Source organism: Roseobacter sp. GAI101 (genome assembly GCF_000156335.1).
Classification (GTDB): Bacteria; Pseudomonadota; Alphaproteobacteria; order Rhodobacterales; family Rhodobacteraceae; genus Sulfitobacter.
Genome location: NZ_DS999213.1, coordinates 2,390,747 through 2,506,089 on the forward strand (window position 1 = coordinate 2,390,747; position 115,343 = coordinate 2,506,089).

The following is a 115,343-nucleotide window of genomic DNA, read 5'->3' on the forward strand; positions in this document are numbered from 1 at the left end:
AGACAAAATCATTTTCGGCCAGTTGACGGGTGGGCCTTGCCGGTTTCACGCGGCCCTTCCGACCGCCCCTTCCGCAACAAAGTCGAACCACAGCCTGCCTTGGCGGTATTCACCCCTGATCAAATGACCCGGCCTTGCGATTTCGGGAAAGTCGCAGACCCAGTCACGAAACCGGTCGTTCGAGATCACGGACGCGCCCCTGTCCCGCGCAGCCTTCAGGATATAGGGATCGGCGGGTGACCCTTTGGGCACAACCGTGACACATTCGACCGGCAGATTCAGCAGCTTGCTGATGGCCTTGTCACCACGATAGCTCCCGGCAAAAAGATACCCTGCATTTGCATCGAACATCACGCCCGGCTTGTATCCAAGCGCGGTCAGATGGCGCACAACCTCTTGGACCGGTTCGATTTGCGGATTGCCGTCGCGCCAATACATCACGTTCGATCCGTCCACGACAACCGATCTGGACGCACGCCCGCGATGTGTGAAAAACCGGTTTCTGACATCTTTGAAAAACAAGATCAGGCTTGCCACGGCACAAGGCCCAGCAAGCAAGATCAGGTCAGACCAACCGTGGCCCGAAAATGCGACCCCAACGCCGATCAGTGAAACCAGAAGCAAAGCACCAGATACAATCATAGCGCGAGGAAAGCACCACGGGCACCTCGAAACAAGGACTTTATCACTATTTCGAAACTGGCCACGGACCCGCAGCCCAGCAATACGCCCCTAGACCTGGACGAACAGTTTCTTATCGGCGCTGTAGCATTCAAGGCCGCCCTCGCCGATGTCGGTCCAAAGCCCGTGCAACGTCAGCTCATCAGCTTTGACCTTTTCCGCGATCCACGGGAAGGTCATCAAGTTCTCGAGCGAGGTCATGACCGAAAGCTTCTCAAGCTGGCGCACCTGCTCTTTCGGGTCATCAATATCGGCAACGATATCATATTTCGGGCGCAAAATATCCATCCAGCGGCCCACAAAGCTGTTCTTCTCTTCTAGACCCGGGGCCTTGCCCTGACACATGTCGATGCACCCTTGCACGCCACCGCAGCTGGAATGGCCAAGGACAATCACATGCGCGACCTTAAGCACCTGCACCGCATATTCCACCGCAGCGGACGTCCCGTGCTGTTCACCATCAGGCAGATACGGCGGCACAAGATTGGCGATGTTGCGGTGAATAAAGAATTCGCCCTGATCCGCGCCGAAGATCGACGTGACATGAACCCGGCTGTCGCAGCATGAAATCACCATTGCACGCGGATGCTGACCATCGCTGGCAAGACGTCGATACCAAGCTTGGTTTTCCGCATAGCTGGTTGCTTTCCAACCGTGATATCGCTGCACCAGATAAGAGGGCAGAGGTTTTGCGTTGTCCATGTCCGTAACGTCCCTTCTAAAGTCCTTCTGCAATACCCTGAATTGTCATCACATTCGAGCAAAAAGGCATTTGGGCTTCAACCATTTGAAAATAATTCTGGCCCATACCTGCTTCTTAGTCGTGGGGACACATCTAAGGGGTGAGCAAATGCATGTTTTACAAATGCGACCGACAGAACAGGTCAGCGTCGACCAGGAAAGGCTTGGCACGCTTTATGCGCAGCTTGGCGAAGCCGGGGCAGAAGACGTGGTTTGCCGTGCGATGGAGGAACTGGCCCTGCGCATGTCGCATTGTGACAGGTTGTTTCGCGAATCGAATTGGGATGAATTACGCAAGAACAGCCGCTCGTTGATCGCGATCGCCGATCAGGTTGGGCTGCAAAAACTCGGTCTTGTCGCAAGCGATGTGATGTCTGCAATCGACCAGCACGACGAGGTCGCTGTTGCCGCCACCCTGACCCGCCTGATCCGCATTGGCGAACGGTCGCTGACCGCCATTTGGGACACGCAAGATATGTCGGTCTGACAGGCTTGCGGCGGGGAAGGATACGTCTAGGTTGGTCGGCAAATCCAATGCCCCGAAAGGTACCGCCTGATGCCCGCCAGCTTTGCTGATACGTCCGCCCCCCAAATCCCGCTTTACGCAATTGCCGAAGACCGGTTGTCCGGTTGGCTAGCCGATCAGCCCCAGGCCACCGCCGCATGGGTCGAGGCAAACAGCTTTACCGGCGCGTTGGGTCAGGCACTGGCGCTGCCCGGCGCGGACGGCGCTGTCGCCATGGCGCTGGTGGGATATGGCACGGAAAAATCCCGGAGCAGGGGGCGGTTCCACCTGGCAGGAGGCGTCGAAAAGCTGCCCAAGGGCGCTTACCGCATTGAGACGGATTTGGCTGCCGAGGATCTGGAAAATGAGGTTTTAGGCTGGCTGTTGGCATCCTACCGCTTTGACCGTTACGCCAAGCAGACACCGCTCAAGGCCAGCCTGGTCGCGCCAACGACCATCGACACCGACAAATTGCGCGCCCAAGCCGAGGGTGAGATGTTGACCCGCGATCTGATCAACACGCCGGCCTCTGACATGGGGCCACCTGATCTGGAAAACGCCGCGCGGACATTGGCCGAGAAACACGGGGCCACCATCAGTGTTGTTACCGGCGATGATCTGCTGGTGCAGAATTTCCCCATGATCCACACCGTCGGCCGTGCCGCAGACCGCGCGCCGCGTCTGATCGACATGAAATGGGGTACGACGGGCAAGAAACTGACGCTTGTGGGAAAGGGCGTTTGCTTTGACACTGGCGGTTTGAACTTGAAACCCGGGGCTTCCATGGGCTTGATGAAGAAAGACATGGGGGGTGCCGCCGCCGTACTGGGCCTGGCGCATATGATCATGGCGACTGGCATGAACATCCAACTGCGCGTCCTGATTCCAGCAGTTGAAAATGCAGTTTCAGGCAATGCCTTCCGTCCGCAAGACATCTTGACCTCGCGCAAGGGCCTTACAGTCGAAATCAACAACACCGATGCCGAAGGGCGGCTGGTGCTGGCCGATGCGCTGGCCCTCGCGGAGGAAGACAAGCCCGATCAGATCATCTCGATGGCGACGTTGACCGGTGCCGCGCGGGTTGCCGTAGGCCCGGACCTTGCGCCCTATTTCAGCGATGATCCAAACTTTGTCACAACGGTTGAAACTGCCGCTGCGGCCCATGCCGATCCCGTATGGCGCTTGCCGTTTCACGCCCCTTACGAGACGATGATCGAACCCGGGATCGCCGATCTGGACAACGCACCTTCGGGCGGTTTTGCAGGGTGCATCACTGCCGCGCTATTCCTCCGCCGTTTCGTCACACAAACACCTTATGCGCATTTCGACATTTACGGCTGGCAGCCCAGCGCGGCACCTGCTCGTCCGAAAGGCGGCGTGGGCCAAGCCACGCGCGCGCTGTACGCGGCTCTTGGTGATCTGTTGACGAAATGACCGACCATCGGCTTATACCCGATCCCGCAAAGGTGACGATGAACGGCACAGGGCAAATCGCAGTGTCCCTGACGGACATCTGCCGCAGCCCAGGTGGTGCGCGTGACCGTCAGACGCTGTATGGTGACAAGCTGACGATTCTGGCCGAAGACGACGGTTGGTCCTATGTCCAACTGACCAAGTGCGGATACTGCGGATACGTTCAAACCTTGGCGGTCTGCGCCATAACGCAGGCATCCCATAGGGTATCGGCCCCTGCCACGCATGCCTACGAGGCCCCGGATTTCAAAAGCCGGGACCAGATATCGCTTAGCCACGGCAGTCTTGTCACCCTATCGTCTACCGAAAACAGATTTGCGGGCACCGATGCGGGATACATCCCTTTGCAACATCTCGCGCCGATAGAAGATAGGGCGACAGACCCTGCGGTGATTGCGCAGCTCTACCTTGGCACGCCTTATCTATGGGGCGGGAACAGCCGCTGGGGCATCGATTGCTCCGGCCTGATTCAGTCTGCATTCCTTGCCTGTGGCGTCACTTGCCCTGGTGACAGCGATCAACAGCAATCACGGCTTGGGCAGGATCTTCCGCAGGGAGCAGACTACAAGCGCAATGATCTGTTGTTCTGGAAGGGTCACGTCGCATTGGTCCTGGAACCGGCTATCTTGATCCACGCCAACGCGCATCATATGGCCGTAACGCTTGAGCCGATCCGCGACGCGATCCAACGCATCGCCGAAACCGATGGCCCGGTGACGGCGCACAAACGTCTATCCCCTTCCAAATGGACTTAAATCCATACCCGCCAACGGCTGGACGCCTGGGCCTAGTCGTCGACCGCGCGGATCAATTTACGCTCCAGCACCCGCAGAACGGCGCGTAGGTCCTGCCCACGGCGCAGCACCTGCCCATTGACACCGACGACTGAATACATTCCTTGCTTCAGCCGCATCTTCGGTCGTTTCTCGATCCGGTACAGCGGCATTTCAGCGGTCCGCCGAAACACCGAAAACACGGCCACTTCACGCAGGCATGAGATCCCGTAGTCCCGCCATTCGCCCGCCGCAACCATCCTGCCATAGAGCGACAGGATCACCGAAAGCTCTGTCCGGTGGAACGCGACCTGTTCGGGCGCACGATCATGTTGCGGGTTGGGGTTTTGCGGGTGGGAAGGATGTATATGCAACGTCATGTTTTGACAGTTGCGCCGTTCGCGGGTCAAATCAAGCCCAATGCTTCATGAAATATCTTGAAAGTGTTACAACTTGCGTGCAATTGATTAATTTATGAAACGTGAAAGCCTGCCATCATGACACCTCAAACCCGCGCTGAAAAATCCGCAGCAGCAATGTGGAAGACCGATACGGCCAGCCAGAACCTTGGCATGAAGATCGATCATATCGCACCGGGCGAAGCGACGCTTTCGATGCCGGTGACCGATAAGATGCTGAATGGACACGGAATTTGTCATGGGGGTTATATCTTTACCCTCGCGGACAGCGCTTTTGCCTTTGCGTGCAACAGCTACAACCAGCTGGTCGTCGCCCAGCAGAATCAGATCACCTATCTAGCCCCCGGCAAAGCTGATGAAAGGTTGACGGCCACAGCCGTCGAACAATCAAAAACCGGGCGCTCCGGAATTTACGACGTGAAAGTCACGGGGGAGGACGGCCGCACCATCGCGCTGTTCCGTGGCTTGTCACGCACCATAAAAGGCCAGCATTTCGAGGAGGAAATGACCCAATGAAAGACCTCACCCCTGCCCGCGACAGCCTTGACCCGATTGAGATTGCCAGCCGGGATGAGATCAGTGCGCTGCAACTCGACCGTCTGAAATGGTCCCTGCGCCACGCCTATGACAACGTGCCCTTCTACCGCAAAAGCTTTGATGCCGCTGGCGTGCATCCCGATGATTTGCACAGCCTCAGCGATCTGGCCAAGTTCCCCTTTACCGTCAAGACTGACCTGCGTGACAACTACCCCTTCGGGATGTTTGCCGTTCCGCGTGAACAGGTTGCGCGCATCCATGCCTCTTCGGGCACTACTGGCCAACCGACGGTCGTCGGCTATACCAAGACAGACCTTGAAAACTGGGGCAGCGTCGTGGCGCGATCCCTGCGCGCCGCGGGTCTGAAACCCGGTGACATGCTGCACAATGCCTATGGCTACGGGCTGTTCACCGGCGGGCTTGGCATCCATCTCGGGGCCGACGCGCTTGGGCTCAGCACGGTCCCGATCTCGGGCGGCATGACCCCGCGACAGGTCCGCCTGATCGAAGATTTCAAACCGAACGGCATCACAGTCACCCCGTCCTACGCCTTGTCGATCCTTGACGAATACGCGCGCCAGGGCATCGACCCGCGCCAATCTTCGTTGGACGTGGGGATTTTCGGGGCTGAACCCTGGACCAACGCGATGCGCCTTGAGATTGAACAGGCCTTCGACATGCATGCCGTCGACATCTATGGCCTTTCCGAGATCATGGGCCCCGGCGTGTCCTGCGAATGTATCGAAACCAAAGACGGGCTGCACATCTGGGAAGACCATTTCTATCCCGAGATCATCAATCCCGAAACCGGCCAGCCTGTCGTCGACGGCGAAAAAGGCGAACTGGTCTTTACCTCGCTGACCAAGGAGGCGTTTCCGATTATCCGCTACCGCACCCGTGATCTGACCCGCCTGCTGGCCGGCACAGCCCGCACCATGCGCCGGATGGAGAAAGTTACCGGGCGCAGCGACGACATGATCATCCTGCGCGGCGTCAACGTGTTTCCGACCCAGATCGAAGAAGCCCTGATGTCGATCCCCGGCCTTGCCCCGCATTTCCAGATCGAACTGACCAAGCCTGATCGCATGGATCAGATGCGCGTGCTGTGCGAATGCGCCGACGCATCCCTGAGCGCCGAACTGCGCGCCTCCTCGGCGGCCGCACTGTCGGCACAGATCAAGCAGACGGTCGGGATCAGTGTTAAGATTGATGTTGCCGATGCTGGCACCGTGCCGCGCTCCGAAGGCAAGGCCGTCCGGATCATTGACAAGCGGCCCAAAGCCTAGACACCGTAGCGTGCCATGAACATCTCGACCGCGCCGTCCACCACGCGGTCGATTTCGGCATCCGACACCGATCGCACGACCCCGAACATCAAACGCGGCCACAGATCTGCCTTGCACAGCTCTCCGAACTGATCGGCGGCCAACACAAGGTCCTCGATGTTCAGTTCGCCCCGCGCAATCGCAGCCTTGAAATACGTGACCATTTCCTTGCGCAGCACCGCTGGTCCAGAATTGTAGAACCGTTGACCCAGTTGCGGGAAACGATCCGATTCAGCGACGAACAGCCGGAACATCTGCTGCCCCAGCGTCGAAGTCAGGAACCGCAAGATATGCCGCCCAGCCTGCCCCAACACCTCGGCGGGGGCCGCATCCGTGTCGATGTGATCCAGCGCTTCCTGGGCTTGCCGGGCACATTCGTGGTCCGCCACTTCGATGAACAGGATACGCTTGTCGGGAAAGTAGCTATAAAGCGTCGCCTTGGACACGCCTGCCACCCGCGCGATGTCATCCACGCTTGCGCCCTCGAATCCGTCGGCCAGAAAAACCTCGCGGGCCCCGGCAAGCACTTGACCGAATTTGCGCCCCCTGCGAACGTGATCTGGTCCGTTGGTCATCGGGCGCTCCAATCCATTGAACTTTCAAAGTATAATCTGAATTCTTTGGTTCCAAGGCCTAAATCGCGCTGCGCCATTTATCGCTCTTGTTCGGATCAAACCATTAGATTAGAATTATTCTAAATCAGTAAATCCGGTGCCCCATGCTTTTTTCGATCAATCGCAAACGCTTCAAAGACCTCTCGGAACAGGAAATCCTCGCACTGGCAATCTCGTCCGAGGAGGACGACGCCCGCATCTACCGCGGATATGCCGAAAACCTGCGCGCAGAATACCCCGACAGTGCCGAAATTTTCGATGGCATGGCTGCCGAGGAAGACGAACACCGCAAACGTCTGATTGACCTGCATACCGATCGTTTCGGCCCGACAATTCCGCTTATCCGCCGCGAACATGTCTCTGGCTACTACGCGCGTACCCCGGTCTGGCTTATCGAGAACCTTGGCCTTGACCGCATCCGTGCCGAAGCCGCCGCAATGGAGCACGCCGCCGAGGCATTTTACCTTCAGGCCGCAGCCCGCACCAAGGATGCCGCAACGCGCAAGCTTCTGGGCGATTTGGCCGCCGCCGAAGCAGGCCACCAGCGCAAGGCCGATGACCTTGCCGCAGAACATCTCGACCACGCAACCCTCAGCGAAGAAGACCTTCAGGCCCACCGCCAGTTCGTGCTGACATGGGTCCAGCCGGGGCTTGCAGGGCTGATGGATGGCTCTGTCTCTACCCTCGCGCCAATCTTTGCCACGGCCTTTGCCACACAGGACACCTGGACCACGTTTCTCGTCGGCTTGGCCGCCTCTGTCGGTGCAGGTATCTCGATGGGCTTTACCGAAGCGGCGTCGGACGACGGGCAACTGTCCGGCCGCGGCTCGCCTGTCAAACGGGGTTTGTCTGCTGGCGTGATGACGACGCTGGGCGGGTTGGGCCACGCGCTGCCCTATCTGATCACGGATTTCTGGACCGCAACGACCATCGCCTTTGCCGTTGTCTTCATTGAACTTTGGGCCATCGCCTGGATCCAAAACCGTTACATGAACACGCCATTCTTCCGCGCGGCGTTCCAGGTGGTTCTGGGCGGCGCATTGGTCTTTGGGGTCGGCGTGCTCATCGGCTCGGGATAAACGCGCGGCACGGTTGCGCCCGCGACAGTTGGCCGCTAGGAATTTCGCATGTTGGCGATCTTCCTCAAAACTCTGCCGTTTTTCGCGCTGATCGGTCTGGGCTACTGGGCCGGTCGCACCCGTTTCTTCACGTCCGAAGCAACGGCCTACCTTACTAAATTCGTGTTCTATTTCGCCCTTTCGGCAATGCTGTTCAACTTCTCCGCCAACCTGTCGCTGGCAGAGGTCTGGGACGGCCGCCTTGTCGCTGCCTATCTGTGGGGCACGGCCTTTGTCTACGGGCTCGTCAGCCTGATCGGCTTTCTGCGTAATCTTGACGTCGCCAACAACGCGATGGAAGCGCAATGCGCCGTGATCGGCAACACTGGCTTTCTAGGTGTCCCGATGCTGACCCTGCTGCTGGGACCAGAGGCGATCGGCCCGGTCGTCCTCGCGCTCGCCGTTGATCTGATCATATTCTCCAGCCTGATCGTGATCCTGATCACCGCCAGCCGCGATGGTCAAATGAGCCTGCGCGTCATCCGCACCATCGGCCTGGGGCTGCTGAAGAACCCGATGATCGTGGCGATGACCCTGGGCTTTGTGTGGTCCGGCCTGCGTCTGCCGATCCCAACCCCGATGAACGACTTTCTGGTCATGCTCGGGGCCGCCGCCACCCCCGGTGCGCTCTTCGCGATTGGGGCCTCCCTCGCCTCGAAATCCGCCGAAAAACTTTATGTCGCGGGCTGGCTCAGCTTTTGCAAACTGGTGCTGCACCCTGCCTTCGTCGCCATCGCGGCCCTCTTAATTTTCAGGGTCGACCCCTACAAAGCCGGTGTCATCATCTCCGCTGCTGCCCTGCCCGTCGCGGGGAATGTCTATATGCTGGCCCAACACTATAACGTCGGCCCGCAACGCGTTTCCGCGGCCATCCTCGTCTCGACCGCGATCAGCATCCTCAGCGTCAGCATTGTGATCGCCTGGGTCACAACATTCTAGACTTCACCCTTTCCCAAATACTCCCCGCGGAGCGTCCAACCCTTGCCGCAGGCTCCAATGCCCGCTAGCCATGACGCAACACCAAAGAAAAGGAGCCACCCCATGAAAACCGTCTCGGAAAACGCCAGTTTCGGTGGCACGCAAGGCGTCTATTCACACAGCTCGGCCGCTTGCAACTGCGACATGACCTTCGCCCTCTTCCTGCCCGAAGAGGCCAGACAAGGCCCGGTCCCCCTGCTGTGGTTCCTGTCCGGTCTCACCTGCACCCATGAAAACGCCATGACCAAAGCCGGCGCGCAAGCCTGGGCTGCAGAACATGGCATTGCTGTCGTTTTCCCGGATACATCCCCCCGCGGGGACGATGTCGCCGATGACGACGCCTATGATCTGGGGAAGGGTGCCGGCTTTTACGTTGATGCCACCCAAGACCCCTGGAAACCGCATTTCCAGATGTGGACCTATATCGCCGAGGAATTGCCCGCCCTGCTGGGGGAAAACTTCGCTCTTGATATGGAGCGTCAAGCGATCAGCGGGCACTCCATGGGCGGCCACGGCGCGCTGACGCTGGCGATGAACCTTTCAGGGCGGTTCAGATCCGTGTCGGCCTTTGCGCCCATCGCAAACCCCACCGACAGCGACTGGGGCCGCAAACAACTGACCGCCTATCTGGGCGACGACGAGGCAACATGGCAAAGCCACGACGCCGCTCTGCTCATGGCCGACAAGGGCTTTGACGGGCCGGTTCTGATCGACCAGGGTACGGACGACCAGTTCCTCGACCTGCTCAAACCCGAAGCCCTGGCTGCCGCCATTGCAAAACGCCGGCAGAATGCGACCTTCCGGATGCAGCCCGGCTATGATCACAGCTATTTCTTCATCTCGACCTTCATGGAAGACCACATCGCCTTCCACGCTGATGCCCTTTACGCAGATTGACCCCCTAAGCATGACAGAGCTTTACATCGACGCAGATGCCTGCCCCGTGAAGGCCGAAGCGGAACGGGTCGCCACACGGCACAAGATCCGCATGCATGTCGTCTCGAACGGAGGGCTACGGCCGTCGCAAAACCCGCTGGTTGAAACGGTGATCGTCGCGGATGGGCCGGACGTTGCCGACATGTGGATCGCCGACCGCTGCGGCCCAGGCGATGTCGTCGTCACCGGCGATATTCCCCTGGCCGCGCGCTGCGTCGAAGCCGGAGCGCGGGTTTTGAAACACAACGGCGAAGCCCTGACTTCGGCCAATATCGGCAATGTGCTTGCCACACGGGACCTCATGACGGACCTGCGGGCAGCAGATCCGTTCAGACAGGGCGGCGGCAAGGCATTTACAAAAGCAGACCGCTCGCGTTTTCTGGAAGCACTTGAGCGCGAAATAAGAGCGGCACAGCGATAGGGCTGGCCGTTCCTTTGAAAAAACGGTTCGGAATTTTCGAAAATTCCGGCACCAACACAAAGGGCAGACCCATGAAACCCAAGGCCGTGGTTTTTGACATCGGAAACGTACTGATCGAATGGCAACCCGAACGGTTTTTCGATTCCGTGATCGGAGAAACCCGCCGCCGCGAAATGTTTGCGCAAGTTGACCTGCATGGGATGAACGACCGCGTGGACAGTGGCGAGAACTTTACCGACACGATCTATGCCACAGCCGATGCCTATCCCGCCTGGCGCGACGAAATCCGCATGTGGCATGACCGCTGGATCGAAATGGCAGCCCCGGTCATCCCCCATTCCCTGCGCCTGATGAAAGCGCTTCAGACCAATGGGATCCCCGTCTTTTCCCTGACCAACTTCGGCATTCAGTCCTACGATCTGGCCGCACGGCACTATCCGTTTCTGCGTGAATTCGACCGTGATTTCATCTCGGGGCATCTATCGATGATCAAACCGGTCCCCGCGATCTATGAAGCATTGGAAGACCAAACGGGCGTCACCCCGTCCGATCTAATCTTTACCGATGATCGGGCGGACAACATCGCGGCAGCAAAAGCGCGCGGTTGGCGAACCCATCTTTTCGAAGGCCCCGAAGGCTGGGCCGCCCGCCTCGTCTCCGAAGGACTGCTAAGCGCAGAAGACGCCGCATGACGCAGATTGATATCATCCCCTTCGACGCAGGCGAGGCGCAACTGGACTGGATCGGTTTCACCGATGCGCTGGCCGCAGGTCACGACCTGCCCAAAGCGGAAATCGCCGATACGTTTCTATACCGGGGCCAAGATACGCTGCTTAACCGTGCTGCCTGGATTGACGGCATGGGGCTGGCGGTGAAATCCGCGACCGTTTTTCCCGGCAACCCTGCCAAGGGTCAGCCGATGGTCAATGGGGGTGTCTCGCTTTATTCGGACGTCGATGGCATGCTGGAAGCGATGGTGGATTTCCACCTTGTGACGAAATGGAAAACCGCCGGCGACAGCCTGCTGGCCGCACGCCGTCTGGCACGCCCTGACAGCCGCAACATCCTGATCGTAGGCGCTGGCACCCAAGGTCGTGGCTTGCACGCCGCATATTCCGCCGCTTTCCCGGACGCCAAATTCACGCTGTGGAACCGCACGCCAGACAACGCCAAGGCGATGGCCGCAGACATCCCCGGCCTGACCGTCGCCGCCGATCTGGAAGCCGCCGTGCGCGCCGCTGACATCATTACCAGCGCCACCATGTCGACCGCCCCGCTGATCAAGGGGGACTGGCTGCAGCCCGGCCAACACCTGGACCTGATCGGGGCCTATCGCCCGGACATGCGCGAAGCCGATGACACCGCGCTGACCCGCGCGCGCATCTTCGTCGACAGCTACGACACGACCGTCGACCACATCGGAGAAATCAAGATTCCCCTGCAATCAGGGGTCATCACGCGGGAGGCGATCGTCGCAGATTACTACAGCCTGGATCAGTTCGTGCGCCGTTCGCCCGACGACATAACCCTGTTCAAGAATGGGGGCGGTGCACATCTGGACCTGATGGCCAGCCGCTACATCCTTGACCGGTGGCGCGCCCGCGCATGATTTGATTTGCGCTGGTCCTACTGGGGATCATCGCGATTCCGATCCTGATTGAACGCTACCGGTCGCCGATGAATGACGTGGCACGGGGCAGCGCACCGGGGCAGTTCGCGGAGCTCAGCCGGGGCGTGACCCATTACGAATGGGTCGGTCCCGCGCGCGGCCCTGTCGCCGTGTGTGTTCACGGATTGACCACCCCCAGCTTCGTCTGGCGCAGCATCACCAAGGGGCTGGTGCTGATGGGATTCCGCACGCTGATCTATGATCTGTACGGGCGGGCTATTCGGATCGGCCAAGCGGACCGCAGGACCGCGCCTTTTTCCTGACCCAGCTTGAAGAACTGCTTGAGCGCGAAGGCGTGACAAAACCGATCACGCTTTTGGGCTACTCCATGGGGGGCTCAATCGCTGCGTGTTTTGCGGCAGCCAACCCTGACCGCATCGACCGTTTGGTGCTGCTCGCCCCCGCCGGGATGGGGCTGACACACCACAAGCTGACCAATTTCATCGCCAAAACCCAAGTCATCGGGGACTGGCTGATGCTTGCCCTCTTTCCCACGATGTTCCGGCGCGGCATCAAGGCCGAACAGGCCGACTCCGCCAGCGTGGCATCTGTCCATAAGGGGCAGCACGCTCAGCTGGACTATAAACGCTACGTGGCCGCTGTGCTTGCCAGCCGCCGTGGTATTCTGAGGGAGGTTTTGCGCGACGAACATCGCGCGATCCATGCATCCGGTATCCCGGTGTTGGCCATCTGGGGCGGCAATGATCAGGTCATTCCGCAAACCGCCATCGGAAGCCTGGCCGAATGGAACCGCGCCGTCGAACACGAGGTGATTTCAGGGGCCGGGCATGGCCTGCCCTACACCCACGCCAACGAGGTGATCGCGAAGATCCGCGACCACCTGTTTGACGCGACCTAGGCTGTCACCAGTCCCTCAAGGCGTTTTTCGCGGATCGGCAGATGGACCACCGCGCTGAATGCCCCGACGGCAACGCCGATCCACCAAACGGCCGTGTAGCCGCCGTAAACATCATAAAGCCGCCCGCCCAGCCAGACACCGACAAAGCTGCCCAACTGATGGCTGAAAAACACGATACCATAAAGCGTACCCATATAACGCAGCCCATAGATATGGGCGACCAACCCGCTCGTCAGCGGCACGGTCGCCAACCAAAGCGATCCCATCGCGATCGAAAATACGATCACCGACAGCGGTGTGATCGGCAACAGGATGAACAGTGCCGACACAACGGTGCGCGCAGTATAGACGCCCGCCAGCAGGTATTTCTTTGAATACCGCTTGCCCGCCCAACCAGCCAGCAACGTCCCCCCGATATTCGCGAGGCCGATCAGCGAAATTGCCACGGCCCCCAACGCAGAGGTCGTCGTGATGCCGATGCTGTGCAAGGCGCTCCCGACAAGGATCGGGCCACAAAGCTCTGTCACGAAGGCCGGGAAATGCGCCGTCAAGAACGCCAGTTGATAGCCGCAGGAAAAGAAACCGACGAAGATCAGCGTAAAGGAAGGGTCTTTGAATGCCTTGATCAGGATCTCTCCAAGGCTTTCGTCAAGTTCGGTAATGGTGGCCTTGGCGGGGGCGCGCATCAGCGGCAGCGTCAGGGTCATCGCCAGGACTGTCCCGGCAAACACCAGGAATGTGCTTTGCCACGTCAGAAACCCCAGCATCCATTCCGCCACAGGCGCGCCGAATACCTGCCCCGCACTGCCGGCCGCCGTTACAATCGCCAGCGACATGGACCGGTTTTCCGCACTCGACGCGCGCCCGACTACGGCCAGGATCACGCCGAACCCCGTGCCCGCGATGCCAAAGCCAACCAGCCATGCATAGGTCTGATGCTCTAGCGGGGTGACCGAGTTTGCCGAGAGAACCAGCCCAATCGCATAAACGATGGACCCGATGACAATCGCACGTCGATCCCCGATTTTCTCGGCCATCGCGCCAAAAAACGGCTGTCCGATCCCCCAGGCAAGGTTCTGAATGGCGATGGCCAGCGAAAACTCGGACCGTAACCAGCCGAATTCGGCGGCGATGGGAATCTGGAATACGCCGAAGGATGCTCGCACTGCGAAACTGACCATGATGATCAGGCAGCTTACGATCAAAACAGGTGTAAAGATTGATGCGTTCTTTTCCAAGTCACTGTCCTTTGGCGTTTTTGATTTGCACCCTATCCTTGAAAATTGCGGCGTCAATTCCATTTGGCGGGCTCAAGACGCATACCCAATGGCTTGCACTTCTTTTCAAAGGCCCCCGCGCGTTGTAAGCCACAACCATGACCGATTTACGCACCCTTTATGACCAACGCATCGCGGACGGCAGCCTGACGGCAGACCCCGCCCAAGAAGCCGTATTGCCGGAACTGGATCGCATCCGGACGGCCCTGATGAACCCTGAAAAGAAAGGGTTTTTCAGACGTGCCCCTGAACCGCCCAAGGGGCTGTATCTTTGGGGGGGCGTTGGCCGTGGCAAGTCGATGCTGATGGATATGTTCGCGGCAAATATGGGCGATGTGCCGGTGCGCCGGGTCCATTTCCACGCCTTCATGCAGGAAATTCACAGCGCCATGCACGAGGCCCGCAAGACCGGCGTCGATGATGCCATTGCGCCTGTCGCTGAACAGGTTGCCGCGTCCGTCAAGCTGCTGGCCTTTGACGAAATGCAAATCAGCGACATCACCGACGCCATGATCGTCGGTCGGTTGTTTCAAGCGTTGTTCGCTGCGGGGGTGGTCGTGGTGACGACCTCGAACCGTGTGCCGGATGATTTGTACAAAGACGGTCTGAACCGTCAGATTTTCCTGCCATTCATCGAATTGATCAAAGAAAAGATGGAGGTCTGGGAACTGACCAGCCCCCGTGATTACCGGCAGGACCGGCTGGCGGGCACGCAGTCGTATTTCACCCCGGTGAATGCCGAAAGCCGCGCCGCGATGGACGCGGTCTGGAGTGACCTTGCCGGCGGTGAGGGGCAGGAACTGACCCTGAGGGTCAAGGGGCGCGATGTCGTCATACCACAGTTTCGAAATGGCGTGGCCCGCGCGGGGTTTCACACCCTCTGCGGACATGCCTTGGGGGCTGCGGATTATCTGACCTTGGCGGATGCGGTGCGGGTTCTGCTGCTTGATAATATCCCGACGCTGGGCCGGTCAAATTTCAACGAGGCAAAGCGTTTCGTCACGCTGATCGACGCCCTTTACGAGGCCAAGGTTCGCCTGATCTGCTCGGCAGCGGCATCGCCCGAAATGCTTTACCTTGAAGGCGAAGGCATCTTTGAGTTTGAACGCACGGCGTCCCGCCTGCGCGAGATGCAGGCCGAAGGATGGGGCACCTAGAGCCCCGGAGGTTCGCATCCTGCCCTGCCAAGGTTTTCGCCACCCGGCGCGCCAGCGAAGCTGTCAGAACGATCCTAAAGATGCTGCAGGGGCGACGTGGGCAAGGGTTTTCGGCGGGTTTTGCGCAAGCTGGATGGCGCTGAGCAGACTTGCCGTATCAAGCCGCCCTGTCTGGGTCAGTAACGCGTCAGGGGGTTTGAAATGCCCCCTTGCTGCTGCACTGTTCAGAAGGGAATCAATATAGGCGTCTGACTTTTCAGCGCTGATTGCCCAGACCAGATAGGATCGCAGGGTATGATCCTTGTCCGTGCCATCAAAAGATTTCACCGCCTGTTCGATCAGCGAAGGCATATCCACCGCCCCATCAGCCTGCATCCGGTGCAGCATTTCTGCAGTAGTCAGCGGCGTTGCCCCTGCGACCAGCGATGCCGGTAATATCTGTTCAGCCCCGCCAATGTCGTGTTCCAGAACCGGTGCCGCGTGGTAAGGACCGCGCCCCTGATCCAGGATCAGGAAACCGACCGTGACAACGGCGACCAGACAGAACAATGCGATCATCACCTGTTGAAAAAAGCCATGTTGCGTTTGTGTGGTGATCACCAGAAGGCCCCCCAGGAACGTGAATGAAGTACACGTCGATCTTAGGGGACCAAAAAATGATAATTCGTAAACGCCTCGCGGTTCAGCACAGAAAAACTAGCTGTTTTCCCTCAGCACAGCCCCCGCCAAATACAAAGAGCCGCAAATCAGAACACGTGCGTTGCTATCCAGCGCGTTGATGGCCGATAGAGCCTCTTGCACGCTGTCCGATTGAACGGCAGTCAAGCCTGCGCTTTCGGCGGCATGGGCTGTTTCAGCAGCAGGCAACGTTGCCGCTTCACCCGGAATGGATACCGCAAAGAGCTTGTCTGCATGGGCCGCAAGCGGGCGCAGATAGCCGCCGATGTCCTTGGTGTTCAGCATGCCGCAGATCAAATAGGTCGGGCGTTTGGGCATGTCCTTTAGCAAGGCGGCGATTGCGTCGCCCGCAGCAGGGTTATGCCCGCCATCCAGCCAAAGCTCGGCATGGGGTGCCGTGTCCACCAAAGGGCCCTTGCACAAACGCTGCATCCGCGCAGGCCATTGGGCCTGTGTCACGGCGGCCTCGCAAGGGCCGGACGCGATCCCCAGATGTCGCAGCGCGGCAAGGGCAGCACCCGCATTGGATATCTGGTGCGCGCCCAACAGGTTGGGCTTGGGCAGATCCAGCAAACCGGTCTCGTCCTGATACACCATGCGGCCCGCTTCTGCGCCCACATGCCACTGCTGCCCGTAAGCCAGCACAGGGGCCATATGGCGCGCGGCCTCGGCCTCTATCACGGCCAGTGCCGCGTCCTGCTGGGGGCCAACGACGCACGGCACGCGCCGTTTGATGATGCCCGCCTTTTCGCCTGCAATCTCGGCCAGTGTATCGCCCAGATATTGCTGGTGGTCGATCGATACCGGTGTGATCACCGTCAGCGCTGGCGCGTCGATCACATTGGTCGCGTCCAACCGCCCCCCAAGGCCGACCTCAAGCAAGGTATAGTCGGCAGGAGTCCGTGCAAAAGCCAGCAAAGCGGCACAGGTCGTGATCTCGAAATAGGTGATGTTTCCGCCACCGTTGGCGTCGTAACATTCGTCAAGAACCGCCGTAAGATCAGGTTCGGAAATCAGATCGCCAGCCACACGGATACGCTCGTGGAACCGCGCCAGATGGGGCGAGGTATAGGCGTGCACCCGGTGACCTGCTGCCTCAAGACCTGCGCGGATCATCGCTTGGGTCGACCCCTTGCCGTTCGTGCCGGCAATATGGATCACCGGCGGCAAGTCGTTTTGCGGGTTGCCCAAGGCGTCCAGCAACCGCCACATCCGGTCCAGGGTCAGATCAATGATCTTGGGGTGCAGCGCCATCATGCGCGCCAACACCGCATCAGAGGTTTGGACGCTCATTTAGCGGGATTTTCCACCGTTTCATCCGGGGTCAGCGCATGCCGCAGATCGCCCCCTTCGGTGGGGGCAGGCAGATCACCACGCACCTCAGGCGGCAGGTTCATCAACATCCGCGTGATGTTGATCAGCTCGTCGCGCAGTTTCGGGCGCGGTGTCACACGGTCCAGCATCCCGTGATCCAACAGGTATTCAGCGCGTTGGAACCCTTCGGGCAGCTTTTCGCGGATGGTCTGTTCAATCACCCGCGGTCCGGCAAAGCAGATCAGCGCGCCGGGCTCGGCGATCTGGACATCGCCCAGCATCGCATAGCTGGCCGTGACGCCCCCCGTTGTCGGATGGGTCAGGACGACGATATAGGGCAGGCCCGCTTCTTTCAGCATCTGCACCGCGACCGTGGTCCGCGGCATCTGCATCAGGCTCAGGATGCCTTCTTGCATGCGCGCGCCACCGGCGGCGGAAAAAAGGATCAGCGGGCGCTTCAGCTTGACCGCTTCCTGTGCCGCCGCGATGATCGCGTTGCCGACATACATCCCCATGGACCCCGCCATGAAGGAAAAGTCCTGGGCGGCGGCCACGATCGGCGTGCGCCCCATCTCGCCCGTGACGACAAGCATCGCCTCGGCTTCGTTGGTCTGCTTCTGAGCCGCTTTCAGGCGGTCGGGATATTTCTTTTGGTCACGAAAGTGCAGAGGGTCCGGCGTCGGCGCGGGCACTTTGACTTCGTTGAAGACGCCGCCGTCAAACAGCGCGTGAAAGCGGTCGCGCGGGCTGATGCCCATGTGATGTCCGCAGCTGGTGCACACATTCAGGTTGTCCGACACTTCGCGGTGAAACAGCATCGTGCCGCATTCATCGCATTTCGTCCAAAGGTTATCGGGCGTCTCGCGGCGCGAGAAGATCGAATTGATCCGAGGACGGACGTAGTTGTTGATCCAGTTCATGGCGAACCTCTGCTGGCAGTTTCGATCTCCAAATAAGCTGCCGCTTCGTAAATTGCAATCAACGCCGGATCGCCAGACGTGCGGCCAGCCAACTGACAAGCATAAAGCCGAAATCCACAGGCAACCAGGCACGCAACGCCTCGGTATCCTCCATCGAGAAGGGGACCAGATACAGCGCAAGGCCGGACAGGTCATCGGGCATCGAGGCGATCAGGATCGCGGTCACGTTATTGCAGAAATGCACCGCAATCGCAGGCCCCAGCGACCCCGAGCGCGCGGTAAGATCGGCCATCAGCATGCCGAAGACGCCGGCCCAAAGTGCGATCAAGATGGCGTTTTCCCCGGCCTGATCCGGCAGATAATGCCCAAGCGCGAACAGGACCGATGGCAGCACCATCCAGATCAGCGGCGAATTGAACCGCGCCGCCAACTGCTGCTGGACATAGCCGCGAAAAACAATTTCCTCGGCGCTGACCTGGAGAAGCACGAAGATCAACGAAAAAGGCAGCAAAAGCACCCATTTGCCAATCGCCATGTTGGACACGAAAGGCGCACCCAAATTCCACGGCGGCAACAGGAGGGTCACAGCGCCAATCACCACCAAAATCCGCACAACAGCGAAAAATTGCGGGACCGCAAGGCTGATCGGCCCGATCAACCCCCATACGGACCGCCGGTGGATCACCCGCGTCACGACGGCAACACCAACGATCATCAAGCCGAAGCTGCCCAACAGGAAAAACATCGCGACCGGCGTTCGGCCCGTCAGCAGGTCGTCGTAAAAGTTGCCGTAGTCCGGTCCCAGAACGTTGAACAATGTGTTGAAAAACAGATTGTTGAGCAGCAGATAGATGGCCGATGCCGCAAGAAAGCCGACAATCAGCTTCCAGATCGCGGCAGACGCGACCGCCGGGGCGAAAAAGGCCTTGTGGGCTGCGTATCTGTTCATGGCTGGCCGTCCTGTGTGGGAGGTGTCCGCTTTGCATCGTCGCGCGGGATATGGATACCTGCGGTGCGCAAAAGCTCTGCAGTCCCCGTCAGGTGACCGGACACGGTGCGCAGCAAGCTCAGCAGGATGACGGGATCATTTTCGATCACCGACCGGAACTGATCCGCACCGATCCGCAAGAACTGGCTGTCTTCGGTCGCGCTGAAATCAAGCTGGCGGGGTTCGCTCATGATGACGGCAAGATCGCCAATCAGGCGGCCTGCCTCTACGGTCGAAATATGCAGTTTGGTGCCGTCGGGTTCCGTCCAGTACAATTCACCCATACCGGAAAGGCACAGGTAAACCGCGTCCGCAGGTTGCCCCGTCGAGAAAATCCTTTCGCCTTTCTTGACCGGAAACCACTGTGCCGCAAAGGCCAGCAAGCGCTGGTTGCGCGGATCAAGGTTGCTGAACATGGAATTGCCGGCGATGATCCGCAGCTTGCGACGCAGATCGTCGGAAATGCTGTCGTCCTGATTTGGCGTTTCGCTTTGCGCCACCCCGTCAACACGCCCGCCCCGTATCTTGACAAAGATGTCAAAGTCTTCCGGATGGGAAAAATGGTCATCCAGATAAACCTGCGTCATCTCGGGCAGCAAATTCCCCAAACGGTCGCGCAGCCGCCTGAAGCCCTCGGCATCCTGCCCGGCAAGCGATTGGTTGAACACCAGGATATCAGGGCGTTTTATCGCAGCCCGGCTGAACGAGGCGCGTTCCTGGAACGACTGCGAAATATTCGAGCCTCCAATGCTGGTCGGGACATCAAACACCGTGACGGCAACCGCTTTTTGCAGGTCATGCGCCTTGAAGATTTCCAACACCAGATCCAGCACCAGATCAGCCTGCAAACCTGCCACGGCAGAAATGCGGCCATACAGGACATTTTCCAGAATTGTCAGACGGGGCAGATAGTTCTCCGGGCTGATCGGCACGAAAAGATCCTTTGCCTTTTCACGCATGGCAGCGCCCTGATGTTTGCGGATCGCCAGGATCTCCTGCTTGAAGGTCTCGGGGAAGCCCGGGCCGATTTGTTCGGCGGTAAAGGCAAAGGGCACCGTAAGCAGCAACGAAAACTCGTCCTCGGTCAGCGCGGCATCACCTTTGTTGCGGCGGCGCATGGCGATATCGACCAACTGCTCGTAAAGCTCTTCGTCGATCCCCAAGGCGGTGAACAAGGGGTGATCGGTGCCATCCCTGCCAAAGGTCTGGTGCAAGGTTTCGACCAGTGTCTGTGAAATCGCGACGCCCTGTTCCGCAAGGCCCTGTTCGATGATCATCGCAAGAAACCCTCGCTCCGAGGCCAGCCCGGCCTGCGAAATGTTGCGCAAGGGGGCCGCGAACATCAGGTTGCCGCCCAAGGCCAGCGCGGGGTTGAACTTGTCGGGATCAAAGCGGTGCACCACCTTGTCCAGGCCCTTTTCCTTTAGTTTCTCATAGACCTCCTCGCGCAGCCCCACGATTGCGGCGGCCAGCTTGGGGCGGCTTTCCGGGTCGATGCGATCGGTGACCATCCGCTGGAACATCACGTCCTCACCGTCCACCGACTTCACCAGCTGGTACCACCAGTCGTTGACATCCTCGAGCGTATCAAGCCCGGCTAGTCCAGGGTCCAGCCAATCCGCTTTGGTACTGTCAAGGCTGTTGCCGGCGCGGGCGGCTTCGATGGCCGACATGTCCCGCTGCTTTGGATCCCACAGCACGGTCTTGGGGCTGGTACGCAAGGACATCAGCAAGTTATCCCCGATCGTGCCCTTGAACAGATAGGGATGACTGTGCGCATAGCCGATCCTTGCGGCCAGTACGGCCTGATGCAGCCCCGCCAAATCATATCCCGCCATCGTGATATGCCCGCGGGTCGGAGACACCTCCCGCGTTAAAAGCTCGGCGATCGCGGTGCGTTCCGTCTGGTTGGGTATTTCGATGGCCACACGCGCACCCATCGGTATTTCAATGTTCAGATCGTCCAGAATTCTGGTGCCGTCATGGTTGCGCAACGTGACATTCTGAAAACTGATTGGCCCCTTAAGGTGCGGGATTTCATCAGGCTCGCCCTCGAACAGCTTGGCATCGATCATGCCGCGCGGCGCAAAGCGTTCGGTGACCACGTCCCACCGCAGCGACATGTCCTGTGTCTGGTTGTAATAGGTCAGCAGTTCTTTCCACGGATTGGACAGGTCCTTGTAGGCGGCAAGGGCCGCGACCAGCGCGCCGACCGTGATCTGCCCCTTGATCGCAAGATACCCCCCGACCGAATAGAAAAAGAACGGGGTGAGCTGGGTGATGAAGTTATTGAGAAACTTCATGAAAAATTTCTTTTGGTAGATTTCGAACCGGATTTCGAAAAGGCGGCCCAGCCGGTCCGTGAACGCCGCCAACCGGTACCGCCACCCGCCATTCGCCCGCAAATCCGAAATTCCGGCAGCGGTTTCGCCGATTTCCGACGAGAACGAGCGCACCTGGATGATCCGCTTTTTGTTCAGCACGTTTATCTGCCGCTGCAACATCGGGATCAGATAGGCCTGCAGCGGAATAAGCGCCACGCCCGCCAGCCCGAACCAGGGCGATTGTATGAACAAGAACAGCAAGATGATCAGCATCTGCCCGGCCTGGAACACCGGCTGTGCGACGGCATCCCCCATCAGACCGCCCATCGGTTCTGCCTCGGAGGTCACCATCGACACAAGTTCACCCTGACTGGTGTTCTCGAAATAGCTGCGCGGAAACCGCATCATCCGCGCAACAAGCTGGTAGCGGAAGCGGCGCAGCAGACGTTCGGACAGGACACCTTTCATCGTGTTCAGCCTCATCTTCATCAGGCCATGCACCAACACCGCGCCCAGATAGCCGAAACACAGCAGCATCAGGAATTGCACCTGGGTAACCTGCACGCCGAACAGATCAAGCACCTCGACGTCGGACCCGATGGCATCGTTGATGATCCGCTTGGGCAGTTCGAGCGTGACGTATAAAATCGGGAAAGTGACGGCCGTGAGAACCAGCAAGATCAGCTGTTCCCGGCGGGAATATTTCCAGATGAAGGAAAAAATGGATCGCTCCATGCGGGACACTTTCGCTGGGGGTCAGGCGCAGCCTGCGGGTGAAGGTCAACCTAAGCCGAGAGGCGCGCCACTTCAACCGACCGCTTGAGCCTTGCGGCGCAGGGGCTGGATGGTTATTCCGGTGTAAACGTCTAATCAGGGAGGCTTTCTGATGTCCACCAACACCCGTTTCGATAAATCCAAACTGCCCAGCCGGCATGTTACCGAAGGACCGGAGCGCGCGCCGCACCGGTCCTATTATTACGCCATGGGCATGACGGAAGAAGAAATCCACCAGCCTCTGGTCGGTGTCGCCACCTGCTGGAACGAAGCCGCCCCCTGCAACATTTCCCTAAACCGCCAGGCCCAAGCCGTGAAAGCCGGCGTGAGGACACAGCAAGGCACACCGCGCGAATTCACCACCATCACCGTGACCGACGGCATCGCCATGGGCCACGAGGGCATGCGCTCTTCCCTTGCTTCGCGCGAAGCCATCGCTGACACGGTCGAATTGACCATGCGCGGCCACTGCTATGACGCGATCGTCGGCCTTGCGGGCTGTGACAAATCCCTTCCCGGCATGATGATGGCGATGATCCGTCTGAACGTGCCGTCCGTGTTCCTCTATGGCGGGTCGATCCTGCCGGGCAAGGCCCCTGCCGGTGCCGATGTTCCCGCCGATTTCGCCAGCCGCGATCTGACCGTGCAAGACATGTTCGAAGCCGTTGGCAACTTTCAGAACGGCACGATGTCCGCAGCCGCGCTTGAAATCCTCGAGCGTGTGGCCTGCCCGAGTGCAGGTGCTTGCGGCGGCCAGTTCACCGCCAACACCATGGCCTGTGTATCCGAAGCGATCGGTCTGGCGCTGATGAATTCCTCTGGCATGCCAGCGCCTTACGAATCGCGCGATGCCTATGCAGAGGCGTCCGGCGAAGCGGTCATGAACCTGATCGAGAAAAACATCCGCGCCCGTGACATCTGCACCCGCGAGGCGTTCGAGAACGCGGCGCGCATCGTCGCGTGCACCGGCGGATCGACCAACGCCGGTCTGCACCTGCCGGCGATGGCACACGAGGCGGGCATCGATTTCTTCCTTGATGACGTTTGCGAAATCTTCCGCGACACGCCGTATTTTGTCGATATGAAGCCCGGCGGCTCGCATGTCGCGAAAGACCTTTATGACGCAGGCGGCGTGCCCGTCGTGATGAAGGAACTGCGCAAGGCTGGTTTGCTTCACACCGATTGCATCACCGCGTCAGGCCGTTCCATCGGCGAAGAACTGGACATGATCGAACGCGAAGCGGACGGCAAGGTCATCCACCCAATCAGCACCCCGATCAGCAAGACCGGCGGTGTCGTGGGCCTGAAAGGCAACCTTGCCCCCGAAGGTGCCATCGTGAAAATCGCCGGCATGTCCGAGGAAGACATCGTCTTTACCGGTCCTGCGCTGATCTTTGAATGCGAACAGGACGCGTTCGAGGCCGTGCAAAATCGCGCCTATAAAGAGGGTGACGTTTTCGTCATCCGCAACGAAGGCCCCGCAGGCGGTCCCGGCATGCGCGAAATGCTGGCGACCACCGCAGCCCTGTCCGGTCAGGGCATGGGCAAAAAGGTCGCCCTGATCACCGATGGACGTTTTTCGGGTGCGACCCGCGGCTTCTGCGTGGGTCACGTCGGCCCCGAAGCAGCCCATGGCGGCCCGATCGCCCTGCTGAAAGAGGGTGACATGATCACCCTGAACGCCATCGAAGGCACGATCAGTGTCGATGTCAGCGATGCCGAAATGGCCGAACGCAAGGCGGCATGGCCCGGCGCACGCAAGACCAATTACCAAAGCGGCGCGCTTTGGAAATACGCTCAATTGGTCGGCCCAACCTATCTGGGGGCCGTAACCCATCCCGGTGCCAAGCCGAAACCCATGACTACATGGACCTTTAAGGGTCCGTTAGCTGCCCTTGCGCTGCTCACCCTGATCGGCTGCGAAGCCGGTCAGGGGGCGAAACTGGCACCCGGCGCGTCTTCGGGGGCCGGCCAGCAGGCAGCACGTCCACTGTCACGTACGCAAATGGCGGGCGGCGTCGTTCTGGTCGCACCTTCCGGATTTTGCATCGACCGGACCAGCCTTGAACCGCGGTTTGCCGTGATGGCCCGCTGCGACGGGTTGGGTGTCGCCCCGACTGGCGGCGGTGCCGCCCCGCGTGGCCTGATCACCGTCAGCCTCACCAAACGCAAGGCAGGATCACTGCCAACGGCAGCGCAGATCGCCACGGCATCCCAATTGGCAGTCGTGGATACTGTTGAAGAAAGCCAGGATCAGGTAACATTCCGCGCGCAAGGGCGTATTCCGGTAAGCGGTCTGTCCGCGACACAATGGCGTGGGGTCGCACATATCGGCGGCCAGACGGCGGGCATCGCGGTCTACGGCCCCGAACGGTCAGAGATCGTCACAAAGATCGGTCGCGCGATCATGCACCAAATGATCAACCGCAGCATCGAGGCGACCCCAAAACCTGTGCAAACACCGGCAAAACGGAATTGAGGTGCCGGTTTTCTGGCCCAATTCATTTGATACGAACCATTTCAACGGATAGGGTTTCGAAAAACAACCCTCACAATAATCGGGGCATCGGGCATTTATGGCCAAATTTGGCATTCAGCTTTTAGACAAGGCACTGTCTGCGCGTGTGATGCGCCGCTGGGCGAAAAAGGCCAACGCTGCCAAAGACGTCGATCTGGAAACGCTCCGCAAGCAATCAGGCCGCGCGCGGGTGCTGAAGGCCCATCTTGACCACCTGATCCATGTGGCAGAGGAACGCTTGTCCTTGCCGATGGTCGGATCAAAAAAGTTCTTCAAGCCCCATAGCGCCGACTGGTCCTGGCGCCCGCAGCTTTGGCGCGGGCCGTTGCCGACACCGGGGATGTCTTCGGTCCCGTCCAAGGCGGTGCTGGGCGACGAAGTGACGATTTTCCATGACTGTTCGCTGGCTGAACTGGGCATGCGTCAACTGCGCAATCTTCGCGAGGCCGATCTGGCCCCTTATGGCCTGCGGCTGGATGTCTTTCGCTTTGGCGGGTCGTTTCTGTCGCTGGTTCTGGACCTGCCCGACGGGTGCGTCAACGGCCTGAAACGCACGCATCTTTTGCGTATGGACACCATCGTCGAGATGGAAAAACCGATCGAGATTTTTGCCCGTCTGAACATCCGCCATGGGCCGAACACAGAACAGATCGTGCGGGAATTGCCGCTGGACCAGCAGGATATAACGGTGGAATTCGATCTGGCCTATTCAAACCTCAATGAAAAACGCGTCGAAAAAGCGTGGATCGACCTGATCTTTGAAGACCCCGAAATGAACGAGATCGTGTTGCGCGACTTGACCTTCTCGCGTCGCCCCCGCGCCCAGCTTTAGGATCTTTTCCGATGACCAAACTCACATTGACCAAAACCCGGATGATCGAAGGCACGTGGCAGGGCGTCATCACCGGCGCGTCCGATGCCCAGCCTGAAATCTCGGTGACGCATGCGAATATGTCCGTCCCCGATTTCAAGCTTGTCCGGAATGAAACAGCTGATCATTGGGTTCTGACCATCCCCGTGCCCGCCGCTGCAATCGCAGATGGCATCCAGACGGTGCTTGTCATCGACCGTCAGGCCGACCAGAAAATCGGAGAGTTCGTCGTGATCGGCGACGAAGTCTCCAGCGTTGATCTGCGCGCCGAGATGGACCTTTTGCGCGCGGAGCTTGATATGTTGAAACGCGCGTTCCGCCGCCACTGCGTCGAGACCAGCTGATCCCCCGCGTTTAAACTCCTGCAGCCAAGGTCAAACAGGAGTTTTTTCAACGAACCCAACGGCAAAGGGCCGGCCAATACTGGCCAGCCCTTTTTTGTTTCACTTGCGGATCGAACGCCTTGGTGCCGGATTACTCCTTGGGGCCAAGTGCGGACAGACCCTTGAGGATGTCGATGGCGTAGGCCAGTTGGTAATCCTCTTCGCGCAGGGCGGCGGCGTCTTCGGCCTTGGCGCGGTCCTCCATGATCTGTTCGATCTGGTCCTCTGACAGGCTATCGTTGTTCAGGCTGCCGCGCAGGTCGGCCTCTGACCGCAGCGGACGGCGGCTTGTGGTGCTTTCCTCTTCGGTTTCGGGCTTGACCGGGGGCTGTGCCACGATGATGTCCGGCGATACGCCAAGCGCCTGAATAGACCGGCCCGATGGCGTGTAATACCGTGCCGTCGTCAGACGCATGGCCCCTTCCCCGCGCAACGGCATGATGGTCTGAACCGACCCTTTGCCAAAGCTTTTCGTGCCCACGACAATCGCGCGACGGTGATCTTGCAACGCGCCTGCGACAATCTCGGACGCCGAGGCAGAGCCGCCGTTGATCAGCACGACGATGGGTTTGCCCTGTGCCAGATCGCCCGGTGTCGCGTTGGTCCGGTCGCCGTCAACCGCATCCCGGCCACGGGTGCTGACGATCTCGCCCTCTTCGAGGAACGCATCGGACACGGCGATCGCCTGGTTCAGCAGGCCGCCGGGGTTGTTGCGCAGATCGATCACGATGCCACTGACATTGTCGATACCGCCTGCGGCTTCGATCTGTTCTTCCAGGCCTTCCTTCAGTTTTGGATAGGTCTGTTCGTTAAAGGTCGTGACGCGCATGACGACCGCATTGCCCACGGTGCGAGCGCGCACTGCGGTCAACTGGATCGTGTCGCGGATCAGGGACACGTCGAACGGCTCGGTTTCGCCTTCGCGCACCACGGTAATCACGATCTCGGACCCGACGGGCCCCCGCATCAGTTCAACCGCATCGTCCAGCGTCAGGCCCAGCAGGCTTTCGCCATCTACATGGGTGATGAAATCGCCGGCCTCGATCCCCGCTTCCGAGGCTGGTGTGCCGTCGATGGGCGAGACGACTTTTACAAAGCCCTCTTCCTGCGTAACCTCGATCCCCAGTCCGCCGAATTCGCCGCGCGTCTGGTCACGCATCTTCAGCGCGTCTTTCGGTGACAGATAGCTGGAGTGGGGGTCAAGCGATGTCAGCATGCCGTTAATCGCCGCCTCGATCAGTTCTTCGGTATCGACTTCTTCGACATACTGCGCGCGAATGCGTTCGAATATGTCGCCAAACAGGTCCAATTGATCATAGACATTGCCAGCCTTGGCGGTTTCCTGCGCCAGCAAGGGGCCCGCGATCTGTGTTGTCGCAATCACGCCTGCCAGCGTGCCACCCACGGCAGCCATCACGAACTTCTTCATATGCTCATTCATCCTTATTCGGTTCGGAACCACGCCTGCGGGTCCTGTGGAATATTATTCTCTCTTACTTCTATATAGAGCGTTTCTGAACGCTCTACGCCAGCCCCATCACCATTTGGTGACAAAGCGTCGCCATTCGTTGCCGCCGGTCCTCCCATCAGCCCGATCGGCGTGTCTGCGCCGATCACCTGACCGGCCGTTCCATAGACCAGATCCAGCCCCGCCAGCACGAACAGGGTATTTGCCCGCGGTTCAAGAATGATCACGTTGCCCAGATCCAGCAACGGCCCGGTATAGCGGATCGTTGCCGCGGTGGGCGTGGTGACGATCGCGCGGGGCCGCGTCGCCAGAATGATCCCCGGACGGGTGATGCCCGCCGCATCCGTCTCATTGGCGCGGCGCAGGATCAACCCCTGAACGGGCAGCGCCAGTTCACCGATCTGGCCGTCTATGTTCAACGGGCCGGGTGCAATCTCCTCCGACGTCATTTCGGACAGGCCGCTGGCAAAGCCCGCAAGGGTTTCCGAAGTCGATATCAGGATCGCCGTGCGCACCGGATCTTCGGTGAAACGGGTGGGCAGATCTGTGCGGTTCGCCATCGCCTGGTTCAGCTCCGTACGGGCGCGCTGCACTTCGGTCAGACCTTCTTGCAAACGTTCGGCAGCATCAGACTGCAATATGCGCAGGGTTTTGACTTCTTCAAGATCAGCGCGCAACGCATCGGCACGGGTGTTCAACGCCGGCGTCAGCTCTGCCAGCAACATACCTGCACGCGCTGTCCCTATCGGGCCTTGCGGATGCAGGAACAGCGTCGGCGACGGGGTGCCACCCATGCTTTGCAAGACGCCCAACAGTTGCGCGACCTCGCCATCCCGCGATTGCAGCCTTTTATTTAATTGGGCCTCGTTGATTGCTGCCTGACGCAGACCTTCGCGCATGGCCCCCAAGCCAACTTCGAAGGCCTGAATAGTTTGGGTCAGCGCCTTGACCCTGTCCCGTGCACCATCTGCGGCCTCAAGCTGGGCCGATGCGGTTTCAAGTTCGGCCATGGCGCGCCGGGCCTGGTCGGCGGCCTGCGATGCTGCGGCAGGCCCAAGCGGCCAGACCAGCAGGACAAAAGCGCACCAGCGTATCATTCCAGCAGCGACTTTCCAGTCATCTCTGCCGGTTGGTCCAGCCCCATCAACTGCAAAACGGTCGGGGCCAGATCGGCCAAGCGCCCATGACGCAAGCGTGCCCCTTCGGGTGCACCGACCACGGCCACCGGCACGGGGTTCAGCGTATGCGCCGTATGCGCGCCGCCGGTTTCGGGGTCGATCATCGTCTCGCAGTTGCCGTGGTCCGCCGTGATGACCATCGCACCGCCTGCCGCCTCAAGCGCTGTCAAGACGCGGCCAAGCCCTGCATCCACGGCCTCGCAAGCCGCGATTGCGGCGTCAAGATCGCCGGTATGGCCGACCATATCGGGGTTCGCATAATTCACGACGATCAGGTCATAGCCGTCCTTGATCGCTTGCACGAAATGGTCCGTCACCTCGGGGCAGGACATTTCAGGCTGCATGTCATAGGTCGCGACATCGGGCGACTTGGGCATAAAGCGGTCTTCGCCCGTGGCGGCGGTTTCTTCGCCACCGTTCAGGAAAAAAGTCACGTGCGGGTATTTTTCTGTCTCGGCCAGCCGGAACTGACGCAGCCCATGCTGTGCGACCCACGCGCCAAGCGTGTTCACGATCGCGGGCTTGGGGTACATCGTGGTCATGTAGGCCATATGTTCGTCAGAATATTCAGCCATCCCCATCAAGGCAGCCCATTCGGGGCGCTGACCGGTTTCAAACGCACTGAAATCGGGCGCGCCGATGGCGGCCATAACCTCGCGGGCGCGGTCGGCGCGGAAATTCAGACAGAACAGCGCATCGCCGTCCTTGGCCCCCTCGTAGCCGTCCAGTACCGTGGGCGTGATGAATTCGTCGTTTTCTCCACGATCGTAGGCGGCGGAAACGGCAGCGGCAGCGGTTTTCGCCCTGTCGCCCTGCGCCTGAACGATGGCGGCATAGGCCTTGGCAACGCGGTCCCAACGGTTGTCCCGGTCCATCGCGAAATAGCGCCCCGTGACGGTCGCAATCCTGACGCCGTCGGGGATGCCCGCGATCAAATCCTCGAAATATCCAAGCGCCGAACGTGGCGCGACATCGCGGCCATCGGTCAACGCATGGATCACCACAGGAATGTCATGCGCCCGCAACGCTTTTACAGCCGCAAGCATATGGGTCAGGTGTCCGTGCACGCCGCCGTCCGAGACGAGCCCCAACAGATGCGCCGTGCCGCCGGTTTCCTTCAGCTTTGCGACGAAATCCAGCAACGGCGGATTGGTGGCAAAGCTGCCCTGTTCGATAGCAAGGTCAATCTGGCCAAGATCCATGGCAACCACCCGGCCTGCACCGATGTTGGTGTGGCCCACCTCTGAATTGCCCATCTGCCCTTGCGGCAGGCCGACATCGGGACCGAATGTGGTAAGCGTCGCACTGGGGCAGCTTTCCATGATCCGGTCGAAATTGGGCGTGTTTGCCAGCAAGGGTGCGTTGCCCTCGGCGACGTCGCTTAGCCCCCAACCGTCCAGAATGCACAATACGACAGGTTTAAGGGGGGTCATCTGCGCGGTGCTCCGGTTTGTCATCGTCATTTCGCGTCTTTTAGCGGCTGCAAGCGCGATGGTGAACCCAATTCAACCAAGATTAAAAACTTGTAGAGTTTGGGAGCGCCAAAACAATCCGCTCCCCTTGCCCTGAGCGTCCGGTTTGGTCATAACAAAAGCGCACAAAGCCAAGGACCCAACCATGACATCGCAAGCCCCCGAGACCCGTATCGTCAACACCTGGCGCGTCGCCTGCGACGGAAGCGAAGGCGCTTTGGGTCACCCGCGCGTCTGGCTGCAAATCCCGCAGGACAAGGGCTGGGTCGAATGCGGCTATTGCGACTGCAAATTCGTGCATAAGGAATTCGAGGGCAAAGTCTGATCAAAACCGCCAAATGGCTGGGTGTTTTTTCAGTCATCCCGGTGCTTTATCTGGTTGCGGCAATCATCGGTGCCGTTGTTCCCGGCCCGTCCGACCCTGATAGCGGTGCTGGCACACGCGAGGTTTTGCTGGTCAGCGGCCCGATCCACTATGATCTGCTGCTGCCATTGGACACCCTATCCGCGGCCCGCTTTGCGCCACTGATCCAAAAGGGCATCAACCTGGCCCATCCGGAGGCAGAGTGGCTGGTCATCGGGTGGGGCGCGCAGGACTTCTATGCGCAGACGCCAACCTATCGCGACCTGAGCCTTTCGACGCTGTGGCGCGGGATCATCGGGGACAATTCCGTTCTGAGGGTCGATATCATCGGCGCAATTCGGGATGATCTGCCGCTGCGCCGGTTAAAGCTGACCGAATCAAACTACGCCAGATTGCTCGGGAACATCATGGGCACCCTTCAGGTGGGCCCTGACGGGTTGCCGGTTCGGCTGGACGGTGCCGGTTTCACCCCGACCGACGGATTCTTTATGGCAAAGGGCAGGTTCAACATCCTGCGCACCTGCAACGTCTGGATCGGAGAACAGCTGCGGGCCGCAGGCCTGCGCTTTGGTCTTTGGACGCCGATGCCCCTGTCGGTCAGCCTGTCCTTTGATCTGTACCAAGGCGACTGAAGCAGGCTGCGGGACGCTCCGCGGGAAGTTTAATTGGCAAAATGAAGACGCGGTTGCGCGATAAGTCTGCTGGCAGGCCCCGCGGCTTCGTGGCAAAAGAGACCCAATCATTTTAGGGAGCACCGACATGTCCGGCACATTTGGCAAGGGTCACCATCTGCATCTGATCGACGGGTCGGCGTTTATTTTCCGCGCCTATCACGCACTGCCGCCGTTGACGCGCAAGTCGGACGGGCTGCCCATCGGGGCTGTGGCGGGTTTCTGCAACATGCTGCAACGCTATGTCGAAGGCAACCATGGCCCGGACGCCCCGACCCATGTGGCCGTGATTTTCGACAAGGGCAGTCACACGTTTCGCAACGACATGTACGACCTGTACAAGGCCAACCGCGAGGCGATGCCAGAGGATTTGCGACCGCAGATACCGCTGACGCGCGATGCGACGAAAGCGTTCAATATCGCCTGCAAGGAAAAGGAAGGCTATGAGGCGGATGACATCATCGCCACCTTGGCCGTGCAGGCACGCGCCGCCGGCGGGCGCTGTACCATCATCAGTTCCGACAAGGATCTGATGCAACTGGTCGGCGACGGTGTGGAAATGCTGGACGCGATGAAGAACAAGACCATCGATCGCGAGGGTGTGTTTGAAAAGTTCGGCGTTTATCCTGAACGTGTTGTCGATGTGCAGGCCCTTGCGGGTGATTCCGTCGACAACGTGCCCGGTGCGCCCGGGATCGGGATCAAGACGGCCGCCTTGCTGATCAACGAATACGGCGATCTGGACGCATTGCTGGACCGCGCCGAAGAGATCAAGCAGCCCAAGCGGCGGCAGACCCTGATCGACAATGCCGACCAGATCCGCCTGTCGCGCAAGCTGGTGCAGCTGGACGAGGATACGCCTCTGGACTTCACGCTGGAGGATCTTGAGGTGCGCGATCCGGATCCGGACACGCTGCTGGGTTTTCTGGCAGAGATGGAATTTCGCACCCTTTCGAAACGCATTGCTGACGTCCTGGGCCGCGAAGCCCCCGTGATCGAGGCTCCGGCCGTGCCGGATGCGCCCGAGGCGGCGGATATTCCGTTTGAGGCCGGCAATTACGAACACGTCAGCGATGCCGCGGCTTTGCAGGTCTGGATCGACCAGATTTACGAGTTCGGCTATGTCGCCGTGGACACCGAAACCACCGGGCTGGATGAAATGGTCGCCGAACTGGTTGGCATTTCGCTCTGCGTTCAACCCGGCAAGGCCTGCTACATCCCCCTTATCCACAAGACCCACACGGGCGATGATCTGTTTGGGTCGGAGGATCTGGCCGAGGGTCAAATCCCGACCGAGGAAGCATTGCGGATGTTGACGCCGATGCTTGAAGATCCGTCGATCATGAAAATCGGTCAGAACATGAAATATGACAGCAAGATTTTCGCCCAGCTTGGGATTACGGTCGCACCGATTGATGACACCATGCTGCTGTCTTACGTCATGCACGCGGGTCTGCATGGCCACGGGATGGACGCCCTGTCCGAACGGTATCTTGGGCATACGCCGATCCCGATCAAGCCCCTGCTGGGGTCGGGGAAATCGGCGGTGACCTTTGACAAGGTACCGCTGGCGCAGGCCGTGCCCTATGCCGCCGAAGACGCCGATATCACCCTGCGCCTGTGGCAATTGTTCAAGCCACAACTGCACCGAATCCAGGTGACCAAGGTCTACGAAACCCTCGAGCGACCGCTTGTGCCGGTTCTGGCCGCGATGGAACGGTCGGGCATCAAGGTGGATCGCGACACGCTGAGCCGGATGTCGAATGCCTTTGCGCAAAAGATGGCTGGCCTTGAGGACGAAATTTATGAACTGGCCGGGCGCAAATTCAACGTCGGATCGCCCAAGCAGCTTGGCGAAATCCTGTTCGACGAGATGGGCCTTGAGGGCGGCAAGAAGGGCAAGACGGGGGCCTATGCCACCGGTGCCGATGTGCTGGAAGACCTGGCCACGGAACATGACCTGCCCGGCCGCATTCTGGACTGGCGGCAACTGTCCAAGCTGAAATCGACCTATACGGACGCGTTGCAGGATCACATCAACAAGGACACCGGGCGCGTGCACACGTCCTATTCGATTGCGGGGGCGTCAACGGGGCGTCTGGCATCGACAGATCCGAACCTGCAAAACATCCCGATCCGGTCCGAGGAAGGCCGCCGCATTCGCGAGGCTTTCGTGGCCGAAGAAGGCAAAGTTCTGGTAGCGCTCGATTATTCCCAGATCGAATTGCGCATCCTGGCGCATATCGCGGATATTCCAGAGCTGAAACAGGCGTTCAAGGACGGGATCGACATTCACGCCCTGACCGCATCCGAAATGTTCGGCGTGCCGTTGGACGAGATGACGCCAGACATCCGCCGCCAGGCCAAGGCGATCAACTTTGGCGTCATTTACGGCATTTCGGGGTTCGGTCTGGCGCGCAATCTGCGCATTCCGCGGGCCGAAGCGCAGGGGTTCATCGACCGCTACTTTGAACGCTTCCCCGGCATCCGGACCTATATGGACAACACCAAGGCCTTTGCTAAGGAACACGGGTTCGTACAGACGCTGTTCGGCCGCAAGATCAACACTCCCGAGATCGGTGCCAAAGGCCCCCGCGCCGGTTTCGCACAGCGTGCCGCGATCAACGCCCCGATCCAGGGCACCGCTGCCGATGTAATCCGCCGCGCGATGATCCGCATGCCCGCCGCGATCAAGGACATCCCCGCGACGATGCTGCTACAGGTCCATGACGAACTGCTGTTCGAGGTCGAAAAAGGGGCCGAGGACGCCTTGATCAAGGCCGCGCGGGACGTGATGGAAAACGCATCGGAACCTGTCGTAAAGCTGGATGTAAAGCTGATCGTTGATGCGGGCAAAGGCGCGAATTGGGCCGAGGCGCATTAAGGGCGAAGGCCCTAAGCGTTCTTTACCATCCGGGCGACAAGCCTGCGCGCCAGGGGGGCGACGAACAGCACGGTTGGAAAAGCGACCAGCCAGCTTGCCCCCCAGGCCCCCATCCACAGGCCGAAAATCCCGTCGACCATCCCCGTGGCGCGCAGTGTGGCGATCCCCGACACGATCAGGGACATCAGGCCTGACAGGATAAAGCCGAACAGTATCGGCGCGAAACGAGGGGCGATCATAGCATTTTCATCCAGTCCAGGCTGTTTTCCGTCACAGGACCGGGGTGGTATTCGCCGCTGATCCAACCGCCGTATTCGCAGGATTTCAGCCTGCTGAAAAGGGCCGCGAAATCAATCCGGGCAATTCCCGTACCTGTGCCGGGTGCCGTGCGGTCCGGACCATCGCCGATTTGCACGTGACAGATAAGATCCTGATATTGATCAAATACCTTGACCGCATCGCCATGGATCACCTGCGCATGATAGCTGTCATATTGCAGGCCGACGTTGGCCGCGTTAACGGCCTCCAGAATGTCTTGGGCCAGTTGATAATCATTCAGAAAATAGCCCGGCATCGCGACCGGGTTAAGCGGCTCGATCGTGAGGGTCAGACCCGCAGGCGCGGCATCCGAGGCCCAAACCAGATTGCTGATGAATGTATCTGCTGCGGCAGCACCGGACCCGTCACCTGCCATGACATGCACGAATTTCACGTTCAGCGCTTCGGCATAGCGATAAACGCGAACCATATCGGCGCGAAACCGGTCGACCAGTTCCGGCACCGCCGCAAAACCACGCGGCCCGCCCGTGTAATTCGGCGGTGGCGCGTTGATCAAAATCAGGTCCAGACCGTGGCGCAGGCAGGCACGCTTGGTCTCTTTGACGGCGATGTCATAGGGAAACAGCACTTCGACAGCCGCGAACCCGGCCCTTGCAGCGGCTTCGAAGCGATCAAGATAGGGCAGTTCCTGCCACAAAAGACTTAGGTTGGCAGCAGGTTTCATCGGCCCCCATCGTGCAGTGCGCCGCTTTTTGTAGGATGTCGGCACAGGTCCGGCAATATGCCAGTTTCCGAACCTGTTCCGATTTCACGAACCCTCAGTCGGGAAGGTCTTCCGACGGGATGATCCTGAAAAACGCGCCTTGCGACCAGACCCCGAACCACCCCTCGTGATGGACGCCTAGATCCACCAGCCGATAAAAGCTCTTGCGGTCGATCAGCGCCTCAAGATTGCGGCGGATGCGTACATAGGGCGATGGCTCTCCGCTTGCTTCGTCACGCACGACGCGGATCGGCAAGTCGGGTCCGGCAACGGCAATGTCGTCAAGGTTCGTCTGGAAGGTCAGCACCTGATCGCGGCCTTCGCCCTTGGCTTCGAAATCAATGGCCACGAAAGGTGCGTCCTCGACAGTGATGCCCACCTTTTCGACAGGCGTGACTAGGAAATACTTGTCCTCTTCGCGGATCAGAATCGACGCGAACAGCTTGACCAAACCAACCCGTCCGATCGGCGTGCCTTCGTAGAACCATGTGCCATCACGCTTGATCTGCATGTCCAGATCACCGCAAAACGGCGGGTTCCACTTTTCCACAGGCGGCAATCCGCGTGTTTTTGCAGCAGAAACAGAGGCCGCAAGGCTTGTCGCGCTCGGGGTAACGGTTTTTTGTCCACTCATTGCTTTTGCCATTTCCAGTTCACGAGATACACTTACACATAACAGACATAATCCAGAGGACGCAAAAGTCATGACCGAAGCCAGCGATATGGTCGCCGATATTGAAATACTCGGTGAAAAACTGGCGCAGGCCAAGGCGTCGATCACCAACCGCTTTATCGGGCAGGAACGGGTTGTTGATTTGACCCTGACCGCGCTGCTGTGCGGCGGGCACGGGTTGCTGATCGGGTTGCCGGGTCTGGGCAAGACGCGCTTGGTGGAAACGCTCAGCACCGTGATGGGTCTGCATGGCAATCGCGTGCAGTTCACCCCCGACCTGATGCCTGCCGACATTCTGGGGTCAGAGGTGTTGGACACCGCCGCCGACGGCAGCCGCGCGTTTCGCTTTGTCGAAGGGCCGATCTTTTGCCAGCTTCTGATGGCAGATGAAATCAACCGCGCCTCTCCGCGCACTCAGTCCGCCCTGTTGCAGGCGATGCAGGAAAAGACGGTAACCGTCGCAGGTCAGGACCGTCCCCTGGGCAAGCCGTTTCATGTTCTGGCCACGCAAAACCCGATTGAACAAGAAGGCACCTACCCCCTGCCCGAAGCCCAGCTTGACCGGTTTCTGGTGCAGATCGACGTTGCCTATCCCGACCGCAAGACCGAACGCGACATCTTGCTGGCCACCACGGGCGACAGCGATGCGCAGGCCTCTCAGGTCTTTACCAGCCAGGAACTGCTGGCCGCGCAAACCCTGTTGCGGCGGATGCCCGTCGGAGACTCTGTCGTCGAGATGATCCTTGATCTGGTCCGCGCCTTCCGCCCCGATGAGGCAGATGCCAGCCAACAGGTCCGTGATACTGTCGCCTGGGGTCCCGGCCCCCGTGCCGCACAGGCCTTGATGCTGACCGTGCGTGCGCGCGCCTTGCTGCAGGGGCGGCTTGCGCCGTCAGCCGAAGACGTCATCGACATGGCGCGTCCGGTGCTCAGCCACCGGATGGCGTTGAACTTTGCAGCGCGGGCACGTGGCGACAGCCTGCATGACCTGATTGATGCAACGGCGGCCAGCCTGACCGGGAAAAAGGTCGCAGCGTGATCAACTCCGCCACCCTGCGCGCCAATGCCGAAGATCAGGCCGCCCGCTTTCCGGCGCTTCTGGCACGTGCCGAGCATCTGGCAGGCGCTGTCCTGCTGGGCGCGCATGGCCGTCGCCGCGCAGGGGTCGGGGATGATTTCTGGCAATACCGTCCGGCGCAGCAAGGTGACAGCCGTCGCCGGATCGACCACCGCAGGTCGGCCATGGGCGATCAGGAATTCGTGCGCGAACGCGAATGGCAGATCGCGCAATCCGTGATGCTTTGGGTCGACCAGGGGGCATCCATGCGCTTTACCTCTGATCCGAAGCTGCCGGAAAAGGCCGACCGTGCGCGGCTGCTGGGGCTTGCCGTGGCGATCCTGTTGCAACGCGGCGGCGAACGCGTCGGACTGACCGGAACGGCCCTGCCGCCACGGTCGGGCACGCCGCAAATCCTGCGGCTGGCCGAGGCGTTTTGCCAGGACGATGCCGCCGATTACGCCCCGCCGGAACATCGCGCGATGATCCCCCATGCGCGGGCCGTGTTCATCTCGGATTTCATGGGCGATCTGGACGGCGTGACGCTGGCCCTGACCAAAGCCGCCGACCGCGGCGTGCGCGGCGTTCTGTGCCATGTTCTTGATCCCTCTGAGGAAGCTTTCCCTTTCACGGGCCGCACCATCTTTGAGAGCATGGGCGGCACCATCCACCACGAAACGCTGAAGGCAAATGACCTGAAATCGCGCTATCTGGAGCGGCTGGCCGAACGCAAGGCGGAATTACAGCGGCTCTGCGCCCTGACGGGATGGCATTACGGCTTGCACCACACCAATGCGTCGGCGCAATCGGCACTGCTGTGGCTGTATTCAGCGCTTGATACGCGCGCAGGGGCGGCGGCATGACGGTTCTGGGTGGCATCGGTTTTTCGGCCCCGTGGCTTTTGCTGGGCCTTTTGGCGCTGCCGATCCTGTGGCTGATCTTGCGCGCCGTTCCACCGGCACCGATCCGCCGCCGCTTTCCCGGCGTGGCGCTTTTGCTGGGCCTCAAGGATTCCGAAACAGTCTCGGATCGCACTCCGTGGTGGCTGCTGCTGCTGCGTATGCTGGCGGTGGCTGCGATCATCATCGGCCTTGCCGGGCCAATTCTGAACCCCCAAGAACAGCAGGCCGACGGGTCCGGCCCCTTGCTGATTGTGCTGGATGGCTCTTGGGCCGGGGCACCCCGCTGGGCGCAGCAATCCGAGGTGATCGACGCGCAGTTGACCCGTGCCGCACGCGCCAACCGTACCGTCGGCTTTCTGACGCTGACCCAGCCCGAAGAACCCGCCTTTCAATCGGCGGATGTCTGGCGCACGCGGCTTGCGGGGCTCCAGCCCGCGCCGTGGCAACCCTCTGACGGGAATATCACCCGCGCGATCGAGATTGCCGAAACTCTGGACGGGTTCGATACGCTTTGGTTCAGCGACGGGCTTGGCTTTGACGGCCGCGAAGATATGCTGGCTGCCCTGCAGGATCGGGGGTCAGTCGAGGTCTACCAGACCGGCGCGAACGTGATGGGCATGGCCCCCGCCACCTACGAGGATGGCGCGATCACCCTGACCGTGAAACGTGCACTTGCAGGCACGCCCCGCGAGGTATCCCTGAACGCCCAAGGCCGCGATCCCGCGGGGAACATCCGCATTTTGGCAACTGTGCCCGCAACCTTTGAAGACGGCGCGGTTGAGGCCACCGCCCAGCTTGCCCTGCCCGCTGAATTGCGCGCGCGTATCACGCGGTTCGACATTGCGGGACAACGGTCTGCCGGCGCGACGACGCTGGTAGATGACGGCTTGCGCCGCCGCGAGGTCGCGCTGATTGCCGGGCGTGATGACCGCGAAGGGTTGGAGCTGCTGTCGCCGCTGCATTACATCGAGCAGGCCCTTGCCCCAAGCGCCGATCTGATCGACGGGTCATTGGCCGATATCCTGCCCGCCAATCCGGACGTCATCGTGATGGCCGATGTGGCGACCCTGTCGGATGCCGAACAGGCCCCCCTGATCGAATGGATCGAAAACGGCGGCATGCTGGTACGTTTCGCCGGCCCCCGCATCGCTGCCAGCGATATTTCCCGCGACACCGAAGACCCCCTGATGCCCGTGCGCCTGCGCGCCGGTGGCCGCAGCGTCGGCGGCGCGATGAGCTGGGGAGAGCCTAAATCCCTTGATGCCTTCCGCGACAGTTCACCGTTTTTCGGTCTGGAGATTCCGTCGGATGTGGTCGTGTCGGCCCAGGTCGTGGCCCAGCCCGACCCGACGCTAGCAAACCGCGTGATTGCATCCCTCAGTGATGGCACGCCGCTGGTCACGCGCAAGGCGCTTGGCCAAGGGCAGATTGTGCTGTTTCACGTCACAGCGACCGCCGAATGGTCGACCTTGCCGCTGTCGGGCCTGTTCGTTCAAATGATGGAACGGCTTGCGATATCCTCCTCTTCTGCCGGTATCGACGCGCAGGACCTGCAAGGCACCACATGGACCCCGCTGCGGGTGATGGACGGGTTCGGCCTGCTGGAAGATGCCGGAAACCTGCCCGGCGTCGACGGGGCCGATCTGGCCGGCGCGGCCACCGGTCCGGGCCTGCAACCGGGCATCTATGCCTCTGGCGACCGGCGCATCGCGCGCAACGTGGTCACGGCGCAAACCGTGCTGTCACCGGCCAAATGGCCCGGCGACGTTCCCGTGCGTGGCCTTTTCGTGGCCCCGGAAAAACCCCTTGCCGGATGGCTGCTAAGCCTGTCGATCTTGCTGCTGCTCGCCGATGTTGTGGCATCTTTGGCTTTGTCCGGCCGCCTGTTGAAACGCAGCAATGCGGCGGCGGTCGTGCTGTTGGGCCTGCTGTACATGCCCGCCCCTGCGGATGCGCAAGATGCCGATGCCTTTGCCTTGAACGCCACTGCGGAAATGACGCTGGCCTATGTCGTCACCGGGAACGGCGCTGTGGACGAACTGTCGGAAGCAGGCCTGCGCGGCCTGTCCGACACCCTGTTTTTCCGGACATCGGTTGAACCCGCGAATCCCATCGGCGTCGATCTTGAACGCGACGAGCTGGCGTTTTTCCCGATGCTGTATTGGCCGATCACTCCCGAACAGCCGCGCCCGTCGGGCGACGCTTATGCCAAGCTGAACGACTATCTGCGCTCTGGCGGGCTGATCCTGTTTGACACACGCGACGCCAATATCGCGGGGTTCGGCGCGGCCAGCCCCAACGGGCGCAAGTTGCAAGAGCTTGCCGCGCCGCTTGATATTCCACCGCTTGAACCACTGCCCGGAGATCACGTTCTGACCCGCACCTTCTATCTCCTTCAGGACTTTCCCGGCCGCCATACCGGCCGCGACGTCTGGGTCGAATCCTCGCCCCCTGACGCGGAACAGATCGAAGGGATGCCGTTTCGCAACCTCAACGACGGTGTGACGCCCGTCGTGATTGGCGGCAACGACTGGGCCGCCGCCTGGGCCGTGACGCCGGGCGGGGCCCCTATGGTGCCTGTCGGGCGCGGCTTTGCCGGGGAACGGCAGCGCGAACTTGCCTACCGTTTCGGGGTCAATCTGGTCATGCATGTGCTGACCGGCAATTATAAATCCGATCAGGTTCATGTGCCTGCGCTCTTGGACAGGTTAGGCCAATGACTTCTACAATCGTCTTTGATCCGCTTATCCCTCTGGTGCTTTTGGCTGTCGTGGCACTGGTTGCCTTGGCCGCTGTTGTGCTGGCCGTGATCCGTGGCTTGCAAGGCTGGGCGCTGCGCGGACTGGCCATGCTGGTGGTGATCGCGGCCCTCTCGGGTCCGTCGTTCCAGCAAGAAGATCGCGCGCCGCTGACCGATATCGTCATCCTGCTTGAAGACGCCAGCGCCAGCCAGAAACTGGCCGACCGCGCCACCCAAAGCAGCGAGGCCGCAGATGCCCTTGCTGCGCGGATCGAAGCCCGCGCGAACACAGAACTGCGCCGCGTGACAGTGCCCGATGGCGTTGGAGATGCAGGGACGCAGCTGATGACCGCGCTTGGCGATGCCCTTGCCGAAGAGCCCCGCGCGCGGATCGCCGGTATACTTGCCGTCAGTGACGGACGCATTCATGACGCTGATCTGCCCGTCGATCTGCCCGCGCCCATGCACCTACTGATGACAGGAAAGGAAACCGATTGGGACCGCCGCCTGTCCGTGCGCAATGCCCCTGCTTTTGCGATCATCGGCGAACCCGTCACGCTGACCCTGCGGATCGACGATTTGGGCACTGCCCCAGCGGATGGCGGGCTGGCCCAGCTTGATATCTCGGTTGACGGTGAAGAACCGCAATCGTTTCGGGTGCCTGTCGGTCAAGACCTCGACCTGCCAGTAACCCTGCCCCATGGCGGCCGCAACGTGATCCGGTTTTCGCTGCCCGAAGCGCCCGGCGAACTGACCGATCGCAACAACGCGGCGCTGATCCAGATGAACGGCGTGCGCGACCGTCTGCGCGTATTGCTGGTCAGCGGGGAACCACATCAGGGCGGGCGCACGTGGCGCAACCTTCTGAAATCCGACAGTTCGGTCGATCTGGTGCATTTCACCATCCTGCGCCCCCCCGAAAAGCAAGACGGCGTGCCGGTGGATGAACTGTCGCTGATCGCTTTCCCCACCCGCGAATTATTCATGGAGAAGATAGATGATTTCGATCTGATCATCTTTGACCGCTACAAACGGCGCGGCATCCTGCCCTCTCTCTATCTTGAAAATGTCGCCAATTACGTGCGGCAAGGCGGGGCCGTTCTGGTCGCTGCCGGTGCTGATTTCGCCAGTGCCGACAGCATCTTCCGTTCGCCCCTTGGCGCGGTGTTGCCCGCCACGCCTTCGGCACGGGTGATTGAGGAACCCTTTCTGCCTGTCGTCTCGGATCTGGGGCAGCGTCACCCTGTGACCACCGATCTGCCGGGTCGCGGCGACTGGGGCCGCTGGCTGCGCCAGATCGATGTGACCGATCCGATCGGCAATGTGGTGATGACCGGTCAGGACGACCGCCCGCTGCTGGTCCTGAACCGGGTCGACGAAGGCCGGGTGGCGCTGCTGGCGTCAGATCATGCATGGCTCTGGAACCGTGGCTACGAGGGGGGCGGGCCGCAGCTGGAATTGCTGCGTCGGCTGGCCCATTGGATGATGAAAGAACCCGAGCTTGAGGAAGAGGACCTGACCGCTACAGCCGAGGGCCAGACCATGCGCATCATTCGCCGTACCCTTGGCGACGATGTGCCCCCCGTGACCATCACCGGCCCCGATGGCAGTACCGTGACCCTGCCCCTGACGCAATCCGCCCCCGGCGTCTTCGAAGGCCTGTACGAGGGGCCCGAAATCGGCCTCTATCGGTTGGAAAACGGCGACGAGGTCACGGTCATCGGCCTTGGTCCTGCCGCCCCGAAAGAGTTTGTGGAGACAATCGCGAGCGACGTCACGATGGCACCGATACTCGCCGCCCTGCGCGGCGGTGTTGCCCGGATCGAAGACGGCCTGCCCCGCATCCGCGAGGTCCGTCTTGGCCGACCCGCCGCCGGACGCGGCTGGATCGGGCTGACCCCGCGCAATGCCTATGAAACCCGCGATGTGCGCCAGACACCGATCCTGCCGGGCTGGCTGGTCCTGCTGCTAAGCGCGGCACTAATCGTCGCCGCCTGGCTGCGCGAAGGTCGCCGCAGCTAAAAGGGCGTCATTGCAGTCTGATCTCGACCTCGGCGCTGCGCCCGCGTGCGTCAATGACAGAGATCCGCGAGAATCCCGCCCCGTCGAGCGGAAGCCACGTTTCGCGATCCCGCAGGCCGGTCAGCACGGGCGCGCCGTTGACCAGAACTGTCAGCGGCAACTTACCGGACCGGAGCTTTAGCGGGATGCCTGCCCCCCCGCGCCGCAGCACCGCGCCCTGAGGGGGGAAGCTGACCATCGGGCTGTCCGTCGCGAGATCGAAGATCGCCCCACGGCTGCGGAACCGTTGCAGGGGCGCGGGCAAATCGGCAGTGCGGAGCATCAGCGTTTCGTCGGGCGGGAGGGGGCCGGGGGCGCGTTTTTCGGATACACGGCCGAAGGCCTCGAACAGAATCGGTGCTGCCAGATCACCGCCAAAAGCCCCCGGTACAGGCGTGCCATCGGGCCGTCCCAGCCAAACGCCGATCACATGTTGCCCATCGAAACCGATGCTCCAGGCATCGCGGTGCCCGTAGGACGTGCCCGTTTTATACGCGATCTGGCGGCGCGGTCCGCCGATATGCAATGGTGGTGCCAGATCGGCAAGGATGTCCCATAGCTGCCACGCCGCCACATCCGACATGATCCGCTTGGGCTGGCGCGCAGCCGCGTCTTTGCGCCAGATCAACGGCTGCACCTGCCCGCCGTTAGCTATTCCCCCGTAAAGCTGCACCAGATCATGCAACGTGATGCCCACGCCCCCGAGGGCGACCGCCAGCCCCGGCTTGCCCCCCGGCACCACTGGCGCTGCCCCCCCGCGCCGTAAAAGGGCCATCAGACGGGACGGGCCAAGTTCGTTCAGCAAGACCACAGGCGGAATGTTCAGCGACTGAAGCAAGGCAGACCGCACTGTCAGTTCGCCGCGATACTCCCCATCGAAGTTTTGCGGCGCATAGCGGCCAAAGGCGGTCGGCGCGTCATTGATCAGCGTTTCGGGATGCACCAGACCTTGTTCAAAGGCGATCCCGTAGATGAAAGGCTTGAGCGTCGATCCAGGCGACCGCAACGCCCGCGTCATATCGACGAACCCCAATGCACCATCCGCCCCCGAATACGCAGGCGACCCGACCGAGGCGAGGATTTCGCCGGTGTGATGATCCGCCACGATGATGGCCGCGGACAGACGGTCATCGCGGCCACGCACGGCGCGGGCGGCAAGGTCCTGGATCTGTTCTTGAAGGCCGGCATCCAGCGTCAGGTCGATGCGTTGCGTCTTTGGTACCTCGCGCAGCGTCAGGTCGGTCAGATGCGGGGCAAATCGGGGAAACGGCGTCATGCGGCGCGGCACTGGCGCAAGACGGGCTTGGTCGGGCGCCTTGGTGCGCTGCAAGACGCGGGCACGCGCCTGACGTGCGGCCTGCGGGTGTCTGTCGGGTCGGCGGGTTTCCGGGGCTTGGGGCAAGGCGACCAGCAATGCGGCTTCGGCCAGGGTCAGCCGCGCGGGTTCTTTGCCAAACCACGCGAGCGTCCCCGCGCGCAGCCCTTCCACAGCGCCACCATAGGGCGCATGAGCAAGATAAAGTGTCAGGATTTCATCCTTGCCAAGAACCCGTTCAAGAGCGAGCGCCAGCCGGATCTGGCGCAGCTTGCCCTGCCAACGGCCCGTCCCGGAGTTTTCAAGCAGGCGGGCGACCTGCATCGTCAGCGTCGACCCGCCCGATACAATCCCGCCATTTGTGACCGCCTGAACCGCAGCCCGAAGGCCGGCACGCAGGTCGACGCCGTTGTGATCGTAAAACCGCTTGTCCTCGTAGGCGATCAGCATGTTCAGGAACCCAGGGTCAACATCCTTCAGGCGCAGCGCCATGCGGGTACGCCCGTTTTCGACCGGATAGACACGCAGCAACGCACCGTGGCGGTCGCGCATCTCGACCGATGTTTCGACCAGCATGGACGGAAGGACTGTCGATGCGATCCAGCGGTCGGTCGCATCGCGCAGGCCCCCCACGGTGCCCAAGAGCATGACCAGCGCGAACAGGCCAAAGCGGCGGATCATGGGGCGATCGTTACTTGCCCCGTCCCGGTGTTCGCGCGGTATTCGGGGCGGTACATGTCGGTGACCACAGCTGCCGGATGATGATAGCTGCCCGGTGTGACCGCACGAACCACATAAGCAAGCTGAAACGGATCGGCCCCCCGGTGGTCGACAGCGGCGAGAAAGCGGTCACTGCGGAATTCGGCGTGTTCTGCGTCGGCCGTTTGCAGCCAGTCCAGCGCGGCAAGGTCACCGCTGCGGATCAGGTTCGGATTGTCGATCTCGAACCCCGCAGGCAGGGAGTCATCGACCATCAGCCGCGCGCCGACTTCTTCAAACGGGGTCACCTTGAGGACCACGACCATCCAGTCGCCAGACGCGAAAGCGTCGCTGACGGGGGTGCCATGCACGGTGTAATAATTGCGGGTCAGGGCGTAGCCATAGCCGCCCGCTTCGGGGGCGACCTCTGGCACGCCGAAGGTGGTCATCGTCACGTCAATCGCACGTTGATCCGTGTTCCGGATTACCGACGGGCGCGGGTCCGCATCGTCAATCCGCTTGACCATGGTCCCCGCGCTTGGGGTGCCATCGACCGAAATCCCGGACCCTGCCGTCGTCGTTGCCAAAGCATTTGCAGCCAGCACCACATGCGCGGCTTCCTGGGTTGAGAATTCCCGCGCCACCGATCCCAGATCAGAGACAAGATTGCCGCGGCTGATCGCCGTGCTGCCCGCTTCGACCGCGAGGGTCAAAAGACCGGCGGTGTCACGCAGGGTGCTGCCGTAGTCACCGCGCCACGCGAGCGGATCCACCGATTGCCCAAGCCGCGCGGCCGCCATGGCAAACAGTCTGTCCGCACGCTTTTGATCCCCATACGCCGCAAGCGCCGCGCCAAGTTGCGCCAGGCTGAGGGGGGTGGCAAAATTGTCGGCCTTGGTATCTGCATAATAGCGCAAGTCGCCCATCGACGCAGCCCCTTCGCGGGCCAGTACCAGCAGCGCATAGGCGATGTCTTCGCCGCCCAGATCAAAATCGGGGGCATAGCTGATCCGGTTGCGCAGATTATCCATCGCCGTGGCAAAGCCGACATCAGGCACGGCATATCCGGCCTTGCGCGCACGCGACAGGAAATCGGTCACATAGGCATCAAGCCAGAAATTGCCGTCCAGTGGCCCCCACGCCCCGAAGCCCCCCTTGCGGGTCTGCCGCGTCAAGATTTGCGAGATGGCACCTTGCACCTTTTCCGCCAGCTTTTCGGGCGCGCCCAGCCCCGCGTCACGCGCCATGCTGCTAAGGTACAGCAGCGGCATGGCACGCGACGTCAGCTGTTCGGTACAGCCGTAAGGATAGCGATCCAACTGCTGCAACAGGCCCGGCACATCAAGCCGCGCCAGCGGCCCTGCGGTCAGCGTCGCACTGGCAGTGCCTGCGCGGAACCCGGCAAAGACATTGCCATCAAAGGTAAAGCTTTCTCCGGCCCCAAGGCTGAATTGCCGCGTCACGGCAACCTCTGGGTCGGTGTCCCGCACCGGCAGGGTCAGCACCTTGCGCAAGACCTTGCCGTCCGGCGTGGTCAGCGTCACCGTGATCAGCGGATCACCTGTTTCGCGCCCTGTTACGGGGATGGCAAGCCTGGTCGACCCACCTTGTGCAAGCGTCACAGTTGCAGGCACGGTGCCAAGCCCCACAGCGGCATCTGCCACCACGGCTAATTGCATGTCGCCCGCTGCACCTTCTGCATGGACCAGTTCCAGCAGCAGGCGGCTGTCATCGCCGGGGGCCAGAAAGCGCGGCAGGGATGCAGTTACCACGACGGGATCGCGCGCCAGAACGTCTGTACTGGCGTCCCCCACGGCCCCGTCGGACCATGCTACGGCCATCAGTTTGATCGTGCCGTTGAAAGCGGGGCGGATGATGTCAATTTCCGCACGGCCTGTCGCATCTACGGTGACAGGTCCGGAAAAGAACGACATCAATTCTTCGGTCGGCGGCGGTGATTGCAGTTGTGCGTTGCTTGCTGCATCACCGCCAGACCGGACAGCGCCCAGCGCCCCGTTCATCCCGTCAATCAGACGTCCATAGATATCACGGATTTCAACGCCCAGACGGCGCTGGCCAAAGTAGTGACCGGTCACATCGGGGGCCGTATATCCGGTGAGGTTCAGAATGCCCTCATCAACGGCGGCAAGGGTGACATACGCGGTTTGCCCCTCGGCCACGCCGTCCACCAACACTGCCGCACGCAGAATGCCCGGTTGTCCATCGACCGTGTCGGGCGCGTCGAAACTGACGTTCAGGCGTTTTCTGTCAGGGCGCACGGTCGCATGTACCAGCCCCAGCGCGCGCGCCGGGTTCAGATCATTTTCGACGTCCATCGGGCGCAGCACCGAGGCGCTGACATATGCGCCTGTGCCCCATTCAGCCGTCACAGGCAAAGGCACCAGATTTTCGCCTGCGGTGACCTGAACGACTTGCCGCGCGATCACCTTGTTCGACAGGACCGAGATCAATGCAGTGCCGTCCGCTTCTGACAGCAGCCGTAACATCGCGGTGTCGCCGACGTCATAGTCTGTCGCATCAAGGGATACTGACAGGCGGTCCGGCGTATCCTTGCTGCCGTCCCCGCCATACCATCCGGACGCGAAATCAACCGAAGCGATCGCCGCGCTGCCATCCGTCGCCTCAACGATCAGTTCGTATTGGCCCCAGGCGGTGGGCAGGGTCACCGCAGAGGGGGTCGCCCCAAGGGACAGTGTTCCGGTATCCACGCGGATGCGGCGGGTCACCGGTTCCCATTCCCAGTTCCCGTAAAGTTGATACCATTGATAACGGGTCTCGACCTGATTGAGCGTCCAACGGACGGGCATTTCAACGGCCGTGCCATCAGGGCTGACAGCCGTAATCTGGAACGTCGCATCGGCCCCTTCGGTCAGCACATCATCAAATCCCGGTTTGATCCCGATCAGGGGGCCAGACGGCGTGACAGGTTTGGTCAGACGGCGTTCTACCGGACGGCCCGATCCTTCGGCCACGCGCAAGACCGCTTCGACCATCAGGGGCTGGCTGGGGGTTTCGTCAAGTTCGGGCAATGTCAGCGGGATGATGGCACTGCCTGCCGCATCCGTCGTCGCATTCGCCAGATAGGATGTGCGCGCATCAAAGCGCGTGTCATATCGGCCAAAGAGATACCCTGCCCATCTCTCAAGACTGCGTGTCGCGCGCAGTGATACTTCGCCATCGACCTCAAGCCCTGCGCCGGGCGCGCCAAACAGATACCGCACATCGACGGTCAACGGCGGCGTGTCCCCCAACCGCAGCGGCGCGTTCGGCAAGCCAAGATCAAAGTCGATCCGCTCGGGCAGGAAATCTTCGACCAGCAGGGTTTGGCTCGCCAAGGCGGGGCCCTCCACGTCCGACAAGATATCCAAGCGCCACGCGCCACGGGGGACATTGCCCCCCAAGGGCAGCGCAAAGACATGCCCGCCTGCGACGCTATTGCGGCTTTGGGTCCGGCTGTATTCGACACCGTCGGGGCGCTTCAGGATTGCTGTCACAGGCAGATCACGCAACGCCTTGGCCTGACCGTCGCGGGTCAATGCCGTGGCGTAGATGGTATCGCCCGCGCGGTAGGCACCGCGATCCGTCGTCAGGAACGTGTCGATCGGCGGGCTTGGGGGGCGGCCTTCGACGCCTCGGTCCGACAGGTCGAACGCAGGGTCCGTCAAAGGCAGAAACGCCACGTCCCGGCTGCCGTCCTCGGCCATCAGCAAAGCGGGGCTGGCGGCCCCCGTCCCGCGCGTCAGACCTGCGGGGAACTGGGCAAAGCCCTCCTCATCCGCAGTTGCTGTCCCCAAAACCTCGTTCGCTCTCGAGATAAGCGTCAGTTTAATCCCCGCTTGGGCCGACGCATCGCCTAGACTTCGGACGGCAACGGCGAGACCATCGGTGCCAGCCCATGTCGTCAGGCCCAGATCGGACAACACAAACCATTGCATCGCCGCCGGGTGTTCATAGGAATCTTGCCCCGGTACCGCGGCACTTAGCGTATAGATACCCGCAGGCTGATCTGCCAACGCCTCGCCAAGTGGCAAGCGGGTGGTCATATCGGCGTTCAGCGTGTTCTGGATGTTACCGGTCCCACGCCAGATTTCCTGCGCGAGGGTATCGGCAAAGGCTTCGCCTTCGTATTGGTTCAACGGGCGGCCAAAGTAATTATCCTTGATCGCCGCAACCAGATTTCGGTCACTGACCTTGCGCAAGACCAAATCGACCTGATCGACATTCACGCTTTCGATGGGCAGGGCCGCGTCGGCACTGCGCGGCAAAACATAGGCACGCCCCGCAAACCGGACAATCGGTCCGCGGTCGCGCACATACAGGGTCAGCGGGATGTCCTTGGCAAGCACTTCTCCACTGGCAGCCGGGAGGCCTGCACGAAACGTCACGCGGTACCGCGCGCCGTGATCCACGCCATCAATGCAAATCTGCTGGCCGTCAGCCTCAACCGACAGGCCGTCGCCGTCGATGCGAACAAAAGGTGTGTAATCGACACCGGCCTGAACAAGAGCTTCCGAAAACTCCGCACAGATGCGGGGCGCGGCTGCATCGCTGTCAACGCGATGTTCCGTAATGCGAAACCCGTATTTGCTGATGGCACCGTCCAATGCCGCATCCAGATCAGCGTTTGGCGTCAGGGCATTTGCCAGACGCAACGCCGGGATCATGTCGCGCCCGCGATTGTTAGCCTCAAGCGCATTGGCCAGCATCTCAAGCGCCGTGGATTGCAAGCGGGGATCGGTGGCGCGCAGATAGCCGTTGATCGCGGCGGGAACAGCCTCGCTGCGCAATTTCATGCGGTCCTGATAGGTCAATTGATCGTTGTCTCGCAGGCTAATGCGCGCAAGCTGGACCCAATAGCCTGCCGCGTCAGTTCCCGCGATCAGCTGCCCCGTGGTCCGAAGCGACACCGCTGACGCGGGCAGATCAGGGCCATCCAGAGGATAGCGCCGCCCAATATCGCCCGCCAGATCGCGCGCGGCCGCCAGATCGCCAGAGTCTAGAAACGCCAGATCAGACGCGCGGGTTGCAGAACCTTCCAGCAGAGATAAATCGGTCGCCACCCGCATCGCGGACATGGCACCGTCATATGCCTGTTGATTGGTTATGGCAGATTTCGGAAAGCACGCGTTCGACCGCATGTTGAAGGTGAACGCGACGCAGGTGCTTTGGGCCGCACAGGCACGTTCACAAGCTTCAAGAGTGGTGTCGAAAAGCTTGCCCAGATCGGCACCGTAGAAATCAACATTTCGCGTAAATACGAATCGATCCGTCGGCACGGCCTGTTGTGCAGTTCCTTGCGTTCCCAGCCCCGAAAGGCCAAGCATCAAGCTGAAAAGGAACATTAATTTGCGCAGAGTGGTCATGGCACAAGCCCTTTTTTCACGATCTACCAGTGCCACGGTGGCATGCGCACCCCATAGCTGGCAAGCATCCTGTCGCGCTTAAACACTTGTTCACCTCGTTCGCAGAGTGTCGACATCGCAGGCAACCATCACGGATTCGGAGCAGCGCATGAGTTTGGCAGACAAGCTGACGCAAGAACGTCGCGGACGTCTCGCGGCTGAGCGTATGCTTGAACTGAAACAAGCGGAACTGTTCGCCGCGAACCGTAAACTTGGCCAGCACGCGCAACGTCTTACCAACGAAATCGTCGAAACCCGGGCGCAGGTCGAAACGATCCGCGACGAAAACCAGCGCGTAAAGTCAGACCTTACCGCTGCCCGCGAAAAGATCGAATTGACCGAACGCCGCCTTTGGCAATCAATCGAGACGATCAAGGACGGCTTTGCCTTCTTCAACGCGAACAACGAAATGATCATGGCCAACCGGGCCTATTTGGCTATCTTCGACGGGCTCGAGATCATTTGCCCCGGGGTAAATTATGTCACGATCCTGCAGGTGCTGACCGACGAAGGCATTGTGAACACCGGAAATCTGTGCCCCAAAAGCTGGCGGCGGCTGATGACGGAGCGGCTGCAAGACACAGCGCCGGAACCTACGGTGATCCATCTTTGGAACGGGCAGCATATCAAACTGATCGATCAACGCAGCCCCAGCGGCGACATGGTTTCGCTCGGGCTCGATATCACAGCCACCGTCGAATACGAGCGCCAGCTGCAAGAAGCGCACAGCATCGCAGAAAGCGCAAACCGCGCGAAATCGGCATTTCTGGCGAATATGAGCCATGAAATCAGGACCCCGATGAACGGCGTCGTGGGGATGGCCGACGTTCTGCGCGACACTGACCTGACCGAAGATCAACGGCTTTACGTCGATACGATCAAGAACTCAGGCGAGGCGCTGTTGGTAATCATCAACGACGTTCTCGACTATTCCAAGATCGAAGCGAAAAAGCTGGACCTGCATCCCGAGCCCTTTGATCTTGAACGGGCAATCCAAGAGGTCATCATGCTGTTGCAGCCACTGGCCCGTGAAAAAGGCCTTGAGATGGCGCTGGACTACGATCTGTTCATGCCCACAACTCTGGTGGGCGACCCCGGGCGCATCCGCCAGGTATTGACCAACTTGCTGGGCAATGCCGTCAAATTCACCAGCGACGGCCATGTGCTGGTGCGTGTCACCGGCGTTCCTGACAAGGAAACGGGCAAGGTACAGGTCAACATCGCCATCGAAGACACCGGCATCGGGATCGCCCCCGATATGGTCGACCACATCTTCGGCGAATTCAATCAGGTCGAGAACGAACGCAATCGCAAGTTTGATGGCACCGGGCTTGGCCTTGCGATCAGCCAGAGGCTGATCCAGATGATGGAAGGGGACATATGGGTCACTTCGGAAGAACAAGCGGGATCATGCTTCGGCTTCAAACTGCCGTTGGAAGCCCATGGCGAAATAACGACACCGCACCCGCCCTTGCCGCGCGCCCTGCGACATATCATGGTGGTTGAGGGCGAAACGGTTAACCGGTCTATCGTTTTGAAACAGCTCGAACAACTGGGATTGAAAGTCACCTGCTGCGGTTCGGCCCAGGACGCCCTTTGCCAAATTGACGACAGCGTGGACCTTGTGCTGACGGATCATATCATGCCCGAGATGGACGGGTTCGACTTGGCCGCCGCGCTGCGCGCCGCAGAAAACGAGGTTGCCATCATCGTCGTCAGTTCGAACACCAGTCTGGCTGACAACGACCCCTCAAGGGATCTGGTCAGCACCGTGTTGAAAAAACCGATCCCGCGCAGCGATTTGTTTGCTCAGCTGAGCGCTGTCAAAATCGTGCCCCCCAACCGATCCGATTTGCCTTTGCGTAAAATGCGCATCCTCGCGGCAGAGGACAACAAGACCAACCAGCTGGTGTTTTCCAAGATGATCCAACATTTAGATATCGACCTGATGATTGCGAATAACGGCCAGGAAGCCGTTGATATGTATCAGTCCTACAGACCTGACATGATCTTTATGGATATCTCGATGCCCAAGATGGATGGCAAGGAGGCGAGCATGGCCATCCGCAAAATCGAAGGCACGACAGGCATCCGCTGTCCCATTGTGGCACTTACCGCCCACGCCATGAGCGGCGATGACAAAAACATCCTCGCTGCAGGGCTGGACCACTACCTGACGAAACCGTTGCGAAAACAAGACATCATCAGCCAGATCGCGCAAAACCAGCCACACGGCACGCGCCCCCTTGAGGCAGATGCACCCCATCACGCTACCGGCTAGGGGCCAAGGAACGCCGAAACGTTTGGGACTTGCGCGTCTCGCCCAAAAAGTAACGGTACTTGCATCTAAGATATCAAAGCACCCTTGGTCGGAGCTTTCCGTACCAACGCTCGGAACGTCAGACTTTGGCGTTGAAAGAACGCCAAGCCCGCTATCGGGCCTGAAATGTCAGGACGCCCGCACAAACACGGGTCTATCCACCTTCGAGGTTTCGGCGTCAAAGACGTACCCGCCGACGTCAAATGCCTCAAGGTCGCGCGGTTCGTGGATGCTCTCCTGCAAAACCCATCGCGCCATCGCACCGCGCGCGCGTTTCGCTGCGATCCCGACCACCTTGCGGTTGCCGTTCCGGTCTTCCTCAAAGCGTGGACTGACGACTGTCAAACCCTCCAGAGCAGTCCTGTCCACGCCTTTGCCATATTCCTCGGAAGCAAGGTTAAGAACAGTTTCCGTCCCAACCTCCGCCGCGTCTTGGGCCACCGCCTCGGCGATCTTGCTTCCCCAAAACTTGTAAAGCGTGCCCGCAGGATGCCCCGGGCATTTTCGCCCCATTTCCATCCGGTAAGCGCGCACTGCATCCGTCGGACGCAACAGGCCGTATAGGCCTGACAGCAGGCGCAATCGTTGCGACGCCGCTGAAACCGCATGTTCATCAAGGGTGCCAAAGTCTAGCTCCCTGTACACATCCCCGTCGAACAACAGGCCTGCCGCACAGTCCCCGTCGCGCGACCAGCCCGCGAACCTGTCCACGTTAAGCCTGGCGATGGCCGGGGATACCTTCATGATCTGGCAAATCTCGTCCTCCGACCACTCACGCGCGACCGTTACGATTTCTTCTGCTTCGGCAAGAAACCTGGGGGATGTGCTGGCATGGCCCGCCGCGCGTTCCTCATCTACATTCTTCGCGGGCGATAATAAAATAAGCACTTAATGGCCTCCGTCGTGACTGTGAGTTGGATGAGATAGATCAGGTTTCGGACTACGCAAGGCGGTCTGCGCTTTCTGTCACGACGCCGTTCAAAGGACAACCGGTGCCCCAGACAGCCTCAATACAGATCAACCCGCCTGTCGCAGCGCATCCAGAAAAGCGGGGCCGAAACGTTCCGCGCGCTTGTCTCCCAAAATCCTCTCAAGCGCGGTGTTATCCGGATTGCGCAACTGTGCGACCTTGGCCAGCAGGGATGCAGAGCAACTGAGCGGCTTGTCGGTGCCGCCTTCGCCGCGCGCAAGCTCCGCCTGTATTTCGAGCAACCGATCATACACCGTGCCCGCGTCGCGCCCCGCCAGTTTGCGCCGTGTCGGGTGCATTTCGGCAGAGGCCCCATTGATCACGTCCAGAAAGGCGCGGCCGTAGCTTTCCAGCTTTTTCGCGCCCACGCCGCCGATCCGCGCCATCGCATCAAGGTTTTCGGGCCGTTTTTCAGCCATTTCGATCAATGTACGATCGTTAAAAATAATGTAGGCGGGCACTTTCCCGGCCTCCGCCAACCCGCGCCGTTTCGCCTTGAGCGCGGACAGCAAGGGCGCGTCTTCTTCGCTGACCATGGATTTCACCGCAGGACGCCGCAGCGCCCCCGCCGCGCGAATACTGTCGCGCCGCAGTGAGATTTGTGCTTCGCCGCGCAAGATTGGCAGGGCCGCATCCGTCATCCGCAAGGCACCGTGACGTTCGGCATCGGGGCGCACCAGATCATGCCCCATCATCTGCCGGAACACCGCCTGCCACTGGCGTTTGTCGTATTCCTTTCCAACGCCATAGGTCGGCAAACCGGTATGACCGCGTTCGCGTATTTTGTCGGTTTCATTGCCCAATAAAATGTCTATCAAATGTCCCGACCCGAACCATTCTTCGGTCCGCAGCATCGCTGACAGGGCCTTGCGGACCGCCGTCGTGCCATCGAACACCTCAGCCGGCGCGTCACAAAGATCGCATCGCCCGCAGGTGATATCCGTTTCATCGAAATAGCCCAACAACGACTTGCGGCGGCATTCAAGCGCTTCGGCCAAGCCAAGCAAGGCGTTCAACCGCGCATGGTCTGCCGCGCGCCGCTCTGGCGGGGCAAGTCCTTCGTCAATCTGGCTGCGGCGCAGGCGGATGTCATCGGGGCCAAACAACGTCAGCGTCTCGGCCGGCGCGCCATCGCGTCCCGCGCGCCCGATCTCTTGGTAATAGGCTTCAATCGACTTGGGCAGGTCGGCATGGGCAACCCATCTGATGTCCGGTTTGTCGATCCCCATCCCGAAGGCGACCGTCGCCACCACGATCAAGCCATCCTCCTGCTGGAACCGCCGTTCTGCAATCCGGCGGTCCTCGGCCTCCATCCCGCCATGGTAGTGCAATGCGACATGGCCCTCGTCCCGCAAGGCCTTGGAAAGACCTTCGGTCTTGGCCCGTGTCCCGCAATAGACGATGCCGGATTGTCCCTTGCGGGCGGCGGCAAAATTCAGGATTTGTGCCCGCGGCGAATTTTTCGCCGAAAATGCCAAGTGGATATTCGGCCGGTCAAAACCCCGCAAAAACGATCGCGGCGCGGCCCCATCAAACAGTTTCTGAACAATCTCGACCTGCGTTTCCGCATCCGCGGTTGCGGTAAAGGCAGCCAACGGGACATCCAAGACCCGCCGCAACTCACCTATGCGAAGGTAATCCGGCCTGAAATCATGGCCCCACTGGCTCACGCAATGCGCCTCGTCGACGGCGATCATGGACACGCCAACCCGCTTGAGCATGCCCGTCACGGACCCAGCTGCAAGCCGCTCCGGTGCCATATACAAAAGCTTCAGCGTCCCTGCCTCAAGCCCCTCCCAAACCGCATCGGTCTCCTCGGGTGTGTTGCCGGAGGTCAGCGCACCTGCCCCGACACCCAATTCCTGCAAGGCCCGCACCTGATCGCGCATCAGAGCAATCAGCGGCGAAATCACAACCGTCACGCCATCGCGCAGCAAGGCAGGCATCTGGAAACAAAGGGATTTACCGCCCCCTGTCGGCATGATCGCAAGCACGTTTTCGCCTGATGTGACGGCCTCGACGATCTCTTGCTGTCCGGGCCGAAACCCATCAAATCCAAAGACATCACGAAGTAACGTGGCAGCGCCTGACATGGGAAACCTAACTTCTATTTGCTCGACAGCGACAGAATCCCACAGTCAGATTACGGGGACAATCCCCCGCTTCTCTGGCTTGCCAAATATCCTCCCCGAAGGGCCGATCAGTAAAACATTGCAGCGTTATTGATCAAAAGAATACGCAAAATCGCCACCGATATCAGAACAACCAGCGGTGCCAGATCAAGTCCGCCCATTTGCGGCAAAAAGCTGCGCACCCGACTGTAAACAGGTTCCAAAAGCCGGTTCAGCCCGTCCCAAACCTGCGCGACCAACGGTTGGCGCAAGTTGAGAACCTGAAAATTGATCAGCCAACTCATGATCACATGCGCAATGATGATGAACCACACGATGTTCAGCAGCAGCATCAGGATCTGGAAAATAGACGTCATGAGCAGGCCTTTCATTTCTTTGTCCGCAGGTAAGCATATCGCCACCAAAGAACAAGGGCCAGCCGCGCAGCTCAGGTTATTGCAATCCCTCGAAGTTGAACGACTTCAGGCGTGCATCGCGTTAATGACTTTTGAAAAATCAAGCTCGTTGACGAGAAGCATGGACCAATCTGCGAAATACCGACCGTCGACCTTCTTTTCGTCGATGATCTTGAACCCGCTGTGGCGCGGGTCTTTCTCGATTGCAGTGACAAGGTCACGCACGACCGTCTCCTCGCCCTCCAGAAGCTGGCAGAAGTTTCTGCCATTGAAGGCGAGCGCCCCCGTAATGTCGCGCTCTGCATTGTTCTTTTGAGAGAATTCTACGATATCCGCGACGTCGGACGTCGTCAGGGATGCACGCGCGGTACTGAAGTAAAGTAATCGGATCATCAGGGGATTAACCTTGTCGTAACTGTTTTGACTATATTGCCAACCAAACCAAACACACCTGTGCATAGTTCCAAATAAAGCAACCCACAAGTAATTCGGGCGCTATCGCCGCCGAAAAACGCGGCAACCCGATCCAAGCCGCAAACCATCTCTTGCTTCCAAAGGCGGCGCTGCTCTACCGTCTGACCAAATCAGGGGGCAGATGTGGCAGAAATTTCAGCGCGGAAAAAGATTTGGGGCTGGTACTTTTTCGACTGGGCCAGCCAACCCTTCAACACACTTATGCTCACCTTCATCTTTGGCCCGTATTTTGCACAAACCGCGACTGCGGCGCTGGTCGACGGAGGGATGGACCTTGTCGCGGCCAAGGCGCAGGCGCAGGCTTATTGGGGGTACGGGCTGACGGTGGCCGGCATATCGATCGCGATACTGGCCCCTACCCTGGGGGCGATCGCGGATTCATCGGGCAAACGCATGCCATGGATATGGTTGTTCTCGGCGCTTTACGTAGTGGGTTCTGGCGCGCTTTGGTGGACGGCACCACAAGACTTCTCAATACTCTGGGCCCTGTTCTTTTTCGGGATTGGCCTGATCGGGATGGAGTTTGCAACGATCTTCACGAATTCCTACCTGCCAGAACTTAATCCGGATCCAGACGAGCGCGGGCGCGTTTCAGGGTCGGGATGGGCCTTTGGTTATGTCGGCGGGCTCGTTGCCTTGGTCATCATGATTGCGCTTTTTCAGGCGGGCAGCACCGGTCGCACGATGGCGGGCCTGGACCCCCTGTTCGGCCTTGATCCCGCGACCAAGGCAGACACCCGCATTGTCGGTCCCTTAACCGCGGTCTGGTACGCGGTCTTCATGATCCCGTTTTTCCTGTTTACCCGCGACACGCCCAAGCCAGGCCTCGCACGCTATGAACTTGGCAAGGGGCTAGCTGATCTGGGGCGCACGCTGAAAAATCTGCCGCGCCACCCGTCTTTGCTGGCCTATCTGGGGTCCTCGATGTTCTACCGCGATGCGTTGAACGGCATGTATACATTTGGCGGCATATATGCGCTTGGCGTTCTGAACTGGTCGATCACCGAAATCGGTGTCTTCGGCATACTGACCTTGATTTCGGGTTCGATCTTTTGCTGGCTCGGCGGGCGCGTGGATCGGGCTGTAGGGCCCATGCCGGTCATCATCGCCTGCTGCATCATTCTGACGGGCACGTCTTTCCTGATCATCTCGCTTACACCGACCTCAGTGTTCTGGTTTGTGGTGCAAGACGGGTCGATCCTACCTGACATCATGTTCTACATTGCGGGGGCGTTGATCGGGGCCGCCGGGGGAACCTTGCAGGCTTCGTCGCGCAACATGCTGACCCGCCAGGGCAACCCGGACCGGATGACCGAAGCGTTCGGGCTTTATGCCCTCTCGGGCAAGGCGACGTCCTTTATGGCCCCCGCCTTAATCGCAATCGCGACAGACCTGACAGGTAGCCAGAGGTTGGGCATCACGCCTGTGGCAGGGCTGTTCATTGTCGGTCTGGTTCTGCTACAATGGGTTAAACCGAACGGAGATTTCGCAAAATGATCTTGTCTCGCCTACTTGCCTGCGCCGCTCTCTCCCTGTCTCTCGCTGCCTGCGGCGGATCGGCCACAAAGCCCAACCCAGAAGCATCGAAAATCCTGCCGACCATCGGATCGTCCGGTGGTGCGCTTAGCAACGTGCAGGCCAAAAAGTTGTTCGGTGCAAAGTCTGCCCCATCGGCGCAAACGGCGTTCCCCTACGGCAGCTATGCCAAGGGCTGCGTCGCCGGGGCGCAGGAGCTATCTGAAACGGGACCAACTTGGCAGGCGATGCGCCTGTCACGCAACCGCAACTGGGCCCATCCCGAGATGATCGACTTCATCAAGACGCTCAGCGCCAAGGCGGCACGCCAACCGGGGTGGCAGGGGATTTACGTCGGCGACATCAGCCAGCCACGTGGCGGCCCCATGCTAAGCGGTCATGCAAGCCACCAAATGGGTCTTGACGCAGACATCTGGATGCTGCCGCCCAAAACACTCGGGCTCAGCCGCGCGCAACGCGAAAGCATCTCCTCCATCTCGATGCGCAGATCAAGTGGTGCTTACGTCAACAGCAGCTGGACCCGTCAACACCACGAAATCCTGAAGGCAGCGGCATCAGACCCTCGGGTCGCACGTATCTTCGTCTTTCCCGGTGCCAAGGTGCAGATGTGTAATGATGAAAAGGGCGACCGGAGCTGGTTGAACAAAATCCGCCCCTGGTACGGCCATCATTACCATTTCCATGTGCGGTTAAGTTGTCCTAAGGGCGCGCGGGGTTGTGTCAATCAGGCACCGCCACCCGCTGGCGATGGCTGTGCGGACGCGCGGCAATGGCAGGCCAATATCCTGAACCCGCCGCCCCCTAATCCGAACGCGCCCAAGCCTAAGCCCAAGCGTGAACTCGTCTTGGCTGATCTGCCGGCACAATGCCAATCCGTATTGGAAGCCAACTGAAAATCTTGATGACTTTCCTCGCGTTAGGCTTGGTCACTGCCGCTCTGGCAGAGGATGGCCCGACGCGCCTTGTCCAGCGTTCGACATTGGACTGGAGCGAGAAGGCCAACTGGTTTGGCGGCATTTCCGGCGTTGAAGTCAGCAATGACGGCGGGCGGCTGACGGCCATCACCGATCGCGGTCGTGTGATCGAAGCAAACTTGGTCCGTAATGGTGACCTGCTGGAAGGTATCGAAATTGATCACGCGGTTGCCTTGCACGATCCAGCCGGGAAACGCTTGGTAAAGCCCTTCATCGATTCCGAGGGGTTGGCGATTGATGCGAATGGCACTGCCTATGTCAGCTTTGAAGGAAAGCATCGCATTGCCACGGTGAATGTCGCCAACGGTACGACCGCGCCTGTCCCGACGCTACCTGACTTTGACTTTCTCCATCACAACTCCGGGCTCGAAGCCCTTGCAATCAACGCCGACGGCACACTTTTCACCCTGCCCGAGCAAAGTGATGGCGACGCCTTTCCCCTCTTTGCCTACCAGAACGGTGCTTGGTCCCTGGCAGCGCAAATTCCCCGAAAGGGGCCATTTCTTCCGGTAGGTGCCGATTTTGGTGCCGACGGAATACTTTACCTGCTTGAGCGAACAATCACCCTGCTTGGGTTTCGCAGCCAGATCAGACGCTTTGATCTGAGCAAACCGGATTTGGGCGAAGAACTTTTGCTGCAAACGCTGCCGTCACGCTTCGACAATCTGGAAGCCATTTCTGTGTGGCAAAATGCGCAAGGCAACACCTATCTCACGCTGATCGCAGACGACAACTTCATACCGATCCAACGGACCCAAGTGGTCGAGTTCGAATTGCTGAAGTAGTTCAACTTAATATCGTTTTGGCGGTGTCGTGACACGGCGAACCTGAAATTTCCGAACGAACTTCATCAGGGCTGTCTTGGAATAACTCAATGCCACCTTTGCCGTGGTCACCGACGGCGACTTTGATGCGGCCCGTTCGTCTTAACAAGATTTAAGTGTTCGGAAAATTGGTCCCACTCAATTTGGATCATTAGCGGAAGGTTCATGCCCCTGATCTAACCCGAAACACGGAACAATCTGTCGTCCAGCCTAGGACGCAGATTTTACGGGTTGGGGTGACATGTGACTGGTTTGAAGCCAAAAGAACACGACTCTGGGAGTCGTTTATTTCAGAATAGTGGGTCGGGATGGCGGCACAACTTGCCCAAAGCTTTGAATGGTGCCGGATTTCTAGTCCTTTCTTTTTACCTTATATTTGAAGTCGGCCTAAAAGAAGCTGGCATCGTCCTGCTGATCCTTTGCCTTTCTGAAGCTTCATCATCCATCTGTATTTCGCTTGCTCTTTGGTGCAGTGAGAAACCACATGTGAAAAACCCGGCAAAAGCCGAGGATTTTGGCACGAATCTTTTCTGGATAACCACTTCGTTTCTTGCTTTGACCTTGTTATCAAACTTCTGGGGCGTGGTTTCGGCCTTTCGGGAATTTCAGTTCTCCATTCAGACTTTCACGCTTATCACAGTATCTCTTGTTTACATAAAATCGAGCGGTCTGTTCATCTATAGTATCTCACGCCGCGCCCTTCAGCCACGGTTTGTAATTTATACGCTATTGTTCATTCCATTGCCACTAGGGTCAGGCTTCGACTTGGGCCAGGCCTTCATCAAACTGGCGGTTGGCGTTGTCATAATATCGATTTTCTTATTTATCCTCCGCAGAGGGCATAAGAAACCCCAAAGGATTTCGAAGAATGAAACCTTTCCACCATTGATTTCCTTCCAAAATCCACTTGAGCTGACCTGTCGAAACTTTGATTTGATCATCGTGCCATTTTTGTTTGACATAGAAAGCGTAGCGGTTTTTCTCATTGCAAGAGGGCTTGCTTTTAATATCGCTCTCAGCCTTTCCATGTTTGGGAATATCCTTGAAAATAGCTCCGATATTTTCCAAAAGTCCACCACCGTAAAAAGCATCACCATTTTGGCGGCACGGCTTAATCTTGCCATTTTTTTTATTGGATCTGGTATTGCGATTGGTACTTTGGCCACTGGAAAATTATTGGCACCAGTGTTTGAAAGCTCTCAACCAATTTTCCTGAGCGTACTGCTTTGGTGCGTCGCCAGATATTCCTCCAAGGCCGTGTTCGGAACCTATGAGGACATTTTGATCTTGAAGGGGATGAAGGTCATACCCGATGCCTTCAATCTAGCTTTTCTTTCTGGCTTGCTTCTGTATTTTTTTCTTCTACCGATGCAGACGATCGAAAATTTTTCGATGGTTTTAGCGATTAGTCACCTTCTACCTGCGGCTCTTAGCGCTGGTATTGTTGCCATTAGATATGGAATTTGGCCTGGTCCAACTGCAATATTTTTCAGACAAATCAAGCTACTTTAGGGTAATGGCCTTTTTTGCCCTCAGGGTTAACGCGGCAAGGCCTATTGCACAAATAAGGCGTTGGCTGAGGGGCCTCTTTCTCACGAACTGACTTACTCTAAGACCCCTGTAGCAGGTTTGCAAAAAGCGATGTTGCGATCACACCCGAACGTGTTGCCCTCCAAGGCTTTGCTTTGTTCACGGGAAGTGCATCACTAATGACCAAGGATCTGAGCCTGAGCCACACTAAAAACTCGAAGAGAAGAAAGCGGTCCAGAAGCCTCGATAAAATGGGATCGATATCCCTTAGAAATAACTTCTAACGAGACTGCCTGCGATCAAGCTCCAACCGTCAGCAACGACAAAGAAGGCGAGCTTGAAAGGTAGCGAGACCACAGCGGGTGGGACCATCATCATACCCATCGACATCAGTATGGCCGCTACAACCAAATCGATGATCAGGAACGGCAGGTAGACGAGAAATCCGATCTGGAACGCGCGTGTTATTTCAGACAACATGAAACTGGGAACCAAGACCGAGAGAGGTGCGTCAAGGTCCAAAGCCAGGCCAGCTGTATCAGGCCTGAGTTCTGCCATAGCCGTAAAGGTAGCTGGGTCCAGCCTGCCAACCATAAACTGGCGGAACGGTTCCATCGCCTGAGCAAACGCAGTTTCGACATCAATCTGCTCATTGGCCAGTGGCTCCAGACCATTTTCCCAAGCTGCGGTAAATACCGGCTCCATGATGAAATAGGTCAGGAAAAGGGCCAGACTGACAATCAACATATTGGGTGGTGACTGCTGAAGCCCGATCGCCTGCCTGAGAATTGACAGCACCGTAACCAAAAATGGGAAACACGTCACCATAACTGCAATTCCCGGTGCCAAGCTGAGAACTGTAATTAGAACAAATAGTTGGATGGTGCGCGCAGACAGCGCCCCTTGATCCCCAAGATCGATTGAAACCTCTTGAGCAAGCGGAAAGCCGGGTAAGAAAACCAGCAGCGCAGCAAGGGTGCTCAGGGCACGGAGGTTGCGGATCATAGGACGGATTGCATATCGACAACTTCCGTCAATCTCACGACGAGCTGATCTGATCCTCCTTCTTCTTGCTCTTCGAGGACCCCGCGCGCGATCAGGCGATCTCCAACGTATAGTTCAACCGGGTCGTCAACGCGCCGGTCAAGCGTCAGGACTGCGTTCTCTCCCAATGCGACCAGGTCCCTTATGAGAGGACGCGCTTTTCCGACGCAAACTGACACCTCAATTGGAACGGAGGTGAAAGGGTTTGTCTTATCAGCTGCGGCGCGGCTTACAGAAACAGGATCATCCATTGTTTGGAACCTCTACAGATTGCTGAAAAAACGAGTCGAGTAAATTGAGGATATTTTTTCCAAGCTCATCCATGTCGATATACCGTTCCGCTTGATCAACTTTGAGAAAGATCTGCCCCTCACTTAGGGTCTCTTCCGCCTTCAGAAGGAAAGGGACGGCCGGTTGTTGCTTCAACAAGGTCTCCAAGAACGCTACATTTTTGGGTGACACAATGAATTCGATCGCATTTTCAGTGGATTCAGCCAATAAGTCGTGAATTTGTTCAATCAAATGAGCCCTTAGTGATGCGCTCAGAGTCCCGGGCAGCAATTTCAACATTATGGCCTCAAGAACTGGCTTGAGGGATGTCAAAAGCTTTCCGCGCGCTTCTTGATAGGTGAACGTCATATCTTGAAGATTTTGTGCGAAATCAGCAGAAATTTTTCTTTGCTCAGCTTCAAGCGCTTCCACTGCGTCTTGCCAGCCGGCCTGGTAACCGTTTTCGAAGGATTCAAGCTTCTCATCAGCATTTGCATCAGTTGATTTCGCGTCTGGCTCGAATACATCTGATCCCGCTGAACTGAATTCACTGTATCTATGTGCAAGTGACATCACGCATTTTCCTCTTTCTCCTCAAGCCAACTACGCAAAATTTCAATTGTTTCTTCCTGTTTGTCCCCGATCATGCCGCGCAAGCGGTCGACTTGAGTATCCTGCCCGCCTCCCATCATGGGAAGAAATGAACCAGGCTCCATTCCCCCCTGAAACCCTTCATCTGAGTCCAGAATTTCTGATTGCCCCAAGCTTTGCGTGCCAAAACCTGAATTCATATCACGGACCTGCTGGTCGGTTTGCTCGCTGTTCGGATCAGATGTCAGCGCAGGAAATCCGCCACTGGCATTAGGGAGTGCCTGTCGCGATAGAAGGGGCCTCACAACAAAAAGACCCAGTATGATTGTCACCAGACCCAGCACTGCCATCTGAATTGCGGACATCAAATCCAGGTTGAACGATCAACGATTGACGTACTCGCCTGCGTACCCATGGGCGGGATCGACTGAAGCGCCATTGATTTGATCGTGATGATATCCCCTCGCTCAGCATCAAAGCCAACAGCAGAAGACACCAATTCACGCAAAGCCTCCAACTCGGTGTCGTCTCTTGGTTGAGAGGTCTCAACACCACTTTCGTCAGTGGCGATTGCGTCATTGATCAAAACAGCAACAGTGATCCTCTTCACAGCTCCCGGCGCGCGCACGATTTCCCGCTCGGTTTCAGACACCTCATAATTAACACGCTCCCTCGTCTCGCTATTGGACGAGGACGAGCTGTCGCCCCCCGGCTGACCATTATTGCTTGGTAGGTTGCTTGCGACTGTCACGTCGCCGCTCCCCGCATCAGAAGACGAATTGCTGCGCTCTTCGGTATCGGTGCTGATGGCAACACGGCCTTCGGGGTCAAACCGCCGCTCCCGGACCGATTCACTTTCGGTTTCGGTGTCTACGCTAACTTCGACAATGGCATTTCCAAGCCCGACACGTGCCTCGAGAATCCGCTGGACCTTCTCCTTGAACATTTCCGCTTTATCATCCCCTTGCGATGTGGGCATGGCGTCGTCGCTCGACCCGATAAGGCTCCCATTTGCGTCGATCACGGCGACATCATCAGGGGAAAGCCCGGCAACAGCCGACGCCACAAGAAACCGGACCGCCTTTGCTTCTGCAGCGGAAATCTCGCCACCATTCGGCGTAAGTGAGACCGAAGCCTTTGGAACGACGCCCCTCTGAAAGGGATTCGATCCCGTACCGGCGATGTGAACCCGAGCCATCGAAATCTGGGGGTTTGCGACGATTGTTCTTGCCAACTCGCCCTCTTTCGCGCGCCAATATGCAGCATCGAACATCTGGGACGTCGTGCCAAACCCTGTAAGGTTGTCTAAAAGTTCATAGCCACGGTTCCCGTTTGCCGGGAGCCCCTCGCTCGCCAATGTCAGCCGAAGTTCATCACGTGCTTTCGCATCGACAAAAATCGACCCGCCGCGCACCTCATAGACAACACCCCTTTGTTCAAGCGCCCTGACGACATCACCTGCCGCGCCACTTTCCAACCCGGCGTAGAGAAGCGTCAGCGTAGGTGAAGCGACCATTTTGGACATCGCAAGCACGCCAAAAAACATCGCCAAGGTCGCAGCAACAATCGTCAATTGTCTGCGAAAGGTTAGTCCTGCCCAAATGTTCAGAAATTGCTGCACAATTGCCTCCATTCAGCCGGGCATTCTGCCCAGCTCATGTAGAACAAATGACCTATCAGACTTAATAATCGGTTAGTGCAATCATGGTTATACCGTTTCCATCAGCACGGATGGAGAACCATGACAGACACACCAGAAGATACCGCAGAGGCTTCCCCGAAGAAATCGAAGATGCCATTGATCCTGAGCCTCGTTTTGGCACTCGTGGGCGGTGGCGGTGGTTTCTATCTAAGTTGGAGCGGCCTGATCATGGGAGATAAGCCCGAAACCGACGTTGCCGAAACAGACGGCCCCGCGCCGATTGGTGACTTCGTTTATGTCCCGATCGACCCACTTGTCATTTCGCTCCGACAACCGGCCCAATCAAAACATCTCCGCTTTCGCGCACAAATGGAAGTACCTTCAAGATATGTCGCGGACGTCGAAAAACTGCTGCCTAGGGTGACAGACGTCCTGAACGGGTATCTCAGGGCGGTGAAAGTCGAGGATCTGGAGAGCCCGGCTATTCTCGTTCGGCTGCGCTCTCAGATGCTCCACCGTATCGAAGTTGTCGTTGGCCCCGATCGGGTCAAAGACTTGCTTATCATGGAATTTGTTTTCACCTGAGGGAGTCGAAATGGGACTTATATCAGATATTTTACTTGCCGCTGGCGCATTTGGCGCAGCAATTTACTGCTTTGTCTTGTCACGGCGGCTAAAACGCTTCAGCGACCTGGAAAAAGGGGTTGGTGGTGCAGTCGCTGTGTTATCGTCCCGCGTCGATGACCTTACCAAGACACTCTCAGCCGCTCAAAAAACGGCTGCACAATCTGCGGAAAGCTTGATGGATCTCACGGTTAAGGCCGAAGAAAGCTCTCGCCGGATCGAACTTCAGATCGCGTCGCTTCATGATTTGCCTACACCGCCTGATCCAGCTGCAAAAACAGAACCCAATGCCAGTCCGGAGCCCACACAACAGCCACTCCCTCACAAAACCAACACTGTGGAACCGATGTTCGTGCGTCATCAAAAAGAAAGGAAGGCGGGATGAACGTCACCAAAATGAAACCGAAGAGCCATGGTGTAAGTACCTTATCCTTGATCACCCTCCTGTTTTTAGGATCCGCCGCCTTAAGAGTTTTCATCGGTGCGGACAGTGCAATCGCGCAAGCAACCTTGGCAACAGAGACTGATAAGGACGAAGAATATGACAGGTATTCTGACGTTGACACCTTCAGCACGCCAGCGGAACGAGAGCGTCTCGCAAAGATGCTGGACACCCTTCAGACTAAAGAGGCTCAACTAAACGCCAGGGAAGCTGAACAAAACAAACGTGAAGCCAACCTAGAAGCTGCGACCGCTGAGGTAAGCATCAAACTGGCTGAACTTAAAAAAGCTGAAGAAAACCTGCGCAAAACGATTTCAATAACTGATGGCGCTGCTGAAGGTGATTTATCAAAGTTGACCGCTGTTTATGAAAACATGAAACCGAAAGATGCTGCTGCGCTTTTTGAAGCGATGGAACCGGACTTCGCAGCGGGTTTTCTAAGTCGAATGAGACCTGATGCTGCTGCGAATGTGATGGCAGGTCTACCTCCTGAATTTGCCTATTCAATCAGTGTCCTTCTCGCAGGCAGAAATGCAAACGCTCCAAAGAGTTGATATCTGACATCGCATATTAATGATCTAATGCGATCATCCTTTAAAGTTCATAGACATTCGAGGCCCTAATGATTGGTATCGTCGGCATTATTACTATCTTCGTCATGGTCTTTGGTGGTTACCTTGCAGCTGGTGGAAAGATGGGGATCATTCTAAAGTCCCTCCCGTTTGAATTTACTATGATTGGAGGTGCTGCTGCCGGGGCGTTTCTGATAAGCAATGATCTTCCGGCTGTTAAGCACACATTAAAAGATGTCGGAAAAGTCTTTAAGGGTCCGAAATGGAAACACGAAGATTATCGTGACCTATTGTGTCTGCTTTTTGAACTGGTCCGGCTAGCAAGGCAAAATCCTATTGAAATTGAGCCTCATATTGAAAACCCCATGGAATCAACAATATTTTCGAAATACCCGAAGATTTTGACCGATGCGGAGGCAATTGCAATGATATGTGATACCATGCGCTCTGCATCAATGAACTATGATGACCCCCATCAGGTTGAAGAGGTACTAGAAAAGCGTATGGAGGCAAATCTTGAGCATTCTTTGCACTCCAGCCATGCCCTCCAAACAATTGCCGATGGACTACCAGCATTGGGAATCGTAGCTGCGGTTTTGGGAGTAATTAAGACTATGGCTTCAATTGATCAGCCCCCCGAGATTTTGGGGAAGCTTATTGGCGGTGCCCTAGTCGGAACCTTTTTAGGAGTGTTCCTAGCTTATGGTCTGGTGGGTCCCTTTGCCGCAAAGGTTGCAGATGTTACCAAAGAAGATGGGCACTTCTACAACCTGATAAGAGAAGTTCTTGTCGCCAATCTACATAATCATGCCACAAATATTTGCATCGAAGTTGGGCGTCAGAATACCCCTTCACACTGCAGGCCGACGTTCTCCGAACTTGAAGAAGCAATCAAGGCATTAAAGCAGGGGGCCGGGTGATGCGCTTTTGCCTTGGCCTCGCGATGATTATTATAACAATGTCCTCAATGTATGCGGCGTCAGCCCCCTTCCCTGTTCAACCGGGGACCACGAGTCATTCACGCGACTCGTAATTTTGGCTGAAGATGGGGTAAGCTGGACGGCGAGGAGGGAGGCCACCAGAATAGTCGTTAGCGTAGAAAACAATGGAGATGGCTTCGAAACCAGGTCAGCATTTGATCGGATTGGAAAAAATCGGATAAACATAATAGAAAATGAAAAAGACACTCTTGAAATTGGCATTGCCTGCGAATGTCAGATATCAACGTTTCTAGACTCCGGCCGAAATATCGTTATAGACATTTCTGAATTTGGATCCGAAATAGACGGTCAAATCTTAGAGATTTCGCCGCTCGCCCCCCCTAGCAAGCCGCTTGAAGTGACCAAAACGAGCAGTGAAAATGCATCGAATAATGAAAACATTTTTAAAATCTATTCAAAGTTGAACCTAACAGATTTTCAAGACCGCTTAACTAAAAACCTGGGTCACCTCGGCACCACAAAAATATTAAACTCAGAGATCACAATGAATCTAGTAAATTCAAACGTCGAGCCAATAAATAAATCATATGAGATTCTGCCTCGAAATCTTGGCGTTGAAAATAATAACATACTTCTACCTAACTTCACTGAGGCACTCTTGGAATTGGGGAAGCCTGATGTAGAAACTATGGAGTGCCACGACGCTAGGCACCTCTCCTTTAAGATGAACACTAAGACCGGTGCAGCGATTCGTCCATTCGAAGGGGTTGCCGACCTTACAAACGACGCGGGCGATATCGATATTGACAGGGCGATCCATCACGCTAGAGAGCTAATCTCTCTGGGAATGGGTGCCGAAGCAAACCAAATTCTGAGCTTAATAAAAAGAGAATCTATAGAAATTAAAATACTTTCTGCGATCTCAGATATTCTGGAATATGGCACATCTAATGAGTTTAGTGTAATCGAGGAGAGCTCTGAATGCGTTCCTGATCTGGTATTTTGGAGCATTCTTGGAAGTACCGGAGCCGTTGAAGTTTCGAGAGCAAAATTGAAACAATCCCTTCTATATTTTAATGAACTTCCTCCAAGCTTGAGAAAACTTACTTATAGGCGGCTTTTAGAAAACTTAAGACACTCAGATAATCCAAGCGCAGTTCCAGCTATACTCGAAAATGTGGATAGATTAAATTTGGGTGAAAACCTCGGCCTGAAGATAGAAAAGATCTCTAACAAAATATATCTAGATGAAACTGACGATGTGAACACCCTTCTAAAAGAGGTGAAAAATGGTCAGGCTATATTAGAAAGCGGCGACTTCATAAAAGTCATTGACGCTAAATTGCGCCTAGAAGAGGAAGTATCTGAGTTTGATATGGCCACATTGGACTCTCTGATATTTCAAGAAACCGACACCTCGCTACTCGGCATGCTGTATAATAAAAAGTTCTTTGCCTTGCTCGGAGGTAATATGTTTCTTGATGCACTAAATCTTGTCGAAGAGGTTGATAGCTTAAAAAAACCAGAGCATTACGAGTCCCTTCTTCATGATGCTACCCTGAAAGGAAATGATAGAACATTTCTTGAGATTTGGTCATCGGTGCCAGAACAACTATTTTACGACCTTCGCCCTGAAACTCAAAGATTACTAAAAGATCGTCTCCTAGAGCTTGGACTTTCAAGCCCATCCCAGGCCAGTGGACTAGACACAAGCCAAACTCCCATAGAGGAAACGGATTTCCCAGTCAAAAACACCAATCAACCGACCATTTACGAAAGATTTGAGTCCAACGAAAACCAAGAGGTAGGTATGAGTATAGGATATGCTAAGGAAATCCTAGCAGAGAGCCGCTTAAGGAGGCTCGAACTAGAAAATTTGCTACAGTAAGTGGCGCGAACCAAATTCATTTTGAGGCTAGGATAGATACTTAGGTCCATCGTTGTCTTATGCCCAGCGCAATGAATGGAATGGTCTTCTGCCTCACCGATGGTTATCGAATGTTCTGTGGCCAGCCATTCACTCAATACCGCGTGGTCCTGCGGTAATCCCCCCATTTTTAATGGGGCCCAGCCGTAGAATTCAGGCGGCTGTTTTCAGTTTCATGGCGGGTGTCATGCCGCCGATACCCATATTGGGTCGCTCATTGTTGTAAGTCCAGAGCCATTCAGTCGCCTGGTCTTGTGCCTCCTCAATCGTTTCAAAGATATATTGCCCAAGCCACTCGCCGCGAACGGTGCGATTGTAGCGTTCAATATACGCGTTTTGCTGGGGCTTGCCCGGCTGGATGTATTCAAGCCGGATGTTGCGTTTCTCAGCCCATTCCATGAGCTTGCCACTGACATATTCCGGGCCGTTGTCGACACGAATTGTCTGCGGCTGACCTCGCCATTCAATGATCTGGTTCAGGCTGCGCACAACGCGCTCCGCTGGCAGCGAAAAGTCTACCTCGATGCACAGGCCCTCGCGGTTGAAGTCATCCAGGACGTTCAGTGTTCGGATTGATCGACCATCCGCGAGCTGATCTGCCATGAAGTCCATCGACCACGTCTCATTTGGCCTGTCAGGCACGGCCAGTGGTTCGGGTTTGTCCCGCTTCAAGCGTTTCTTGGGCTTAATCCGTAGGTTCAGCTCCAACTCGCAGTAGATCCGGTAGACGCGTTTGTGGTTCCAGCCGTAACCCTGCACGTTGCGCAGGTATAAGAAGCATAGGCCAAAGCCCCAACTACGCTTGTTGGCTGTCAGGCGTTCCAACCAGTCAGCGAGCTCTTCATTCTCATCGCTCAGAACAGGGCTATATCGAAAGCACGTCTCGCTGATCTGAAACGCGCGGCAAGCCAATGCGATACTGACCCCATGTTGTGCGACTGCGTTCATGGCCATCTCTCTTCGCTGAGACGGCCTCAGCGCTTTTTTCCAAGAGCTTCCTTCAGCAGATCGTTCTGCATGCTCATCTCGGCATACATGCGCTTCAGGCGACGGTTCTCGTCGGCCATGTCCTTCATCTCTGACATCAATGACGCGTCCATCCCGCCAAACTTGGCCCGCCATTTGTAGAAGCTGGCGCTGCTCATGCCATGCTCACGGCACAGCTCAGAAACTGGCACGCCGCCCTCCGCCTGCTTCAGGATCGCCATGATCTGCGCGTCGCTATATCGTCCATTCTTCATCGTAAATCTCCTCAGTTATCTTGCCGAGAAAATTCTACTTTTGAACACCACTAATTTTAGGGAGGATTACCGACCCAGAGACAGGCTTCTGCAGCGCTCTCGCATTTGAACTGAAATGCAACGCAAACGAGAACTGCAAGCGGAACCAGACAGCAACAAGTCTATTCACTCAAGACGCCGACCTTACTGCGAACCGACTCTGCTAAAATGGTAGGAAATTTCGAAAGTCCTGTCCGCCAAGAGGCGCTTTGTTCCAAGCTTCATCTCGCTGAGTAAAATCACCGCGCCCCAAGACATCTAAGGCCATATTTTTATATGGTGATCCCGGCTGGGTTCGAACCAGCAACCTGCCCCTTAGGAGGGGGCTGCTCTATCCAGTTGAGCCACGGGACCACAGATTCAATCTACCGCAAACAGAACGCCGGTTCCAGATCAGATGTACCGTGTTCTGATGGCGAAATTTCACAAGCTTTGGCAAATGTGAACCCCCGTTCCAGTTCAGGTCACTTGCGTCACCTCGGCAATCTACGTTAGCGTAAGACAGAGTTTTATCAGCAGGATATTGCCTTTGTCACAGCCCCCCAAACGCCCGCTTACCCTTCGTGATGTTTCCGACGCTTGCGGGGTTTCTGAAATGACGGTCAGCCGGGTGCTGCGCAAACGGGGGGATGTTTCGGATGCCACCCGCCGCCGGGTTCTGGCTGCAGCCAAGGAGCTGGGCTACGTGCCCAACCAGATTGCTGGATCGCTGGCCTCCCAACGGGTGAATCTGGTCGCGGTCATCATTCCGTCGCTGTCGAACATGGTCTTTCCCGAGGTGCTTAACGGCATCAATCAGGTGCTTGAGGATACGCCTTTGCAACCTGTCGTCGGCGTCACGGACTACATGCCGGAAAAGGAAGAGCGCGTCCTGTACGAAATGCTGTCTTGGCGGCCCTCGGGCGTGATCATCGCGGGGCTCGAGCATTCCGATGCCACCCGCGCCATGCTGAAAAACGCAGGTATCCCCGTGGTCGAGATCATGGATGTCGACGGCCGCCCGATTGATGCGATGGTCGGCATTTCGCATCGCCGCGCGGGCAACGAGATGGCCAAGGCGATCCTGAAGGAAGGCTATGAGCGTATCGGCTTCATGGGCACCAAGATGCCTTTGGACCATCGTGCGCGCAAACGGTTCGAAGGCTTTACCGAAGGGCTTGCCAAAGCGGGGATCGAGATTGAAGACCGCGCGTTCTATTCCGGAGGCTCCGCGCTGGCGAAGGGCCGCGAGATGACGCAAGACATGCTGGAACGCTCCCCTGATCTGGATTTTCTGTACTATTCCAATGACATGATCGGCGCGGGCGGATTGCTGTACCTGATCGATCAGGGCATTGATATCCCCGGACAGATCGGTCTGGCGGGGTTCAACAATGTCGAATTGCTGCAAGGCCTGCCGCGCCAACTGGCCACGATGGACGCCTGCCGGCTTGAGATCGGGCAGGCCGCTGCGCAGATCATCCTGAATGATACGCTGGATGCGCCGGACCCCGATCTGCAAAGCCAGATCACAATGACGCCCACCCTGTCGCTGGGGGATACGTTGCGCCGCAAACGCAACTCATGAACCGACGCACGCTGGGCAATCAGGACGCACGGCGGATATTCCTGCACCGGCATTTACTGGGCGATACCCCCCAAGGGCCTGCCAAAGGCGCGGACCTTCTGGACCTGATCGAAGGGTTGGGTTTCGTGCAGCTGGACAGCATCAACACGGTCGCGCGCGCCCACGATCTGATCCTGTTTTCGCGCAAGCCACGATATCGCCCCGAGGCGTTGAAAGCGCTGTATGAACGCGATGGCGCGCTGTTCGAACACTGGACCCATGACGCCGCCGTCGTGCCGATGGCATACTACCCCTATTGGGAAATGCGCCGCAGACGCGATGCCGAAACCCTGCGCAAGCGGTATCGGAACTGGCACCAACATGACTTTGAGGGTCGGTTTCAAAAGGTCCTGGATCAAATTCGCGAACAGGGCCCTGTCTGTTCCGCGGATGTGGGCAAGGACGAAAAACGATCAAACAGCGGGTGGTGGGACTGGCATCCGTCCAAGACCGCGCTGGAATATCTGTGGCGCGCAGGGGCTTTGCATGTGGTCGGGCGGGACGGATTTCAAAAACGCTATGATCTGACCGAACGGGTGCTGGAAACGCATCTGTGTGATCCTGCAAACGCGCCGGACGACGCCCGGACCATCGACTGGTGCTGTAGCGGCGCGCTGGACCGACTGGGCTTTGCGACGCACACCGAATTGGCGGCGTTTTGGGCGCATATTACCCCCGCCGAGGCAAAACAGTGGGTCACCAGCGAATTGGCGCTTGGGCAGCTTGAGCCGATCGAAGTCATGGGGACCGACGGCATAGCGCGCATCGCCGTTGCGCGCCCAGGCCTTGGCGATGATCCCGCGTTGCAAGCTGCACCACCCCAGCGGTTGCGCGTGCTCAGCCCATTTGACCCTGCCCTGCGCGACCGCAAACGCGCAGAGCGGCTGTTGGGTTTTTCCTACCGGATCGAGATGTTCGTTCCCGAACCCAAACGGGTCTATGGCTATTATGTTTTTCCCATTCTGCAAGGCGATAGCATCATTGCGCGGATCGACATGAAGGCGTTTCGCACCCTTGATGCGCTGGTGGTCCGGGCGCTGTGGGTCGAACCCGGTACCCGTTGGGGCAAAGCGAGACAAGCAGCGCTTGAGGCGGAGCTGGCCCGACTGATCCGCCTGGCGGGCGTGTCCAAGATCACCTTCGAAGACGGTTGGCTACGCTAAAGTGGTACCCTGCATCTGACTAATTCTTGGCCATAAACGGTCTGTCGCGCAATAACGATAACAATTTGTAAACATTTTGTTGACGAATTGCACTTCTCTGCCAAAGTGACCGCAAAGGAATCATGATCATGCGTAACCTTGCCCTCTTTGCCCAAAGGCGCTGCCGATGACCCGCCACGTGGTCGTCATTGGCGCGGGCATCGTTGGCGTGTCGTCAGCGATCTGGCTGCAACGCGCGGGTGCGCAGGTCACTGTCATTGACCGCGCGGGCCCCGGAAAGGGCACGTCACACGGCAACGCAGGTGTGCTGGCCGCGTCGGGCGTTGCGCCGGTCACGGGGCCGGGGTTGCTGCGCAAGGCACCGTTCATGTTGCTTGACCGTGATGTGCCGTTGTATCTGCGCTTGGCCTATCTGCCGCGACTGTTGCCGTGGTTGATGAAATACATGGGCCACGCCAATGACGCCGACACGCGGCGCATTTCGGCCGGGCTGGTGCCGATCGTCAGCGACAGCGTCGAGCAGCACAAAAGCCTGACAGCTGATCTAGGCCTGTCCGATTGGGTCACGGACAGCGATTATGTCTTTGCCTATCGCAAGCGCGCGGATTTCGAAGCAGAGGCTTACACCTGGGCATTGCGTGCGCAAGCCGGGTTTACGCCGTCGCTGATCGAAGGCAGGGCCGTGCAGGAATACGAACCCGCATTAGGGTCTGAAATCACCTGTCTCGCCACCCTCAAGGATCACGGCTTCATCCGCGATCCGGGGGGCTATGTCGCCGCTTTGGCGCGTGCCTTTGAACAGGCGGGCGGCAAGGTGATGCAAGCCGAGGTCAAGGATTTCGACCTGACAGGTGGCAGTGTGACGGCGGTGCAAACCACCCAAGGTACCGTGCCCTGCGATGATATCGTGCTGGCGACAGGCGTATGGTCCAAACCCCTGATGGCCAAGCTGGGGCTGAACGTGCCGCTTGAATCCGAACGCGGCTATCACGTAATCTTCAAAGATGCGACCGGTGGACCAAGCCGCCCCATCATGATCGCAAGCGGCAAGTTCGTGGCCACCCCGATGGTGCAAGGCGTCCGCTGTGCCGGGATTCTCGAGTTCGGCGGGCTGGAGGCTGGCCCGTCGAAAGCGCCTTTGGCCCTGCTGCGCCATCAGGCGAAAGCGGCGTTTCCGAACCTGAAAGCCGCAAACGAAATCGAATGGCTGGGGCACAGGCCCGCCCCTACCGACAGCCTGCCCCTGATCGGGCAAGTTGGCACCAGCCGGGTCTACACCGCCTTCGGGCACCACCATATCGGGTTGACCGGCGGGCCGAAAACAGGTCGCCTGATCGCTGGCATGATCATGGGTCAGCCAACGAATACCGATACCAAACCCTATCACCCACAACGGTTCGGCAACGTCTGAACCAGCGAAATCACCAACAAGGAGAGAGACATGAAACTGACCAATAAACTGATGACAGGCGTCGCGACCGCTGCGATTGCCATGACAAGCGCCCTGCCCGCACTGGCCGCCGAAAAGTGGGACATGCCGATGGCGTATTCCGCGTCGAACTTCCATTCCGAGAACGGCATGGCCTTTGCCAAATGCGTGACCGATGGCACTGCCGGAGAGATCGAGATTACCGTTCATCCCGGCGGGTCGCTGATCGCGGGTGCTGACATCAAGCGTGCCATCCAGACCGGCCAGGTACAACTGGGCGAACGCCTGCTGTCCGGTCACCAGAATGAAAACCCGCTGTTCGGCTTTGATTCGATCCCGTTCCTTGCACCGTCTTTCGAGGATTCTGACAAGCTGTGGAAAGCCGCCAAGCCCAAGATCGAAGAGCTGCTGGCCGAGCAGAACCTGACCCTGCTTTATAACGTGCCATGGCCGCCCCAGGGCCTGTACTTCAAGAAAGACGTGAACAGCGTCGAAGACATGAAGGGCGTCAAGTTCCGGTCGTACAACAACGCAACCAGCCGTCTGGCCGAATTGACAGGCATGCTGCCCGTCACGATCGAAGCCGCTGAACTTAGCCAGGCATTTGCCACGGGCGTTGCGGAATCAATGATCTCTTCGGGTGCTACGGGCTACGACCAGAAGGTCTGGGAAAGCCTGACCAACTTCTACGAAGTCGATGCCTGGCTGCCGCGTAACTATGTCATGGTGAACAACGATGTCTGGGCCGATGTGTCGGATGCCAACAAGGACATCATCACCACCTGCGCAACCGAGGCTGAAACACGCGGCTTGCAAGCCTCCAAGGACTATACGCAATTCACCTATGACGGTCTGCGCGATGGCGGCATGAAAGTTGAACCCGCAAGCGAAGAGCTGATGACCGGCCTGCGCGCTGTGGGTGAAACCATGACGTCGGAATGGCTTGAATCAGCTGGTGACGACGGCAAAGCCATCGTCGATAGCTTCAAGTCGATGCAATAAGCATTCCTTCGGCGGCCCTGTCATACGGGCCGCCGTTTTCTTCCGCCGAACGGAGATTTCCACATGAAAGCCCTGCGCAAATCGCTTGATGCCCTCTACCTTGGTTCCGGGGCCCTGGCGGCCATCTGTCTGGTCGCGATCCTGTTGCTGATCGTGGTGCAAATGGTTGCCCGCTGGACTGGCGAAGTTTTCCCCGGTGCCGCAAGCTATGCCGGTTATGCCATGGCCGGTGCCAGTTTTCTGGCCTTTGCCAATGCACTGAACCGCGGGTCCCATATCCGTGTGTCGATCTTGCTGAACGCGCTGCCCGATAGCCCCAAACGGCTGCTGGACATCTGGTGTTTCGGACTGGCTGCGGCGATTGCGTGGTATTTCACCTATTACGCCTATTGGTTCGTCTACTGGTCGTGGAAATTCAACGAGGTCAGTCAGGCGCAAGACGCGACCGCCTTGTGGATTCCGCAATCGGTGATGGTGATCGGGGGGGCAATCCTTGCCATCGCCCTGACCGACAACCTGCTGAACCTGATCGTTAAGGGCGAACACCGCCTGACCCGCGATCTTGTCGATCAAAGCTTTGGGGAATGATGCGATGACTGAACTTTACGCGATCGTCCTCTTCCTCGTCGTTCTTTTCTTCCTGCTTGGCACCGGTGTCTGGGTCGGCCTTGCCCTGATGGGGGTTGCCTGGGTCGGAATGGAGCTGTTCACCACCCGTCCTGTCGGCGATGCGATGGTCACGACGATATGGGCCAGTTCCAGCTCATGGACGCTGACCGCCCTGCCGCTTTTCATCTGGATGGGCGAGATATTGTTCAGAACCCGCCTGTCGGAGGACATGTTCAAGGGCCTGTCCCCCTGGCTGGCCAAACTGCCGGGCGGCTTGGTCCATACCAATATCGTCGGCTGCACGGTCTTTGCCGCCGTGTCCGGATCCTCTGCCGCGACACTGACTACCGTGGGCAAGATGTCGATCCCCGAACTGCGGGCACGCAATTACCCCGAAAAGATGATCATCGGCACGCTGGCCGGTGCAGCCACCCTTGGCCTGATGATTCCGCCATCGCTGGCGCTGATCGTCTATGGCGTGACCGTCAACGAAAGCATCACCAAGCTGTTCTTTGCTGGCGTGATGCCGGGCCTGTTTCTGGCGGTGATGTTCATGGCCTATGTGGCGTTTGTGTCGCTCACCTCCAAAGACTGGAACCCCACGGTCGAGCGCGACATGAGCTTTGCCGACAAGCTGCGCAACTCGCGGTTCTTGCTGCCGGTATTTGCGTTGATCACGGTCGTGATCGGGTCGATGTATCTGGGGTTTGCCACCGCGACCGAAGCTGCCGCGATCGGTGTGATCGGCGCGCTGATGCTGGCGCTTTTACAAGGGTCGCTGAACTGGGGCAGCTTTCAACAAAGCCTGATGGGCGCGATGCGCACCTCGGCAATGATCGCGCTGATCCTGGCTGGGGCCGCGTTTTTGAAGCTGTCGATGGGGTTCACCGGTTTGCCCCGCGCCTTGGCCGATGGCATCGCCTCGTGGGAGCTGTCGCGGTTCCAGCTGCTGATGGCGCTGCTGGTGTTTTACATCGTGCTGGGCATGTTTCTGGACGGTATTTCATCTGTGGTGCTGACCATGGCCGTGGTCGAACCGATGGTGCGCGATGCTGGTATCGATCTGATCTGGTTCGGCATCTTCGTCGTGGTTGTCGTCGAGATGGCGCAAATCACCCCGCCAATCGGTTTCAACCTGTTCGTGCTGCAAGGCATGACCGATCACGAAATGGGCTATATCACCAAGGCCGCACTGCCCATGTTCGCGATCATGGTGGTGATGGTGTTCGTGTTGATCTTTTTCCCTGACATCGCGACGTGGTTGCCCGACAACATCAGACAAGGGCCGTCATGAACCAGTTCCCGAGAATCCAGACCGTCGGGCTGTCCGGTATCCTGATCAGCTTTTCCGACACCATGTCGGAACCTGCAAACCGTGCGGCCTTGTCCTTTCGGGCGGCGATTGACGCTGCCGACTGGCCCGAAGTGTCCGAGACAAGCACATCGCTTGTCTCGACCTTCTTGCAGGTCGACTTGGTGACCCAGCCGCTGGACGCCATGCTGACGCGGCTGAATGACCTGCTGGAAACACAGGATTGGTACACCGCCCCTTTGCCAGCAGGCCGCACGTTGTGGCATATCCCGACGGTTTACGGCACCGACCTGGCTCCCCAGCTTGAGGAAGCCGCCGAACTGGCGGGCCTTGATCCCGATGCCGCAATTGCACAGCTGTCACAGGCCCGCGTGCGCGTGCTGACCATCGGCTTTGCCCCCGGACAGCCCTATATGGGCGAGCTGCCGGAAAACTGGGATATCCCGCGCCAACAGGCATTGACGAAATCAGTGCCCGCAGGGGCGTTGATCGTCGCGATCCGGCAATTGATCATCTTTACCAACGCCTCGCCGACGGGATGGCGGCACATCGGCCAGACTGCATTCAAAACCTTTCGCCCGCTCAGCGACCGGCCGTTTTCGTTGTCGCCGGGTGATGAACTGTGTTTCCCGTCCGTCTCGCGCAGCACGCTGGAAAAGATCATGGCGACAGATGACAGCGGTGCCGGCGGCGCAGAAACCGAGGTGCTGTCATGACCACAACCCTCACCATCGTGCAAGCTGGCCCTGCCCTGACGATACAAGACCTTGGCCGCGCAGGCTGGCTGGCCCAAGGATTGACCAAGGGCGGAGCCGCCGATCCGGTTGCGATCCATGAGGGCGCGGCCCTGCTGGGCCAGTCCCCCGATCTGGCCGCGATCGAAATGACAGGCACTGGCGGAACCTTTACCGCAGATGCCGACATACGCATCGCCCTGACAGGGGCCAGCATGGCCGCCAAGATCGACGGGGATCCGATTGCCTGGAACGCCGGTCACCTGTTGCCCGCCGGGGCCAAGCTGACCATCGGCGGGGCGACATCCGGCACCTATGGCTATCTGCATATCGGCGGCGGCATTGCGTCCGATCCGGTGCTTGGGGCGCGGGCGACCCATCTCAGCGCCGGGCTGGGAGCCGCGCTGAAATCCGGCGACAGCTTTCCGGTCGGCCCCGACAAGGGCCGCGAAACGGGCATGAAACTGCCCCGCGATACCCGCTTTGACGGCGGTGTCGTGCGTGTGGTCGCCAGCATGCAAACCGACCGCTTTGCGCCAGAGGAACGGGAACGTTTTATCGCGACGCAATTCGCCCGCGACCCCCGTGCCAACCGCATGGGCGTGCGCATGGATCACGACGGCGCTGGTTTTCATGCCGAAGGCGGGCTGACCATCCTGTCAGAAGTCATCGTACCGGGCGATATTCAGATCACCGGCGACGGTGCCCCCTTTGTGCTGATGGGTGAATCGCAAACCACAGGCGGATATCCCCGTATCGGTACAGTGATCCCGCGTGATCTGCCCCGTGTGGCACAGGCCCCGGCTGGTACAAAGATCACGTTTGAATTCGTCACGCTTGAGCAGGCCATCACACTAGAGACCCAGCACCGGCGCGACGTCAAAGCCCTGCCGGGGCAGTTGACGGCCCTTGTCCGTGACCCCGCGACGATCCGGAACCTGATGGAATACCAGCTTGTCGGGGGCGCGGTCTCGGCCAAGGAAAACCCGTTTGAAAAGGATGCCTGACATGACAACAGTAGACCTGAACGCCGATATGGGCGAAAGCTTTGGCCCTTGGAAAATGGGCGATGACGCGGCTTTGCTGAAAATCATCAGTTCGGCCAACATCGCCTGTGGGGGGCATGCGGGCGACGCTGATGTGATGGCGGCCACCATGACCATGGCGCGCGACAACGGCGTCGGCATCGGCGCGCATCCGGGGTTCATGGACCTCGCGGGTTTTGGTCGCAATCGCATGTCGGTGCCGCGCAGCACGCTGCAAAATCAGATCCGCTATCAGGTGGCCGCGCATGTCGGAATGGCCCGCAGCATTGGCGCGCAGGTGCGGCACCTGAAACTGCATGGCGCATTGGCCAATATGGCGTCTGAGGACGAAGCCCTTGCCCGCGACCTTTACGAGGCTGCCCTGAGCGTGGCCCCCGATCTGATCGTCATGGTGCTGGCCGCGACAGCACAGCAAGATGCGGTGCAGGCCTTGGGCTGCAAATGGGCGGGCGAAATCTTTGCCGACCGCGCCTATAATGACGATGCGACGCTGGTGGACCGTTCCAAACCCGGTGCCGTGATCCATGATGCGGCCCTAGCGGGACAACGTATGGTCGACATGGTTCAGGCCGGTGCGATCATCACCGAAAGCGGCAAGAAGATACCTGCGGCCATCGACACGATCTGCCTTCACGGGGACACCCCCGAAGCAGTGGAAATCGCGCGATCGGTGAAATCCGCGCTGCAAGAGGCGGGAATCAACCTGCATTGCTTTGAGGGTCGAAGCGCAGATTAGGCGCGCAAGCTTCTAAACACTGCGCCGGCTGGGTCAATCGTGTGTACGTCAGACAGGTTTTGCCCATCCTGAGCTGAATCGGATAGCCCTGTCATGCTAACCAAGGACCCTGCCCGCCTAAAAACATAAATGTTTCCAAAAGGTTTACGGGCAATGCCCAAATTTCGCCACGATTCCCGACCAAGTTGCACGCTATGGAAGATACAGAACCACACTCTTTAACGGTATCTGCTGGAGCTTTGAGATGAAAATTTTGGCGGTCGACGACGACCCGATCATACTTGAATTGCTCTCCCACTTTGTGGAGTCGATGACGGATCACCAACTGGTCACGGCGTCGGGTGCAGACAAGGCAATCAAAGTCATGCAGGACCATGCCCGCAGACCGTTTGATTGTTTTTTGCTGGATATTCAGATGCCTGGCACCGATGGTGTCACCTTGGCTACCCGCATTCGCGCGATGGACAGCTATTTTGACGCGCCGATCCTGATGCTGACGGCCATGTCCGAAAAGCACTACATTGATGCCGCGTTTGCCGCAGGTGCCACAGATTACATCACCAAGCCTTTCGAAGTGAGAGAGCTTCAGGCACGAATCGGGCTGGTCGAGCGTGTTGTCGACGCGAACCGCAGCAAAACCGGCAAGGTCTTTGCGACCAAGGCGATCAAACCGGAACCGGGCAAGGCCACGCCGCCAATTCAATTGCACGAACCCGTTTCGATCTATGATGTAGACAACGTCATCGAATTCATGGCGATGGAAAACTACATAAAACAGCTGACACGCAACGATCTTTTCGGGTCAACCGTGTTTGCCGTCACGATCCGCGCGATCCACGACTTTCACAGCGCCATGACGTCCTTTGAGTTTTACAGCATGCTATCGGACGTGAGCGAAGTGATCTCGGACACCCTGGAAGGGTGTCAGTACCTGATGACCTATGCGGGCAATGGCACCTTCGTGTGCATCACCGAAAGCGGTTGGAGCCCCGAGCCGAGGTCCCTGGAAAACAGCATCAACATCGCGCTGTCCCGAATTGAACTGTTCGACAACCAAGGCAACCTGATCGAGCCGCGCGTTTGTGCCGGTCAGGCAGAGCGGTTGATCTGGAAAACCGATGCCTCCTCGGTGATGGAGGCAGTGTCAGCAGCCCACTTATCGGCAGAAACTGCGGCACAGGAAAACGCGCGTATTCAACGGGACTTTTGGAAAGTGGGACAGCCTGCATGATCCAGGAAAAGCTTGAACTTCCGGGCATTGAGCGTATCCGCGCCCGTTTTCTGGACATGTTGAAAGACCGGCAGTCCGCCATCGCCGAACACGCTCTCATCGCGTGGGAAAGCGATGTGCTGGATGAAATCAACGGCAATCTGGCCGGTGCACGCACCATCCTTCATCAGATTGCGGGCACGGCAGGATCACTGGGGTTCAAGGACCTTGGGGTTCGCGCACGCACTTGCGAAGTTGAAATTGACGCCCACCTCAATGGTCCTGACGCGGATCTGGCGATTTGCCCTGCGACGCTGATCTTTGTCATGGATACGTTCTTGCAGGAATCAGAAGCACTGATCGCCGCCAATCAGCAAACTGTCAGCGCCTGACCCAAGGGCTTTTCCGTGTCAAACGTGTTGGTGGTCCAGCGTCGGATCGGCTGTTTCGAGGGCCTGCAATCTTGAAAACCAAGCCCTTCAGGGCTTAGCTGATCGCGGCCTTGATCTGATCTGACAGTGACATGGGATCAAACGGCTTGCTGATCACCTCTGTCGCGCCAATTGCGCGCAACTCTTCCAGTTCGCTGTTCTGCGCGCGCGCAGTCATGAAAATCGCAGGTACAGTTGCAAGGGCGGGATTAGTGCGCATCTGCTCAAGCGTCTGACGGCCCGTCATACCCGGCATCATCATATCAAGCAGCAAAACATCTGGCACATAATCCGCCACGTATTTTAGCGCCGCTTCGCCACAATCACATTGAACGACCTCAAATTCACCTGAAATCTCCAGCGCCATTTTTGCGATTTCACGGATGTCTGCGTCGTCTTCAACGTGAAGTAATTTTATCATTGTGCTCTTTCAACCGACACTGCGAAGTATTGGCCCGCTTGGTTCGTTGATATTATCGCTGATTTTGGTCGGCAGTGTAAACATGAATGTTGTTCCTTCACCCTCTCGACTTTCAAAGCTGATCGTGCCGCCCAGACCTTCGACAATCGCCTTGCAGATGCTCAGTCCCAGCCCGGTGCCACCTTTGGCCCCCCGATCGGAGTTTGCCATATCCGCAAACCGCTGAAAGATCTTGTGATGGTCTTTTTCAGGGATACCCGTGCCTTCGTCCCGCACACTTACGCGCACGCCTGACGCCAGCCGTTCGACCATCACTTCAATGGTCGCACCGGGCTTCGAGAACTTCGCGGCATTCGACATCAAGTTGATAAGAACCTGGATGATCCGGTTGGAATCGGTTTGAATCATATGCGGCACATCAAGCCCGATGCAGCGGATGTTCACACCAGACCGTTGCTGCGTCGCCGCATTGGACCGCAATGCCTCGTGGACCATCTCGGAGACGTCAAATTCCTTGATATCGAAATCCAGTCGGCCGGATGATATCTTTTCCATGTCCAGAATATCATTGATGATCAGCACCAGGCGGTCTGCGTTACGATGTGCGATCTCAAGCAATCCGACAGCTTGTGGTGAAAGCTCTCCCGCTGCCCTGGACAACAAGAGCCCCATGGCCCCTTTGATCGAGGTCAGGGGGGACCGCAGTTCGTGGCTGACCATTGAAACAAAGTCGGCCTGCTTGCGCTCTTCTGCCATCCTGTCGGTAATGTCATTGAGCATGATCAGGAATCTGCCATTGGGCGTATTCGGGTGCAGCCATTTGATCGAAACGTCGAATTTCGTGCCGAAGATGCAGGCTTCGAGCTTTTCAAATGTTTCCTTTTTCGATTTCAGCGCCGCACAGGCATCCAGGACCGCCTTGCAGTCCTGATCCTGCGCCATCTGCGACAGAGTCAGGTCGGCATAGGCTTTGGACGTCCAGCCAAAGCGGCGCTTGGCCGCGCGGTTCATGTATTTGAATGTCTCGGCTTGTTCATCCACGATCCAGACATCATCGCGCAATTCATGCAGGGTCAGACCTATGTCACGCTCTGCAATCAGGTCGATCGTCTTAGTGATGTCCGTGCGCGCCGAAATTGACCCGATCCATTTGCCGTCGGAATCCACCAAAGGGGTCACCGTGGTCTGGGTGATGCAAATGCTGCCATCCCGTCTGCGCAGCAAAGTCTCGCCTTGCCAGCCCTGCTGGTTGCTTAGCTTTGATCTTATCTCGTCCGTAAGGCTGACGTTGTCATTTGCATACAGCTTTGCCACCGGCTGCCCGATCAGCTCATCGCGGGAAAAGCCTGTCGCCTCCAGCAGCAGGTCGTTGACTTCGACCAGCAGGTTTTCCGTATCGACGACATTGACCATCGTGTGTGTCCTCAGCAACCGAAGCTGCTGGGCAAGCGACACATCACCGGTTGGGCGCGATGGGGGGGCAGACTTGCGCAGGGCAAGGGCTGATGTCAGCGCTGCAATGATGATCGCACCAATCACGGGAAATGCTTCTGCGGCAAAGCCTGTCATCACCTTCGCCGTCACGGTGTACCAAAGCATAGAAAGAAGTAATGCTGCCGAAAAAGCGGCGGCTGATCGTCCAAATAATTTAATTTCAGGCATCTGAATGTCCTTAACTTCCGGGGAAGTTGCTGCAAATCAGCAGGCAATGTTCGCCTTCCCTTGCCTGTCATAAACGAAACGTTCTTGACATTTTTAAGGCGACAATTGGCAACGCATCGTCACCGACTGTTCACTAGCTTGCTTTTTGCGTCAAGTCGGAAACACAGGCAATGAGTTGTGCAATCTCGGTTTGCGATTTCACCAGATTAATGTTTACGCGGCTGTCTTTGTTATGGGACGCATCCGACGACAAACTTATAATCCGCGCCTGCGCCTGGGTTCTGCCGATTTCTTCGAGCAAGACAGCGGCATCACCGTCCGGCAGGGTCCAGTCCAGTATGATGACGTCCAGCGGCCCTTCGCCCAGCATCTTGCGCGCCTTGGTCAGTCTGGTCACGTTTTTCACATCTGCAACACCATCGAGCCCGGCGCGGATGACTTCGGCGAAATCCTCGTCGTCTTCGACATGCAGGATCTTTAGGCGGCGATCGGTCGGGTTCTCGGGCCCGAAGAACTGGGTGTGCTCGGGGGCCTCGATGCCTTTCGCAATCGGACAGGTAAACCAGAACACGGTCAGCCCGCCGGGTATGCTTTCAAAGCCGATTTCACCGCCCTGCCGCCTGACGATCTGCCGGGTGATGTTCAGCCCCAGCCCGGTGCCGCCCTTGGCGCGGGTATCGGACCCATCCGCCTGCGAAAATGCCTGGAATATCCGGTTGCGGAAAGACTCCGGCACACCCGGACCTCTGTTCTGGACATAGACGATGGCGATATCTTCCAGCTGTTCGATCTTGATGCACACCTCTGTGTGATCGGACGAATATTTGCAGGCATTCGAAATCAGATTGGCCAGAACCTGCATCGTGCGCCCGCGATCCGCCGTTGCGAAAACCGGCTGCTCTGGAAGCTCGCAGACCAGCTTGTTTTCATGCGTCTGCGCAAAGGGCATCATTTCCTGAACGGCAGCCTCGACGATCTCGCCGATGTTAACGGGCATCAGATCAAAATCTACCTCCCCCGAGGAGATCTTTTCGAGGTCGAGAATATCATTCACGATATTGGTCAACCTGTCGGCGTTGGTGCGGGCGATTTCAATCAGCCGCATCGTTGTCTCGGGAAGCTTGTCTCGGGCGGACACGTCGATCAGCCCAAGCGCCCCCTTGATCGAGGTCAGCGGCGTGCGCAATTCGTGGCTGACGGTCGATACGAATTCGCTTTTGATCTGATCGAGCTTTTTCTTGTCCGTGATGTCAACGACCTGGGCGATATAGACATGCGCATCGGCGTTCTTGTCGTAGGTCCAGGTGATATTGAACAGGCCCCAGCGTTCCCCGCCATTCTTGTGTATGATCCGGTGCTCTTCGCAGTAGACCTCTTGAATATCCATTTGGGTTGCCGCCAACAGGGCTTTGCGCATCCGCTTGATGTCGTCGCCCGGGACAATCCGCATCATCGTCAATTCATCCAGCATCTCGGGCTGGGTATATCCTGTCAGGTCGCACATCGCCCCGTTGACCTCGACGAACCTGCCTTGATCGTCAAGGATCGCCATACCGACGGGCGCGGCCTCAATCACCGTCCGGAACCGCTTTTCACTTGCCTCAAGCGCGTTGCGGGAATGGCGAAGGTCGGTAACATCCGTCTGGGTGCCGACCATGCGCAATGCAGCGCCAGCCTCATCACGTTCGACCACAACAGCATCGGACAGCATCCAACGCCAGCTGTCCCCAAAGCTCATCCGGTATTCAGAAACGGACCTGTCGGTTTCGCCCATGATGCATTTTCTGTCCGCTTCGAACAGATCGGGAAGATCGTCAGGATGGACGCGATTCATAAAGATACCCTGGGTGTCTTGCTCGTCGTCATCGACCTTCATGATCTTGCGCCATGTCTGGGAAACAACCGAGCTGCCCGTGCGCAGGTCGACTTCGAATACGCCAATCTCGGACCCGGCAAGAGCCATGTCATAGCGCTGCTTGGTGATTGCCAGCTCTTTGACCGCGCCCATCTCGGCGGTGACATTGCGCACGATGGCTGTCGTCCGCCGCACACCGTTCAACGTCACCCAACCATTTTGCTGCAGATCAAGATACAGCATGTCGCCCGACATCGTCTTGCCCAAGGCGTTGTAGCCGCTGTTGCTGGGCACATCCGGAGCCTCTGTCACGAACTGGCTGAAGGGCAATCCGCCCATTCCGCCCTGTTCCTCGCACCCAAAACATTCAATCGCGGCAAAGTTGGCATGCAGGATATTGCGGTCTTCGTCCAGAATAAGCACGGCCACGACCGTATTTTCCATGATCGACTTGTTTTCTTCCTCACGCGCACTGATCTGCTTGGCCCGAAGCGCTGCGACCTCTTCCATTGAATCGCCCCGGAGCCGGATTTCGCGCAGCGCCACGGCCAACATGCCCGTCAGCAAAATGCCGGCCAGAAACAGGAAAAGGGGCGCGCGCCCGGGGAAGAAATCATCAAAGTTTTTCGTGCTCTGATATCGGACCGTCCAGGGGCGACCAAAGAAATTGGCCGTATACTGGGTGCTGTATTGCCCTGCCGCCTCATCACTAAGATCGCTGCCGTAGATCAACATGTCCGGGTCGGTCCCGACCCCGTCGTACACCTGAAAATCATATATATTGCTTTGATTCAGCGTCAGGTTCTGCATGACCTTCCTGCCGACGAAAGGCGCATAGACCCAGCCCCGGAATTCCCCGTCGCGCGGGCCCCTTTCGTAAAACACCGGCCGCAGCAACAAAAAGCCGGGCTGCTTGGTTTCATCCTGAACAAGGACGATACGCGGCGTCAATTGGGGCAACTGGGTCTCGCGTGCGCGCTGCGCGGCTTCGGCGCGGCCCTTCTCGAACGTGATATCAAGGCCCACAGCCTCGGCGTTGGTTGCAATAGGTGCGATATACTTGATGATATATTTGACATCGCTATCGGTATCGGGATGAACGTTAAAGTCGGTCAGGCCATCCTTGCGCAGATCCGCAACATAGTCCGCCACCTGCGCGCGCGGCACGGCCTCGATAAATCCGATTCCGCCAAGGCCCGGCAGGTTTTTCTCTAAATCCAGACTACCGGCAAAAATCTCGAAGTCATCATATTCGACATTTTCTGCAGTATGCATCATCCCTGCAGCAGCATTCAGGCTTTGCAAATAGGTGTTCATCCGGACTTGCAGCGTCTGAAGGCTGTCTTCCGTCACGCGTCGCAATTCCGTCGCCGCCGTGTTGTTGATGACCCGCATACCCTGCGCATAGACCCCGAAGGTCACGCATAGGCACACCACAACAAGAATAATTTCCAGGCGCTTGAACAAGGATCATCCCACATATCCCGGTCGGAAACGGCACCGGCCCTCCGAGAAGGATTACCCCCGATGCCCTCCGAAAGTTTCTGAAACGTTATTTCGCTTATAAGTAGAGCGCCATAAACGAAAAACTAAAACCGAATGTGTTAGAAACAGTGTGGCTCAAAAGACACCAAGCCCAAGACACTGGCAATCGTCCGTCGAAAGCTCGAACACCCTGCCATGGCGCGAAAACTGATCATACGGGGGGGGGCTATTCGGCCAAGCTTACGCAGCGCATCCCGCCCCATTGATCCCCGTTGATAGCTTCCACAATAAGCTGTCGCGATACCGCACGGCGTCCCGCCGTACGAAAAAGGAAAAATGGTGAGCCCGTCCGGGTTCGAACCGGAGACCTACTGATTAAAAGTCAGTTGCTCTACCAACTGAGCTACAGGCCCACTAGGCGGCTTACTAGAAAGGTGGGGCGGTGGGGTCAAGCCCTTAAAGCACGAAATTTGCGGCACATGCTGGATAAGTTTCATTCGCCGCGTTATATGCGCCAAATGTACAGCGATATGACCAACGGTTTGCCCTTCATGAAAATGCACGGGCTGGGAAACGACTTTGTCGTTCTGGATGCGCGCGACTCGGCTTTGTTGGGAAAGGATGGGGATTCGCTTCAGGTGACGCCCGCTTTGGCCCAAGCCGTCGGACATCGTCATTTCGGTGTGGGGTTCGATCAGCTGGCCGTCATCACGACCGGGACGGGTGACGCACATCTGACGTTCTATAACTCGGACGGATCGCTCTCGGCGGCCTGTGGCAATGCCACCCGATGCATTGCGCGGTTTTTGATGGATGAAACCGGCAAGTCATCGCTGCACCTGACCACCGATCGCGGTGACCTTGCGGCGCAGGACATGGGCGATAGGCTGACGGCGGTGAATATGGGCCAGCCACAGCTTGACTGGCAGGACATTCCCCTTGCCCACGCGATGGAGACATTGGAGCTGCCGATCGATGGTGCCCCCACAGCCACGGGAATGGGCAACCCGCATTGCACATTCTTTGTCGCTGACCTGGCCGCGATTGATCTTGAACGGTTTGGCCCCGGCATTGAACACCACCCGCTGTACCCCGAACGCACCAATGTGCAGATCGCTCAGATCATCGGCCCCGATCATATCCGTATGCGCGTCTGGGAACGTGGCGTGGGCATCACCCTTGCCTCGGGCTCCTCAAGCTGCGCCACGGCCGTTGCAGCGGCGCGCAGGGGCCTGACAGGGCGCAAGGTGCGCATCGACCTTGATGGCGGCACCCTGCACATCGACTGGCGCGAGGACGGGGTATGGATGACGGGCCCCACAGCGCATGTGTTCAGTGGCACGTTGACCCGCGAATTTCTGGATGGTGTGAAATGACGGCCCCGATTTTTTCAAACCACGGCTGCCGCCTGAATGCTTACGAGACCGAAGCGATGAAGGACCTGGCCCAACAGGCAGGTCTGGAAAATGCGGTGATCATCAACACCTGCGCCGTCACCGCCGAAGCCGTGCGCAAGGCCCGGCAAGATATTCGCAAACTGCGCAAGGCCAATCCAAACGCACGGCTGATCGTGACGGGATGTGCGGCACAGACCGAACCCGAGACCTTTGCCAAGATGGCCGAGGTCGATGCTGTCATCGGCAACACCGAAAAGATGGTGGGGGCGACGTGGCAGGGGCTGGCCGCAGACTTTATCGGCGAATCCGAGGCTGTGCAGGTCGACGACATCATGTCGGTGACCGAAACCGCAGGCCACCTGATCGACGGCTTCGGCACCCGCAGCCGTGCTTATGTCCAGGTCCAGAATGGCTGCGACCATCGCTGCACGTTTTGCATCATCCCCTACGGGCGCGGAAATTCGCGGTCGGTTCCGGCGGGCGTGGTGGTCGATCAGATCAAACGGCTGGTGGATAAGGGCTTTAACGAGGTCGTGCTGACGGGCGTGGACCTGACAAGCTGGGGGGCAGACCTCCCGTCAGAGCCAAAGCTGGGCGATCTGGTGATGCGTATCCTTCGGCTGGTGCCCGATCTGCCGCGCCTGCGGATCAGTTCGATTGATTCGATCGAAGTGGACGATAACCTGATGAAGGCGATTGCCACTGAACCCCGCCTGATGCCGCATCTTCACCTGAGCCTGCAACACGGCGACGATATGATTCTCAAGCGGATGAAACGGCGCCACCTGCGTGACGATGCAATCCGCTTTTCCGAAGAAGCCCGCAAGCTGCGGCCTGACATGACGTTCGGGGCCGATATCATCGCCGGGTTTCCGACAGAAACCGATGCGATGTTCGAAAACTCCCTCAAGCTGGTGCAGGACTGCGATCTGACCTGGCTGCATGTGTTCCCCTACTCCGCGCGCCAAGGCACCCCTGCTGCGCGGATGCCAGCTGTGCAGGGCGGTTTGATCAAGGAACGTGCCGCACAACTGCGGGCCGCGGGCGACAGGCAGGTCGCGCGGCATCTGGACGCGCAGCAAGGGCGCATGCACGACGTCCTGATGGAAAGCCCGACAATGGGCCGGACAGCGCAATTCACCGAAACGCATTTTACGGCCCCCCAGACCGAGGGCGCAATCATTCGGGCACGGATCACGGGGCAAGAGGCAACACATTTAATAGTTGATTAACTCCATTGCGTTTCCATTCCATTCACCGCTACGCTGCTCCGTGACCGGGGGGTGTTCAGATGAGCGATGTGATCGAGTGGGTACTGGAATTGAAGGTCCTTGAGGGGCAGGCCGAGATGGTTCAGCCGCTTTTGGACGAGATGGTCAAGGCGACACAGGCCGATGAGCCCGGTGCCTTGCATTACGAATACTACATGCCCGAAGACCGCAGCACCTGTACCGTTCTGGAACGCTATGCAGACAATGCGGCCGTCATGACGCATCTTGGAAATTTCGGCGCAAAGTTTGCCGATCGTTTTCTGACGGCCTTCGCGCCCGTCCGCTTTACCGTCTACGGACCGGCCAGCGACGAAGTGATGAGCGCTTTGGCCGGGTTCGGGGCGACCAATCAGAAAATGGTGGCGGGGTTTTCACGCTAACCGCCGACCCTTGCCGTATTGAATAGCCTATTTGGTGAATAGCCCGTGACAGTTACCAGCGTATCCCAGATTCAAGAATTGATCTCAAAAGGTTTTCTGGCCTCAGCGTCCGATGCCCTGCAAGCGTTGATGATCAGACTGGCCCAGGAAAAGGTCTTGGCCAAAGGCGAGGTCTTGTTCGAACAAGGCGATACCGGCGACAGCCTTTATGCGATCGCAACGGGCGCGCTAGAATTCAGCGTCCTGTCCGAAGATGGGCGCAAGCTAAGCCTTGATGTGATGCGTGATGGTGCGATGTTCGGCGAAATCGCATTGTTTGATCCGGGTCCGCGGACTGCGACCGTGATGGCGATAGAGCCGACCAAGGTCTGGGGTATCAAGAACGCCGATGTTCTGGCCGCCCTCAGGAATGAACCCGAGCTGGGCGTGGATATGATCCAGCTCGCGGGGCAGCGGATGCGGTGGATGGGCCAGCAGTTGCGCGATCAGGTGTTTCTGCCGTTGCCGATGCGGCTGGCACAAAAGATTCTGTATCTGGCGGATGGCCACAAGATCCAATCCTCCACGATCAAATTGTCCCAATCCGAGCTGGCTGAATTCGTAGGGGCCAGCCGTGAAGCCGTGTCCAAGACGCTGGCCGTGTGGAAACGGGATGGAACCATTGATCTGGGTCGGGGTGCGTTGCGGATCTTAGATGCTGATAATCTTAGAAAAATTTCCGAATTGCCAAATATTTGATGATTATGTGACCCACTTCACAGACCGCTTCATAATTCACACGTAAATGTGACTGTATTGAAAGTGACGGTCTGACGATAGCAACCTTCTTTTTACTCAGGATGGTGTCGGCCCGGTTTTGAGGCATAGAGGTGCAGAGTATGGCGAAGGTAGTTACCCACCTAAGTCGTGGCGTTCAATAGATCTGTACGCTGGCTCTTGCCTCTCTTTTTTCCACCAACTCGTTTGTGCCCTCCAAGAAGTCTCCCCACTTTGCACGAACCGAAAGGCCTTCCGGATCTATTCTGATCCGGAAGGCCTTTCACTTTTTTCAGTCTTTCAGGCGGTGAAGGAAGACCTTAGTCTTCCTTACGCTTTACAGGTGCCCAAAGACGCTTGTTGGTGAGGTACAACAGTACCGACAGAAGGGTCAGAAACACGACACCCGCAAATCCGGCCTGCTTGCGCGCCATCAATTTCGGCTCAGCCGTCCACATCAAGAATGCGGAAACATCCATGGCTTCGCTTTCGAGTGTAGCCTCGTGGCCATCATCGAATTCGACGTCGTCACCATACAAAGGCTGCGCCATCGCGATCCAGCTGCCTTCGATCGTCGCATGGCCGTGCTCGTCCTTGCACTCCTCGGGAATACCGCCGTTTGGAAATGCCTTGTTGTAGTTGCCCGGAAAGTCTTCCGGTGCACATTCAGGCGCTTCTTCATAACCGGTCAAAAGAGACGCGATATACTCGGGGCCGCCCATACCTTTGAAGAACTGGTTGATCCCAAGACCGTAAGGACCGTGGAAACCAGCCCGCTTCTTGGCCATCAGGCTAAGATCAGGCGCAGTTTCGAGGGCCGAGCCCGGGAAGTGGTCGACAGGTGTGGCCGGACGAAAATCGTCCAAGCCTGCGTCGAATACTTCATAGTTGCTGGCAAAAGCCCGAACCTGATCCTCAGGAAGCTGTGGACCGCCGTCGTCGGACAACGTCCGGATCGGGACATATTCCAAACCATGGCACGCCGAACAGACTTGGGTATAAACCTTCAGGCCGCGCTGCAACTGGTTAATATCGAAGGCCCCAAAAGGCCCCTCGAAAGAGAAGTCAAAGTTTTCGACATGTGCTTCCCCGCCGGCTGCATAGGCAGCGGAGCTTGTAAGGCCCATGGCGACAACAGCCGAGATGATTGTTTTCTTGATCATTGTCATGGTCCTTATTCAGCCGGGTTTACGAGCGTCTTGGAGCCGCCTGTTTTCGCAGCTTTATTCTTGGCGAAATCAGCTTCGATCGTGTCAGGCTGTGCCATCGGCTTTTCGATCACACCCAGCAGAGGCAGGATCACCAGGAAGTAACCGAACCAGTAGGCCGACGCGATCAGCGACAGGCTGGCATAGGGTTCTTCCGCAGGCATCGCACCCAGCCACATCAGAGCAAAGAAATCGACGACCAGCAGCGCAAACCACCACTTGAACATGGGACGGTACCGGCCCGACCGCACAGAGGACGTGTCCAGCCACGGCACCAGCGCCATTACGGCAATCGCACCGAACATCGCCAGAACACCGAAGAACTTGGCGTCGATGATGCCGCCGGTCACGAAGGACGCAATCTGCACGACCCATACTTCGGCAGTGAAGGCACGCAGGATCGCGTAGAAGGGCAAGAAGTACCACTCAGGAACGATGTGCGCAGGTGTCGAAAGCGGGTTCGCCTCGATGTAGTTATCGGGGTGGCCCAGGTAGTTCGGCATGAAGCCTACGATGGCAAAGAATACCGCCAGGATCACGGCCAGCGCGAACAGGTCCTTCACAACGAAGTAGGGCCAGAACGGCAGCGTGTCTTTTTGCGCTTCTTCTTTGGAACCGCGACGCACCTCTACACCGGTTGGGTTGTTGTTGCCCGTGGTGTGGAACGCCCAGATGTGCACGATCACCAGACCGGCAATCACGAAAGGCAGAAGGTAGTGCAAGCTGAAGAAACGGTTCAGCGTGGCGTTATCCACCGCAGGTCCGCCCAGCAGCAATGTTTGCAGGCTTTCACCGATGAACGGGATCGCACCGAACAGACCGGTAATAACTGTCGCACCCCAGAAGGACATCTGACCCCAAGGCAAAACGTAGCCCATAAAGCCGGTTGCCATCATCAGAAGATAGATCAGCATGCCGATGATCCATGTAATCTCGCGTGGTGCTTTGTAGGACCCGTAATAGAGACCGCGGAAAATGTGGGCATAAACCGCGACGAAGAACAGCGAAGCACCGTTCATGTGCAGGTAGCGCAGCATGTAGCCGCCGTTTACGTTGCGCATGATGTGTTCGACCGACGCGAAAGCCTGGTCGACATGCGGCGTGTAGTGCATCGCCAAAACGATACCGGTGACGATCTGCAGCGCCAGACAGAATGTCAGGACGATGCCCCAGATCCACATCCAGTTCAGGTTCTTTGGTGTGGGGATCATCAATGTGTCGTACAAAAGTCCGACAACTGGCAAACGGGTGTGCAACCACTTTTGCCCGTCTGTCTTCGGCTCATAATGGTCGTGAGGAATTCCAGCCATTCTAGTTCTCCCTTAACCCAGTTTAATCGTGGTTTCGTCCACGAATTCAGCAAGCGGCACCGGCAGGTTGCGTGGCGCTGGCCCTTTGCGGATACGACCCGCGGTATCGTAGTGCGACCCGTGGCAAGGGCAGAACCAGCCGCCAAAGTCACCCGCATCGCCCAAAGGCACACAGCCAAGGTGCGTACATACACCCATCATGACCAGCCATTCTTCCTGACCGGCCATGGCACGGTTTTCATCGGTTGCAGGCGCGCCCGCTGCAATGTTGGCATTTTCAGCCTCGGGATCGGGCAGTGCCGAAACATCTACGGCCCGTGCTTCTTCGATCTCTGCTTCCGTGCGGCGGCGGATGAAAACCGGCTTGCCCAACCACTTGACGGTCAACTGGGTACCAGGCTCGACCGCCGAAACATCGACACGAATCGACGAAAGCGCTTTGACATCCGCTGACGGGTTCATCTGATTGACCAACGGCCAGACCGCCGCGCCGACGGCGACCGCACCTGTACCTGCTGTGGCGTAATAGAGGAAATCCCTCCGGGTGCCTGCGTGATCTTCTGCTTGGGACACGGGTTAACTCCAAATCAAGGGCCGATCCGGCCATGAAAATTTCGGGCGACGTCGAAACGCAACCATAATTCTGTCGGTATCTAGCGGGATGGACGGCGCGCGTCCAGATGCGTTTCCGCGCAAACCGTCGCAGGGTGGCGTTGAGAACACGTTAAAGCCTCCCTTTTCCGCGTTTAAGCCTTGGGCGGCGCAGTTGCCTGCATCGAATCACGCGAATCAAAGCTGCGCGCCCAATTTGCCAGGGCATCATTGCCCTTGCGCCAGTTCCGGGCATCATGGCGGAAATCAAGATACCCAAGCGCGCAGCCGACGGCGATCTGGCCCATATCAAGGGGCCCTGACAGCTGGCTGACCCAACGGGTGTTCAGCGCAGCACAGGCACGTTCGATCTTGCCCCACTGGCCTTCGATCCATTCCGGCATCTGTTTGTCTTCGGGGCGCATCCGGCCCTCGTAAACCATCGACAATGCAGCATCCAGAATGCCATCTGCCGTCGCCTCAAGCGTCAGGGTATCCCAGCGGCGCGCACCTGCCGGATATAGCATTCCGCCAGCGCGATCATCCAGATAGGCACAAATCACGCGGCTGTCATAAAGCGTCGGGCCTTCGGCGCGCTCAAGCGCGGGCACCTTGGCCAGGGGGTTCTTCGACAGCAGCGCCGCGTCAGGTTTCAGGGGCGTGGTGTTCATCGTCTCAAGCGTGACGTCGTCGATCTGGCCTGTCTCGTGCAGCAGCACCATGACTTTGCGGACGTAGGGCGATGTCGGGGAATAATAAAGCTTCATGACTGTCTCCTCCAAGAATTGACCCGACTATCGCGACCAAATCCGCCCTGTGCAATCGCTTGTTTGATCAACTGCCGATCGTGTCACGCATCAGCGCCGCGATGATTTCCGTATCAGATCCAAAGCCATGCGCCGCGACCCCTTGCGATGCCTCGAGGCGCGCGGCATCGGATTTGTTCTGGCTCAGCTTCCATGTGCCATCCACACCGGTGATTTTCATCCGGCAGGGCACGATCATGCGCATCAGCTTTTCCATCGTCTCGGGCTGCATCTTGGCCGTGGTCCAGGGGGCTTTCGGCAAAAGCCGCCCCTCGTAGGCGGCGGATTGGCGGTCGAGCAGAGACAACAGCTCCTCGGGCGGGCGCAGTTCCAGCACGCCCGTCAGATGTACCGCAACGTAATTCCACGTTGGAACCTGATCTTCGATGCCATACCAATCGGGCGAAATGTAAGTATCGCCGCTCGTGACCGCGATCTTCACATCCAAAGGCTCGGCTAGCGCACGCGCAATCGGGTTCGACCGCACCAAGTGCAATTCGGCCATATCCCCCGCTTCATTCAACAAAAACGGCACATGGCTTAGCATCGGCGCGCCGGCCCCACTGGCCGCCAGAATCCCGAAACCACGGTCGCGGGCAAAGGAGATGTTCCGCGCCGCATCGGCATCATGGTAGATCGGATTGGGGTGCATCGCCTTCGGCCTTTCGTAAACAGTCGTTTTTCACCTTGCAGACGCCCGCCCGCCTTGGCAACGTGCAAACATTCTCAGGGCGGGGTGAAATTCCCCACCGGCGGTATGTGGCCTTGCGTCACCAGCCCGCGAGCGCAGCGTGCCCTTCTTTGGGCCGCTGGTCAGCAGATCTGGTGCGATGCCAGAGCCGACGGTCATAGTCCGGATGGAAGAGAATGCGGTTGCGCGGTCCTTGAACAGGGGCCGTTCGCAATCGTGATCGCCTTGGGTGACTTGTGTCGCTGACGAAATAAAGGAGATCACCATGACACACACCCGCTATGCTTTTATCAAGGCCCGTTGGCATGCCGATATCGTAGATCGTGCCTATGACGGGTTTACCGAAACGATCCCCGCCGATCAGATCGACGTGGCCGAAGTGCCTGGCGCGTTCGAAATGCCGCTGATGGCGCAGACCCTTGCGGAAACGGCAAAATACGACGCGATCATCTGCGCCGCCTTTGTTGTCGATGGCGGCATCTACCGCCATGATTTCGTCGCCGCTGCCGTTGTCGACGGCCTGATGCGGGTGGGCCTGGACACTGGCGTGCCGGTGCTGTCGGTATCCCTGACGCCGCATCAATATCAGGAAACCGACCACCATAACGCGATCTATCGCATGCATTTCATTGAAAAGGGCCGCGAGGCAGCCTCGGCGGCGCTTAGCATCGTCGCGGCATACCGTTCAATCGGTGCCTGAGAAAACGCGGGCCTGCGCGTCAGGCCCGCTGTGCACCAAGGCTGGCAATGCCCAGCACATCAAGCACCTTCGCTTCGATCTGTTCGGCATTCATGCCCGCGACCGCGTACATGTCTTCGGGGCTGGCCTGGTCGATGAAAGTATCTGGCAGGACCATTGACCGGTACTTCAGACCGACGTCAAACACCCCCTCATCGCTCAGCAATTGTGCGACGTGACTGCCAAAGCCGCCGACGGCCCCTTCTTCGATGGTGATCAGGGCCTCGTGTTCCGCGGCCAACGACAAAATCATCTCGCGGTCCAATGGCTTGGCAAAGCGCGCGTCAGCGATCGTCGGCGTGATCCCCTTGGCGCGCAGGGCTTCTGCGGCCTTTTCAACCTCGGCCAGACGCGTGCCAAAGGACAGCAGCGCGACGCGCTTGCCCTCTGTGATGATCCGGCCCTTACCGATTTCAAGCGGCACACCGCGTTCGGGCATGTCGACACCGTTGCCCTCGCCGCGCGGAAACCGAAACGCAATCGGCCCGTCGTCATGGGCAGCGGCGGTGGCGACCATATGCACCAACTCGGCCTCGTCTGCGGCGGCCATGACCACGAAACCCGGCAGGTTCGCCAGAAACGCCACGTCAAATGCACCGGCATGGGTCGCACCATCGGCCCCGACCAACCCGGCGCGGTCAATCGCGAAACGCACCGGCAACCGCTGGATTGCCACATCATGCACGACCTGATCATACCCGCGCTGCAAGAACGTCGAATACATCGTGCAAAACGGCTTCATCCCGCCCGCAGCCAGTGCGGCGGAAAACGTCACGCCGTGCTGTTCTGCAATACCCACGTCAAAGCACCGGCTGGGATAGCGTTCGGCAAAAAGGTTCAGGCCGGTGCCATCCGGCATGGCAGCGGTCACGGCACAAATCTTGTCGTCACGCGCAGCCTCGGCAATCAGGGTATCGGCGAACACGCGGGTATAGCTTGGCGCGTTGGACGGCGCTTTTTTCTGCTCGCCCGTCAAGACATTGAACTTGGACGTCGCGTGGCCCTTGTCGCGGGCAGCCTCGGCGGGCCCGTATCCCTTGCCCTTTTTGGTGATGACATGGATCAGGGTCGGCCCCGTGGCCCGCGCCTTGACCGTGCGCAAGACCGGCAACAGCTGGTTCAGATCATGACCGTCAATCGGCCCGATGTACGAAAACCCCAACTGTTCAAACAAGGTACCGCCCACCGTCATGCCTTTCAGCATATCCTTGGCGCGTTTCGCCCCTTCGCGGAACGGACCGGGCAACATGCTGACCGCGCCTTTGGCGACCGCCTTGAACTCCTGAAACGGCTCCTCGGCGTAAAGACGGCTCAGATAGGCCGACATCGCACCAACAGGCGGGGCGATCGACATCTCGTTGTCGTTCAAGATCACGATCATCCGCTTTTGCAGATCGCCCGCGTTGTTCATCGCCTCGTACGCCATGCCGGCAGACATCGACCCGTCACCGATCACCGCAATCGCATCACCAAGACCCTCTGGCACCACGCCGCCCAGATCACGCGCCACGGCAAAGCCCAAAGCGGCACTGATCGAAGTCGAACTATGCGCGGCCCCGAACGGATCGTAGGGTGATTCGCTGCGCTTGGTGAAGCCGCTCAGACCGTCCTTCATCCGCAAGGTGCGGATACGGTCGCGCCGTTCGGTCAGGATCTTGTGCGGGTAACACTGGTGCCCCACATCCCAGATCAGCTTGTCGCGCGGCGTGTCGAAAATGGCATGGATCGCGACCGTCAATTCGACCACTCCCAACCCGGCACCCAGATGCCCGCCGGTCTCGGACACGGCGGAAATCGTTTCGGCCCTCAGCTCATGGGACAGCTTGACCAGTTCGGCATCGGAAAACCGCTTCAGGTCCGCCGGGCGATCCACTTGGTCAAGCAAGGGTGTTTCAGGTCGATCAGTCATCTCGGGCCTCCGGCGGCTCAGCTTTTGCGCGCAATAACGAAACGCGCAGCATCCCGCAAGGTTTCCGCATCGTCGCCATAAACTGCCAAAGCCTCGCAGGCCGTCTCGATCAAGGCCTGCGCGCGTTGCTTTGCAGGTGCCAACCCCAGCAAGGATACAAAGGTCGCCTTGCCCGCACCGGCATCCTTGCCAACGGCTTTGCCGACCGTTTCGGCATCGCCCTCGATGTCCAGAATGTCATCGGCAATCTGAAAGGCCAGACCCAGATCACGCGCATAGCGCTGCAAGGGCCGTGGATCATCACGCGCCATGACAGGTCCGGCAGTCGCCGCCCATTCGATCAAGGCCCCCGTCTTGCCGGCCTGTAATGTGGTGATCTGGTCCAGCGTCAACGGCACCGAAGCGCTTTCAGCAGCAATATCCAACGCCTGCCCCCCGACCATGCCGCGCACCCCCGATGCATGTGCCAACCCTGCAACCAGCGCGACGCGCCCGGCGTCTGAACATCCGGTCTGTGCCGCCAGCTCAAACGCCAGGGCCTGCAACGCATCGCCAGCCAAAACCGCCGTCACCTCGTCCCATTTGACATGAACAGTCGGCTGGCCGCGCCGCAGATCGTCATTGTCCATGCAGGGCATGTCATCATGTACCAGCGAATAGGCATGCAGCGCCTCGATCGCGCCTGCTGCCGGGGCCGCCTGTGCATCCATGACCCCATGCAACCGTGCCGATTCGATCACCAGAAACGCCCGCAGGCCCTTGCCACCCGTCACCGCATAGCGCATCGCCTCGGCGATTTGGCCGTCCACCCCGCCTAGCCCGTGCAAGACCTGACCCGTCGCCAGATCGGCAGCCTTCCCAAGCGCCTCCTCAAACGGGCGACGCGTCAGCTCCGCCTGCATCGGGATATCAAATCCCGCCAACGGCCGTCACCCCGGCGGGATTGCCATCGCCATCCAAGGTAATCTGCGCAACCTTCTCTTCGGCTTCCTTCAACTTCGCCTCACAGCGCTTCTTCAGCGCAGCGCCCCGCTCATAAAGCGCGATACTCTCGTCCAACGCCACGTCGCCACGCTCAAGCTGGCCCAAGACCTTCTCAAGCTCGGCCATCGCCGCCTCAAAGCTCATCTCTTCCACAGCAGTTTCCGTCATCTCGGCCTCACCTCAATATTCAAGTTTGAAAAACCATAACCCGTCACGGCGACCTTTTCCAGTGACGCGTCCCAACTTCTCTGGCTCAAAAATATCCCACGGGGGTTTGGGGGTGTGAAACCCCCATTCAACAGTCGGCTAAAATCAATCCGGTGCCAACATATAACCAGCCCCACGCACCGTCTGAAGATATCGCGGCTGCTTGGGGTTATCCTCGATCTTGCGCCGCAACCGGGTGATCTGGACATCCACGGCCCGCTCCTGCGCCTGCCCGCGATCACGGCCAAGCTCCTCGACCAGCATGGACCTGCTCAGCGCCGCCCCGGGTTGCGCGGCAAAGATGCGCATCAACTGAACCTCGGTCGCGGTCAGCCGCACCAGATCGTCACCCTGCCAAAGCTCTCCGCGCTCGATATCATAGCGGATCTGGCCCATCGACAACACCTTGGGCGCCGTATCCGCCACGCTTGTATCGGGCATCCGCCGCAAGATCGCGTTGATCCGCAGCAGCAGTTCCTTGGGCTCGAACGGTTTCGCCAGATAATCATCGGCACCGGCCTCAAGCCCTTCGATCCGGTTGTCCGTCTCGCCTTTGGCGGTCAACAAGAGGATCGGCGTTTGCATCTTTTCGCGCAGATGGCGGGTCAGGCTTAACCCGTCTTCACCGGGCATCATTACGTCCAGCACGATCAGGTCAAAATCCAGCCCCGCCAGAATGCGCCGTGCATGGGCAGCATCCCGCGCCGCGGTGACCAGAAAGCTGTGGCGCATCAGAAACTTCTGCAGCAACGTCCGGATACGTTCGTCATCATCGACGATCAGCAGATGCGCGTCCATATCGCTCACGCGCCATTCTCCTTGAGCTTGGTATAGCTGTGGCGCATTTCAGGGTCCATCATCGCCTCCAGCACGGTGCGAAACCCAGCGACGGCCTCGGGCCCTGCATCCCGAAAGGCACCCCGCATCCGCACCCGCTGCGCATCGGATAAGGTCTGCTCAAGCGCGCGCCCTGCCTCGGTCAGATACAAATGCCGCTCCCGTTTGTCCGTCTTGCCCACTTGGCTTTTGACAAGACCATCCGCGATCAGAGTGCGCAACACACGATTGAGGGATTGTTTTGTAACACCCAAAAGGCCCAGCAGATTGTTCACCGTCGTGCCGGGGGCGCGGTTGATGAAATGGATCGCCCGGTGATGCGCACGCCCATAGGCCATGTCGACCAGAATACGATCCGGATCAGCGGTAAAGCCGCGATACGCGAAAAACATCGCCTCGATCGCCTGGCGCAGTTGTTCATCCGTCAGGAACAGAAGGTTTTCACCTGAATAAGAAGATGCGCCGCGTCCGTCTGCCATGGTTTTCTCTCCTGCTTTGGGGCCGGACTTTACGTCAGGGTTGTTGACTTTCCAAGTCTCAAAGGCTATCGAACGCCAAGTTTTGCGTAATAAAATGTCCGCTACGGACATTATCTGCGCAACATTCGTAAAGTTTACGACAAATCAAAGGGAGGATACACCATGGACGGCGCATATGATGATCGTGACGGCAAAATTTGGATGGACGGTAAGATGGTCGATTGGCGTGATGCAAACGTCCATATCCTGACCCATGCCATGCACTACGCCTCTTCTGTGTTTGAAGGCGAGCGGTGCTATAACGGCAAGATTTTCAAAGGCCGCGAACATTCCGAACGCCTGCGCAAATCGGCCCAGTATCTGGATTTTGAAATCCCCTATACGGTCGATGAAATCGAGGCCGCAAAATACGAGATGCTCCAGGCCAACGGCTGGACCGATGCCTATGTGCGCGCCATTGCATGGCGCGGTGCCGGTCCCGATATGGGCGTTTCCGCTGCGCGCAACCCTGTGCGTCTGGCGATTGCCGGTTGGGAATGGGGCAACTACTACGGCGACGCCAAGATGAAGGGTGCCAAACTCGACATCTCCAAATGGAAGCGCCCCTCGCCCGAGACAATCCCGGTGCATGCCAAGGCCGCCGGTCTTTACATGATCTGCACGACTTCCAAGCACGCGGCCGAAGCCAAAGGCTGTTCTGACGCGTTGTTCATGGACTACCGTGGCTACGTCGCCGAAGCGACCGGCGCAAATATCTTTTTCGTCAAAGATGGTGAAGTGCACACGCCACTGGCCGACTGCTTCCTGAATGGTCTGACGCGGCAAACCGTGATCGGGATGCTCAAGGAAAAGGGCCTGACCGTCAACGAACGCCGCATCATGCCGGAAGAGCTTGAAGGGTTTGAGCAGTGCTGGCTGACGGGTACTGCCGCCGAAGTCACGCCAGTTGGTCAGATTGCCGATTACACTTTCGAGGTTGGTGCGCTGACCCGCGACATCTCTGAAGAGTACGAAAAGCTGGTTCGGTCCTGATCCGCTAATTCTACGGTTCCAGTAAGAAAACGGCGCGGGTCACCCCCGCGCCGTTTCCAATTTCAAGGTCGATCTAGCACAATAGTCTAGTACAGGGCGACGGGGTTGATCATCGCCTGAACCGTGCCTTTGATCAGCGGCTGCCCCAAGATAAACATGAATTCCTTGACGCCATCACGCACCAGCGGGCCGGTGTTCATCGTCTCGAGAATATAGATGCCGTTGTCCTTCAGCAGCGTGACGTGCCCGTAGAAAACCTTGTCGCCTTCTTTGGCCGGGATCGCCTCAAGGCCCCAGGTGTCCGCCCCCACGGCCATCGGGTTCATCGACGCCACATAAACAGCGCCCTCATTGTTCAGGCCCGGTTCGGTTGACCCCCATGCCGTCGGATCGCTTTCCAACATGCCATCGGTCCAGCCGGTGTGGAACATGACGATATCGCCCTCGTTGACAGTGACCTCCTGGGCCTCCATCGCGGCCTTGATGTCTGCCTCGCCGAAATGCTCTCCAGCGGCCATCACGTCCTTGCCGAAGTGCTTGGCCATGTCGACGATCACGGCGCGGGCAACCAAGGGCGGCACTGCATGGGTCCCAAGCTTGGTCAAACCGCCGATCGCGGAAATTTCCTTTTCATCCAGACAGTTGTAGTATTGGCCGTTCTCGCCCAAATGCCCCAACCCGTCCAGTTGCGACCCGATGCCGATCCACGTCTGGATGATATCGTCGTTGTAGTTGCCCTCGTAGCCAAAGGCGGACAGTTTCTGCCCCCCTTGCTGGTTGGGTTGCACGATCTGCAAGTTCAAGGATCTTGGGGGAAATGCGGGCGTATCGGGGCCGATCACGATCCCGAGCGGCATGGATTTCCCCTGCTTGATCAGCTTTGCCGCCTCCAGCGTCCGCTCTGTGCTGACCAGGTTGGCCGAGCCGATCTGATCTTCGGCACCCCATTTCGACGGTGCACACTCCTGTGCGAAAACGCCGGTGGCCGCCAAGCCCAGTACAAAACTCGCGGTAATAATCGATTTTGAAGTCATGTTTTTCCTCCCAGAAAAGAAAGTGTGCGGACCATTCTTTGGCGATGATTCCACACGGCTAAAAATTTAGCCTAACACAATTTCTACTTGGGCGCGTTATTTCGTGAAACGCGACGCAACGTCTGTCAGATCAGCTTGGGGTGCCCTGTGGCGTGCTGCTGGCCTTGGCCTTGGACCGGTCCAGCCCCAGTTGTCGTTCGCGCCAGATGATCAGCACGCCACCGGTCATCACAAGGCCTGCACCGATCAAAATCGCAGGCGTCGGGATTTCGCTGAAGATCAGCCAGCCGATCAGCGTCGCGAAAATCATCGAAGCATAATCGAAAGGGGCCAGCATCGACACGGGTCCGAAACGGAACGACGACGTGATCATGATCTGCGCGACCCCGCCAACCAGACCCGAACATATCAAAAGCAGACCGACCGGAAGCCCCGGCATGATCCAGGTCAGCGCAGGCCAGTCCACCAGCATCCCCAAAGGCAGCGTCAGGAAGGACAGGACAGTAGCGGTGAGCGAGAAGAAGAACACGATGGCTGCCGTGCTGTCCGTCTGGACCAGACGGCGGACGTGGACCTGCACCAACGCCCGCATGATCGACGCGCCCAAAACCATGAAGGCCCCCAATGTCGCCATCTGCGAAACGGCATCGCCGCCGATGGTAAAGCGCGGGTAAAGCACGATCAAAACGCCAACCAAACCGACGGCGACCGCGGAAAGACGAAACAGGCGCACGCGTTCACCCAGAAATAACGCAGCGAAAACGACGGTAAACAAGGGCGTGGCATAGCCGATTGCGGTCACCTCGGGCAAGGGCAGCAGGCTGAGCCCGCCAAAGGTAAGACCCATTGCGGTGGTACCGAAAATACCTCTCCAGACATGGCCCATCAGGTTGGACGGCTTCAACCCATGACGCAAATCACCGCGCTGCCAAAGCCACAGGATGATCATCGGAAAGGCAAAGAACGACCGGAAAAAAACGGCTTGTCCGGCGGGCACGGTTTCGGTCGCGATCTTGATGATGGCGGCCATGACCGTAAACAGGAATACAGCCCCAAGCTTGAGCGCAATGGCCCGTCCGGGGCGGTGTTCTATCGAAGTAGCAGCCATTCGCGATGCTTGCGCCGCTGTTCGCGGAGTGCAAGACCTTGCGGGCAGCATGCCGGAGTTTTCGAAAATTCCGATCCGAAAAATTCGAACTTTTCGGCTAACTTAGCCTATGATGCCCTGATTTTCGCCAACCTGCCCCCGGTGCAGCAGCATGTGATCCAGCAGCACGCAAGCCATCATCGCCTCGCCCACCGGAACCGCCCGAATCCCGACGCAGGGGTCGTGGCGCCCCTTGGTGATAATCTCGGTATCCTCACCCGATTTCGTGATCGTCTTGCGGGTGGTCAGGATGCTTGAGGTCGGCTTGACCGCGAAACGCACGACAATGTCCTGCCCCGTGCTGATCCCGCCCAGAATACCACCCGAATGGTTCGACGAATAGACCGGGCCATCCGGCCCCATGCTGATCTCGTCCGCGTTCAATTCGCCGGTCAGCATCGCTGCGGACATGCCTTCACCGATCTCAACGCCTTTGACGGCGTTGATGCTCATCATCGCGGCGGCCAGATCGGTATCAAGCTTGCCATAGACCGGCGCACCAAGGCCGGCGGGCACACCGCGTGCCGTCACCTCGATGATCGCGCCCACGGATGATCCGGATTTGCGCAGACCATCCAGATATGCCGCCCAATCCTCGGCCGCCTTTGCGTCGGGCACCCAGAACGGGTTCTGTTCGATCTGGTCCCAGTCGAACGCATCACGATCAATCTTGTGCGGTCCCATCTGCACCATATAGCCGGTGATCTGCACATTCGGGGCAATCGCCTTGATCGCCTCGCGGGCCAAACCGCCAGCCGCTACGCGCGATGCCGTTTCGCGCGCCGAAGACCGCCCGCCACCGCGATAATCGCGAATGCCGTATTTCTGGAAATAGGTGATGTCCGCGTGGCCGGGGCGAAACTTGTCCTTGATGTCCCCGTAATCCTTTGACCGCTGGTCGGTGTTTTCGATCATCAACTGGATCGGCGTGCCTGTGCTGACCCCCTCGAACACACCCGACAAAATACGCACCTCGTCGGCTTCGCGCCGCTGGGTGGTGTATTTGTTCTGGCCCGGCTTGCGCTTGTCCATCCACTGCTGGATCATGCTTTCCGTGATCGGCACGCCGGGGGGGCAGCCGTCAACGGTGGCCCCCAAGGCTGGCCCATGGCTTTCGCCCCAGGTGGTCACGCGGAAAAGATGGCCAAAGCTGTTGATCGACATCGGGGTCTCCTTTGCTGCCGACACTTAACGGTGCCGCCCCGATGCCTCAAGGGATTTCGCCTTGCGCCCCACGCACAAGCGTTCTACCGGTAAGGTACCTCGGGGGGCCTCTGGCTGAGATGTGCATCGCACGGACCCGTTGAACCTGAACCGGTTAACACCGGCGGAGGGAAGGTCTGGACATCACTCCAACGCTTTCTGACGCCGCATTTTGGAGGATGCCATGAAGTATCTTACACTTGCTGCCACCACGTTCCTTGCAACCTCGGCCTATGCCGACACGCCTGAACTGGTGGTCTATACCTATGACAGTTTCGTTTCCGACTGGGGCCCCGGCCCGGTGATCGAAAAAGCGTTCGAAGAAACCTGCGAATGTGATCTGAAGTTCGTCGGCATGGGCGACGGTGCCGCATTGCTGGCCCGTCTCAAGCTTGAGGGCGCGCGGTCGGACGCCGATGTGGTGCTGGGCCTGGACACCAGCCTGATCGCCGCGGCCAAGGAAACCGGCCTGTTTGAACCGACATCTGTCACCGCCGACTATGATCTGCCGATCGCATGGAACGACGACAGCTTTGTGCCCTACGACTGGGGCTATTTCGCCTTTGTGCATGGCACAGACCTGACGCCACCTACGAATTTCAAGGCGCTGGCTGACAGCGACCTTAAGATCGTGATTCAGGACCCGCGGTCCTCCACCCCCGGTCTGGGCCTGCTGATGTGGGTCAAGGCCGCCTATGGCGACGACGCCCCTGCAATCTGGGAAGGGCTGGCCGACAATGTCGTGACCGTGACCAAAGGCTGGTCCGAAGCGTATGGCCTGTTTCTTGAGGGCGAGGCGGACATGGTGCTCAGCTACACCACATCTCCCGCCTACCACCTGATCGCCGAAGAAGACGCGACCAAATCCGCCGCCGCTTTTGACGAAGGCCACTACATGCAAATCGAAGTTGTCGGCAAACTGTCGGGCAGCGATCAACCTGATCTGGCTGATGCCTTCATGCAGTTCATGGTCTCGGACGCGGCGCAATCGGTGCTGCCCACGACCAACTGGATGTACCCCGCCGTGATACCGGCGGACGGCCTGCCAAAAGGGTTCGAAACGTTGATCACCCCTGAAAAAGCATTGCTGGTGCCGAATGACGCCGTGCCCGCGCTGCGCGAAAAGGCTTTGGCTGAATGGCTTTCCGCCCTCTCGCAATAAGCACCAGAACAGGGGCCAGCGCTGCCATTTCGGTGGTGGCGCTGGTTTTTGCCGCCTTGGCAGCGGTTGCATCGCGTGCCGAATTCGGCAGCGGTCTGGGGTCGGCGGATTGGGCGGCGATACGGTTCACCGCCATGCAGGCGTTGCTGTCTGCGCTGATCTCGACGCTGCTGGCTATTCCGGTCGCGCGCGCCTTGGCGCGACGCAGGTTTTGGGGGCGCGGCGTACTGGTAACCCTGCTTGGCGCGCCATTCATCTTGCCGGTGATCGTCGCCGTGCTGGGGCTGCTGGCCGTGTTTGGCAGGGCGGGATGGCTGAATGCCGGGCTGTCTGCCATCGGGATGCCAACCGTTTCGATCTACGGGCTGCACGGCGTCGTGCTGGCCCATGTTTTCTTTAACCTGCCGCTGGCCACGCGGTTGCTGCTGCAAGCATGGCACACCCTCCCGGCCGAAAGGTTTCGCCTTGCAGCCCAGCTGAACCTGACCCCGCGCGCCGTATTCCTGAGCCTTGAATGGCCGATGCTGCGGCAGATCGTGCCGGGGGTGGCGGCGTTGATCTTTGTGATCTGCCTGACCAGCTTTGCCGTGGCTTTGACCCTTGGGGGCGGGCCCCGCGCCACGACGATCGAATTGGCGATCTATCAGGCATTCCGGTTCGATTTCGACCTAAGCCGCGCGGCGCTGTTGTCGCTGGTGCAACTTGGGTTGGCGGGCGGTGCGGCGGTTCTGGCGCTTTGGATCATCCCTTCGGTCAGTCTTGGCGGCGGGCGTGACCGGCCCCTGCGGCGGTGGGATGCGCGCGGTGGATGGCAGCGTATCCCGGACATCCTGGCGATCGGGACCGGTGCCGCATTCTTGCTTCTGCCCCTTTGCGCCGTGGTCTGGCGCGGGCTGCTTGGTCTGCCGGCAACGCCGACGAGCGTTTGGCTGGCCGCCGGCACGTCGATTGGGGTGGCTCTGACCAGCGTCGTTATCCTTTTGGCGCTGGCCTTGCCGCTGGCAGGTTGGATCGCCTCGGCCCGGCAGGGCGGGATTGAGGGGGTGGGCTTGTTCGGCCTTGCCGCCTCACCGCTGATGATCGGGACAGGGTGGTTTATCTTGATCAATCCTGTGGCGGATCCCTTTGCGCTGGCCTTGCCCGTGACGGCGCTGGTCAACGCGCTCATGGGGCTGCCCTTCGTGCTACGCATTCTGGTGCCCCCCCTGCGCGATACAGTGCAGGTGTATGGGCGATTGTCCCAAAGCTTGGGGCTGCAAGGCTGGCCGCTTTGGCGATGGGTGATCCTGCCGCGCCTGCGCCCGCAGATCGGCTTTGCCGCCGGGCTGACGGGGGCGCTGTCGATGGGGGATCTGGGGGTAATCGCGCTGTTTGCCGACCCGGATCGTACCACCCTGCCCTTGCAGATGTACCGCCTGATGGGCAGCTACCAGATGGAGGCCGCATCGGGGGCTGCCCTGATCCTGCTCGGATTGTCATTGGGCATATTCTGGGCTTTCGACAAAGGAGGACGCTGGCATGCTGACGCTTGAAAACGTGGTGATCACCCAGGACGGGTTCACCCTGAGCGCTGATCTGTCGATTTCACCTGCCACGAAATACGCTGTCATCGGTCCATCGGGTGCGGGCAAATCGACGCTGCTAGGCGGGCTGTGCGGCTTCATCCCGATCACCAAGGGCAAATTGCTGTGGCAGGGAACTGACATTACCGACGCTGCCCCCGGTGCGCGACCCATGACGATGCTGTTTCAGGACAACAACCTGTTTCCGCATCTCAGCGTCTTGCAGAACGTCGGGCTGGGCCTGCGCCCCGACCTGCGGCTGTCAAAAGACGACAGGGCCAAGGTTGAAACAGCACTTTCCCGTGTCGGTCTCGCGGATCTGGCAACGCGCAAGCCGGGTGCCTTGTCAGGCGGACAGCAAAGCCGTGCCGCCCTCGCGCGCGTGCTGGTTCAGGCCCGGCCCTTGGTGCTGCTGGATGAACCGTTTGCCGCTTTGGGGCCTGCCTTGCGCAACGAGATGCTGGATCTGGTGCATGAACTGGTAACCGAAACCAAGGCCAGCCTGATCATGGTGACCCATGCCCCCGAAGACGTACGGCGCATCGCGGATCAGGTGATCTTTGTCGCGAATGGCCATGCCGCAGCGCCCCAACCGGCAGCCGCGTTGATGGACAATCCGCCACCGGAACTGCGCGCCTATCTGGGCTGATCAAAAAACAACCACGTAGAATACCGCCGCTACGCTGATCATCGACAGATAGCCCAGCAGCACATAAAGCCCGTCGCGCGTGAACAGGCCAAAGGCGAACAACGCCACCGTCCCGCCCCCGAACGAGGACGCGAAGGGCACGAATTCGAGCAGTGGCCAGCCCATCGGCATGATCGTGCAGGTCAGCAAGGTCATCATCCGCATCGGGCCTGTCGTCAGGAACTGCAAGCGTTTGCCGGAATGGCGGTCAAAGAACGCGCAGGGTTTGCGCAACCACCCGACCGCTGTCCGCAAATGCGACGACCCCAAGCGTTTGTTTAACAGGAATTCAGGCAGCCAAAGGCGTTTATTCCCGAAAAGCGCCTGCGCCGACAGAACGATCACCAGAACTGCGATAAAGCTTGAGACGCCGACCACACCGGACAGCGGCGACACCAGCAGCAGGGACGCCAGCAGGATCATCGGCGTGATCGACCGTTCACCGAATTCGTCCAGAACATCACGCAGGGCGACATCGTCGCTTGCCGCCGCGTGTTCCATCCCGTCCAGAAGATGGTTCAGACTGTTTTCATCGGCAGATCGCATCATAGCCCCGGCTTCAGCTTTCCGAGGCCACCATGGCTGCCAACCCGACGCGGTAGGTCGGGAAGCTCGGTTGCCAACCCAACGCCTGTTTGATCCGGTCGTTCCGTACCTTTTTGCTTTCCGCATAGAAACTGCGCGCCATCGGGGTCATGTCCGCATCTTCGATGGCGATGGCGGGTGACACGGGCAGGCCCAGCAATTCGGCGGCATGGGCGATAACGTCTTCGGGCGGGGCGGGGTCATCATCGCAAAGGTTGTAGATCGCACCCGGATCAGGGTGGTGCAGCGACAGGTCAAGCGCCTGCGCGATGTCTGCGACGTGAATGCGCGAAAACACCTGCCCGTCCTTGATGATGCGCCGTGCCGTGCCCGCGCGGACCTTGGCAAAGGGGCCGCGACCGGGCCCGTAAATGCCAGCCAGCCGAAAGATATGCAGGGGCAGATCAGGGATCGCCTGCCAGCGCGCCTCGGCGGCGACGCGGGCATGACCGCGCTTGGTGGACGGGGTCAAAGGCGTGGTTTCATCCACCCAATCGCCGCCATGATCGCCGTAGACGCCTGTGGTGGACAGATAGCCAAGCCAGCTCAGGTTGGGTGCGGCGCGGGCAATGTCGTCGGCAACCGCGTTCAGCACGGGATCACCGTCAGGCCCCGGCCCAGCAGAGACGAGGATATTCGGGACTTCGGCAATCAACGCGCCCAGATCGGCCCCCGGCCAGACGACGGGTTCAACCCCGGTTGCCGCAATTTCATCTGCGTTGTCGGCGCTGCGGGTGGTTCCCAGAATGCGCCACCCTTGCGGGATCAACCGCGCGGCCAACGCCCGTGCGCTGTAGCCGTGGCCGATGGAAAGAAGCGTCTTGTCCAAATTCTAACTCCGATTCAGCGGCAGCGTGATCCGCTTGTCTTGTGGTAGCAGATCGTTCATCTGCGCAATATGTTCGGGCAGGCATTTGGTCATGAAATCATACGTCTTGACCACATGTTCGCGCGCAGCAGGGCCAAGATGGGCGTATTTCGCGGGCGTGGCCAACACGTCAATCACCTGATCGGCCAAGGCTTGGGGGTCGAAGAAATCGAACAACAGACCGGTCTCACCATGGGTGATCGCCTCGCGGACCGGAGCCACGTCAGACGCCACGATCGTCGCCTCCATCGACATGGCCTCCAACAGCGACCATGACAGCACGAAGGGCATCGTCAGATACAGATGGCAGCGGCTGATCTGGATGACCTTCTGGTAGTCGTCATAAGGCAGCTTGCCCAGAAAATGCACCCGGCTCCAATCTATGTCCTTGCCGACTTCGGCCTCCATCTCGGCGCGCAGACCGCCGGGATGTTTGCTTTTGCCGCCATAGGAGGTGTCATTCCCCCCCAGCACCAACACCCGCGCATCGGGCCGTTCGCGCAGCAGTTTCGGCAGGGCACGCATAAAGACATGAAAGCCGCGGGTGCGTTCAAGGTTGCGGGTCACATAGGTGACGATTTCATCGTCACGGGTCAGGGCGCGGTCCAGCCGTCCCAGTTTCAGCTGCACATCGGGGTTCGGCTTTAGCTGATCAGTGCGGATGCCGTCGTGGCAGACATAGAGCTTGTCATGAAAGCTTTGCGGGAACCGGTCGCGCTGCCAGAAAGTCGGGCTTAGCCCGATGTCGACCGTTTCGATATTGGCCAGCGGCACGGCGTTGCGCGCATGAAGCAGGAACGGCGTGTTCTCGGACACGGGTTCCTCGGGGTCAAAGCCCACCGGGCCGCCGCTGTCACTATAGTAATATTCGAAAAAGCCGATGATCGGCACGTCTTTCCAGACCTCCTTGAAAAAGGTCAGCTCGCCCCAGCCTATATGCCCCACCACGATATCGGGTCGAAAGCCTTCGGTCTTTTCGATCATCTTGGCCGCGCGGGCCGCCCCCAGACCGTTGCCCGCGGATTCCTCCCAATTCCGGGACAGGCCATAGGCGTCCTTGGCGGGCTTGTGATGGCTTTGGTAAATCCGGGTCTCGACCCCCTTGAAATGGGGCGGTTTCTGCCTCTGGGTCAGGAAATAGATTTGATGTTCGCCAGTGTCCGCCAGCCACTGCACCAGCTCGCGGTACTGGCCGGGCATGTTCTGGTGCACAAACATAATTTTCATCGGGGCCGCCTGGTTTCAGATGCTCGCCGCTCAGTTAGCGCGAGCACCGCGTTGTTTGCAAATAGTGACGTTATTTGCCCTTCCATACAGGGTCGCGTTTTTCGGTAAAGGCGCGGGCACCCTCCATCTGGTCTTCGGATGAATAAAGCGTGTCGATCGACGCCAATTGCCTGCCGGTGATGCGGTTCATCGCGTCCTGGAATTTTGAATCTTCGGCATCCCGCACGATTTCCTTGATCGCGGCGTAAACCAGCGGCGGGCCAGAGGCCAAAAGCCGCGCCAGTTCCCAGGCACGGTCCAGTAATTGATCAGCCGGAACGATTTCATTAACCAAGCCCCAGCCTTTCGCCTCTTCGGCGTCGAACCAGCGGCCCGTCAGCAACAGCTCCATCGCGATGTGATAAGGGATGCGTTTGGGCAGCTTGATGCTGGCAGCGTCGGCCACGGTGCCGGACCGGATTTCCGGCAGGGCAAATGTCGCGTGGTCCGCAGCAAGGATCATGTCGGCGCTCAGCGCCAGTTCCAGCCCCCCGCCGCAGGCTATGCCGTTCACCGCAGCAATCACAGGCTTGTTCATGCCGCGCAATTCCTGCAACCCGCCGAAACCGCCGACGCCGTAATTGCCATCGACCGCATCACCGTCAGCGGCCGCTTTCAAATCCCAACCGGGGCAGAAAAACTTGGGGCCCGCCCCGGTGATGATCGCGACCCGCAAATCGGGATTGTCGCGAAAGTCGCGAAACACCTCTCCCATCAGCCGCGAGGTTTCCAGATCAATCGCATTCGCCTTTGGGCGGTCCAGCGTGACCAGCAAGATGCTTCCATCGGTTTGGGTTTTGACAACACTCATCGTGTATTCCTTTTACGCTTTGCGGATCAGCGCATCCACGGCAATGGCGGATGTCGTGGTGCAGATCAGCGGGTTGATCTCAACTTCGCTGATCGTATCCAGATGAGCAATCACATAAGCCTGCACCGACAAGACTGCGGCGATGACGGCAGGGATGTCAGCCCCCGGTTTGCCCCGATAGCCGTTCAAAAGCGGCGCAATCCGCAAGGCCTGCACCGCGTCGCCGATTTGCGTTTCGGTCACGGGCAATAGCAGCGACGTGGTGTCCTGCCATAGTTCTGTCAGAACGCCACCCGCACCAAGGGTCAGCAAAAAGCCGTGCGCGGGGTCTCGGGTCACGCCGATCAACAGCTCTGCCACAGGATCGGTAATCATTTCTTCGACCAGAAAGCTGCCTGCCTGCATTCTGGCGGCCGCCGCTTCGACATCCTGCGGCTGCAGCCCGACGGCAACGGCCCCTGCTTCGGACTTATGCGCAAGGCCCTGCCCTTTCAGCACCACCGCGCCGCCAAAGGACAGCGCGATCCGCGCGGCTTCCTTGGGGGTTTGCGCCACCTGCCCCTGCGGGACACGCAATCCGAACCCCTGCAGCGCCGCCTTGGCCTCGGCCTCGGTCAACAGATGCGCATCACGTTCCGGCCCCGCAGGCAGCGGAGGCACCGGATCAGGATCCTGATCAAACGCCGCAGCTTCGGCCGCCAGGATCGCTTCGGTCAGGCCGCAGATCGGCGTCACCCCGCCAGCCAGCAGCCGATCCATAACGTCATGCGGCATCAGTTCAGGCAAGGTTGCAACCACAGCGACAGGCCTGCCCGACAAGGCACGCAGGTTCAGCGCGGCTTGCGTGGCGCATTCCCAATCGCTGGCATCCGTATGCGGGTAATCGACGATCAATATCGTGAGACCGATGTGATCCGCTGCCATCGGCAGCCACGCAGCGGTCATTTTCGCGACGTCCCGCCAGACATAGGTGTTGTAATCCAGCGGATTGGACAACGCGACCATAGGGCCAAGCGCGTCTCTCAAGGCGCGGCCCTGCGCTTCGGTCAGCGGGGGGAACTCTACCTTGCGACCATGGGCGGTATCCGCGGCCAGGCTAGCCTCTCCGCCAGAGCAGCTGACCGATGAAAGCGCGCTTGATGGCAACCGCCCCTGACTGTGCAACAGCTTCAACGTCTCAAGAAAGCTCGGCAGGTCATGCAACCGCGCGATGCCCAGCCGTGTCAGCAACGCGGCAGCCCCCGCATCCCCGCCGGCAAGCGACGCGGTATGTGACACGGTTGCCTGCTGCGCCTGATCAGACGCACCGACCTTGAGCGCGATCAAGGGAATGCCTTGTTCCGCAGCCCTTAGCGCCAGGTCATGCCATAGCCCAAGGTCGGAAAAGCCTTCGATATGCAGGCCGATGGCCGTAACCCTTGGATCATCCAGCAACGCCAGTGCAATCTCGGCCTGCCGGGTTTGCGCCATGTTTCCGCACGTCACCATATAGGCAATCGGCAGGCCGCGCTGCTGCATCGTCAGATTGATCGCGATGTTGGAAGACTGGGTCAGAATCGCGACGCCGGATTCAACCCGGCGGCAGCCATGCTGGTCCGGCCACAACAGCGCGCCATCAAGCGCATTGATGAAACCATAGCAATTAGGTCCAAGGATGGGCATGCTGCCCGCTGCCGCGACCAACTGCGCCTGCAAGTCACCCGCCAAGGCATCCTCGGCACGCGCCTCGGCAAATCCTGACGCAAAGCACACCGCCCCCCCTGCGCCGATACGCGCAAGGTCGCCGACGACCGAGACGGTTGCCTGACGGTTAACCCCGACAAAAACAGCATCCGGTGCGTCAGGCAAATCTGCCAGCGACGCTACGGCTTGTATTCCTTCCACAATACCCAACTTTGGATTCACGACATGGATCGCGCCTCCAAATCCCATCCGTTTGGTCTGCTTGATGATCTGCGCCCCCCAAGCACCGCCGCCGATCAGGGCAACCGATGAAGGACGCAGTAGTCTTGACAGGTCCCGTCTCATGATAACCGCAAGACCAGAAGAGATTTTATGCCTTCGGCGAGGATATTTAAGAGCCAGAGAAGAGGGGTCCACCCCCTACCGCATTGCGCAAGCAGGGGGCTTCTCCGGCTACGGTCATCGGCGTCCCCGCCTGTACCGCCGGAAAAAGCTAAAACACACATGCTGAATAAATCCTTAAAGCCACCCAAAGGCCCACATTTCTCTGGCTCGAAAATATCCCGGGGGGGAAGCGCGCAAGCGCTGGGGGGCTGGCCCCCCTCCCACCCCGATGCCAAATGGCAGCGGAACATCACGCGCCCAGCGCCCGCAACATATCACGGCTGATGATATGGCGCTGTATTTCGCTGGTCCCGTCCCAGATCCGCTCGACTCTTGCATCACGCCAAAATCGCTCGATCGGATAATCATCCATCAGGCCCATGCCCCCATGCAGTTGCAGCGTCGCATCTGTTACCCGGGCCAACATCTCGGAGGCATAGAGTTTGGCGCTCGCGATTTCACGATTTGCCGGCAGCCCTTTGTCCAGACGGTCTGCGGCAGCCAATGTCAGAAGGTCTGCCGCATCGATTTCGGTGATCATGTCGGCAAGCTGGAAACTCACGCCTTGGAACTTGCCGATCTTCTGGCCGAATTGTTCGCGCGTCGCTGCATAGTCCAACGCATAATCGAACACCCGCCGCGCGCGGCCGACGGACATGGTTGCGACTGTAATACGCGTCGCATAAAGCCACGTGTTCATCACTTCGAAACCACCATCGACCTCGCCCAAGACCTGTGCATCAGGCAGGCGGCAATCGTCAAATTCGAGGATCATGTTTTTGTAACCACGGTGGCTGACCGATTTATACCCGTCGCGGATCGTGAAGCCGGGCGTGCCCCGATCGACCAAGAAAGCGGTGATCCGTTTCTTGGGCCCTTTGGGCGTTTCGTCTTCACCCGTTGCGATGAAGACGATGATAAAATCGGCATGGTCCGCACCCGATATAAAATGCTTGGTTCCG

102 protein-coding genes, 2 tRNA genes, 2 pseudogenes and 2 riboswitches (1 of these 108 cut by a window edge) are annotated in these 115,343 nt (G+C 58.7%); of the genes and pseudogenes, 55 read left to right on the forward strand and 51 right to left on the reverse strand.

The window, feature by feature from the left end; translation table 11 throughout:
• Positions 1 to 45: 45 nt before the first annotated feature.
• Positions 46 to 642: an NYN domain-containing protein gene (locus tag RGAI101_RS11140; RefSeq protein ID WP_008225302.1), complete on the reverse strand. Its 597-nt coding sequence runs from the start codon at positions 640 to 642 to the stop codon at positions 46 to 48.
• Positions 643 to 732: 90 nt separating this feature from the next.
• Positions 733 to 1,383 carry a carbonic anhydrase gene (locus RGAI101_RS11145; RefSeq protein WP_008228535.1) on the reverse strand — a complete coding sequence of 217 codons (651 nt, stop codon included), beginning with the start codon at positions 1,381 to 1,383 and terminating at the stop codon, positions 733 to 735.
• A 148-nt stretch (positions 1,384 to 1,531) separates the two neighbouring features.
• On the opposite strand from RGAI101_RS11145, the gene RGAI101_RS11150 reads away from it, so the two are divergent.
• The 3 genes from RGAI101_RS11150 (at position 1,532) to RGAI101_RS11160 (ending at position 4,155) form a co-directional block, all read left to right on the forward strand.
• Positions 1,532 to 1,909: a hypothetical protein gene (locus tag RGAI101_RS11150; RefSeq protein WP_037228027.1), complete on the forward strand. Its 378-nt coding sequence runs from the start codon at positions 1,532 to 1,534 to the stop codon at positions 1,907 to 1,909.
• A 69-nt stretch (positions 1,910 to 1,978) separates the two neighbouring features.
• Entirely contained in the window at positions 1,979 to 3,361 is a 1,383-nt protein-coding gene (locus tag RGAI101_RS11155) for a leucyl aminopeptidase family protein (RefSeq protein WP_008227696.1), read from the forward strand.
• Complete coding sequence (locus RGAI101_RS11160) at positions 3,358 to 4,155, forward strand: C40 family peptidase (protein WP_037228030.1); 798 nt, start codon at positions 3,358 to 3,360, stop codon at positions 4,153 to 4,155. The genes RGAI101_RS11155 and RGAI101_RS11160 overlap by 4 nt, the downstream gene beginning before the upstream one ends.
• A gap of 32 nt (positions 4,156 to 4,187) precedes the next feature.
• On the opposite strand, the gene RGAI101_RS11165 is transcribed toward RGAI101_RS11160, so the two are convergent.
• Positions 4,188 to 4,553 (reverse strand): DUF2794 domain-containing protein, encoded by a 366-nt coding sequence (locus RGAI101_RS11165; RefSeq protein WP_037229427.1) that lies wholly within the window; start codon positions 4,551 to 4,553, stop codon positions 4,188 to 4,190.
• Between the two features lie 117 nt (positions 4,554 to 4,670).
• On the opposite strand from RGAI101_RS11165, the gene paaI reads away from it, so the two are divergent.
• Both paaI and paaK read left to right on the forward strand, forming a co-directional pair.
• Positions 4,671 to 5,108 carry a hydroxyphenylacetyl-CoA thioesterase PaaI gene (paaI, locus tag RGAI101_RS11170; RefSeq protein WP_008225556.1) on the forward strand — a complete coding sequence of 146 codons (438 nt, stop codon included), beginning with the start codon at positions 4,671 to 4,673 and terminating at the stop codon, positions 5,106 to 5,108.
• On the forward strand, positions 5,105 to 6,415 hold the full coding sequence (gene paaK, locus RGAI101_RS11175; protein WP_008227639.1) for a phenylacetate--CoA ligase PaaK: 1,311 nt from the start codon (positions 5,105 to 5,107) through the stop codon (positions 6,413 to 6,415). Before paaI ends, paaK begins: the two co-directional genes overlap by 4 nt.
• Here paaK and RGAI101_RS11180 read toward each other — a convergent pair.
• Positions 6,412 to 7,029, reverse strand: coding sequence for a TetR/AcrR family transcriptional regulator (locus tag RGAI101_RS11180; protein ID WP_008227159.1), 618 nt, complete (start codon positions 7,027 to 7,029; stop codon positions 6,412 to 6,414). The two genes, paaK and RGAI101_RS11180, sit on opposite strands and share 4 nt — an antisense overlap.
• Positions 7,030 to 7,172: 143 nt before the next feature.
• Between RGAI101_RS11180 and mbfA the strand changes: the two genes are divergently transcribed.
• The 8 genes from mbfA (at position 7,173) to RGAI101_RS11215 (ending at position 13,049) form a co-directional block, all read left to right on the forward strand.
• Entirely contained in the window at positions 7,173 to 8,147 is a 975-nt protein-coding gene (gene mbfA / locus RGAI101_RS11185; protein ID WP_008225777.1) for an iron exporter MbfA, read from the forward strand.
• Between the two features lie 48 nt (positions 8,148 to 8,195).
• Complete coding sequence (locus RGAI101_RS11190; RefSeq protein ID WP_008227044.1) at positions 8,196 to 9,125, forward strand: AEC family transporter; 930 nt, start codon at positions 8,196 to 8,198, stop codon at positions 9,123 to 9,125.
• A gap of 102 nt (positions 9,126 to 9,227) precedes the next feature.
• Positions 9,228 to 10,061, forward strand: coding sequence for an S-formylglutathione hydrolase (fghA, locus tag RGAI101_RS11195; protein WP_008228652.1), 834 nt, complete (start codon positions 9,228 to 9,230; stop codon positions 10,059 to 10,061).
• A gap of 10 nt (positions 10,062 to 10,071) precedes the next feature.
• Positions 10,072 to 10,521, forward strand: a complete 450-nt coding sequence (locus tag RGAI101_RS11200) for a YaiI/YqxD family protein (RefSeq protein WP_008228437.1) — start codon at positions 10,072 to 10,074, stop codon at positions 10,519 to 10,521.
• A gap of 71 nt (positions 10,522 to 10,592) precedes the next feature.
• Positions 10,593 to 11,213 (forward strand): HAD family hydrolase, encoded by a 621-nt coding sequence (locus RGAI101_RS11205; RefSeq protein WP_037228033.1) that lies wholly within the window; start codon positions 10,593 to 10,595, stop codon positions 11,211 to 11,213.
• The gene (locus RGAI101_RS11210; protein WP_008228033.1) at positions 11,210 to 12,130 is read left to right on the forward strand and encodes an ornithine cyclodeaminase family protein; all 921 of its coding nucleotides are present in this window, start codon (positions 11,210 to 11,212) and stop codon (positions 12,128 to 12,130) included. The genes RGAI101_RS11205 and RGAI101_RS11210 overlap by 4 nt, the downstream gene beginning before the upstream one ends.
• 68 nt (positions 12,131 to 12,198) lie before the next feature.
• Positions 12,199 to 12,453, forward strand: a complete 255-nt coding sequence (locus RGAI101_RS22620) for an alpha/beta fold hydrolase (protein WP_008228242.1) — start codon at positions 12,199 to 12,201, stop codon at positions 12,451 to 12,453.
• On the forward strand, positions 12,450 to 13,049 hold the full coding sequence (locus RGAI101_RS11215; protein WP_368072198.1) for an alpha/beta fold hydrolase: 600 nt from the start codon (positions 12,450 to 12,452) through the stop codon (positions 13,047 to 13,049). Before RGAI101_RS22620 ends, RGAI101_RS11215 begins: the two co-directional genes overlap by 4 nt.
• Here RGAI101_RS11215 and RGAI101_RS11220 read toward each other — a convergent pair.
• Entirely contained in the window at positions 13,046 to 14,230 is a 1,185-nt protein-coding gene (locus tag RGAI101_RS11220; protein ID WP_441295898.1) for an MFS transporter, read from the reverse strand. The genes RGAI101_RS11215 and RGAI101_RS11220 overlap by 4 nt on opposite strands.
• A gap of 194 nt (positions 14,231 to 14,424) precedes the next feature.
• Between RGAI101_RS11220 and zapE the strand changes: the two genes are divergently transcribed.
• Positions 14,425 to 15,483: a cell division protein ZapE gene (gene zapE, locus RGAI101_RS11225; protein WP_008227939.1), complete on the forward strand. Its 1,059-nt coding sequence runs from the start codon at positions 14,425 to 14,427 to the stop codon at positions 15,481 to 15,483.
• 63 nt (positions 15,484 to 15,546) lie between these two features.
• Here zapE and RGAI101_RS21270 read toward each other — a convergent pair whose 3' ends face one another.
• From RGAI101_RS21270 to RGAI101_RS11250, 5 genes are all read right to left on the reverse strand, one after another.
• On the reverse strand, positions 15,547 to 16,083 hold the full coding sequence (locus tag RGAI101_RS21270; protein ID WP_008229236.1) for a hypothetical protein: 537 nt from the start codon (positions 16,081 to 16,083) through the stop codon (positions 15,547 to 15,549).
• A 96-nt stretch (positions 16,084 to 16,179) separates the two neighbouring features.
• Positions 16,180 to 17,454, reverse strand: coding sequence for a bifunctional folylpolyglutamate synthase/dihydrofolate synthase (locus RGAI101_RS11235; RefSeq protein WP_008228419.1), 1,275 nt, complete (start codon positions 17,452 to 17,454; stop codon positions 16,180 to 16,182).
• Entirely contained in the window at positions 17,451 to 18,395 is a 945-nt protein-coding gene (gene accD, locus RGAI101_RS11240; RefSeq protein WP_008226378.1) for an acetyl-CoA carboxylase, carboxyltransferase subunit beta, read from the reverse strand. The genes RGAI101_RS11235 and accD overlap by 4 nt, the downstream gene beginning before the upstream one ends.
• A 58-nt stretch (positions 18,396 to 18,453) precedes the next feature.
• Positions 18,454 to 19,344, reverse strand: coding sequence for a CPBP family intramembrane glutamic endopeptidase (locus RGAI101_RS11245; RefSeq protein WP_008228683.1), 891 nt, complete (start codon positions 19,342 to 19,344; stop codon positions 18,454 to 18,456).
• Positions 19,341 to 22,442, reverse strand: a complete 3,102-nt coding sequence (locus RGAI101_RS11250) for an ABC transporter transmembrane domain-containing protein (protein WP_050763202.1) — start codon at positions 22,440 to 22,442, stop codon at positions 19,341 to 19,343. Before RGAI101_RS11250 ends, RGAI101_RS11245 begins: the two co-directional genes overlap by 4 nt.
• A 151-nt stretch (positions 22,443 to 22,593) precedes the next feature.
• Between RGAI101_RS11250 and ilvD the strand changes: the two are divergent.
• From ilvD to RGAI101_RS11270, 4 genes and pseudogenes are all read left to right on the forward strand, one after another.
• Positions 22,594 to 24,359, forward strand: a pseudogene (gene ilvD, locus RGAI101_RS11255) (dihydroxy-acid dehydratase).
• Positions 24,340 to 24,960 carry a hypothetical protein gene (locus RGAI101_RS22410; protein ID WP_037228040.1) on the forward strand — a complete coding sequence of 207 codons (621 nt, stop codon included), beginning with the start codon at positions 24,340 to 24,342 and terminating at the stop codon, positions 24,958 to 24,960. Before ilvD ends, RGAI101_RS22410 begins: the two are co-directional and overlap by 20 nt.
• A 97-nt stretch (positions 24,961 to 25,057) precedes the next feature.
• Positions 25,058 to 25,831: a DUF6478 family protein gene (locus tag RGAI101_RS11265; protein ID WP_008225217.1), complete on the forward strand. Its 774-nt coding sequence runs from the start codon at positions 25,058 to 25,060 to the stop codon at positions 25,829 to 25,831.
• 11 nt (positions 25,832 to 25,842) lie between these two features.
• Positions 25,843 to 26,214, forward strand: a complete 372-nt coding sequence (locus RGAI101_RS11270; RefSeq protein ID WP_008225017.1) for a hypothetical protein — start codon at positions 25,843 to 25,845, stop codon at positions 26,212 to 26,214.
• Positions 26,215 to 26,344: 130 nt separating this feature from the next.
• Here RGAI101_RS11270 and RGAI101_RS11275 read toward each other — a convergent pair whose 3' ends face one another.
• The 3 genes from RGAI101_RS11275 to gpmI are packed head-to-tail and all read right to left on the reverse strand — an operon-like array spanning position 26,345 to position 30,332.
• Positions 26,345 to 27,682: a S41 family peptidase gene (locus RGAI101_RS11275; RefSeq protein ID WP_037229435.1), complete on the reverse strand. Its 1,338-nt coding sequence runs from the start codon at positions 27,680 to 27,682 to the stop codon at positions 26,345 to 26,347.
• A gap of 14 nt (positions 27,683 to 27,696) precedes the next feature.
• Positions 27,697 to 28,818 (reverse strand): murein hydrolase activator EnvC family protein, encoded by a 1,122-nt coding sequence (locus tag RGAI101_RS11280; protein ID WP_008229129.1) that lies wholly within the window; start codon positions 28,816 to 28,818, stop codon positions 27,697 to 27,699.
• Complete coding sequence (gpmI, locus tag RGAI101_RS11285) at positions 28,815 to 30,332, reverse strand: 2,3-bisphosphoglycerate-independent phosphoglycerate mutase (RefSeq protein WP_037229438.1); 1,518 nt, start codon at positions 30,330 to 30,332, stop codon at positions 28,815 to 28,817. The genes RGAI101_RS11280 and gpmI overlap by 4 nt, the downstream gene beginning before the upstream one ends.
• 184 nt (positions 30,333 to 30,516) lie before the next feature.
• Here gpmI and RGAI101_RS11290 point away from each other — a divergent pair, with 184 nt between their 5' ends.
• The 3 genes from RGAI101_RS11290 to polA all read left to right on the forward strand — a co-directional run bounded on the left by RGAI101_RS11290 (position 30,517) and on the right by polA (position 34,290).
• Entirely contained in the window at positions 30,517 to 30,696 is a 180-nt protein-coding gene (locus tag RGAI101_RS11290; RefSeq protein ID WP_008225330.1) for a zinc-finger domain-containing protein, read from the forward strand.
• Between the two features lie 41 nt (positions 30,697 to 30,737).
• The gene (locus tag RGAI101_RS11295) at positions 30,738 to 31,367 is read left to right on the forward strand and encodes a TIGR02117 family protein (protein ID WP_008225104.1); all 630 of its coding nucleotides are present in this window, start codon (positions 30,738 to 30,740) and stop codon (positions 31,365 to 31,367) included.
• A gap of 127 nt (positions 31,368 to 31,494) precedes the next feature.
• Positions 31,495 to 34,290 carry a DNA polymerase I gene (gene polA / locus RGAI101_RS11300; RefSeq protein WP_008227952.1) on the forward strand — a complete coding sequence of 932 codons (2,796 nt, stop codon included), beginning with the start codon at positions 31,495 to 31,497 and terminating at the stop codon, positions 34,288 to 34,290.
• A gap of 11 nt (positions 34,291 to 34,301) precedes the next feature.
• Here the strand turns inward: polA and RGAI101_RS11305 are convergent, their stop codons facing one another.
• The 3 genes from RGAI101_RS11305 to RGAI101_RS11315 all read right to left on the reverse strand — a co-directional run bounded on the left by RGAI101_RS11305 (position 34,302) and on the right by RGAI101_RS11315 (position 35,966).
• Positions 34,302 to 34,529: a DUF2798 domain-containing protein gene (locus RGAI101_RS11305; RefSeq protein ID WP_008226372.1), complete on the reverse strand. Its 228-nt coding sequence runs from the start codon at positions 34,527 to 34,529 to the stop codon at positions 34,302 to 34,304.
• On the reverse strand, positions 34,526 to 35,293 hold the full coding sequence (locus RGAI101_RS11310; protein WP_008227894.1) for a hydroxypyruvate isomerase family protein: 768 nt from the start codon (positions 35,291 to 35,293) through the stop codon (positions 34,526 to 34,528). The genes RGAI101_RS11305 and RGAI101_RS11310 overlap by 4 nt, the downstream gene beginning before the upstream one ends.
• Positions 35,294 to 35,387: 94 nt before the next feature.
• Positions 35,388 to 35,966, reverse strand: coding sequence for a DUF1285 domain-containing protein (locus RGAI101_RS11315; RefSeq protein ID WP_037228047.1), 579 nt, complete (start codon positions 35,964 to 35,966; stop codon positions 35,388 to 35,390).
• Between the two features lie 70 nt (positions 35,967 to 36,036).
• On the opposite strand from RGAI101_RS11315, the gene RGAI101_RS11320 reads away from it, so the two are divergent.
• The 4 genes from RGAI101_RS11320 to RGAI101_RS11335 are packed head-to-tail and all read left to right on the forward strand — an operon-like array spanning position 36,037 to position 42,726.
• Complete coding sequence (locus RGAI101_RS11320) at positions 36,037 to 37,044, forward strand: AAA family ATPase (protein WP_008226485.1); 1,008 nt, start codon at positions 36,037 to 36,039, stop codon at positions 37,042 to 37,044.
• Positions 37,044 to 37,925, forward strand: a complete 882-nt coding sequence (locus tag RGAI101_RS11325; protein WP_037229440.1) for a DUF58 domain-containing protein — start codon at positions 37,044 to 37,046, stop codon at positions 37,923 to 37,925. Before RGAI101_RS11320 ends, RGAI101_RS11325 begins: the two co-directional genes overlap by 1 nt.
• Complete coding sequence (locus RGAI101_RS11330) at positions 37,922 to 40,684, forward strand: DUF4159 domain-containing protein (protein WP_008226662.1); 2,763 nt, start codon at positions 37,922 to 37,924, stop codon at positions 40,682 to 40,684. The genes RGAI101_RS11325 and RGAI101_RS11330 overlap by 4 nt, the downstream gene beginning before the upstream one ends.
• On the forward strand, positions 40,681 to 42,726 hold the full coding sequence (locus RGAI101_RS11335; protein WP_008226982.1) for a membrane protein: 2,046 nt from the start codon (positions 40,681 to 40,683) through the stop codon (positions 42,724 to 42,726). Before RGAI101_RS11330 ends, RGAI101_RS11335 begins: the two co-directional genes overlap by 4 nt.
• A 7-nt stretch (positions 42,727 to 42,733) precedes the next feature.
• On the opposite strand, the gene pbpC is transcribed toward RGAI101_RS11335, so the two are convergent.
• Positions 42,734 to 44,761 (reverse strand): penicillin-binding protein 1C, encoded by a 2,028-nt coding sequence (gene pbpC / locus RGAI101_RS11340; protein WP_008228864.1) that lies wholly within the window; start codon positions 44,759 to 44,761, stop codon positions 42,734 to 42,736.
• Positions 44,758 to 50,163, reverse strand: coding sequence for an alpha-2-macroglobulin family protein (locus RGAI101_RS11345; protein ID WP_037228050.1), 5,406 nt, complete (start codon positions 50,161 to 50,163; stop codon positions 44,758 to 44,760). The genes pbpC and RGAI101_RS11345 overlap by 4 nt, the downstream gene beginning before the upstream one ends.
• 148 nt (positions 50,164 to 50,311) lie before the next feature.
• Here RGAI101_RS11345 and RGAI101_RS11350 point away from each other — a divergent pair, with 148 nt between their 5' ends.
• Complete coding sequence (locus tag RGAI101_RS11350) at positions 50,312 to 52,483, forward strand: response regulator (protein ID WP_008229235.1); 2,172 nt, start codon at positions 50,312 to 50,314, stop codon at positions 52,481 to 52,483.
• A gap of 168 nt (positions 52,484 to 52,651) precedes the next feature.
• On the opposite strand, the gene RGAI101_RS11355 is transcribed toward RGAI101_RS11350, so the two are convergent.
• The 4 genes from RGAI101_RS11355 to RGAI101_RS11370 all read right to left on the reverse strand — a co-directional run bounded on the left by RGAI101_RS11355 (position 52,652) and on the right by RGAI101_RS11370 (position 56,412).
• Positions 52,652 to 53,410, reverse strand: a complete 759-nt coding sequence (locus tag RGAI101_RS11355; protein WP_008228302.1) for a YaaA family protein — start codon at positions 53,408 to 53,410, stop codon at positions 52,652 to 52,654.
• 129 nt (positions 53,411 to 53,539) lie between these two features.
• The gene (recQ, locus tag RGAI101_RS11360; RefSeq protein ID WP_008227025.1) at positions 53,540 to 55,585 is read right to left on the reverse strand and encodes a DNA helicase RecQ; all 2,046 of its coding nucleotides are present in this window, start codon (positions 55,583 to 55,585) and stop codon (positions 53,540 to 53,542) included.
• Between the two features lie 107 nt (positions 55,586 to 55,692).
• Positions 55,693 to 55,980, reverse strand: a complete 288-nt coding sequence (locus RGAI101_RS11365; protein WP_037229442.1) for a YggT family protein — start codon at positions 55,978 to 55,980, stop codon at positions 55,693 to 55,695.
• 105 nt (positions 55,981 to 56,085) lie between these two features.
• A complete protein-coding gene (locus RGAI101_RS11370) occupies positions 56,086 to 56,412 on the reverse strand; it encodes a BLUF domain-containing protein (protein WP_008228573.1) in 327 nt (108 codons plus the stop codon).
• A gap of 204 nt (positions 56,413 to 56,616) precedes the next feature.
• Here RGAI101_RS11370 and RGAI101_RS11375 point away from each other — a divergent pair, with 204 nt between their 5' ends.
• From RGAI101_RS11375 to RGAI101_RS11390, 4 genes are all read left to right on the forward strand, one after another.
• Positions 56,617 to 57,990 carry an MFS transporter gene (locus RGAI101_RS11375; protein ID WP_008225006.1) on the forward strand — a complete coding sequence of 458 codons (1,374 nt, stop codon included), beginning with the start codon at positions 56,617 to 56,619 and terminating at the stop codon, positions 57,988 to 57,990.
• A complete protein-coding gene (gene mepA, locus RGAI101_RS11380) occupies positions 57,987 to 58,922 on the forward strand; it encodes a penicillin-insensitive murein endopeptidase (RefSeq protein ID WP_037228053.1) in 936 nt (311 codons plus the stop codon). Before RGAI101_RS11375 ends, mepA begins: the two co-directional genes overlap by 4 nt.
• An 8-nt stretch (positions 58,923 to 58,930) precedes the next feature.
• A complete protein-coding gene (locus tag RGAI101_RS11385) occupies positions 58,931 to 59,788 on the forward strand; it encodes an esterase-like activity of phytase family protein (RefSeq protein WP_050763203.1) in 858 nt (285 codons plus the stop codon).
• A 360-nt stretch (positions 59,789 to 60,148) separates the two neighbouring features.
• Positions 60,149 to 61,339: a hypothetical protein gene (locus RGAI101_RS11390; RefSeq protein ID WP_037228057.1), complete on the forward strand. Its 1,191-nt coding sequence runs from the start codon at positions 60,149 to 60,151 to the stop codon at positions 61,337 to 61,339.
• A 285-nt stretch (positions 61,340 to 61,624) separates the two neighbouring features.
• Here RGAI101_RS11390 and fliP read toward each other — a convergent pair whose 3' ends face one another.
• The 4 genes and pseudogenes from fliP to fliF all read right to left on the reverse strand — a co-directional run bounded on the left by fliP (position 61,625) and on the right by fliF (position 64,883).
• Positions 61,625 to 62,362: a flagellar type III secretion system pore protein FliP gene (gene fliP, locus RGAI101_RS11395; protein ID WP_008226991.1), complete on the reverse strand. Its 738-nt coding sequence runs from the start codon at positions 62,360 to 62,362 to the stop codon at positions 61,625 to 61,627.
• Positions 62,359 to 62,652: a FliM/FliN family flagellar motor switch protein gene (locus tag RGAI101_RS11400; protein WP_037228060.1), complete on the reverse strand. Its 294-nt coding sequence runs from the start codon at positions 62,650 to 62,652 to the stop codon at positions 62,359 to 62,361. The genes fliP and RGAI101_RS11400 overlap by 4 nt, the downstream gene beginning before the upstream one ends.
• Entirely contained in the window at positions 62,645 to 63,244 is a 600-nt protein-coding gene (locus tag RGAI101_RS11405) for a hypothetical protein (RefSeq protein ID WP_008227909.1), read from the reverse strand. Before RGAI101_RS11405 ends, RGAI101_RS11400 begins: the two co-directional genes overlap by 8 nt.
• Positions 63,244 to 64,883 (reverse strand): annotated as a pseudogene (gene fliF, locus RGAI101_RS11410) (flagellar basal-body MS-ring/collar protein FliF). The gene RGAI101_RS11405 and the pseudogene fliF overlap by 1 nt, the downstream one beginning before the upstream one ends.
• A gap of 120 nt (positions 64,884 to 65,003) precedes the next feature.
• Between fliF and RGAI101_RS11415 the strand changes: the two are divergent.
• From RGAI101_RS11415 to RGAI101_RS11435, 5 genes are all read left to right on the forward strand, one after another.
• Positions 65,004 to 65,489, forward strand: coding sequence for a flagellar basal body-associated FliL family protein (locus RGAI101_RS11415; protein WP_008225529.1), 486 nt, complete (start codon positions 65,004 to 65,006; stop codon positions 65,487 to 65,489).
• Positions 65,490 to 65,499: 10 nt separating this feature from the next.
• Positions 65,500 to 65,913: a hypothetical protein gene (locus tag RGAI101_RS11420; protein WP_050763204.1), complete on the forward strand. Its 414-nt coding sequence runs from the start codon at positions 65,500 to 65,502 to the stop codon at positions 65,911 to 65,913.
• Positions 65,910 to 66,524 carry a MotE family protein gene (locus tag RGAI101_RS11425; protein WP_008226984.1) on the forward strand — a complete coding sequence of 205 codons (615 nt, stop codon included), beginning with the start codon at positions 65,910 to 65,912 and terminating at the stop codon, positions 66,522 to 66,524. The genes RGAI101_RS11420 and RGAI101_RS11425 overlap by 4 nt, the downstream gene beginning before the upstream one ends.
• Before the next feature lie 68 nt (positions 66,525 to 66,592).
• Positions 66,593 to 67,462 carry a flagellar motor stator protein MotA gene (gene motA / locus RGAI101_RS11430; protein ID WP_008229108.1) on the forward strand — a complete coding sequence of 290 codons (870 nt, stop codon included), beginning with the start codon at positions 66,593 to 66,595 and terminating at the stop codon, positions 67,460 to 67,462.
• Between the two features lie 115 nt (positions 67,463 to 67,577).
• Entirely contained in the window at positions 67,578 to 69,371 is a 1,794-nt protein-coding gene (locus RGAI101_RS11435) for a hypothetical protein (RefSeq protein WP_157044676.1), read from the forward strand.
• Positions 69,372 to 69,563: 192 nt separating this feature from the next.
• On the opposite strand, the gene RGAI101_RS11440 is transcribed toward RGAI101_RS11435, so the two are convergent.
• Positions 69,564 to 70,651 (reverse strand): IS3 family transposase gene (locus RGAI101_RS11440; protein ID WP_085980061.1). Its coding sequence is split into 2 segments (ribosomal slippage): positions 69,564 to 70,390 and positions 70,390 to 70,651, totalling 1,089 coding nucleotides; the frame shifts between segments, so codons are not numbered across the junction.
• Between the two features lie 316 nt (positions 70,652 to 70,967).
• A tRNA-Arg gene (locus RGAI101_RS11450) sits at positions 70,968 to 71,044 on the reverse strand.
• A 175-nt stretch (positions 71,045 to 71,219) separates the two neighbouring features.
• On the opposite strand from RGAI101_RS11450, the gene RGAI101_RS11455 reads away from it, so the two are divergent.
• The 11 genes from RGAI101_RS11455 (at position 71,220) to RGAI101_RS11505 (ending at position 81,929) form a co-directional block, all read left to right on the forward strand.
• Positions 71,220 to 72,257 (forward strand): LacI family DNA-binding transcriptional regulator, encoded by a 1,038-nt coding sequence (locus tag RGAI101_RS11455; protein ID WP_037228062.1) that lies wholly within the window; start codon positions 71,220 to 71,222, stop codon positions 72,255 to 72,257.
• Positions 72,254 to 73,459, forward strand: coding sequence for a winged helix-turn-helix domain-containing protein (locus RGAI101_RS11460; RefSeq protein ID WP_008229204.1), 1,206 nt, complete (start codon positions 72,254 to 72,256; stop codon positions 73,457 to 73,459). Before RGAI101_RS11455 ends, RGAI101_RS11460 begins: the two co-directional genes overlap by 4 nt.
• 166 nt (positions 73,460 to 73,625) lie before the next feature.
• Positions 73,626 to 74,870: an NAD(P)/FAD-dependent oxidoreductase gene (locus RGAI101_RS11465; protein WP_008226117.1), complete on the forward strand. Its 1,245-nt coding sequence runs from the start codon at positions 73,626 to 73,628 to the stop codon at positions 74,868 to 74,870.
• Positions 74,871 to 74,900: 30 nt separating this feature from the next.
• Positions 74,901 to 75,890 carry a TRAP transporter substrate-binding protein gene (locus RGAI101_RS11470; protein WP_008225749.1) on the forward strand — a complete coding sequence of 330 codons (990 nt, stop codon included), beginning with the start codon at positions 74,901 to 74,903 and terminating at the stop codon, positions 75,888 to 75,890.
• A gap of 63 nt (positions 75,891 to 75,953) precedes the next feature.
• A complete protein-coding gene (locus tag RGAI101_RS11475) occupies positions 75,954 to 76,478 on the forward strand; it encodes a TRAP transporter small permease (RefSeq protein ID WP_008227887.1) in 525 nt (174 codons plus the stop codon).
• A gap of 4 nt (positions 76,479 to 76,482) precedes the next feature.
• Positions 76,483 to 77,793, forward strand: coding sequence for a TRAP transporter large permease (locus RGAI101_RS11480; protein ID WP_037228064.1), 1,311 nt, complete (start codon positions 76,483 to 76,485; stop codon positions 77,791 to 77,793).
• Positions 77,790 to 78,527, forward strand: a complete 738-nt coding sequence (locus RGAI101_RS11485; protein WP_008226517.1) for a 5-oxoprolinase subunit B family protein — start codon at positions 77,790 to 77,792, stop codon at positions 78,525 to 78,527. The genes RGAI101_RS11480 and RGAI101_RS11485 overlap by 4 nt, the downstream gene beginning before the upstream one ends.
• Entirely contained in the window at positions 78,524 to 79,552 is a 1,029-nt protein-coding gene (locus RGAI101_RS11490; RefSeq protein ID WP_008228541.1) for a biotin-dependent carboxyltransferase family protein, read from the forward strand. The genes RGAI101_RS11485 and RGAI101_RS11490 overlap by 4 nt, the downstream gene beginning before the upstream one ends.
• Before the next feature lies 1 nt (position 79,553).
• Complete coding sequence (locus RGAI101_RS11495) at positions 79,554 to 80,327, forward strand: LamB/YcsF family protein (RefSeq protein WP_037228067.1); 774 nt, start codon at positions 79,554 to 79,556, stop codon at positions 80,325 to 80,327.
• Between the two features lie 244 nt (positions 80,328 to 80,571).
• Positions 80,572 to 81,558 carry a response regulator gene (locus tag RGAI101_RS11500; protein ID WP_008229135.1) on the forward strand — a complete coding sequence of 329 codons (987 nt, stop codon included), beginning with the start codon at positions 80,572 to 80,574 and terminating at the stop codon, positions 81,556 to 81,558.
• On the forward strand, positions 81,555 to 81,929 hold the full coding sequence (locus RGAI101_RS11505) for an Hpt domain-containing protein (RefSeq protein ID WP_008226898.1): 375 nt from the start codon (positions 81,555 to 81,557) through the stop codon (positions 81,927 to 81,929). The genes RGAI101_RS11500 and RGAI101_RS11505 overlap by 4 nt, the downstream gene beginning before the upstream one ends.
• A gap of 94 nt (positions 81,930 to 82,023) precedes the next feature.
• Here the strand turns inward: RGAI101_RS11505 and RGAI101_RS11510 are convergent, their stop codons facing one another.
• The 4 genes from RGAI101_RS11510 to RGAI101_RS11525 form a co-directional block, all read right to left on the reverse strand.
• On the reverse strand, positions 82,024 to 82,389 hold the full coding sequence (locus RGAI101_RS11510) for a response regulator (protein WP_008227518.1): 366 nt from the start codon (positions 82,387 to 82,389) through the stop codon (positions 82,024 to 82,026).
• Positions 82,390 to 82,398: 9 nt separating this feature from the next.
• Positions 82,399 to 84,051: a sensor histidine kinase gene (locus RGAI101_RS11515; protein ID WP_050763205.1), complete on the reverse strand. Its 1,653-nt coding sequence runs from the start codon at positions 84,049 to 84,051 to the stop codon at positions 82,399 to 82,401.
• A gap of 133 nt (positions 84,052 to 84,184) precedes the next feature.
• Positions 84,185 to 87,373: a CHASE domain-containing protein gene (locus RGAI101_RS11520; RefSeq protein ID WP_037228069.1), complete on the reverse strand. Its 3,189-nt coding sequence runs from the start codon at positions 87,371 to 87,373 to the stop codon at positions 84,185 to 84,187.
• A 355-nt stretch (positions 87,374 to 87,728) separates the two neighbouring features.
• A tRNA-Lys gene (locus tag RGAI101_RS11525) sits at positions 87,729 to 87,804 on the reverse strand.
• Between the two features lie 117 nt (positions 87,805 to 87,921).
• On the opposite strand from RGAI101_RS11525, the gene dapF reads away from it, so the two are divergent.
• The 4 genes from dapF to RGAI101_RS11545 all read left to right on the forward strand — a co-directional run bounded on the left by dapF (position 87,922) and on the right by RGAI101_RS11545 (position 91,177).
• A complete protein-coding gene (gene dapF / locus RGAI101_RS11530; protein ID WP_198133695.1) occupies positions 87,922 to 88,767 on the forward strand; it encodes a diaminopimelate epimerase in 846 nt (281 codons plus the stop codon).
• Entirely contained in the window at positions 88,764 to 90,020 is a 1,257-nt protein-coding gene (gene mtaB, locus RGAI101_RS11535) for a tRNA (N(6)-L-threonylcarbamoyladenosine(37)-C(2))-methylthiotransferase MtaB (RefSeq protein WP_008226484.1), read from the forward strand. The genes dapF and mtaB overlap by 4 nt, the downstream gene beginning before the upstream one ends.
• A 59-nt stretch (positions 90,021 to 90,079) precedes the next feature.
• A complete protein-coding gene (locus tag RGAI101_RS11540) occupies positions 90,080 to 90,439 on the forward strand; it encodes a putative quinol monooxygenase (protein WP_008227862.1) in 360 nt (119 codons plus the stop codon).
• A gap of 129 nt (positions 90,440 to 90,568) precedes the next feature.
• The gene (locus RGAI101_RS11545; RefSeq protein WP_083792081.1) at positions 90,569 to 91,177 is read left to right on the forward strand and encodes a Crp/Fnr family transcriptional regulator; all 609 of its coding nucleotides are present in this window, start codon (positions 90,569 to 90,571) and stop codon (positions 91,175 to 91,177) included.
• 338 nt (positions 91,178 to 91,515) lie between these two features.
• Here the strand turns inward: RGAI101_RS11545 and RGAI101_RS11550 are convergent, their stop codons facing one another.
• From RGAI101_RS11550 to RGAI101_RS11570, 5 genes are all read right to left on the reverse strand, one after another.
• On the reverse strand, positions 91,516 to 92,364 hold the full coding sequence (locus tag RGAI101_RS11550) for a cytochrome c1 (RefSeq protein ID WP_008229114.1): 849 nt from the start codon (positions 92,362 to 92,364) through the stop codon (positions 91,516 to 91,518).
• Positions 92,365 to 92,369: 5 nt separating this feature from the next.
• Positions 92,370 to 93,713 carry a cytochrome b gene (gene petB, locus RGAI101_RS11555; protein WP_008226911.1) on the reverse strand — a complete coding sequence of 448 codons (1,344 nt, stop codon included), beginning with the start codon at positions 93,711 to 93,713 and terminating at the stop codon, positions 92,370 to 92,372.
• Positions 93,714 to 93,725: 12 nt separating this feature from the next.
• Entirely contained in the window at positions 93,726 to 94,286 is a 561-nt protein-coding gene (petA, locus tag RGAI101_RS11560) for a ubiquinol-cytochrome c reductase iron-sulfur subunit (RefSeq protein ID WP_008224884.1), read from the reverse strand.
• A 173-nt stretch (positions 94,287 to 94,459) separates the two neighbouring features.
• The gene (locus RGAI101_RS11565; RefSeq protein ID WP_008227565.1) at positions 94,460 to 95,071 is read right to left on the reverse strand and encodes a glutathione S-transferase; all 612 of its coding nucleotides are present in this window, start codon (positions 95,069 to 95,071) and stop codon (positions 94,460 to 94,462) included.
• Between the two features lie 67 nt (positions 95,072 to 95,138).
• Positions 95,139 to 95,762 (reverse strand): FMN-binding negative transcriptional regulator, encoded by a 624-nt coding sequence (locus RGAI101_RS11570; RefSeq protein ID WP_008229206.1) that lies wholly within the window; start codon positions 95,760 to 95,762, stop codon positions 95,139 to 95,141.
• Between the two features lie 66 nt (positions 95,763 to 95,828).
• Positions 95,829 to 95,983: riboswitch (FMN riboswitch) on the forward strand.
• Positions 95,984 to 96,066: 83 nt separating this feature from the next.
• On the opposite strand from RGAI101_RS11570, the gene RGAI101_RS11580 reads away from it, so the two are divergent.
• A complete protein-coding gene (locus RGAI101_RS11580; protein ID WP_008226896.1) occupies positions 96,067 to 96,501 on the forward strand; it encodes a 6,7-dimethyl-8-ribityllumazine synthase in 435 nt (144 codons plus the stop codon).
• A 19-nt stretch (positions 96,502 to 96,520) separates the two neighbouring features.
• On the opposite strand, the gene dxs is transcribed toward RGAI101_RS11580, so the two are convergent.
• From dxs to RGAI101_RS11605, 5 genes are all read right to left on the reverse strand, one after another.
• Entirely contained in the window at positions 96,521 to 98,449 is a 1,929-nt protein-coding gene (gene dxs, locus RGAI101_RS11585) for a 1-deoxy-D-xylulose-5-phosphate synthase (protein ID WP_008225396.1), read from the reverse strand.
• Positions 98,450 to 98,466: 17 nt separating this feature from the next.
• Complete coding sequence (locus tag RGAI101_RS11590) at positions 98,467 to 99,372, reverse strand: polyprenyl synthetase family protein (RefSeq protein WP_008229107.1); 906 nt, start codon at positions 99,370 to 99,372, stop codon at positions 98,467 to 98,469.
• On the reverse strand, positions 99,359 to 99,601 hold the full coding sequence (locus RGAI101_RS11595; protein WP_008226091.1) for an exodeoxyribonuclease VII small subunit: 243 nt from the start codon (positions 99,599 to 99,601) through the stop codon (positions 99,359 to 99,361). Before RGAI101_RS11595 ends, RGAI101_RS11590 begins: the two co-directional genes overlap by 14 nt.
• A 144-nt stretch (positions 99,602 to 99,745) precedes the next feature.
• A complete protein-coding gene (locus tag RGAI101_RS11600) occupies positions 99,746 to 100,447 on the reverse strand; it encodes a response regulator (RefSeq protein ID WP_037228074.1) in 702 nt (233 codons plus the stop codon).
• Positions 100,444 to 100,956, reverse strand: a complete 513-nt coding sequence (locus RGAI101_RS11605) for a MarR family winged helix-turn-helix transcriptional regulator (protein ID WP_037228077.1) — start codon at positions 100,954 to 100,956, stop codon at positions 100,444 to 100,446. Before RGAI101_RS11605 ends, RGAI101_RS11600 begins: the two co-directional genes overlap by 4 nt.
• A gap of 162 nt (positions 100,957 to 101,118) precedes the next feature.
• Between RGAI101_RS11605 and RGAI101_RS11610 the strand changes: the two genes are divergently transcribed.
• Entirely contained in the window at positions 101,119 to 101,988 is an 870-nt protein-coding gene (locus tag RGAI101_RS11610; protein ID WP_008226696.1) for a branched-chain amino acid aminotransferase, read from the forward strand.
• 86 nt (positions 101,989 to 102,074) lie between these two features.
• On the opposite strand, the gene RGAI101_RS11615 is transcribed toward RGAI101_RS11610, so the two are convergent.
• From RGAI101_RS11615 to aroC, 3 genes are all read right to left on the reverse strand, one after another.
• Positions 102,075 to 103,022: a cyclase family protein gene (locus RGAI101_RS11615; RefSeq protein WP_008227288.1), complete on the reverse strand. Its 948-nt coding sequence runs from the start codon at positions 103,020 to 103,022 to the stop codon at positions 102,075 to 102,077.
• 130 nt (positions 103,023 to 103,152) lie between these two features.
• Entirely contained in the window at positions 103,153 to 104,130 is a 978-nt protein-coding gene (locus RGAI101_RS11620) for a DMT family transporter (RefSeq protein WP_008227306.1), read from the reverse strand.
• 102 nt (positions 104,131 to 104,232) lie between these two features.
• Positions 104,233 to 105,333, reverse strand: a complete 1,101-nt coding sequence (aroC, locus tag RGAI101_RS11625; protein WP_008228819.1) for a chorismate synthase — start codon at positions 105,331 to 105,333, stop codon at positions 104,233 to 104,235.
• A gap of 90 nt (positions 105,334 to 105,423) precedes the next feature.
• Positions 105,424 to 105,522, forward strand: a riboswitch (TPP riboswitch).
• A gap of 34 nt (positions 105,523 to 105,556) precedes the next feature.
• Between aroC and thiB the strand changes: the two genes are divergently transcribed.
• The 3 genes from thiB to RGAI101_RS11640 are packed head-to-tail and all read left to right on the forward strand — an operon-like array spanning position 105,557 to position 108,745.
• Positions 105,557 to 106,534: a thiamine ABC transporter substrate binding subunit gene (gene thiB / locus RGAI101_RS11630; RefSeq protein ID WP_008225783.1), complete on the forward strand. Its 978-nt coding sequence runs from the start codon at positions 105,557 to 105,559 to the stop codon at positions 106,532 to 106,534.
• Positions 106,510 to 108,066 carry a thiamine/thiamine pyrophosphate ABC transporter permease ThiP gene (locus RGAI101_RS11635; protein WP_037228079.1) on the forward strand — a complete coding sequence of 519 codons (1,557 nt, stop codon included), beginning with the start codon at positions 106,510 to 106,512 and terminating at the stop codon, positions 108,064 to 108,066. Before thiB ends, RGAI101_RS11635 begins: the two co-directional genes overlap by 25 nt.
• Positions 108,053 to 108,745: a thiamine ABC transporter ATP-binding protein gene (locus tag RGAI101_RS11640; RefSeq protein ID WP_008227327.1), complete on the forward strand. Its 693-nt coding sequence runs from the start codon at positions 108,053 to 108,055 to the stop codon at positions 108,743 to 108,745. Before RGAI101_RS11635 ends, RGAI101_RS11640 begins: the two co-directional genes overlap by 14 nt.
• On the opposite strand, the gene RGAI101_RS11645 is transcribed toward RGAI101_RS11640, so the two are convergent.
• The 6 genes from RGAI101_RS11645 to RGAI101_RS11670 all read right to left on the reverse strand — a co-directional run.
• Entirely contained in the window at positions 108,746 to 109,333 is a 588-nt protein-coding gene (locus RGAI101_RS11645; RefSeq protein WP_254655269.1) for an exopolysaccharide biosynthesis protein, read from the reverse strand.
• A gap of 10 nt (positions 109,334 to 109,343) precedes the next feature.
• A complete protein-coding gene (locus tag RGAI101_RS11650; RefSeq protein WP_008225692.1) occupies positions 109,344 to 110,198 on the reverse strand; it encodes an SDR family oxidoreductase in 855 nt (284 codons plus the stop codon).
• 3 nt (positions 110,199 to 110,201) lie between these two features.
• Positions 110,202 to 111,464, reverse strand: coding sequence for a glycosyltransferase family 4 protein (locus RGAI101_RS11655; RefSeq protein WP_037228080.1), 1,263 nt, complete (start codon positions 111,462 to 111,464; stop codon positions 110,202 to 110,204).
• A 70-nt stretch (positions 111,465 to 111,534) separates the two neighbouring features.
• Positions 111,535 to 112,314 carry a carnitinyl-CoA dehydratase gene (locus RGAI101_RS11660; RefSeq protein WP_008228103.1) on the reverse strand — a complete coding sequence of 260 codons (780 nt, stop codon included), beginning with the start codon at positions 112,312 to 112,314 and terminating at the stop codon, positions 111,535 to 111,537.
• A 12-nt stretch (positions 112,315 to 112,326) separates the two neighbouring features.
• Positions 112,327 to 114,342, reverse strand: a complete 2,016-nt coding sequence (locus RGAI101_RS11665; RefSeq protein WP_008228624.1) for an acetate--CoA ligase family protein — start codon at positions 114,340 to 114,342, stop codon at positions 112,327 to 112,329.
• Between the two features lie 289 nt (positions 114,343 to 114,631).
• On the reverse strand, positions 114,632 to 115,343 hold the 3' portion of the coding sequence (locus RGAI101_RS11670) for an acyl-CoA dehydrogenase family protein (RefSeq protein WP_008226888.1). 449 nt of this gene lie beyond the right edge of the window; 712 of the gene's 1,161 nt are visible here — the last part of the coding sequence; the start codon falls outside the window, past its right edge; it ends in the stop codon at positions 114,632 to 114,634.

Coding starts and splice junctions, on each gene's coding strand:
- RGAI101_RS11140 (WP_008225302.1), bottom strand. CDS start 642: ATGATTGTATCTGGTGCTTTGCTTCTGGTTTCACTGATCGGCGTTGGG.
- RGAI101_RS11145 (WP_008228535.1), bottom strand. CDS start 1,383: ATGGACAACGCAAAACCTCTGCCCTCTTATCTGGTGCAGCGATATCAC.
- RGAI101_RS11150 (WP_037228027.1), top strand. CDS start 1,532: ATGCATGTTTTACAAATGCGACCGACAGAACAGGTCAGCGTCGACCAG.
- RGAI101_RS11155 (WP_008227696.1), top strand. CDS start 1,979: ATGCCCGCCAGCTTTGCTGATACGTCCGCCCCCCAAATCCCGCTTTAC.
- RGAI101_RS11160 (WP_037228030.1), top strand. CDS start 3,358: ATGACCGACCATCGGCTTATACCCGATCCCGCAAAGGTGACGATGAAC.
- RGAI101_RS11165 (WP_037229427.1), bottom strand. CDS start 4,553: ATGACGTTGCATATACATCCTTCCCACCCGCAAAACCCCAACCCGCAA.
- paaI (WP_008225556.1), top strand. CDS start 4,671: ATGACACCTCAAACCCGCGCTGAAAAATCCGCAGCAGCAATGTGGAAG.
- paaK (WP_008227639.1), top strand. CDS start 5,105: ATGAAAGACCTCACCCCTGCCCGCGACAGCCTTGACCCGATTGAGATT.
- RGAI101_RS11180 (WP_008227159.1), bottom strand. CDS start 7,029: ATGACCAACGGACCAGATCACGTTCGCAGGGGGCGCAAATTCGGTCAA.
- mbfA (WP_008225777.1), top strand. CDS start 7,173: ATGCTTTTTTCGATCAATCGCAAACGCTTCAAAGACCTCTCGGAACAG.
- RGAI101_RS11190 (WP_008227044.1), top strand. CDS start 8,196: ATGTTGGCGATCTTCCTCAAAACTCTGCCGTTTTTCGCGCTGATCGGT.
- fghA (WP_008228652.1), top strand. CDS start 9,228: ATGAAAACCGTCTCGGAAAACGCCAGTTTCGGTGGCACGCAAGGCGTC.
- RGAI101_RS11200 (WP_008228437.1), top strand. CDS start 10,072: ATGACAGAGCTTTACATCGACGCAGATGCCTGCCCCGTGAAGGCCGAA.
- RGAI101_RS11205 (WP_037228033.1), top strand. CDS start 10,593: ATGAAACCCAAGGCCGTGGTTTTTGACATCGGAAACGTACTGATCGAA.
- RGAI101_RS11210 (WP_008228033.1), top strand. CDS start 11,210: ATGACGCAGATTGATATCATCCCCTTCGACGCAGGCGAGGCGCAACTG.
- RGAI101_RS22620 (WP_008228242.1), top strand. CDS start 12,199: ATGAATGACGTGGCACGGGGCAGCGCACCGGGGCAGTTCGCGGAGCTC.
- RGAI101_RS11220 (WP_441295898.1), bottom strand. CDS start 14,230: ATGGTCAGTTTCGCAGTGCGAGCATCCTTCGGCGTATTCCAGATTCCC.
- zapE (WP_008227939.1), top strand. CDS start 14,425: ATGACCGATTTACGCACCCTTTATGACCAACGCATCGCGGACGGCAGC.
- RGAI101_RS11235 (WP_008228419.1), bottom strand. CDS start 17,454: ATGAGCGTCCAAACCTCTGATGCGGTGTTGGCGCGCATGATGGCGCTG.
- accD (WP_008226378.1), bottom strand. CDS start 18,395: ATGAACTGGATCAACAACTACGTCCGTCCTCGGATCAATTCGATCTTC.
- RGAI101_RS11245 (WP_008228683.1), bottom strand. CDS start 19,344: ATGAACAGATACGCAGCCCACAAGGCCTTTTTCGCCCCGGCGGTCGCG.
- RGAI101_RS11250 (WP_050763202.1), bottom strand. CDS start 22,442: ATGGAGCGATCCATTTTTTCCTTCATCTGGAAATATTCCCGCCGGGAA.
- RGAI101_RS22410 (WP_037228040.1), top strand. CDS start 24,340: ATGACTACATGGACCTTTAAGGGTCCGTTAGCTGCCCTTGCGCTGCTC.
- RGAI101_RS11265 (WP_008225217.1), top strand. CDS start 25,058: ATGGCCAAATTTGGCATTCAGCTTTTAGACAAGGCACTGTCTGCGCGT.
- RGAI101_RS11270 (WP_008225017.1), top strand. CDS start 25,843: ATGACCAAACTCACATTGACCAAAACCCGGATGATCGAAGGCACGTGG.
- RGAI101_RS11275 (WP_037229435.1), bottom strand. CDS start 27,682: ATGAAGAAGTTCGTGATGGCTGCCGTGGGTGGCACGCTGGCAGGCGTG.
- RGAI101_RS11280 (WP_008229129.1), bottom strand. CDS start 28,818: ATGATACGCTGGTGCGCTTTTGTCCTGCTGGTCTGGCCGCTTGGGCCT.
- gpmI (WP_037229438.1), bottom strand. CDS start 30,332: ATGACCCCCCTTAAACCTGTCGTATTGTGCATTCTGGACGGTTGGGGG.
- RGAI101_RS11290 (WP_008225330.1), top strand. CDS start 30,517: ATGACATCGCAAGCCCCCGAGACCCGTATCGTCAACACCTGGCGCGTC.
- polA (WP_008227952.1), top strand. CDS start 31,495: ATGTCCGGCACATTTGGCAAGGGTCACCATCTGCATCTGATCGACGGG.
- RGAI101_RS11305 (WP_008226372.1), bottom strand. CDS start 34,529: ATGATCGCCCCTCGTTTCGCGCCGATACTGTTCGGCTTTATCCTGTCA.
- RGAI101_RS11310 (WP_008227894.1), bottom strand. CDS start 35,293: ATGAAACCTGCTGCCAACCTAAGTCTTTTGTGGCAGGAACTGCCCTAT.
- RGAI101_RS11315 (WP_037228047.1), bottom strand. CDS start 35,966: ATGAGTGGACAAAAAACCGTTACCCCGAGCGCGACAAGCCTTGCGGCC.
- RGAI101_RS11320 (WP_008226485.1), top strand. CDS start 36,037: ATGACCGAAGCCAGCGATATGGTCGCCGATATTGAAATACTCGGTGAA.
- RGAI101_RS11330 (WP_008226662.1), top strand. CDS start 37,922: ATGACGGTTCTGGGTGGCATCGGTTTTTCGGCCCCGTGGCTTTTGCTG.
- RGAI101_RS11335 (WP_008226982.1), top strand. CDS start 40,681: ATGACTTCTACAATCGTCTTTGATCCGCTTATCCCTCTGGTGCTTTTG.
- pbpC (WP_008228864.1), bottom strand. CDS start 44,761: ATGATCCGCCGCTTTGGCCTGTTCGCGCTGGTCATGCTCTTGGGCACC.
- RGAI101_RS11345 (WP_037228050.1), bottom strand. CDS start 50,163: ATGACCACTCTGCGCAAATTAATGTTCCTTTTCAGCTTGATGCTTGGC.
- RGAI101_RS11350 (WP_008229235.1), top strand. CDS start 50,312: ATGAGTTTGGCAGACAAGCTGACGCAAGAACGTCGCGGACGTCTCGCG.
- recQ (WP_008227025.1), bottom strand. CDS start 55,585: ATGTCAGGCGCTGCCACGTTACTTCGTGATGTCTTTGGATTTGATGGG.
- RGAI101_RS11365 (WP_037229442.1), bottom strand. CDS start 55,980: ATGACGTCTATTTTCCAGATCCTGATGCTGCTGCTGAACATCGTGTGG.
- RGAI101_RS11370 (WP_008228573.1), bottom strand. CDS start 56,412: ATGATCCGATTACTTTACTTCAGTACCGCGCGTGCATCCCTGACGACG.
- mepA (WP_037228053.1), top strand. CDS start 57,987: ATGATCTTGTCTCGCCTACTTGCCTGCGCCGCTCTCTCCCTGTCTCTC.
- RGAI101_RS11385 (WP_050763203.1), top strand. CDS start 58,931: ATGACTTTCCTCGCGTTAGGCTTGGTCACTGCCGCTCTGGCAGAGGAT.
- fliP (WP_008226991.1), bottom strand. CDS start 62,362: ATGATCCGCAACCTCCGTGCCCTGAGCACCCTTGCTGCGCTGCTGGTT.
- RGAI101_RS11400 (WP_037228060.1), bottom strand. CDS start 62,652: ATGGATGATCCTGTTTCTGTAAGCCGCGCCGCAGCTGATAAGACAAAC.
- RGAI101_RS11405 (WP_008227909.1), bottom strand. CDS start 63,244: ATGTCACTTGCACATAGATACAGTGAATTCAGTTCAGCGGGATCAGAT.
- RGAI101_RS11415 (WP_008225529.1), top strand. CDS start 65,004: ATGACAGACACACCAGAAGATACCGCAGAGGCTTCCCCGAAGAAATCG.
- RGAI101_RS11420 (WP_050763204.1), top strand. CDS start 65,500: ATGGGACTTATATCAGATATTTTACTTGCCGCTGGCGCATTTGGCGCA.
- RGAI101_RS11425 (WP_008226984.1), top strand. CDS start 65,910: ATGAACGTCACCAAAATGAAACCGAAGAGCCATGGTGTAAGTACCTTA.
- motA (WP_008229108.1), top strand. CDS start 66,593: ATGATTGGTATCGTCGGCATTATTACTATCTTCGTCATGGTCTTTGGT.
- RGAI101_RS11460 (WP_008229204.1), top strand. CDS start 72,254: ATGAACCGACGCACGCTGGGCAATCAGGACGCACGGCGGATATTCCTG.
- RGAI101_RS11465 (WP_008226117.1), top strand. CDS start 73,626: ATGACCCGCCACGTGGTCGTCATTGGCGCGGGCATCGTTGGCGTGTCG.
- RGAI101_RS11470 (WP_008225749.1), top strand. CDS start 74,901: ATGAAACTGACCAATAAACTGATGACAGGCGTCGCGACCGCTGCGATT.
- RGAI101_RS11475 (WP_008227887.1), top strand. CDS start 75,954: ATGAAAGCCCTGCGCAAATCGCTTGATGCCCTCTACCTTGGTTCCGGG.
- RGAI101_RS11480 (WP_037228064.1), top strand. CDS start 76,483: ATGACTGAACTTTACGCGATCGTCCTCTTCCTCGTCGTTCTTTTCTTC.
- RGAI101_RS11485 (WP_008226517.1), top strand. CDS start 77,790: ATGAACCAGTTCCCGAGAATCCAGACCGTCGGGCTGTCCGGTATCCTG.
- RGAI101_RS11490 (WP_008228541.1), top strand. CDS start 78,524: ATGACCACAACCCTCACCATCGTGCAAGCTGGCCCTGCCCTGACGATA.
- RGAI101_RS11495 (WP_037228067.1), top strand. CDS start 79,554: ATGACAACAGTAGACCTGAACGCCGATATGGGCGAAAGCTTTGGCCCT.
- RGAI101_RS11500 (WP_008229135.1), top strand. CDS start 80,572: ATGAAAATTTTGGCGGTCGACGACGACCCGATCATACTTGAATTGCTC.
- RGAI101_RS11505 (WP_008226898.1), top strand. CDS start 81,555: ATGATCCAGGAAAAGCTTGAACTTCCGGGCATTGAGCGTATCCGCGCC.
- RGAI101_RS11510 (WP_008227518.1), bottom strand. CDS start 82,389: ATGATAAAATTACTTCACGTTGAAGACGACGCAGACATCCGTGAAATC.
- RGAI101_RS11515 (WP_050763205.1), bottom strand. CDS start 84,051: ATGCCTGAAATTAAATTATTTGGACGATCAGCCGCCGCTTTTTCGGCA.
- dapF (WP_198133695.1), top strand. CDS start 87,922: ATGACCAACGGTTTGCCCTTCATGAAAATGCACGGGCTGGGAAACGAC.
- mtaB (WP_008226484.1), top strand. CDS start 88,764: ATGACGGCCCCGATTTTTTCAAACCACGGCTGCCGCCTGAATGCTTAC.
- RGAI101_RS11540 (WP_008227862.1), top strand. CDS start 90,080: ATGAGCGATGTGATCGAGTGGGTACTGGAATTGAAGGTCCTTGAGGGG.
- RGAI101_RS11545 (WP_083792081.1), top strand. CDS start 90,569: ATGATCAGACTGGCCCAGGAAAAGGTCTTGGCCAAAGGCGAGGTCTTG.
- RGAI101_RS11550 (WP_008229114.1), bottom strand. CDS start 92,364: ATGACAATGATCAAGAAAACAATCATCTCGGCTGTTGTCGCCATGGGC.
- petB (WP_008226911.1), bottom strand. CDS start 93,713: ATGGCTGGAATTCCTCACGACCATTATGAGCCGAAGACAGACGGGCAA.
- RGAI101_RS11565 (WP_008227565.1), bottom strand. CDS start 95,071: ATGAAGCTTTATTATTCCCCGACATCGCCCTACGTCCGCAAAGTCATG.
- RGAI101_RS11570 (WP_008229206.1), bottom strand. CDS start 95,762: ATGCACCCCAATCCGATCTACCATGATGCCGATGCGGCGCGGAACATC.
- RGAI101_RS11580 (WP_008226896.1), top strand. CDS start 96,067: ATGACACACACCCGCTATGCTTTTATCAAGGCCCGTTGGCATGCCGAT.
- dxs (WP_008225396.1), bottom strand. CDS start 98,449: ATGACTGATCGACCTGAAACACCCTTGCTTGACCAAGTGGATCGCCCG.
- RGAI101_RS11595 (WP_008226091.1), bottom strand. CDS start 99,601: ATGACGGAAACTGCTGTGGAAGAGATGAGCTTTGAGGCGGCGATGGCC.
- RGAI101_RS11605 (WP_037228077.1), bottom strand. CDS start 100,956: ATGGCAGACGGACGCGGCGCATCTTCTTATTCAGGTGAAAACCTTCTG.
- RGAI101_RS11610 (WP_008226696.1), top strand. CDS start 101,119: ATGGACGGCGCATATGATGATCGTGACGGCAAAATTTGGATGGACGGT.
- RGAI101_RS11615 (WP_008227288.1), bottom strand. CDS start 103,022: ATGACTTCAAAATCGATTATTACCGCGAGTTTTGTACTGGGCTTGGCG.
- RGAI101_RS11620 (WP_008227306.1), bottom strand. CDS start 104,130: ATGGCTGCTACTTCGATAGAACACCGCCCCGGACGGGCCATTGCGCTC.
- aroC (WP_008228819.1), bottom strand. CDS start 105,333: ATGTCGATCAACAGCTTTGGCCATCTTTTCCGCGTGACCACCTGGGGC.
- thiB (WP_008225783.1), top strand. CDS start 105,557: ATGAAGTATCTTACACTTGCTGCCACCACGTTCCTTGCAACCTCGGCC.
- RGAI101_RS11635 (WP_037228079.1), top strand. CDS start 106,510: ATGGCTTTCCGCCCTCTCGCAATAAGCACCAGAACAGGGGCCAGCGCT.
- RGAI101_RS11640 (WP_008227327.1), top strand. CDS start 108,053: ATGCTGACGCTTGAAAACGTGGTGATCACCCAGGACGGGTTCACCCTG.
- RGAI101_RS11645 (WP_254655269.1), bottom strand. CDS start 109,333: ATGATGCGATCTGCCGATGAAAACAGTCTGAACCATCTTCTGGACGGG.
- RGAI101_RS11655 (WP_037228080.1), bottom strand. CDS start 111,464: ATGAAAATTATGTTTGTGCACCAGAACATGCCCGGCCAGTACCGCGAG.
- RGAI101_RS11660 (WP_008228103.1), bottom strand. CDS start 112,314: ATGAGTGTTGTCAAAACCCAAACCGATGGAAGCATCTTGCTGGTCACG.
- RGAI101_RS11665 (WP_008228624.1), bottom strand. CDS start 114,342: ATGAGACGGGACCTGTCAAGACTACTGCGTCCTTCATCGGTTGCCCTG.